Below are 112667 nucleotides of genomic sequence, written 5' to 3'. Positions count from 1 at the left end.
ATCGGTGTTGCCAAGCCGAAGAACTGGGACGAGGTCTTTGTCGCGCTCGACAAGGCGAAGGCTGCGGGACTGACGCCGTTTGCGCCCTCCGGAGAACCGCGCTGGCAGCGCCTGATGTTCAATGCCGTCGTTCTCGCTATCGCCGGACGCGAAACCTATGACGCGGTCATCTACAAGCGTGACGCGTCCGCCGTTCGCGGCGAGAAGTTCAAGGCTGCCGTCAAGGTCTTCGAGAAACTCAGGGACTATGCCGACGCAGGCACGCCAGGGCGTTCCTGGCCGGATTCGACCAATCTCGTCATCTCCGGCAAGGCCCTGATGACGCAGGGCGGAACTTGGCTGAACGGCGCCTTCGCCGCCGCGGGCAAGACGGTCGGCACCGATTACGAATGCGCGATCATCAATCCCGAGCAGGGCATGGTCATCTCCGGCGACGTCTTCCTGTTCCCGGAACCGAAGAATGCCGCGATGACCAAGGCACAGGATCTGCTCCTCAAGGCCTTCGCCGACGTTCCGACCCAGACCGCGTTTGCGGTCGCCAACGGCACGATTCCGATCCTCAAGGGTGCGGATACGTCCAAGCTCAACCCGTGCATTGCGGAAGCATCCCGCTTCTTCAACGATCCCAAGCTCTCCACCGGCAGCGATCAGATGATGTTCACGCCGGCGATCGTCGGTGCCGTCGAAGACGCCATCACGCGCTTCTCGACCAAGGGCGGCCTGACCGCCGAGCAGTTCATCGAAGCCTATGCGAAGGGGCTCTCCGCGAGCTGATCCCAACGCCCGGGGGAGCGCGTCTCGCCGCCTCCCCCGAATGACCAGATATTCGGAGTTTTTTCGTGTTTGTGAGGTCGCCTTCAAGCAGTCGCCTTCAGGCGGCCCTGACGCTTGTCCCGGTCGCAATAGTCGTCCTGTCCGTTTATGTCGGCGGCGTGTTGTGGGCGGCGGGCATATCCTTTACCCGGTCTTCGATGCTGCCGAACTACAGGTTCGCCGGTTTTACCCAGTACATAAACCTGTTCTCGAACGCCCGGTGGCAGGTCTCGCTCGGCAACATGGCGCTGTTCGCGGTGATCTTCATCCCGGTTACCCTGCTGATCGGGTACTCGATGGCGGCGATGATCAATCGGGGCGTTCGCGGTGAAAACGCGCTGCGGACGATCTATCTCTATCCGTTTGCCATGTCGTTCATCGTCACCGGCCTCGTCTGGCGCTGGCTGCTCGATCCGAATTTCGGCATTGCCGACGTGGCGCGGAAGCTTGGTTTCGAAAACGCCTCCTTCGACTGGATCGTCAACGGGGACATGGCGATCTTCACGATCATCATGGCGGCGATCTGGCATTCGTCCGGCCTGGTTATGGTTGTTCTCCTCGCCGGGCTGAGGGGTGTAGACGAAGACCTGTGGAAGGCGATCCGCATCGAAGGCATTCCTGCCTGGAAGGCCCATCTCTACATCATCATGCCAAGCATCGGCGCAAGCATCGCGACGGCTCTGGTGCTGATGTCGCTCACCGTCGTGCGCCTGTTCGACGTCGTCGTCGCCATGACCGGGGGCGGTCCCGGTATCGCAACCGATGTGCCGGCCAAGTTCATCATCGACCATATGTTCGAACGCCAGCAGGTCGGCCTAGCTTCCGCAGCCGCCACGACACTGCTGCTTCTCGTGCTGGCGGTCGCAGTACCGCTTCTCTATCTCAACAACCGCCGCAAGGGAGCTGTAGAATGACCACCGCAAACGCTCCTGCTCCCGCCCGCCGCAATGTCCTTGCCGCTCCGCTTTCCCGCGGTCTCGTCTACGCCTTGCTGATTGTCGTCGCCATCATGGCGCTTGTGCCGCTCTATGTGATGATCGTCACGGCATTCAAGTCGATGGAGGAGATCCGTTCGGGCACGCTCCTCTCCTTGCCCCACGCGTTCAGCTTCGAGCACTGGTGGAAGGCCTGGAATTCGGCCTGCACCGGGCTGCGCTGCGAGGGTCTGAAAGTCGGCTTCGTCAACTCGTTCCTGATCACCATTCCAAGCGTTGTACTGGCGATCGCCGCCGGCGCTGTCACCGGTTATGCGCTGAGCTTCTGGCGCGTGCGTTTTGCCAACGTGCTGTTTACGGTCATGCTGATCGGCGGCTTCTTCCCTTATCAGGTTCTGATCTACCCGCTGGTGCGGATCACCTCGACGATCGGGATATTCAATTCGCTGGGCGGCGTCATCGCAGTCCATGTCGTGTTCGCCCTGCCGGTGGTGACGCTGCTGTTTCGCAACTATTTCGCGTCGATCCCGATCGATCTCTTCAAGGCCGCCCGAGTCGATGGTGCAGGGTACTGGCGCTTCTTCTTCTCGATCCTGCTGCCGATGTCGGTCCCTATGATCGCGGTAGCGAGCATCCTGCAGGTCACCTTCATCTGGAACGACTACATCGTCGGCCTCGTCTTCGGCGGCGTCAACTATATGCCGATGACCGTCCAGCTCAACAACATCGTCCACTCCACCTATGGGGAGCGGGAATACAACGTGGAGATGGCGGCAACGCTGCTCACCTCGGTCATCCCCCTCCTCGTCTACTTCACGTCGGGCCGCTGGTTTGTCCGCGGCGTGGCATCCGGCGCCGTGAAAGGGTAATCATGACAGGCGTACACCTCCGAAACCTCGGGATCAGCTACGGGCAGGTCGAGGTTCTGAAAAGCATTGACCTCGACATTCCGGCATCGGAATTCATCGTGTTGCTCGGGCCTTCCGGTTGCGGCAAGTCCACGCTTTTGAACGCGATCGCCGGTCTTCAGGATGTTGCCGAAGGGCAGATCCTGATCGGCGGGCACGACATGACCAATGTCGAGCCGAAGAACCGTGGGATCGCGATGGTTTTCCAGTCCTATGCGCTCTACCCGCGCATGAGCGTACGCGGCAACCTGAGCTTTGGCCTAAAGGTGGCCAAGGTTGCCAAGGCAGAGATCGAAAAGCGCGTCGCGAATGTCGCGAGGATGCTGCAGATCGAGCCGCTGCTGGACCGCAAGCCGTCGGAGCTTTCCGGCGGCCAGCGTCAGCGTGTCGCGATCGGCCGTGCCGTCGTGCGCGATGCGGGCGTCTTCCTGTTCGACGAACCGCTTTCCAACCTCGACGCCCAGCTGCGTTCGGACCTGCGCGTCGAGATCAAGCGTCTGCATCAGCGCCTGAAGTCAACGATGATCTACGTGACCCACGACCAGATCGAGGCGATGACGCTTGCCGACCGAATCGTGGTTATGAAGGACCGGATCATCCAGCAGCAGGGCACGCCGGACGAGATCTATAATAGGCCTGCCAACACATTCGTGGCCCGTTTTGTAGGTTCGCCCGCCATGAACTTCCTGGAGGGCGTGGTGAAGGGCGACGAGGCAATCGTCGATGGCCACACGGTGCGCATCGCTTCGGCCCTTTCTGCGCCACTGGCGGACGACTGCAAGGTGATCGTCGGCATCCGTCCCGAGGACATGGTCGTCCGGACCGACGAGACTACTTCGGGCCTTCCGGTGCAAGTGGATGTGGTCGAGCCGATGGGTCCTGAAAAGCTCATATGGTGCAAACGTGGTGCTCTCGCCCTCTCCGCCAAGACGCCCCCCTCCTCCAAGGTAAAGTCGGGTGACACGATTCGGCTCGGCCTGTCGGAGGACCGGCTTCACATCTTCCACGCTGAAACGGGAAAGCGTATCTGATGACTAAAGACATTCTGAAAAAGCTTGCGGGCCATCCTTTCAACCTGGATGACGACGCAGCCGGCTGGGTGAAGTCCACCTTCGAACGCCTTTCGCTGGAGGAGAAACTCGGCCAGATCGTCCTGCCGCTCTGCCGTGACCTTTCCGTTGAAAGCCTGTCGATCCCGCTCAAGCGCCATGTCGGCGGTGTTCACCGCATGCCGTCGCGATCGGAACAGGAACTGCGCGGCAGTGCCGAATTCCTCCAGTCGCACACTGCCATTCCACTGCTGATGTCGTGCGACATAGAGTTTTCCGAAAAGAGCAGCGTCGCAGCCGGAACGCCCTATCCGAACCAGATGGTAATAGCCGCGACCGGGGACGCCGAACATGCCCGCCGCATGGGCGCCGTCGCCGCTCGCGAAGGCGGTTATGTCGGCTTTAACGTCTCCTGGACGCCCGTCGCCGATCTTGCAGTCAATTTCCGCTCGAATGTTGTCAATACCCGTTCATTCGGGTCCGACGTTGCAACCGTCATGGCGATGACCACCGCCTACCAAGATGGGGCGCGCTCGGAGGGCTTTGCGAGTTCGATCAAGCATTGGCCGGGCGACGGACTCGACGATCGCGACCAACATTTTGCGACCACACATAATACGATGTCGATGGCAGAATGGCGGGACAGCTTCGGCAAGATCTATGCCGACGCCATTGCTAAGGGCGTGCAGGTCGTCATGGCGGGGCACATCACGCTCCCCACCTACACCGCCGAACTGGGATCGGCGGCACGCAGCCCGGCGCATATGCCAGCAACGCTGAATTACGACCTGACCACGACGCTGCTGAGAGAAGAACTCGGCTTCAATGGCCTAGTTGTCTCCGACGCATCAGGCATGGTCGGCTTCAATGCCCGCGGCGCCAGACGCGATCTCGTGCCGCTTTGCATCGCCGCCGGCTGCGACATCCTCCTGTTCCCGGACGACCTCGACGAAGACCTCGGTTATTTGAAGGACGGCCTCGAAAACGGTGTTCTGACCCAGGAACGGGTCGATGAGGCGGTCCTGCGTGTCCTCGCCCTCAAGGCATCGATGAAGCTGCATCAAAGCGGCGGACGTCCATGGGACGAAGCGGATCGCGCCCGTTTTGTCGGCAGCGCCGAGCATGGCGAATGGTCGCGATCGGCATCGGAGGCCGCAATTACGCTGGTCAAGGATACGCAAGCCCTGCTGCCACTTGATCCGGCCCGGCACAGGCGCATTCTTCTAGCGCAGCTTGACAGCCGGATGAGCCCTTCCGGTCCGCTGCCACAGCTTCAGGTAGCCGATCTTCTCCGCGAACGGGGCTTTGAGGTAACCCTTCATCGCAGGGGCGAGCCGATCAATCCGGCATCGCACGATATCGGCATGTATCTAATGGCCGAGGAAGGCGTTTCAGCCAAGGAAAATCTCGGACCGCACTGGGAGGACCTCCACGGCCTTTTCCCGCATTCCATGGAACGCCTTTGGGCCTATCTTCCGACGGTCTACGTTTCGCTCGGCACGCCATTCCTTCTTTACCACATGCCCGAATGCAAAACCTTCGTTAACGGGTATGCGGCCGTTACGCCGGTGCAGCAGGCGCTTGTGAAAGCATTGGTTGGGGAAATCGGCTTTGTCGGTCGAAGCCCGATTGATCCAAGCTGCCGCCTAAAAGAGGCAATGCTTTAGTGCTTAATGCTACCTCCTTCACGAATCCACAGGCTCTCCGGCTTCGGAGCGGCTCCTGAGCCCTCATATACGCCAATGAATGTTTCGTTGCTGCGACAAATGGCTTCAGCGGACGTTCGAGTGCGCCCGCACGGATGCCTATTTTTTCAAAGTCCGCTACCGTACCAAACAAGGCTTCAATGAGTGCCTCATATGCCTCCAGTTCGAATCCATGTAAGTGGCTGTTTGCGAAACAATGGAGCATGCATGGAGCCGATCGATTTCTTTAATCTCGAACCGAACGGGTTCTATTGGGCGCTTCGTGATCAGTTCCTATCGGATGGCGCCGACCTGGAGATCGTCCAGGTCTCTACCGTATTTGGTACGACCTTTGAATACTTGAGTGTCGCTGTTTTAGGTTCGGAGCAGCACTATTCGCTGAAGGACTTCGTATTCTTCGCAAAGATCGAGTTACCCGCTATTGTGCCGTCAATCCGAACTTCCGCAACATCTCCCTGAAATAACATAGGAGGTCTGCTTCGTCTCCGCACGATGCACAGCGTTGGCATGTGCGTCCTGGCTGCTACTCGGCGCAGGGGCCTGCGGCGTCGACTACCGGTTGCTGCTTGATTGCACTGCGTGGGTAGCAGACGCTGCCGCGAAATCTGGACTGCTATATTTGTAACCCTGGGCGGCGTTGCATCCGAGGTTTTTGAGAAATATCTCTTGCTCTGCTGTCTCAACTCCTTCGGCGATTGTTCGAAGTCCTAGTTCATTTCCCATCGAGACAATTGCACGTACGATTGTGGCGCCTTGAGATGTAACCAGGATCTCGCTGACGAACGACCGATCGATTTTCAGGGTCGTGATCGGAAATCGTTGGAGTGAGCTCAGCGATGTCGATGGTTCCTTCACCTCCCCTGCCCTAAAATCCGCCATTCGTCTCGCCGTACGGGCCGTGCCCCGGACGCGTCGCCGCAAGAGTGCCAAGGCGGTCAGCTGCGACGTGCTGGCAAAACTGCTGTCGACCTGCGCGACGGACAGCTTGCGCGATCTCCGTGACCGGGCGACCCTGATGGTCGCCTTTGCTTCGGGTGGCCGGAGGCGCAGCGAGGTCGCCGGGCTGCGATGCGAGCATTTGACCGTCGAGCCGCCGATCGAGGTGCCCGACGGCCCGTCCCCTCGCCTTTCTCGCAATCGATCTCGGCCGCACCAAAACGACTTCCAGCGAGCAGGACGAACGTCGTTTATCTCACCGACCAGGCTGTCGAGGCGTTGAATGCCTGGCTGGCGGCCGCCAAGATCGAGAGCGGCAGCGTGTTTCGGGGGATCGGTCGCTGGGGAGCGGTTTCGAAGCGGGCACTCGATCCGCAGTCGGTCAGTGCGATGATCAAGCAGCGGGCGGAGATGGCTGGGCGTGGATAGTTCTGATTTCTCAGCCCGTGGGCTTGGCTCAGCGTATCTCGCGGAAGCCGCCAATCGCGGCATTCCGCTCCCCGAAGCTATGGAGCGGTCACGACATCGCGGTGCATCAAGCATCCAGCTACAACAACGCCACATGGCTTACCGGTAGGGCAGCGCGGCTCATCCCATGAGGCAGAAAATCCTCGCAATTCTGTAATACCGATCCATAAATGCAAGGATGGTAGAACGCAGAATCGAAGCCGAACTCCTGGATCTCGTTGACGACAGCGCTTTGAAGCTCACCATGCCGGTGATCAAGCCCGGTGAGTTACCGGGCGGAAAAAATCCGTAGCGCAGAAGCTCCCGGGTTATCTGCTCCTGAATGTCAAGCTTGCGTCTCAATCGGAAGGCTTGTTCAACACCGTTCGACGGGCCACAAACCCTAGGGTCGAACCTTGGACGATAATGCTGAACAGAACGATTGCATAGGTTGCCGCGAGTATCACTGACTTTGCGGTACTGTCAGGCACGGACAAAGCGAGCGCGACCGATATCCCGCCGCGTATCCCTGCCCACGTTAAAAATGGCACATTCTTCAGGGACATCAGTCCGCTGGACCAGGACAGGACGGCCGGAACACCGACTGCGATCAACCGCGCCGCCAGCACGACCGGGATCGTTGTAACCGCGATAATCAAAGCTTTGGTGTCGAATTGAAGCACCAAAACCTCCAATCCGATCAACAGAAATAGCACGGAATTGAGAATTTCGTCGATGAGAGTCCACAGACCAAAGACATAAGTTTGTGTTCTGTCGCTCATGGCGTTTCGCGGCCCGTGATAACCAATGAGCAGGCCGGCGGCGACGACCGCAAGCGGGCCGCTCACTTGTACTCTTTGGGCGATTGCATATGTCGCTGTGACCAACGCCAAGGAAATCAGAACCTCGACAGCATAATCATCGATCAGCCGCATTGCCCAAAAAGCCACCACCCCAGTGGCGATACCCAGCAGCAGGCCGCCGCCAGCCTCCACGACCAGCAGTTCAATCACGGCCGTCGCCGTCGTTTGCTCACCCGTTCCCCCGGTCGCGAACAAAAGCATGATCGTAAACAGAACGATCCCTATGCCATCGTTAAAAAGCGATTCTCCTTGCATCTCCACCTCGAGGCTTGGCGGAACCTTGACATTTTTCAGAGTGCTCAAGACAGCAACCGGGTCTGTGGGGCTGATTAACGCACCGAACACCATTGCCCAGGCCAACGATAGAGGTTGGCCGAAAAAGTGTGCAGCGCCCCAAAAGCAGAAGCCGACAATCACGGTAGATATCACCGTGCCAAAGGTCGCCAGAATTGCAACGGGGACGGCGCGGTTTCGAAGTTTTCCAAGATCCACGTGCAGGGAGCCGGCGAAAAGCAGGAAAGCCAACATGCCCTGCATTACCACGGCGTTGAAATCGATCTGCAGAAGAGCGCTGGTCAAAGGATCGAAAAGGTGCCGTTCGGGGACGGCTGCATCGATAGCAACCAGGATAAGCGAGACTGCTACGCTCATGACGAGCAACCCGATCGTGTGAGGCATCGGGAGGTGTCTGTGATTGACCCAGCCGAGGATGGCCGACAGAGTGAGCAGAACAGCGGAAAGTTCGAAAATGGAAAAAACCACCGAAGTAATCCTTAGAATTCAGCGTCGTACAAAAATTCCGAACTCGGTATTCTGACTGTTTTGCCAACCATATCGTCTTCATACGTGTCAGGGCTGCATCTGCATCATTTCGTTCGTTGGCATCATGTTGGCGTTTAGGTTGTACATAATCAGAAGCGAGCCAAATACCACAACACCGACGACGAATATCCCGGCAACTATGCCCTGAGGGGCTAGAACTCCCGATTGAAACGCGTCCTGCATAAATTCATCCCCGCCTCATCCGGATTCTCCGCGAGCGCAAAATCAGATCCCGCAATCCGGCGTTTTGGATCCTGACAGCAAGCTTCCCGCCGATCTCCTTTTCGCGAAACGAGCCTTTTTGCGTTTCGTTCCCTACGATTACTTGGAGGGCCCACACAGCGCTTGTTTATGAAATTCGTTCAATGTGCGATCCACTCCCATTTGCCGACGCGTCTTCAGTTTCAGATACGACATCAGCTCTCGATGATAGAAAATTTCCAAGGCCGCGGAAGCGTGGAACGTGATTACAGAACACATTGAGGGTGACCAGCAAAGGGACGGCCAGCAGCATGCCGATAATCGACCACAGCCAGGCCCAAAAGGAAACGGCGATCAGCACGACGACGGTATTCAACCTGAGGCGGCGTCCGATGAAATAGGGCGTCACAATTTGTCCCTCGAAAGTCATGACGACAAGATAGGTCATTGCGACAATTGCCGCGAACCCGACACCGTCGAAAGATATCAGGGCAACGGCCGTCCCCGCCAACAGACTCGCCAGGGGCCCAAGATAGGGCACGAAATTGCAAACGAATGCGATGACCCCGAATAACACCGCATTGGGCATTCCGATCAGCCACAGCAGTGTTGCCATGACGACCGCCAGCGAGGCATTGATGGCGGTAATGGTCAGGAGATAGCGCGATAGATTGCGCTCGATATCGTTTGCAATTTGCATGGCCCGGCGTTTGTCCTGCACTGTCGGCATAGCTTCCACCAGTTTCTCATAAAAGAGGTCACCTGAGGCGAGCAGGAAGAGAAGCAGGATCAGGGTCAGCAACGTCTGCGCCAGCATAGCTGGAACGATCAGCGCCGCGCTCGTCAGCGGGCCGTTGCCTCGAAGCTCAACCTGCTGCACGTTCGCCGCGTGGTTTTTCACAAGGTCTGCCAAACGGCGGCTGGCCTCAAACGCTCCTGAAAGAGCTTCTGATAGCCCTGCAAGTTTCAATTGCAAGTCCTCTTCGATGCGAGGCAGGCTTTCCAGATAGCCGCTGACGGGTACGATGATGGCACCGACGATCGCCACCAGCCCCATCACCAGAATGCTGACGATCAGGATGGATGTCAGCGCAGGAGGAATTCCAAACCCGTCGAAAAATCGACGTATCGGGCTGAACACCAGGGCAAGGAGGAAGGCCAACACAATTGGGACAAAGAAGTCTTTGCCAAGGCTGAGACAGAGGATCGACGCGTAGATGAACAGTCCTGTGACGGCCCATTGGGATGCGCGTGTGCGGACAGATCTTTCACTATCTTCTTTATTTCGAGCGTCGCCCAGTCGAGTTTCCATGATATCCCCTTTCAGTCCGTCGAACCGACTCAATGCAACGAGTATCAGCGTTAGGCGAGTAAAGTGACATCGTTCAATGCCACCTCCAGCTTTCAGAAAATTGCGTCCGATCGCAACCTGCAATGTTTTGTGGTCTGGAGGTCCTCAACTTGCAACGTCGAATGATCGATACCGAAGTGATCATGGAGCCGCGAAGGCAGAGCTGCCAGCAGGCGCTGTCCGATCATGACGTCTTTACGGACGATGTGTGCCGTTAAGGCCGTCTCTGTCGTGCTCAGACCCCATATGTGAAGGTCGTGAACCTCGCCTACGGATTCCTCATTGAGAAGGAATGTCTTCACGGAGTTGAGATCAATTCCGGACGGTACCGCGTCAATCGCCAGCATCACGGATCCTCGAAGCAGGCCCCACGTCCCAATCAATATGACGACGGCGATCAACAGGCTGACGACAGGATCGACCCAGTACCAGCCGGTCCAGCAAATCACAATAGCAGCGATAATTACACCTGCCGTCACACCGGTGTCCGCAGCCATGTGCAGGAACGCTCCCCTTATGTTGAGGTCGTCTTTGCTGCCAGACGCTAAAAGCCAGGTCGTGCTGCCGTTGGCCAAAATGCCCGCGATAGCAACCCACAAGATGGTCGAAAACTCAACGGGTTGCGCATCAGTTAGTCGTCTGATGGCTTCCCAAGCGATCGCGCTGATTACGACGAGTAGCAGGATTGCATTTGCAAGTGATGCCAATATGGGGGTGCGTTTAAAGCCGTATGCCCGCCGTCCTGCCGGTGGCTTTCGCGCTAAACATGACGCGCCCCAAGCGATAATCAATCCAAACACATCGGTGAGGTTGTGGCCCGCATCGGCGATCAACGCCAGAGATTCGGAATAGAGACCGAACCCGGCTTGGAGAAGAACATAAACGATATTGAGGCCTATACAGGCGACGAATGTCGTGCCGAAATCCTTTGGCGCATGTCCGTGGTCGCTATAGTCGTGACTCATCTTACGCCTTAGGTTTGCAATCAAGAATTCCGCAGAAACTGGGCGCATTGGCTTATTCATAATGTCCGTAAACACGTTGGTAGCCAGAACAGCGGCATTGTTCGACCTTTCTGGCAAACCATTGTTTCCCGGAGGGAACAAACCAGCCCCTCCTTAAGTTCCACATACCTCCCCACGGTATGGCATTTGTGATGTGCGGTGAAAGAAAGCGTTCAAAGATCGTCAGGCTGAATCGAATAGCAGGACAGGTGCAGGGCCTTGCCCGCATGGTCGCGGACGATCGCTATTGCATCGACATCCTTCACCAGATCCAGGCTGTAAAAGCGGCGCTGGGCCGTGCGGAGAGCGAAATTCTTCGCGATCACGCCGCGCACTGTGTCTCTGACGCGATTGCATCCGGAAGTGCTGCCGAGCAGCATCAGAAGCTCGAAGAGCTTGTGGATCTATTCGACCGCGCAAGGCGATAGCAAAGAGATGAAGACAATTTGATGAGTAGAAGTGCGCGGAAGGCCACTGTTTATCGGATGCTAATGCCTGAGTATATTTGTCCATTCGGTTTAAAATCGCTCGATCTGCTGAAACGCGAGGGTTTCTCTGTTGACGATAACCGGCTGAAAACCCACGAGGAGACCGACGCTTTCAAAACCGAACACGGTGTGAAGACAACACCGCAGACATTCATCGATGGGCAGCGCATCGGCGGCTACGACGATCTGCTTCGTCATTTCGGTAAAAAGGTTCGCGATCCAAAAGCTGTCACCTACCAGCCGGTAATCGCGGTGTTTGCCATGGCCGCGCTGATGGCCGTTGCTGCCAGCTGGGCGGCGTTCGGCGATGTGCTGACTGTCCGTACCGCAGAATGGTTTATCGCGATTTCCATGTGCATACTGGCGATCCTCAAGCTTCGTGACATCGAAGGCTTCTCCAACATGTTTCTCGGCTACGACCTGCTGGCTCAGCACTGGGTCCGATATGCCTACCTTTATCCATTCGGCGAAGCCCTTGCCGGTATCCTGATGATCGCCGGCGCGTTGTTATGGCTGGCAATTCCGGCTGCGCTGGTCATCGGCACCATTGGTGCCGTTTCGGTGTTCAAGGCCGTCTACATCGACCGCCGTGAGCTGAAATGCGCCTGCGTGGGCGGCGACAGCAATGTCCCGCTCGGCTTCATCTCGCTGACCGAAAACCTGATGATGATCGCGATGGCGGTCTGGATGCTCGTGAAATAACAGAAGGAGATAGCCATGTCTTATCGCCGCTTTGCCGCAATGATTGTCACCTCGACGGTGATCATGTTCGGGCTGATGTACCTGAACACCTATGCCATCGATCATGTCACATACAGCCAAACCAGAACCTGGATGGCACTATTGATGGGCGCTGTCATGGCTGTCATCATGATCGGTTTCATGTGGTCAATGTACAAGAACAAGAACGCCAATGCCGCCATTATCGCGGTCAGCGTTTTGGTCTTTGCCGTATCCCTTTGGCTCGTGCGCAGCCAGGAAACCGTTTACGATGTAAGCTACATGAAGGCGATGATCCCCCATCATTCGATCGCCATCATGACCAGCGAACGCGCGCACATCAGAGATCCGCGGGTGCGCAAGCTGGCTGACGGTATTATTGAAGCTCAGGTCCGCGAGATCGGTGAGATGAAATCCCTCATCGCCGACCTGGAAGCCCATCCACTTGCGAAGGACGCTCCCGACCTTCCGTCTTATCGCGAGCGTGGCGCACCGCCGCCAGCCCAATAAAAGACTGAATCCGTTCAATGGGTGGAGATGGGTCATGGAATGGTCTCAGATGTTTTTTCAGAATTGGCATGGCGTGCTGAGAACGGTCATCGTCGGGACCTTCGCCCACATCACGCTGGTCATCTTCCTGCGCGGCGGATAATTAGGGGCGCGTCGAGTTTCAAGCGGTTGACATTGATCAATCCCGGAGAGAGGCCGCTTTGGAGGAAGTTTCAGGAAGATGCAGTTTGGCGACTCGACCGTATCTGCCTTTCCACCTCCTGTAGCATGCCAAAAGCGCGGTACCGGTGATCGTGGATCTCTCGAACCTGGCCTCCCGCTGGCCTATAGAGCGTCGAGAGGCGAGACATGACTCCCATGGCTTCCTGCAATGATCCATATCTGCCCGCGGCCGTTGCCCCAAGCATCGCGGCGCCCAGCAGGACCGGTTCCTGACCGGCCGACCTGTCGAGGCATTGAACGCATGGTTGGCGGCGGCGAAGATTGACAAAGGCAGCGTGTTCCGAGCCATGGGGCGCTGGGGCACCGTCTCGCGGCGGGCGCTCGATCCGCAGTCGGTCAATGCGATCCTCAAGCAGCGGGCGGCGATGGCAGGGCTCGAGCCTGGGGAGTTTTCGGCGCACGGGCTCCGGTCGGGATACCTAACGGAAGCTGCCAATCGCGGCATCTCTCTTCCTGAAGCAATGGAGCAGTCCAGGCATCGCTCCGTTCAGCAGGCGTCGAGCTATTACAACAGCGCTACCAGGAGGAGCGGCCGGGCGGCTCGTCTACTTTGAAATCCGGCATTGGTCCAAAGCCGGTGAAACTCCGTGATGTGCAAGAGGAGACCCAACTGGTGCTCAGCGACCGCTCGTCTCTTATGAAGGTCATCGACTATGGGGTCGGAACAAGATTAGTGCGAAATCGTACGCGGCCTTTATCAACCAAAGACAGCCACGGCCGATTTGATGGGGATGCCGCCGTCGTGGCTTCTGCGCATTTGGCGGCCGGCGGCTTGCAACAACTGCCGTGCGGGAGGCACCAGCGACCAAAGGGTTTTCATGCTCTCCTTGCCATTTCGGCTTTTTCGCATGGCTTGGCCGGCTACAACGCGCTGGGGCCAGCGAAAGCCAATTTCGTGGAAATACAAATCGGCAAGTTCTGGGCTGATGTGATGAAAAACACCTGCGATGGTTCTGCGAACCCGAGCATTGAACCCTTCAACTGAATTGACGTGGACGGTATCCCGGACATATTCACGGCTGGAGTGGTTGACGGTTTCGTGTGTGGCGAAGCTTTCGCCAATCGCCATGAATGTCTTTGTCTCGTCACTCATCAAATGCGCTTGAAGCCCAACTTGTGGCGTAATCGCGCCTAGGGCGGCCCGCAATGAAAGGCCGGTAACGACAGCGGCTCGGGCATCGCCTGCGGTGGAACCGGGGGTGCGTCTGCCGGCCTCTGCACGATAGCCATGACCGGCGTCTTCTCCGTCTTGGCAGCCATTTCAATCCATGGTGGACACCGCTAGTGGCGGCGTCGCTCACCATAAACGATCAGGTCCCGCCGCGGGTCTCCATATTCATCGCCGTCCCCGGCCAATTGTGCAAGCATTCCTTGCCGCTCGATCCTGATAGAATGGCGCATACCGGGATTTTCGAAGCTGAGAACTCCCTTAGTGGTGAGCTTCGTCACGGTGCGGGAGACCGTCTCGATTGTCAGGCCGAGATAGTCGGCCATGTCCTGCCTGCTCATCGGGAGTTCTATAGTGGCCGGCCGTTCGCTCGGGCCAATAGTTCGCTTCAGATATTTGAGAAGGAAGGAGCAAAGACGCTCTTCGGCGCTCTTGCAAGACAGAAGCACCATTTGGTCCTGCGCCGCGGCCATCTCATCACAGACCTGGGCAAAGACTTCAGGCCGCAACTCGTCGTTGGAGGCGACTGCGGAGTCGAAATACCGGCGAGGCAGTCGTCTTACGGTCGAAGGGGTAATGGCTTCCGCGCTATAGAGATAGTGTTCGCGAAGCGACACGCCGATGACATCTCCTGCATCCAGAAAACCGGTAATGACGCGCCGTCCGTCCGAGATGATCCTGAAGATCCTCAGTGTTCCGTCGAGAACCTCGAAAACGTGGTTTGCATCGTCTCCTTCGAAAAAGAGCGATTGCCCCGCCACCAGATACTCGGCAGGCTGCTTGGAGAAGAGAGCATGTAGGCAATTTGTCCTATCGACAAGGACTGCCTTTGGCGTATGTGAAACACCAGTAAAACTTGTCGCAGACATAATACCGCCTCCATGGTTTGATGGCGGCAGTTGATCCGGCGAAGGTAACATGCGGATGCGACGGGGGTGAAAGACGGTTCGATTGTGTAACAGTCCGTAACGCCGGGTTTCGATCAATAAGCTCCTCTCCGACCAATTCCACTCATATCTTCGTCGTCGACGACGATCCGAGAATATGCAAGCTGCTCACAGGTTATTTCGAGGGCGAAGGATACATCGTCAGCACCGCCTCCGACGGCCAGGAAATGCGCCGCCATCTCAAGCAGAACGAGGTCGATATCATCCTTCTCGACCTCTCATTGCCCGGCGGTCAGGACGGGCTCGACCTTGCTCGCGAGATCCGGACCCGATCGGACATCCCGATCATGATGTTGACCGGTCGGGACGACGTCGTCGACCGGATCATCGGCATCGAGATCGGTGCAGACGACTATGTCGCCAAGCCCTTCCATTTGCGCGAGGTGCATGCGCGGCTAAAATCGATCCTCAGGCGGCGTCAGCCGGCTGCCCCAAAGGTCGAGGAGATAGACGAAAAGACTATCCGCTTCGAGGGCTGGATCCTCAATCTGTCGCGCCGCCGGTTACATGTCGATGAGGACAAAGAGGTTGAGCTAACGACCTTCGAATTCAACATGTTGGCCGCCTTCGCGCAACATCCCGGCCGGGTGCTGACGCGCGATTTCCTGATGGGCGAGACGCGGGGCCGGCATCTCGAAGCCTTCGATCGGGTAATCGACGCCCAGATCGTACGCCTACGCCGCAAGATCGAAACGGATGCCAAACGTCCCCAACTCATCAAGGCAGTGCGCGGCGTCGGTTACATCTTCACCGGCAAGATTGGGTGAAGCGCGTTACAGCTATCCGTGGTCAGATCGTAGACCAGCCCATCGTCCAAGGAACATGCCTCCCCGAGCGCGGCAAGACTACTCCACGTCCTTGATCCCGCGGACCAGAAATGAATCATGGAGCAAGCTTCTAACTTTGCGCGAGCCTTGGCGAATTCGAAAAGCCGTCTTGCGACGCCTTGCTCATCGAAAAGGCTGACGGAAGCGAAAATCGGAATCTCCATTCGTCGTTCGGAGACGCTGCGATTGCGGGTGAAGACGTAACAAAGGCCGCAGATATAACCACGTGTATCCTTCACGACGAGCCAGTCGTGCCGCAGTTCTGCCGTCGCCGTCAAAGCCTTCCATTTGTCCAGATCGAGATCGGAAATGACATGCTGAATAACCGCAAAGGCACGATAGACGTCTGCGGCACCCAGAACCCCCACCTTATAATCCAATTCCATATCATCGCTCCACCTCTGGCTCGCGGACATCGGGCAAGCCGATTTTTAAGTTTGATCTTCCGGCTTGCGGACGGCCGCACATTGACTGGGGTCAACCCGAGCCTGTTGACACTGGTCAATGTCATACGATCGATCATGGGCTCACATCTTTCGCGTTGTCCCGAACAGGAGGAACAAAAATGTTTTCGGTTCGATCCATCATGACACCCAACCCGACGACGATCGGGCCGGAGGCGAAAATCTGGGAAGCGGCCAATACGATGCTGGACCGGCGCGTCAGCGGACTGCCGGTCGTGGGTGAAGACGGGCATCTGCTCGGGATCATCAGTGAGAGCGACTTCCTGCGGCGGGGCGAGCTGCACACCGGTGCCCATCACGGGCTCTGGCGAACCCTGTTTTCCTCACGCGGCACATTGGCGGAAGATTATGCCAAGGCCTTCGGAAAGGACGTGGGAGAGGTGATGTCCGCCCCCGCCGTCACCGTGGAGCCCGAGAACACGGTCGAGGCCGCCGCCGAAATCATGGCGGAACGCAATATCAAGCGCCTGCCCGTCCTGGAAGACGGCAAGGTCGTTGGGATCGTCACCCGGTCCGACATTATGGGCGCCCTCGTCAGGGAACTTGCCGGGTATTCTGCGACAAGGATCGACATGGACATCGGGAACGCGCTCGAGGCGGAATTGGTGAAGCATCGTTGGGGCGATGCGATAACCATATGCGTCGCCGAGCGCGTGGTGACACTCGAAGGGCGGGTGCTGGATGCGCGGGAGAAGACAGCCCTACGGGTCGCGGCGGAAAATACCACCGGCGTGAAGCGGGTGGACGACAGGATCGAGGTTGTTCAGCCTCTGGATATGCCAGTACCGCCGCCCGGCTTCAACCTTTGACGAACATCAAGCCAATGTCGCCTCTTCTGCACGATCATTTCCAAAGTCTGTCGTTGAATCTCTTGGGGAAGGATTTGCTGGATGGGCACCGCCGCCGATAACGAAACAACACCATACTGGTCGCTGCCGGAAGAGATAGTGCTGGCCAAGCTGCAGGCGTCGCCGACCGGTCTTACGGCATCCGAGGCCGCGCTGAGGCTAAAAAACTCCGGACCGAATTCGCTCGGCAACAACCGGAGCCTCTCGACGCTCAGACTTCTCGGCCGGCAGTTCCGGAGCCCGCTGGTGCTGATCCTGGTCGCGGCCGCAGTGATCTCCGCCGCGGTGGGCGAGGCGCAAGAAGCGATCATCATCTCCATCATCGTGCTGGCCAGTTCCCTGCTCGGCTTTTTCCAGGAATACAGCGCATCGCAGGCAACCGAGAAACTGAGGCAACGACTGTCGCAGAAGACCGTCGTCGTCCGGAACGGTGCCGAAACGGTCGTCCGCGCCGACGAGGTCGTGCCGGGCGACGTGCTGCATCTTTCCGCTGGCAGCCTCGTCCCGGCCGATGGCGTCATCCTCGAAGCGCGTGATTTCAATGTCAGCGAGGCGGTCCTGACCGGGGAGACCTTCCCGGTCGTCAAGACGCCGGGCGTTGCGGACGTCGGCGCACCGCTCGCCAAGCGGAACAACGTCGTCTTCGCCGGCACCTCGGTGCGCAGCGGCACCGCATCGGTGCTGATCGTGAAGACCGGCGTCCACACCGAATTCGCATCGATCGCCGCGAGCCTCGAACGCCAGGTTCCCGAGACGGAGTTCTCGCGAGGCATCCGCCGGTTCGGCCTGCTGATGACCGAAATCATGTTTGCCATGGTCATCGTGGTATTCTTCGCCAATGCCTTGCTCGGGCGTCCGCTGATCGATTCCATCCTCTTTTCGCTGGCGCTTGCCGTCGGGCTAACGCCCGAATTGCTGCCCGCCATCATCAGCGTCACGCTCGCCCGCGGCGCCCGCACCATGGCCGCCAACGGCGTCATCGTGCGCCGGCTGGAGGCGATCGAGAACCTCGGCAGCATGGACATCCTCTGCACCGACAAGACCGGGACCCTAACCGAAGGGGTCATCCATCTCGACGGATGGATGGATGCAGACGGGCGGCCGTCGGACGGGGTGCTGCTGCTTGCACGCCTCAACGCCACCCTGCAGAGCGGCATGCCCAATCCGTTGGACGAGGCCGTCGTCGCCGCGCCTGCAACCGATCTGCGGGAACCCGCCTTCGTGAAACGCGACGAAGTGCCCTACGATTTTCTCCGCAAGCGCCTTTCCGTCGTCGTCACCTCGCCGGAGAAGGAGACAGTGCTGATTTGCAAGGGCGCGGTCGCCAACGTCCTGGAGATCAGCGTAACTTCCCGCGCCGCCGGGAGCGAGATACCGCTCGACGAGGAGAAACGGAGGGCAATCGAGGAAAAGTTCCGTATCTGGAGCGAACAGGGGTTTCGCGTGCTCGGCCTTGCAACCCGGAAGCTCTCCGCGCCAGGTCCCTATGGCCGAGCGGACGAGGCAGGTCTCTGCTTCGAGGGTTTCCTGCTTTTCCTCGATCCGCCGAAACAGGGCATAGGGGAATGCCTGGAGGACCTCGCCGCGCGCGGCATCACGGTCAAGATGATCTCCGGCGACAACCGCTATGTCGCCGCCCATCTCGCCGCCTCGATCGGGCTTCCGCCGGACCGGATCCTGACCGGCGCGGAAATGTCGCAGCTTTCATCGGCCGGACTTGCGGCAAAGGCCGGACATGTTGACCTGTTCGTCGAGATCGATCCCAACCAGAAGGAACGCATCGTCACCGCACTCCGCTCGCGCGGCCATGTCGTCGGTTATCTCGGCGACGGGATCAACGACGCCCCCGCACTGCATGAAGCCGACATCGGAATATCCGTCGACAGCGCAGTGGACGTTGCCCGGGAGGCCGCCGACATCGTCCTCCTGAAACGCGATCTCGGCGTTCTGATAAAAGGTGTCGAAGACGGCCGGACGACCTTCGCCAACACGATGAAATACATCTCGATCACCACCAGCGCCAATTTCGGCAACATGATCAGCATGGCGCTGGCCTCGGTGGCGCTCCCCTTCCTGCCGCTGCTCGCCCAGCAGGTCCTGCTCAACAATTTCCTCTCCGACATTCCATCCTTCGCGATTGCCACCGACAATGTTGACGAGCAAGACAGGGGCAAGCCGCGCCATTGGGAAATCGGCTCCGTGCGCCGTTTCATGGTTACTTTCGGCCTGGTCAGCTCGCTGTTCGATTTCGTGACCTTCGGCTTTCTCATCCTGATCGCAGGCGCCGGCGAAGAACGCTTCCAGACCGCCTGGTTCATCGAATCCCTGCTGACGGAATTGCTGATCGTCTTCATCATACGCACGCGTAAGCATTTCTGGCGAAGCCGCCCGGCGAGGCTTCTTGCTTCGCTGACCGCGTTGGTCGTGGCGGTCGCATTCGCATTACCCTTCCTGCCCATCGCTGCCTGGTTCAGCTTCGTCCCGCTTCCGGCATCGATGATGGCCGGCCTCGTCGCAATCAGCCTTCTCTACCTCCTTGCGTCGGAGCTAACCAAACACTGGTTCTTCCGGTGGGAGGACCGCCGGCATCCCCACCCGCCCCTTACGCGCACCGCCGCGCACCGTCGCCGACTGCGAAAGACCTCGCCGTGCATCCCATCCGTGCACATTCCAAATAGTACCCGGGTTGATCTCGATCACGGATGACGCCGCTGATGCGCGTAGGCTGACCTTTCAACCCAAAATAGGGAGGTCACCATGCCGCTAAGGCTGAAGTCAGGATTTTTGACATCCTCCGGACAGGAGGGGCGTCTGTTGATGGATACAGGGATCCGCGACCAAGTCGTGGTGGTTACCCACAATGCGCTGGAGGCCATTGCCGATCCCCCCCGCGCCGACGAGTTCAGGTTGCAGGAACATATCGAAGTCTTCAGCCGGATCGCAAGCGACAAGTTCGACGGAAAGCAATTCGATCCAACTGGGCATATTCGCGTGACATCCGAGGACGTCCGCAACTGGCGCAGTCGTGTCCAATAGTATTCGCATTCTCGTCTCGGCCAATGCGGCGCGTTCCAAAACCGGAGGTTAAAATGAGCGATACTCAAGTTGCGGCTCTCGATCACACCATTCAGCAGACAAACCTCTGGCTGAAGAAACTCGAGGATGAGCATCATTTCGCCGAAAGGCATCAGGCCTATAACGCGCTTCGCGCCGTGCTTCAGGCCTTGCGCGATCAGCTCACGGCCGAGCAGGCACTTCACCTGTCCGCTCAGCTGCCGATCTTGGTCCGCAGGATCTATTTCGAGGGCTGGCGTCTCGGCACCGAGAGAGATGATGCGCGAAACGCCGAGGAATTTATGAACCACGTGGCAGAGCACCTGCCGCCCCAGTTTCCGCGCGATCCGAAAGCAACCGCAGAGGCCGTTTTCGACCTGCTGTGGAAGGAACTCGATCCCGGCCTCACCACCAAGCTCATCGACGGACTGCCCGCCTCGTTCAGGTCGCTCTGGCCCGCCATCGCGCGCCGATAGGAGATCACATTTCGCCATCGGTGAAGACGTACCGATGGCGCGCCCATGAGATATTGGAGTCTATTCGATGACCGGAGTCCGCCGTGAACAGTAAAACCTTCAATATTGGCTACATCATCATAGCGCTGACGCTCTTTTTCGCCATCCAAACATGGCTTGGTTATCGCGACACCGTCCAGCTCAGCTATACCGATGTGATGCAGATGGTTTCCGACGGCAAGATCCAGTCCGTCACCCTGACGGAAACCATGATCGAGGGGCAGTTCAAGGCGCCACAAGACAGCAAGACGACCTTCATTGCCGCGCGCGTCGATCCTTCGACGGCCGAGCTTTTTCAGAAGGCCGGCGTGAGAGTCTCCGGCGGTACGGACAGTAACATCCTAACCACCCTTCTCTCCTGGATACTTCCGGCCCTCTTTTTCGTCGGAATCTGGGCGCTGATGTTCCGCGGGATCGCCGGCGGCCAGAGCATGGGAGGGCTGATCAATATCGGCAAGTCGAAGGCAAAGGTCTATCTCGAGCGGAAGACCGGCGTGACTTTCGACGACGTCGCCGGGGCGGACGAGGCAAAGGCGGAACTGCAGGAAATCGTCTCCTTCCTGAAGGAAACCGACAAGTACGGCCGCCTCGGTGCTCGTATCCCGAAAGGCATCCTGCTCGTCGGTCCGCCGGGAACAGGGAAGACACTTCTGGCGCGCGCCATTGCCGGCGAGGCTAACGTACCTTTCTTTTCCATCTCTGGCTCGGAATTCGTGGAGATGTTCGTGGGTGTCGGCGCCGCGCGGGTACGCGATCTCTTCGAACAGGCCCGCCAGGCCGCTCCCTGTATCATCTTCATCGATGAACTGGATGCGCTCGGGCGCGCCCGGTCCGCCATTGGCGGCTACGGCGGCAACGACGAGAAGGAACAGACGCTCAACCAACTGCTTGCCGAACTGGACGGTTTTGACCCTCGTGTCGGCATTGTTCTGCTGGCGGCCACCAACCGACCTGAAGTCCTCGATGCGGCCCTGCTTCGTGCGGGGCGCTTCGACCGCCAGGTCGTCATCGACCGGCCCGACCGGAAGGGGCGCGAAGACATCCTTAGGATCCACGCTCGCAAAGTCACTCTTTCGAAGGACGTGGAGCTCGGCGACATCGCAGGCCTCACGCCCGGTTTTACCGGGGCGGACCTTGCCAATCTCGTCAATGAGGCTGCGATCCTCGCCACGAGGCGCGGCGGCGAGAATGTCGTCACCGAAGATTTCGTTGCCGCCGTCGAGCGCCTCATTGCCGGTTCGGAACGCCGCAGCCGGCTCCTGAACCAGGCCGAACGGGAACGAGTCGCCTATCACGAAATGGGCCATGCGCTCGCCGCCGCCAATCTGGCCACGACGGACCCAGTACAGAAGGTCTCGATCATTCCACGGTCGATCGGCGCGCTCGGTTATACGCTGCAGCGGCCGACCGAAGACCGTTTCCTGATCACGGCGGGAGAACTGAAGGAAAGAATGGTCGCCCTCTTGGCGGGGCGGGCGGCCGAGGAGGTGGTCTTCGGGGAGGTTTCCACCGGAGCGGCCGACGATCTCGCCAAGGCGACCGATATTGCCAGGGAGACGGTCACGCGGTTCGGAATGGATATGTCGGTCGGCCAGGCTGTGCTTGAGCCGCAGCGGATGCAATGGCTGAACGACCCGCAGCCGGGCGTACAACCGAGGGACTATTCAGAAACCACAGCCCGTGAAGTCGATCTCGCAATCCGGACGATGATCGACGAGGCCTACAAGGCCGCCAAGGGCATCCTTGCCGCCCATCGCGACGATCTGCGCAGGGGCGCACAGCTCTTGCTCGAACGTGAAACGATCACCCCTGCCGACTTCGCCCCGCTGGAAAAACAGACTTCTGCTTCTCCTTCGCGCCCCTCCAGTCTCAAAACGAAATCGCTTGAAGGAGAACCGCAATGAGCGTAGCAACAGATATAGCTAAAGAGTGGGTCGAACCGGTCTATGTGCAGATCGATATGCGGTCTCCCCAGATCATCCACGATCCGAAAGAGGCGTTGGCGTTCCTGGCGAACGACTGGGTCGGATCTCGAAAGAAACACGAATTCGCAAGGGAGATTTGTGCCGCCGCCGTGTTGGGCCAGATATCCAACGCTACGGCGCGCTTGGCTTTCATCGACGCCGCCAACGATGCGAGGATCATGACTTGCGCACCGCTTCCCGGCGACAAAGGTGACCAGTGAGTTCCCTGCAGCACAACCGCGTCAATCGGCTCCCGGACTGCTTTTTCCTGGAACGTTGCAGGGGATTGTCGGTATCCAGGTTTTGGCGATGGCCCCATCTTGCGGGGGCTTCGTATCCGAAAGCCGGTCTTTAAGAGAAACTTACGCCGCAGCCCTTGATGCGCGTCAATGCCACGATGCAGCATCGGATCTCTAATGAAACTGCTCGATATGAGCAATCAGTGGCTGCACCAGGTCCCTTGCGACGCTTTGATGCAGTATCCTCTTCATAAACAGGAGAAAATCATGGCTGAAGTCACAACCAAACTGCCCGTTAAGAACGAAGAAAAGCCGGTACAGCCAGCGGGGACCCCATGGTCTCCCTTCGAAGCCCTTCGCACCGAGATCGATCGTCTGTTTGATGGCTTTACCTCCTCGTCATGGCGGTCCTCGCTCGACCGGTCCTTATTCGGCCGGGTGTCCCCATCGCTGAACGGATGGTCGCTGGCACCGGCAGTGGATGTCGTCGAAAAGGATGCGGCCTTCGAAGTGACGGCGGAAATTCCTGGCATCGATGCGAAAAACCTCGAAGTCAAGCTTTCTAACGGCGCCCTGACGATCCGCGGAGAAAAGCAGGAAGAAAAGGAAGACAAGCAGAAGGAATACCACGTGTCTGAGCGACGCTACGGCTCCTTCCAGCGCAGCTTCCAGCTTCCCGAGGGCGTCGATGCCGACAAGGTGGAAGCCACTTTCGAGAAGGGTATCCTGAAGGTCAAGCTTCCGAAGAGCGCTGACGCAAAGAAGAACGAACGCAGAGTGGAAATCAAGGCCGCGTGAAACGATCGCATCTTGAATCTGCGGTGCGCACAATGTCGATGCGCACCGTCCATCTTTGCCTGGACCGCTGATGCAGCCGGCAGAGGGAAGATAAGGCTGAATCGGCATACTTTTCCCCTTCGGTTGGGAAAGAGTCGGAACCTCGCGTTCTGATCGACGCGGATGCAGGATGACATTGAACGGCAAGTCAAGACCTCACTGAAGGCGACGGTCGGGCGGGCCTGTTTTCGAAAAGGCATCGACCATGAACGCCAGCCCCACGCGAATAAATGAAGCGTTGCTTGCCGGCGCCGGATGCGTCCTGCCGCAACATCAGGACTGTGATTTTCGCCTTGTTCGAATTACTGAAGACGAGTGGCAAATCGTCGTTTTATCGGACCCCGCCCGCGCCTGGATTCGCGAAGAATTGTGTGCACCGTTGAGGCAATGTGTGGGCGATGCAATCGTCGTCGATATAGTGAGCGCGAACGTTTTTCTGAAGGCAGCACAAGATCAAGGCCTCAGAACCGAGTTTGTAGGAATAGCAGGCAAGGATGTCTTGTGAGAGGTCGTTGGCCACAAGCGTCGTATGCGCAACATGTCACCCTGAGCTTGTGTTATATCCAAGCCTCGCGCGGGTGCGCGCCTCCGGGTCAAGTATCGAGCTGGCTACCCGCCAGTCGAGCGACTGAGCAGGTAGAATGATGCGGTCGGGCGCGGACAACCATGGGAAATGGGTGGAGCCGGTGACCGTGCAGATTGGCCGCCGCGCGCCGGAAAAGATCCAGACTTCCGCGGAAGCGCTTTTATTTCTCACCAACAAGTGGCCTTGCGAGCGCGGCCTTGAGTATCAAACATCGAGGGATATCTGTTCGGCGGCCATACGCCGCCAAATCGGTAACGATGCTGCTCGCGCGAGCTTCGTTGTCGCAGCATCAGTGGCGAAGTTGATTATTTGATGCGGCGGGAAAATACCCTCCTTAGCTGCCAGCGAATGTGTCTTTGACACAATGTCAGTTTCTTGAGCACACGACCGCGAATGTGCGGAATGGTTCATGGCGCTACATGCGCTCTCTCCATCAACAGCCAGTTCACGAAACGACCTGAACAGGCGTATGTTACTGGGCCCGCAACGACGTAATGCGACACGGGCCAACGATGTATACCTGCTCGTCCTGCCCTCCCAAAGCTCGGGCAAAACCGCTGAACCGTCCAGCAGATGTGAATAACACATGCGCGCCCGCAATGTCGCACGAAAGGCCGTGTAAAAAGCCCGCAATCCGCTCGACACCTGGTCCTTAAGCGCTTGCCGCAGAAGCTCGAACACTGTCTCGGCGATAGCCGGGGCTCCCAGGAAAGCGCACTCCATCCCCAGGAACGCAATCTCGTCGAAAGGGTCGATCATGCGAAGCTCGCGGTCGAATTCAAGGCAGTCGAAGATCGCGATGGGCTGGGAGAAGCAGATATGTTCGGACCGCAGGTCACCATGTCCCTCGACATATCGACCCTCTTGTATCCGGTGCGTGATCTCCTCGCGAAAGCGGTGAAGGGCGCAGTCGACATCGTCCAGAAGATGCCGGATCGCCTGGTGATCGACATCGAATTCCTCGTGCCTCAACATCTGCCTGTTGATCTCGTTCTGGTATTCCAGCATCCGGAGATGCTCGAGCGGATCAATCGCCGGATGTTCTGCGACACGATAGAAAGCTGCCAGGGCGTCAACCAACTTGTGCAGATGATCGTCAGTAACGGCACCAGCCTTGATAAGCCGGTCCAGCATGAATTGTTCCGGCAGGCGCCGCATTTCTAGCAGCCACTCCACGACAGTTCCCTCGCCGTCGAGTGCGAGCCCGCCATCCCTCTGGCTGACCAACGGGACAACCCGAAGATAGGTATCCGGCGCCAGGCGGCGATTGAGGCGCAACTCCTCGCGACAGTTGAATTCGCGTGCAGCAAGGGTTGAAAAATCGATGAAGGGACGAACCACCGGCTTCTTCAGTTTGAAGGCGCGATCCCCACACAGAAAGACCCAGGACATATGGGTCTCTAGCGCGGTCACCGGAAAGCTCCCCGCCGGATACGCCTCAGGTCGGCGAAGGAAGCTGATCTTTTCATCCAAAGAAAGCACCCGGTTCCCTTCCATGATCGATAATAGAAACAGTTAATGCATTGCCCAACCCCCGCCTTGATGTTCCTCAATGCCTTTTGGCACACTTCACTTGACTTTGGTCATCGCAGCCGCTTCCAGGCAGATTACCCTGCCCCGGACGAGAAGGAGCATTCCATGACCATGATGGCGAAACCCGACAAAACCCTATCCCGCCTGTTCCAACGCCTCGACAGTGCGCCGAGTCATATGGATGAACGCCTATCGGCGGTGCTCCAGGAATGGCTGGACCGGCGCAAGCAATTGATCGCACCGTCTCCCGAAGCCATGCTATCACCGGCTTCCTCAGCTGCAGATCAGGCCTTCATCTTCCAACGAGATCCGTCCGCCCCGCGGCGTTATCTGCTCACCTCCGGAGCGAGCTCTGCGGAAGTCCTGATTGGCGAGGTTTCGATGGGTGGCCATCTGGAAACGGCCAGGAACCGCCGCGGTGCCGTCCGTCTGCGCCGGTTGTTCGAGTTGGTTGGAGAAACCGGGGAACCCATCCTGGCGTTGTTCGGCACAAAATCGGCGGAGGGCAAATCCTTCTACGTGGAGTTGCTTGTCGCTCCGCTTTCCAAAAATGGAAAGTATATTGACGCCTTCTTGTCTTGCGTCAGCGCGCGGCAAGTCGCATCGGCCGCGACGAAAACCGTCCCCCACTGGATACAGCCGCCCCCCCTCCTGTTTGCCTTCGACAGCAGCAAGCACTTCGGCGAGCGTGTGGCGGCCGAACTCGGTCTCCCGTTGTGCTCGATCGAGGAGCGCGTCTTCGAGGACGGCGAAGAAAAGACCCGACCGCTGGCGCATGTTCGTGGGCGAGAAGTCTATGTTGTTTCTGGTCTCGAGCGATCCGGGAGCCTGAGCGTGCACGACCGGCTCAGCAAACTCCTCTTCTTCATCGCAACCCTGAAGACGAACGGCGCGGCACGCGTGACTGCCGTGGTCCCCTATCTGGCCTACATGCGCAAGGACCGGCAGACGAAGGAGCAGGATCCTCTTAACTCCGCCTACGTCGCGAGGCTTTTTGAAACCGTCGGGACAGATTGTCTGATCACGATGGAGACTCATAATCTGGCAGCCTTCCAGAATGCTTTTCGATGCCACACCATGCACCTGACGGCCTACGAAGCGTTCGCCGCCTTTTTTGCCAACCTGCCCCGGTCGGCAGAGGTAAGCGTCGTCTCTCCGGATCTCGGCGGAGCGAAACGCGCGGACATGTTCCGGGAGGTGCTGGAAAAGGCTCTTCGCCAGCCGATCGGCAAGGCCTTTCTGGAAAAGCAGCGCAGCCAGGGCGTGGTCAGTGGCGATCTTTTTGCTGGCGATGTGAAAGGACGGGTCGTCATCATCCTCGACGATATCATCAGCTCGGGAACGACGATGGCGCGTGCCGCACGGGCCTGCGCGGAACGCGGCGCCGCTCAAATCTGGCTCTGCGCCACGCATGGCCTATTTTCAAAGGATGCCGCGGCCAACCTTGCGGTCCCCTTCATTGATGGCATCGTTGTGACCGATACAATCAATATTGGCCAGCCTTATCGTTGTGACAAACGGCTAACCATAATACCGGTAGCAGCCGTTGTCGCTGGCACCATTGCTCAATGTCATGGATCTGCGGCCGGATAGCCCTGCCGCAGCCTTGCATTCATCGCCGAGCCGGAGATCAGGCCGCAAGATGTTTCTGAATATCGCCTAGCGAAAGATTGACGAGATCCTTGTCATATTCCGCCACGATCCGGCTCTTGACCGCCTCGGGCATGGCTCGCCGCAAATCGGCAAGCGCCTTTGGCGGAGCGACGACGAAGAGCTGATGAATAGTCTTTCCTTCGCAAATGGCCTCCAGCTTTTCCGCGACCATCGAGACGAACCGATCCTCTTGCTGTTCATGGAAATCGGTCTGGCCGAGGCTGCTACGGTGGCTGCCCATGGCGGCCCGGCCCGGCCTGTCCGTCCCCTGCTCGCGGGCCGAAGCATTGGTTGGCGCCTCGATGACCTCTTCGACCTCGAGCATCAGATTGAAGGCAGTTCCGGTATTGCGAAGCAGGAGAGCTTTTCTTGCGTCCGCAACAAGAATTCTCGCGTTATAAGGGATAATGGTTCCGTTCATCACATGACCCTTTCATGTTGATCGCTGTCCGTTCGCCACTCGCTGCTTGAACTGTCGATCCAAGCTGCGCCGCAAACGCGGGCTTGATTAGCGTGCAAAAAACACCGGAAATTCGCAGTCTTCAAGGATCGAGGCCGTGACGCCACCGAAAACTCTCTCCCGAAGGCGCGAATGGCCATAAGCCCCCATGACGATCATGTCACAGCCGATCTCAAGCGCATGTTGTCGAAGGACGACTTCGACGCTCCGTTCGCCGCTCGCAACTTGTTCGACAACGACTTTGACGCCATGCCGGGCGAGGAATGCCGCGATGTCAGCACCCGGCTCTCCCCCATTCTTAAAATAAGAGCTGTCTGGATCGACGATCACCACGTGCACTGCATCGGCTTCAATCAGCATATGCAACGCCTCCTTGGCGGCGCGTGCCGCTTCGGCTCGCGAGTTCCAGGCCAGAAGGACATTCTTCGGCCTCAGGCTTGATTTTCCCTTTGCCGGCGCCAACAGAAGCGGGACATGTGCGTCGAACACGGTGCCAGCGACAACCGCCTTCCTGATGTCACTATCATGGCGGGCGCCATCGCCAAGCAAGACGAGATCGGCATATAGGGCACGCATGCTCAGATTGCTTTCGAGGATGAAACGATCATCATAAAGATAGTCGGTGTCGAAAGAAACTCCGTTCGACCGACACATGTCCTCACCGTTCTGTCGAACTTCGAGCAGTGCGTTGATCTCAGCTTGCCTCTGTTCGATCCAGGCGGTCGCAACGGGATAGTCCGATGCGATCGGTGGCAGAGCTGTTCCAATCGCCAAGATCGAGAGATGAGCATCGAGTTCAGTACTCAACTCAATCGCCTTGCTGATGTCCGATACGGCATCTTTGGCACCGACGACGGAAAGTATGGTTTTGAACGACATGAGGATTCCTCCAATAGGCCTGGTTGATTATGAGCGTAAGCGTATCAGGCCGGCTTCTGCGCGCGATGATCTTTGTCAATCGCGGGCAGAGAGGCGTTGACGGCGGTCAAAGACCTGCGCCGCACGTGAGTTCAATCTAACGGCATCGCGGGCGTGCAGAGATGTCTGGCAACACGTGTCCCGGCAGCCCTTAAAACCACAGGAGCCGATCATGCCGCACAAGCAAGTCCTTTTCAGTACTGAAGCCCGAGGCAAGGTGCTGCGAGGAGCGACGCAGCTCGCGGACGCCATTCGCCTCACCCTTGGCCCGAAATCCAAGTCGGTTCTCATCGAGAAAAAATGGGGAATGCCAATCATCTGCAATGACGGCGTTACGATCGCAAAGGAATTCGACCTCAAGGATCCAGAGGAGAATCTCGGGGCAAGAATGTTGCGAGCTGCGGCGGAGAAGACCGGTGAAGTCGTCGGTGATGGTACGAGCACCTCGACCATCCTGGCACATGCAATGCTGGCAGACGGTCACCGCAACGTCGTCGCCGGCGCGAATGCGATCGACCTGAAACGCGGCCTCGACCGGGGTCTCACACGGGCCATCAGAGCTCTCCGCGAGATTTCGCGCCCAGTGACGACCGACAAGGAGAAACAGCAGGTGGCGGCGATTTCCGCCCATAACGACGAGGCCATCGGCACGCTCGTCGCCGAAGCCATGGCCAGGGTCGGCAAGGAAGGCGTCATCACAGTCGAGGAATCGAAGACCATGGAAACCCGGCTCGACGTAGTCGAGGGAATGCAATTCGACCGGGGTTATATCTCGCCGTATTTCGCAACGGATTCCGAGAAGATGGAGACCGTGCTGGAAGACGCAAGAATCTTGATCTTCGATCGGAAAATCTCGACGCTCGGCGATCTGGTGGGCCTTCTGGAGGATATAGCGAAATCCGGCAGGGCGCTTCTGGTGATCGCCGAAGATATCGAGGGCGAGGCTCTCGCCACCCTGATCGTCAACCAGATCCGCGGCGCCCTGCACAATTGCGCCGTCAAGGCACCGGGCTTTGGCGATCGCCGCAAGGAGATGCTGCAGGATCTTGCAGCGCTGACTGGCGCCCAGCTGATTTCGCAGGACCTCGGCTTCAAGCTCGAAAGCGTCACCCTGGACCAACTCGGCAGCGCAGCGCGCGTCATCATCGACAAGGAAACGACGACAATCATTGGCGGCGGCGGCGATCAGCAGAATATCAAGGGCCGATCCGACCAGATTCGCAAGGAAATCGAAAAAACCACCAGCGATTACGACCGGGAAAAATTGCAGGAAAGGCTGGCGAAGCTTGCCGGCGGGGTTGCCGTCATCCGCGTCGGCGCTCCTGCCGAAGCGGAGATGAAAGCGAAGAAGGACGCCCTCGACGATGCAATCAGTGCCACCAAGGCCGCGGTCGAGGAGGGCATCGTTCCCGGCGGAGGCCTGGCTCTGCTGCGTTGCGTAAAAGCAGTTGCAGAGGAAGAAGATCTATGTACGGGCGACGAGCGGACAGGCGTGCGGATTCTCAAGCGGGCGCTCGAAGCACCAGCCCGCCAGATCGCCGAAAACTCGGCCGTCGACGGCGGGGTCGTCGTCGCACGGATGCTCGAAAGCTTAGGGGCTATCGGCTTCGACGCAGCCCGTAACCGCTATGTCAACCTGCTGGAGGAAGGCATAATCGATCCGACCAAGGTCGTGCGGGTCGCCCTAGAGAATGCGGTGTCGGTCGCAAGCGTGCTTCTGCTGACGGAAGCCACCATGACGGAGATTCCGGAGCCGGTCATGCCGCAGGCTCCGGCTCCAATCGGAATGTAGACAGAGCAAGACGAGCAGGGGCTTGGTCGCCCTGCTCGTCCTCAGGCGATCGCCATTGCAGCCCCTCGCAATGAGGCGCTCAGGCTCGTTACGACGTAAACCGGGGCCTCGGGCATCCTGCAGGACGCGCCTCGTGCGGCCTCGAAGGCTGTCTTGAAAGCGGCGCCGTCCCGAAACCGCACCAGCTTTGTCGGCAAATCGCCGGCAAGATAAACACCGCCCCGTGCGCCAGTCACAAGCGCGACATCGCTTGAGAAGCGTGCGAGGCAGCGAGCATAGCTCTCCAATGCGATAATTGCGGCAGGATCGTGATCCTCCGCGGCGGACAGTATTTCTTGGACCATTGAACAGGATTGCGATGTGCCTGCCTGCCGGGAGGCGGCATTATATAACGCCATCAATCCATCGACCGACAAGAGGCTTCCTGCAGTCCTGTCGCCTGAGCCCTTTTGTATCTGCTCTACGAACCACAGGTCGTTCTCATCCGCGGCACCGAAGAACATGTCCCCTGCCCGAGTCGACAAGATCAGGTTCTTCTGCCCCGCGGGAATGGCGACGGCCGTCCGAACCTCTTCCCCGATGACGGCAACCGCTCTCGGGCCGCCCCCCGACTGGATCGGACCGGCGATCTGGTGCAGATCGTGAGCGGACAGCAGCTCCGTAACCTTTGCAATGGCTTCGGCATCGGTGGCGACCTCGACGCGGTCGAGTGAAAGCGCCGATTGAAGCTCCCGTTTCGTAACCGTCCTTGGCGAATTGAAAATATGAGCTCGATCGCCCTCAACCAAACCTCCGATCGTAAGGCTCACGACCTTGGGGGGCGTCCCCAGGGATTTGAGATAGGAAAAAAGTGCCTGCTGAACCGAGGTAAAGTCCTCGGTCTTGAAGTTGACGAGATGATCAATCGTCAGTTCATCGACATCTGCGACGGCAAAACGCAGATGATGGCACCCAATTTCACCGACGACTGCGTGTCGGGCCGAAGACATCGACATGTCACGCCTCCCTGTGAAGTCAACTTCACTCCAGATTGCCAGCGATCCGCAAACGCACCTTGACGAGGATCAACGCCCGAGCGGCCTGCCCCGCTAGTCTTGGCACATCGTCGGATATGTGAAGATCCGATCCCAATATCTCGAAGGAAAATGCGATGAGCAACGCTATGCAAGCTGTCATCTGGTTCGAGGAACTGCGTCGCAGCGATATCGGGAAGGTGGGAGGCAAGAATTCCTCCCTTGGAGAAATGATCCAGACCTTGTCGCAGAAGGGGGTCAGCGTGCCAGCAGGCTTCGCGACGACGGCAGATGCATATTGGAACTACCTCGACGCCAATGACTTGCGGCAGTCGATCGCTGCGCTCGTCGCCGATTGGCAGGAAGGCAAGGCCGGCCTTGCCGAAACCGGCGCCGCAATCCGGAAGCTTTTCCTGCAGGGCGATTGGCCGAAGGAAACGGCGGATGCCATCGTCGCTTCCTATGGCGCACTATCCCGCCGCGCCGGGAGCGACGATGTCGCCGTCGCGGTTCGATCCAGCGCTACGGCCGAGGATCTCCCCGACGCGAGCTTCGCGGGCCAGCAGGAAACCTTCCTCAACATCCAGGGCGAAAAGGCGCTGCTCGACTCCTGCCGTCGCTGTTATGCATCGCTGTTCACGGACAGGGCGATCTCCTATCGGCAGACGAAGGGTTTCGACCATATGAAGGTTGCACTGTCGATCGGCGTCCAGCAGATGGTGCGCTCCGACCTCGGCGGCTCTGGCGTCATGTTCTCGATCGACACAGAGACCGGCTTCGAAAAGATCGTATTGATCAACGCGGCTTGGGGGCTGGGCGAAAATGTCGTGCAGGGCACCATCGATCCCGACGAATATCAGGTCTTCAAGCCCCTGCTGCAGGATACCTCGCTGCGGCCGATCATCGCCAAGGCCTGCGGCGCGAAGGACAAGAAGATGATCTACGGTTCCGGGGCCGCGCCGACGATCAACGTGCCCACCTCAAAGGTCGAACGGGCTGCATTCGTTCTCGAAGACGAGGCGATCCTGCAGCTCGCTCGCTGGGCCGTGGCCATCGAGGAGCACTACGGCTGCCCGATGGACATGGAATGGGCCCGCGATGGAAAAGATGGCCAGCTTTTTATCGTCCAGGCACGGCCTGAAACCGTGCAGTCGATACGCCAGGGAGGTTCCTTCAAAAGCTATGCGATCAAGCGGAAAGGCCTGAAACTGGCGCAGGGTCTGTCGATCGGCGATGCGATCGTCTCGGGCCGCGTCTGCCTGATCGAGACGGCCAGGGATATCGACAAATTCATCGATGGCTCCGTGCTGGTGACGTCCACGACCGATCCGGACTGGGTGCCGGTGATGAAACGTGCGGCCGCGATCGTCACCGATCACGGAGGTCGTACCTCGCATGCCGCGATCGTCAGTCGGGAACTGGGCCTGCCGGCCGTCGTCGGCACCGGCAATGCCACCGAAATTTTTCATGCCGGCCAGGAGGTGACAGTTTCCTGCGCCGAAGGTGAAAAGGGCTTCATCTACGACGGCGTGGCCGAATACGAGGAAAAGACGCTCGACATTGCCGACCTGCCCGCCACCCGCACGCAGATCATGCTGAACCTCGCAAATCCCGGCGCAGCATTCCGCTGGTGGCGCCTGCCGGCCGACGGCGTCGGGCTCGCCCGCATGGAATTCGTCATCAGTAATGCCATCCGCATCCATCCGATGGCGCTTGTCCGCTACGCCAATCTCAAGGACGAGGCCGCCAAAAAGGAAATCGCGGCCCTCACGCAAGGCTACGACGACAAGCGGGACTATTTCGTCGACAATCTGGCGCGCGGCCTTGCCCGCATCGCCGCAGCGCTTCATCCCAAGCCCGTCATCGTCCGGATGAGCGATTTCAAGACCAACGAATATGCCGGTCTGCTGGGCGGCGCGGAATTCGAGCCGAAGGAGGAAAACCCGATGCTCGGCTTCCGCGGCGCCTCTCGCTACTATTCGCCACGCTATCGCGAGGGCTTCGCGCTGGAATGCCGCGCCATCCGCAAGCTGCGCAACGAATTCGGGTTCCGCAACGTCGTGGTGATGATCCCGTTCTGCCGTTCGGTCGGCGAAGCTGAAAAGGTCCTCAGCATCATGGCGGAGAACGGCCTGAAGCGTGGCGTGGACGGATTGGAAATTTATGTCATGTGCGAAATTCCGTCGAACGTGATCCTTGCGAAGGATTTTGCGCAGCAGTTCGACGGGTTCTCGATCGGTTCCAACGACCTGACGCAGCTGACCCTCGGTGTCGACCGCGATGCCGGCGACCTCGCGGACCTGTTCGACGAGCAGGATCCAGCTGTCAAATGGATGATCCGCACCGTCATCACGGAAGCCACGAAGGCCGGAGCCAAGATCGGCATCTGCGGGCAGGCGCCGAGCGATCATCCCGACTTTGCGGGCTTCCTGGTGGAATGCGGCATAGACAGCATTTCCGTCAGTCCCGACAGCTTTATTGCTGTCAAGCGCAAGGTCGCTGAAGCGGAGCAGAGGCGTTTCGGTGAAAGCGGACGAATATCGGCCTGAAGACGGTTCATCAGGTCGGATCCACGTTGCCAGAGCTTAAGATACCGATAACCGCCTATGGAGCATGCGCCGATCGGAGTTGCGGGCGCCTATCCCGGCACGCTGGTTTGGCTTGACACCAAGGCGGCTTTGCCGCTGAAAAACCGCCGCACGTCTTCCGTCTGTCTCTCGCAGCCAGGTTATCGTGCCAGGAAAATCGGCTGTTTGGGATTGTCGAGCATGGATCGGGTCACGCCTCCAAAAATAAGCTCTCTTAAGCGAGAATGACCGTAGGCGCCCATAATAATCACATCCGCGCCAACGTCATGCGCGCAATCGTCCAGGGTCTGATGCGTGGTGCGACCGTCGCTCCTCAACACGTCGATCCGGGAATCAACATGAGATCGCAAAAGATAGGCGCTTAGTTCCTGGGCGGATTGTTGAGTATCCGCATCGGGATCGACGATGACGATCGAGACTTCACGTGCGGATTTCAGCAACAACCGACCTTGTTTGACGACCTTTATTGCCTCAAGCGAACCGTTCCACGCGATCACGACGTTTCGGGCTCGACCGTCGCAATCGTCTGGTTCGGAATAAGTAAAACAGGCAGGTTTGCGTGGAACAGGGCACCGTCGCTCCCAAGCCGATACGGCGCGGCATTTTTTTGGTGCATGGGGAACTGCCGGCAATCGCGGGACTGAAAGTACGTATCTCTACAAGTCTTCCGGAGCTTGTCGTGATGCAACCATCCCTCGACGCCACGTACGAACTCGGCGGTGGGGGCAGTGATTGCTTCGTCCGAGGAGACGACACCCCGGTTATCTGCGTTGCAAGTCGGCCAGGCGGACTGGCATAGCGATTTTCAGGCACTGATTCTCGACCTGCAGAATTACTTGGACAAAGCAGCCGATGAGACGGCGCGAAATGTCATTTTACGAAGGATGAGGCGGGCGCTCGGCGAAGATAACTAAGACGTTTCTTCGAGTCCCCCATTGGCGGCGATCCACATTCAGCTTTGACATGTGTCGTCGGTGAGGACGCCCGCCACTTTCGGCACGACTATTGTCCGGCGTTGCTGGTCCCAACCCTGACGCCTGCGGAGACCGACTGTCGTTACCTGTACCGACGTCATCTCGCCGCATCCTGCTGCGAGACGAGCAACGGCTTGAGCCGTGTCAATGTCGCCTCCCCAAGGTTTTGGCAGCCTCTGTTTGCGCAATCGCGAGCAATTCGTTCCGCGATCGCCCAAGATCAGGTGGAGATCATGAGAAGCTTTATCCGTTTCATCAAGTCGAAGATTAGCGGCTTCATTCTCACGAAAGGCTCCGATCGCGAGGCGGAAGAACACCACGTCGCCGTTCCTCAGCAAGTCGACCTTCCCCTCTCGAGCAATCCAATGGAGGAGGTCGCCGTTCCAGCATCGATCGATGGAGGAGACATGGTAAATGGACGGCCGCAAGCCGATTTATATCGACTGGCGGAGCAACTCATGCTGTACCGCCAAGTTTGTGGAGGAAGCACCTGGGGCTCTGGTCCCAGACATTCGGTGCCTTCTCAAGGCACCAGAACCACGGCACCATTCAAGTGCCCCGCGCGCAGAGCCGCCAGCGCCTGGTTGCCATCGGCGAGCGGATACACGGTCGTATAAGTCTTCACCTTTGCTTCGTTTGCGATCGGGAAGAACTCTTCAGCGTCCTGCCTGGTGAGATTCGCGACAGATTCGACACTCCTTTCTTCCCAAAGCAGCGAATATGGCATCTGCGGTATGTCACTCATGTGGATGCCTCCACAAACGACCTTTCCGCCCTTGCGCACCGCCCGGAGCGCGGCGGTGACAAGATCGCCGACCGGCGCAAAGATGATGGCCGCATCGAGTTTTTGCGGCGGGCCATTGTCTGAACCGCCGGCCCAAGTTGCGCCGAGATCCAGCGCAAAAGCTTGTGCTTGGCGGTCTCCGGGCCGCGTGAACGCATAGACTTGTCTTTCCTGCCATACACAGACCTGGGCAATGATATGGGCAGCCGCACCGAAGCCATAGAGACCTATCCGCTTGCCGGATCCTGCTTTCTTCAGCGAGCGCCAGCCGATCAGTCCGGCACACAGAAGCGGCGCAAGCGAAACGGGATCGGCATCCAGTGGCAGATCAAACGCATAATCGTTGTCGGCGACGACATGGGTGGCGAAGCCGCCATCCCGCGTGTAGCCAGTGAACAAAGGCTCATCGCACAGATTTTCTGTATGCGAACGGCAATAGTCGCAATGACCGCAGGTATGACCGAGCCAAGGAATTCCGACCCGGGAGCCGATACGCGACGCAGGCTGCCCTTCGCCGACTGCTTCGACAATTCCAACGATCTCGTGGCCGGGCACGAGCGGAAGCTTGGGATTTTTGAGATCTCCGTCCACGACATGCAGGTCCGTCCGGCATACCGCGCAGGCCTCAACCCGGACAAGCAACTCCTTCGGTCCCGGAACAGGATTCGGCCGTTCGACGAGCTTGAGGGGCTTTCCAACTTCGTATAGGACCATTGCCTTCATGGTGAGCCCCGGAGGAAAGTGCCGCGAGCCGACAACGCCGGCCCGCGGCATAACGTTTCAGGATACCCGGATATGGTCGACGACCGAGCGGACGCCGGACGCCGCCCAGGCGGCGCGTTCGGCGGCTTGACGCTCCGACCACGCATCCACATGGCCTTCCAGCGTCACCCGGCCATCGGCGACGTTGACCTTGATCTTGATCTTCTGCGCCTCGACCTCAGCATTCCGCTTCAAGGCGTCCTCGATACGCTTCTTCACATCGATGATTGAGACCTTGGGCGTGACTTCGAGCTGGTTGCTGACGCCCATCACGCCGGTCAAGGCACGCACGGCTTCGGCGGCGGCTTCTTTCTGGTACTGCCATTCGACCTTACCCTTGAGCGTCACCCAGCCCTTCTGGACCTGGACGGTCACGGCGTCACGCGGAATGACCGTATTCCAGTTGATCGTGTTGATGGCACGCTTGGCGATTTCGTCATCAGCGGTCGGGTTGGCGCCGAACGGGCGCACCTCGATTTCTTCGGCGATGCCTCTCACGCCCTTCACCCGCCGCACAATGGCCTCAACAGAAGCCTTTTGGGCGTAGGTCGGTACATTCCCGGTGAGAGTCGCGACCCCTGCATCCACCGCAACGCCGATGTTGGCCGCATCGATACTCGGCTCAAAGTCGAGTTCATCGATTATATTCTGCCGCAGAATACTATCGTCCATGACATTTCTCCTTCTATCGCTCATCATGAGCAAAGCGATAATTGGCCACTGAAACCGGCTCGCCATTGACCCTCGTCAAGGCGGCTAAGTAATCGCATCGCCGACGCTATCGGCTCTCCGCGTCCGGCCAGTGAAACGGACCGTCGATGTGATCGTAAATGCTGCCTCGCGGCGCGATAAAGGTGATCCCGATGACAGTCAGGACCATCGCAAGAAGAATCCACAGCAATAGGTGATCAAGGAAGAAGCGGCGAATCCTGCTTCGCAACGTCTTGACCGTCATTTTCACCTCCCTTCGCAGATTCAGTACAAGGATAGCGATCTGCAACAGCACATGTTTGATCGATCGCAAGGCAACGGACTGTCGGCATTGATTATATTCGCGGTTGGCGTTTCTCAAAAACACGCACGAGGCTCAAAATGACTGCTGACCAGGCCAGACGGCGCGCGCTTGAAGAGAGATATATCCTCGACTTCCAAACGCTTTTCAAAACGCGGACACGCCGGGACCGGCTCTTCGCCACCTGGGCGGCAACAAAACTCGGCCGACAAGATTCTGCTAATTATCTTGAAGAGGTTAGCAGTGCTGGGCGCGCTGCTCCCGGTGACGATGATATCCTTCAAAAGGTTCTGGCGGATTTTCGAAGCGTGGGGCAGGAGATCACCGAGGAAGATCTGCGCTCTGTCATGAACGAGATGATGTTCGACGCCGCTGAGGAGCTTGAAGCCGATCGCATCAGCCGACAACCACATCAAAGCAAATCTTGATCGGTGACCCTATCGCTTGGGAGATGTCGCTCCCGACAAAAATCAACGACCAGAGCGAGGCTCTTAGTAATAAAAACCTGCTTATTGCAAAAGGCGTCGGGCTGACCCATGGATGAATGGCTAAGCTCTTTGCGCCCCTATCTTCTTGGGGCCTAGGCCCTAGGAATAACCGTTGCCTTCGTGGGGTTGCATGGCGGATTTCCTGATCTCTTTGCAACCTCTCTCACAGTCTCCACTCTTGTGGTCCTGCTGGCGCTCTTTGCCCAGATCCTTAGGCGTCTGAGATAAGGGGAAATCGGTCTCGACATTGTCGCGTTACTGTCGATGGGTTCGGCATTCGCTGTCGGCGGATATCTCGCTGCCGGCGTTGTCGCGCTGATGTATTCCGGCGGCCAATATCTGGAGAGTCTGGGCGAAGGACGCGCTCGCCATGAGATGACAGCTCTCCTGTCCCGTGCTCCTCATCAGGCAATCCGGCGCCGTGGAGAGCAATTGCAGGAGGTTCCAGCCGACGCGATCGAAGTGGGCGACATCATCGTCGTGCGGTGGGGGGACCTCGTGCCGGTCGATGGGATTATTTATGAGGAAGTCGCCACGCTCGACGAATCGGCGCTAACGGGCGAGCCCCTGCCCGCCGCTAGAAAAAAGGGGGATGCCGTCATGAGCGGAGCAGCCAATGCCGGCGACCTGTTCAGCATGGTGGCGATGAAACCCGCCTCGGAGAGCACATATGCCGGCATTCTGAGACTGGTCGAGGTAGCGCAGCGAAGCGAGGCGCCGATGGCAAGACTTGCGGATCGATACGCAGCCTTCTTTTTGATCATCACCGTTGTCCTCGCGTTCGCCGCCTGGCTTCTCTCCGGCGATCCAGTCCGGGCGGTCGCCGTCCTCGTCGTTGCGACGCCCTGCTCGCTCATCCTCGCGGTCCCCATTGCCTGGGCAGCGGGCATATCGCGTGCCGAGCAGATCGGCTTGCTGGTCAAGGGGGCGCGTGTTCTGGAGGCGCTGGTCAATATCCACACGCTGGTGATCGACAAAACGGGTACGCTGACGGAAGGAACCCCCACCCTTCATGCGATCGACTCGGCTCTGCCAGAAAACGAATTGCTGCGCCTCGTCGCATCGCTCGACCAGGCAACAAGCCACGTCGCGGCAAAGGCGCTGGTTGAGGCTGCAAAGGCCCGCAATCTCAAGCTCGTCCATCCCACAAATGTCACCGAAACGCCTGGAGAAGGAATTGCTGGGGAGGTTGACGGACGCCCGGTCGCGATCGGCGCCATCGCCTATATTGCCTCCAGGTTCGGGATGACGATCAACCACGATGATCGCCCTGGGACCATTGCGGCGGCCGTCGCCGTCGATGGGGCATTTGCCGGCGTCCTTCTTTTCTCGGACAAGCTGCGGGATGGAAGCGACCGGATACTGGCAGGCTTCAAGCGGCTCGGCGTCGCGCGCATGATCCTTGCGACCGGCGACAGGAGCGATGTCGCGCGTCTGATCAGCTCCGGATTGCCGTTCGATGAGGTAAGGTCGGAACTCTCGGCCGAGCAGAAAATCGACATCGTTAAAGCCGAAAAGGCCGGTGGGCCGGTGATGATGATCGGCGATGGCATCAACGACGCTCCAGCGCTTGCTGCCGCAGACATTGGCCTCGCCATGGGTGCTCATGGCTCGTCCAGAGCCGCCGAACCCGCGGATGCGGTGCTGCTCGTGGAAAGGCTCGACCGCGTTCTGCAGGGGATTGAGATCTCCAGAGGCTGTCGCAGGATCGCGATACAGAGCGTGCTTGCGGGAATCGGCTTATCGATCGTCGGCATGACAGCCGGGGCATCGGGTTACCTGGCACCGGTCCAGGGCGCCCTCTTCCAGGAGGTGATTGATGTGGCGGTGATCTTGAATGCCCTGCGCGCCCTCAAGATAAGTCCGGCCGAACAAGCCGACTGAGGTTCGCCGGACACAGCCGATTTACCCACGGTCCCCGGGGAAGGCGGAAAGAACGGCTTCATCGTTGAGCTGCCGAAAGTCGAGATAATGGTCGCCGACGGCGCCAAAGTCGCACGGCGTTTCCAGGCAGATTACCTCATCAGCCTCGGCTTTCAACCGGGCGACGACCTCAGGCGGGGCAACCGGAACCGCCAACATGATCCGGGTAGGGTTCCGGACCCTGAGTCCCCTGATCGCAGCCGTCGCGGTTGCACCCGTCGCCAGTCCGTCGTCGACAATGACGGCGGTCCGGCCGCTGAGGCTTCCTTCAGCAAGGCAACCGGCATAGACCAACCGTCGGCGGTGGATTTCGTCAAGCTCCAGCCGGCAACATGATTCGAACACGGCAGAAGAAATCCCTGCACGTGCGATGATGTCGTCGTTGCGAACGACGATCGGCATCTTGCCATCGATAACGGCTCCCATTGCCACTTCGGGATTGCCGGGCACGCCTATCTTGCGCACGAGAAGCACTGCGAGCGGAGCATTGAGTGCCTTGGCAACTTCCGCCGCAACCGGGACGCCCCCACGGGGAAGAGCGAAAATTGTGCAGGGTGAGCCTTGATAAGCCTTGAGGGCCTGAGCCAGCCGCCGTCCTGCCTCGTTGCGATCGATAAACACCGTCAGTTCCTTCGACCCTTGGGGATTAGATAAGTCATACGCTTTTACCTCGGACCGCGGAATGATTGCCGATTAGAATTGCCGGCACCTCTCCCTCGTGCCTGCCGCTAGGTTCCGTGTCGTTGTGCCTCGGTCCGATGGGCCATCTCAGCGCGCATAAGGACAAGTCCCGGAAGCATCGGCAACCAGAGCGTCAGCCCACGAAACATCAACGTTGTCGCGAGGCTCGCTTCCAGGCCTGTGCCAAACAGATGCATAGCCATGATGCTGGCGCTCTCGAAACTGCCGAGACCCAGTGGCAAGGGAGCGAGGGTGGCAACCATCGAGGCAACCAGAAAACTTGCTAGTGCGGCGGTCGCGCCGAGGTCGATACCGATCGAACGGGCGATGCACCAAAGTGTTGCGGCCTCGAGAAAAAACACTGCGCATTGGCAGGATGCCGCCCACAAGATGGTCCTTACATCCCGAATTGCCCGGGGATCCATTTCCTGCAGCCAAACAGCAAGATAGGACCCCCTTCTCCAGCGTAACAGGAACCGGGGCAAAATCCGATCCCGGGTCCGGTCGACAAGAGAAAGACAGGCCAGAATCGCTGCGGCCAGCAGGACGAAGGCAAGCAGGATGGGAATCCACTCGTCACCAGTCAGATGGCGGCGCCAGATGGAAGCGAATGCGATGACCGCAAGAACGAGATAGACTGCGTAATAGGACAATGTATCAACAAGGAGGCCGGACAGCGCCAGCGGTCTGTCGACCCCGCGCCGCCTCAGGGCGCCGATAACGATGATCGTACCGCTGAGGCCGCTGGTCGGCAGTATCTGGTTGGCAAAACGCTGAAAGAAAGCCGATTTTCAGGAGTGTGACGAAGGGCAGAGTGCTATGTGCGCGGTCGAGAACGATCTTCCAGACCAAGGAAGCGAAGATATAGGTCAAAATCTGGCATATCAGCGCCGCGCCGAGCCAAATGGGATCCGCCCTTTCGATCAAGGCGAGAAATAGCTCCAGGTCGTTGAAATGAAGGACGAAATAGACAAGCCCTGCAAGCCCGCCGATGCCCAGCACCCAGCCGAGCGATATCAGCGAGGTGGGACGGAAGGTGATGTTTATCGGTTTGATAAGCTTTCCCACCGCCTTATCGCTCGACTCAGAGTCACTCATGGCTGTGCTCCGCTTCACTTTGAGATTACGAACCAATCGCGACAAACCGCGTCTGTCCGTCTCGTCGCACGCTAAGGAGCAGAACATCACGCTCCTCTTTCGCCGTCCGCACCACCTCCGTGGCTGAGTGGATAGATTTCTGATTGATGGCGACGATGATGTCCCCCGCTTGCAGACCTGCATCCGCTGCTGCGCAGTTGTCTTCCACAGCTACAACGATTGCGCCGTCCGCAATGCCTTCGGGGTTATTACTTGTGTCGGGAGACGCGAGCACGACACCGGAAAGGTACCCTTCCCCCTGCAAGCTCTCTTTCCTGACCTCTGGTATCGCAAATCGCTCTTGGTCGGAGAGGGTCGCTTGTACATGCAATTCATCTTTGCCGCGCCGAAACCGGATCTGGACCCGTTCAGAAGGAGCGTGAGCGCCGAGGATGTTCCGAAGGACGGCCGCGTTCTGGATGGCATCCTCATCGACCGCGATGATCACGTCACCTGCCTTCAATCCAGCATTGGCTGCCGATGAGCCACCATTGACCTGGCTTACAACTGCACCCGCGTCGGCCGTCACACCAAGAGCCTTGGCCAATTCAGGAGAGAGATCTTGAATGACGACGCCGAGACGGCCGCGGCGGATAGAGCCGTGCTTGATCAGTTTATCCATCACCTCTTTCGCCATCGAGACCGGTATGGCAAAGCCAATACCGATATTGCCGCCGGATGGCGCAACGATTGCACTATTGATGCCGACTAACCTGCCATCCATGTCAATCAGCGGGCCACCGGAGTTCCCCGGATTAAGAGAGGCATCAGTCTGGATGAAGTTCTCGTATCCATCGATCCCGAGCCCGGCCCGGCCCAAAGCACTGACGATCCCGAGCGTCACCGTTTGGCCCAAGCCGAACGGGTTTCCGACGGCGGCAACATAGTCGCCAACCTGTAGCCGCCTGGAATCGCCAAATTCGATAGCCTTCAGGTTGGGAGCTGTGATCTGAATGACAGCAATATCAGTCTCAGAATCGGTTCCGATCATCTTCGCATGGAAAGTGCCGCCAGCGGCCAATGTGACGACGATGTCGTCAGCATTCTCAATGACATGGTGATTGGTGACGATGTAACCCCGCGCGCCGTCGATTATGACCCCCGAGCCCGATGTCTGAAAACCATGCTTCAACGGCGTCGGGTCTGTTTGCAGGCCGAAGAATTCCCTCAGGGTCGGGTTACTGAGTAACGGATCGATATCCTCCTGAACCTGGCCACGTACGGAGATGGTGACGACTGTCGGGATCACCTGTCTTGCGATCGGCGCAATGGTATTTTGCGGGGATCCCGTGGCGGGAGATGCCACGGCTAAAAGGCTTGCCATCAGAAGGGCAGAAAATCTCATGAGCGGCAACATGTCGAATTCCTGACCTTGGGGTTGGATAGAAGAGGAACACTATATGGCCAGCTCGGGCGGAACTTTGGGGTAGGGATCACTCGAGGCTTATGTGGTCCCGCGTGTGGGAAGACGATCCAGGGGGGCTGATCCGTTCTCGAGGACCTGCTTTTGAGGATACGGCGTCCTGCATAGGCCAGGATCGCACCGTGGCTGAGGCATGTCAGGAGAAGTCGCAGAGCGACCGCCGCTAGGCCACAGTCAGCCGATTGTCGACGGCGGTGACGCTCGGAACCGACCATGCCGCGTATTCGGCGACCTGCCGTTCCTTAACCCCATGCACCGTCCCCTCCAAGGTCACGGTATGACCGGAAACAGCAACCCGAATTGCCTTTGCCTCGACCTCCGCGTTGCGCGCCAGAGCCCGATCTATACGGTCCTTGATGTCGGGAATCTGCGCGGTCGGCCGGATCGTCAACAGGTTGCGCACCTTTGTGACGCCTCCGAGCTTCTTAACCGCCTCTTCCGCGGCAAGCCGTTGGAAATGCCAGCGTACTTCACCGCTCAACATCACACATCCCCGCTCGACCTTCACATCGATCGCACCGTCGGGTAGCGCTGTGTCCCAGGCGATGATGTCCAGCGCCCGGGCGGCAATCTCGTCGTCAGCCCGCTTCTTCCTTCCGGGGAAGCGAACTTCGATATGCTCAGCGATTGCCCTGACACCCTTCACCCGCCGGGTCGCCGCTTCGGCGGCCGCCTTCTCCACATAGCTTTCAACATGTCCGGTCAGCGTGGCGACGCCATTCTCCACGGCGACGCCGATATTTGCCGCGTTCACACTGGGCTCGAATTCGAGTTCGGTCAGCACATCCTGGCGGATCAACAGGTCACTCATGAATTGCTCCTATCGCTCGTTTTCAAAGACATTTTCGCTTATTGCCGATTGCTTGCATTGCGAAAGATCAATGGCCCCGACCGAGGTAACCGTCCTCAAAGCGCCGGATATGGACAGGCCAACTCAGGCTCTGAGGGGCAATGACATCAAGATGCGCGAGAAGAGCGCGGTGTGAGCAGCCAACCGTCTTCGCATCTGCAATTTGCGCTCACGCTGAAGGACAGATCGAAACGGGAGTTGTTTCAGACAAGGCTCGCGATAGTCTGCAAGATACACATGGCGATGCCCCCGCTCGATATTTCCGCGGGTGGAACCCGGGCAATCTTGTCATCATGTCTGGGACTCTGACAGCTCTCGTTTCAGGTTGGAGCGCTTGAGCGAGGTCATGCTATTGCCATGCCAGACAAAACCGCGCGTGAACCAACCCAGAATCCACAGGAGCGGCAACAATAAGTCACGCAATATCCAAGCAAGTGGTGACGTGAGACCCAGTGGCCACCGATAAATCGCCGCAAGGGCTACTTCAGCGGAATACCAGCAGGCAATTAGTACAGGAAGTCCTATCCACGAGATCACGTGCATCATCGACAGGACGCAGTACAGAACCACCGCCGGAAGCACCCCACTTAGAATTTCCGCCGAATAAGCCAACGGGAAGGACGACCGCCGCAATTGCGCCCAACGCAGTTGTCTGGTCCAAACTTGAGAGTAGGTTCGGTGACCCAGTGGCTGCTGAAAAGGCTCGCGAACGACGGCAACCTTTTTGCCAGTGCGACGAGCAATCTTTGTCGCGGCTGCGTCTTCCGCGATCTCGTTTCCGAGGGCCGACAACCCACCCGAATGCTCAAGCTCCCGGCGTGAAAGCATCATCGTCTTGCCTTGAACATACCCGATCCCTAGGAAGTCGGCTACCAGTTGCCAGCGCGCCTGATATGTATTGAGGAACGCTGCCTCCAGAGCTGCCGCCGGCCCTTGTGTCTCAGTTCCAACGGGCGGCGAACAGACGAATGAGTTCACCGGGGACCAGCACTCGCGGAGATCATCGATATAACCGGGAGGGATAAGGACATTGCTGTCGGAAATGACGATGCGATCATACTTTGCAGCGCGCCAACCTTTCCAGAGGTTATTCAGCTTTGGATTTTGGGAGACATTGTCGTCGCCGATGAGCAGACCTGCGTCAGCAATGGTATGGGTCGCTATAAGCTCACGAACCACTGTTATTGCCGGATCATCGGGAGAGGCTACGCAGAAAAGAATTTCGTACTGCGGATAATCGATCGACAAACTGCTTTGCAGTGTACGGCGCAGGTTGTTTTCCAATCCGCAAACCGGCTTGATAATCGTCACACCCGCACGGTCGTCACTCGCTGCCCTTCTCCAACACAGCTTTCGCAAGACCACTAGAGTTATGCTGACAAATTGCGTCCCAACCAGCAAAGCCAGAAAAGCTGAGATGATAGGTATTAGGATATCCATTCTAGATCCGCTCGCAATGAGGAAGGTCGACAGCCCTCGGAGGCTTGCGACGATCGGATTTCTGTACGCCGGCGATCGGCATCGTCTCGATTCCCCGTGCTGATCTTTGCACCGATTAAGTCCGCCTAGGCGTTTCGTTTTCTGTCCGATGAATGGCGCTTGTGTAAGCCGCCGTCGTTGAAGGTTGCTACATCGCTCAGGACCACCTTTTACGAAGTTAATTCCTTTTGTCCGTCAGTTCTTATGTGCGTTCTCGCGCCACGACGGTTGCTAAATGCGGCCGGTGCGCCCTGGCAGGCTCGTCTCAGGGCGTTCGGAACTGCCCGCTCCGAGAAATTTCGGGGCGTCTTTATTGCGTCCGTTGTTTATCGAGTTCGCCTTATCTTGCCAGAAAAACTGCCCGTTTGGGGTTCTTAAGCATCGATAGGGTCACGCCGCCGAAGATGCGTTCCCGCATACGGGAGTGGCTATAGGCTCCCATGACGATCAAATCCGTTGCAAGGTCATCCGCATATTGGTTGAGCGTCTCGACAACGGTCCTGCCGTCGCTCCTCAACACATCAACCGTAAAGTTGACCCCGTGCCTCGAAAGATAGGTGCCGACCTCACCGGCCGGTTCGCCATCGTTCGTGCCCGGATCGACGATCCCGACATGGATTTCCTTGGCGGACTTCAGAAGCTCGATCCCCTGTTTGACGGCCCGCATGGCTTCGAGACTATCCTTCCAGGCGACCACGACGGAGGTGGGCTCCAACGTCGGTTTTCCGTTGCCGGGAATAATGAGAGTGGGCACCTGCGAATGGAAGAGCGCTCCGTCAATGACGGCATGCTTGAGAGAGCCATCGGCAGCTGCATCGGGGCCGATGGCAACAAGATCGGCGTAGCGGGCCTTGTGGGCGACGACGTTGTCCACGGAGGTCAATTCCGTATAGACGTCGACGATATCGTGAGCGACGTTCGCACGCTGCAGAATGTCTTTCACGGCCGTTAGCCGTTCGGCGAGCTTCGCCTTGTCCCGATCGCGCTCTTCCAGCCAAGCTATTGAAACGTTCTCAGCGAACTCGCCGATCGGGGGTGGCGCTGCCACACCCAGCAGCAGGATCGACAGATGCGCTCCCGACGAGCGCGACAAGTCGATGGCGGTATTCACATCCCTATCGCCATGATCTGATCTGACGACACTCAATATTGTTGCAAATGACATTGTCTTCCCTCCGCTTGTTGCTGGAGAAAGATTGGCCCAGCTGGCGCCGCGGAACCTTGATGTTTGTCAACCTGTCGGATTCGGGCCCTGTCCGGACAGTCGGACGTCGTTCGTCGGTAGCTCAACGGGTTTGACTACGGGCATTTTTGCCGGCCCTCCCGCAGCATCCCTTTCACGGAAATCTGCGAGGCCGTGACGATCTCTTCGCGGCCAAGAACAAGGCCCGCACACGCTCCATGGTCGCAGCCAGGACGAATGTCGGCAAGACGCTCGACGGGCTGGTTTCTCTCTCCTGCCGCGCGCCAGGAAAGAGATCACCTACGAGATCGTTGAGCTTTCCGCAAGCCAAAGCTGAGCCGGATTTCAGCGATCACGGCCTCTCAAGTCACCGCATGCCGGTAGCTCACATTCTACAATTTCAAAATTGATGGAAATTTAGATTGTTACTGCACAGCTTGACGGTGATCAATGGAGCGGCGTCGGTAAGGTGATCTTCTTCCCTCAGTTTCAAACTCAGGGAGATGAAGCCATGGCTTCCGCTGACATCAAGGTTACTGAATCGGCCGGTCCCGATTCCGTCGGCAAGACGGATACGAAGACACGCAAGCTCCGGCTCGGATCATTGACCGCCCTCGTCATCGGCTCGATGATTGGGTCCGGCGTGTTCAGCCTTCCCCAGAACATGGCAGCCGGCGCCGGTCCGCTCGCGGTCCTGATCGGCTGGGCGATCACCGCCGCCGGCATGCTGGCGCTCGTCTTCGTCTATCAGTCGCTCGCCACGCGCAAACCCGACCTGGACGTCGGTCCTTATGCCTATGCCAAGGCGGGGTTCGGTCCGTTCATCGGCTTCAACAGCGCCTGGGGCTACTGGCTGAGCGCCTGGATCGGCAACGTCTCCTATGCGGTCGTGGTCTTCAGCGCCCTCTCCTACTTCTTTCCATCCTTCGGTGACGGGAATACCTGGCCCGCGATTATAGGTGCCTCGTTCCTCTTGTGGTTCGTGCATGCGCTGATTACGGCGGGCATCCGCGAGGCCGCCATCGTCAACCTCGTCGTGACGGTTGCGAAAATCGCTCCGATCGTCCTGTTCATCGGCGTGGCGGTTGTCGCCTTCAAGGTGGACGTGTTCTCCGCCGACTTTACCGGCCTTGGCAATGCAAGCCTCGGCTCGATCACCGCGCAGGTCAAGAGCACCATGTTGGTCACGCTCTGGGTCTTCATCGGCATAGAAGGCGCCAGCGTCTTTTCCGGCCGGGCCGAGCGCCGCAAAGACATTGCCGTCGCGACGATCACCGGCTTCCTGACCTGCCTGGCCTTCTACGCGCTCGTATCGCTGCTCTCGCTCGGCATCCTCAACCAGCCGGAACTCGCCGCACTCAAGAACCCCTCGATGGCGGGCGTCCTCGAAGCAATCGTCGGTCCCTGGGGCGCGGTCCTGATCAACATTGCCCTCGTCGTATCGGTGATTGGAGCGTTTTTGAGCTGGACGCTTCTGGCGGCGGAAATCCCGCTGGCCGCCGCAAAGGACGGCACCATGCCTTCCTTTTTCGCGAAGGAGAACAGCCGGGGCGTTCCCTCGACATCGCTGCTCATGACCAACCTCCTCGTCCAGGCCTTTCTACTGGTCACTCTATTCGCGCAGAGCACCTATCAGGCGCTGTTCTCGATCGCCTCCGCCGCCATCCTCGTGCCCTATATCTTCTCAGGCGCCTATGCGGTGAAACTGGCGATCACGGGCGAAGCCTATAAGCCGGGAGAAAGCCGCACCGGCCCGATGATCGCCGGTCTCATTGCCACCGTCTACGGTCTCTGGCTCGTTTATGCGGCAGGTCCCGCCTACCTCTTCATGTGTGCGGTGCTCTATGCGCCCGGCCTCATCTTCTACGTTGCCGCCCGCCGCCAGCACGGCCAGCAGGTCTTCAAACCTGTGGAAGCTTTCCTTGCCGCCGGCCTCGTCGCGGTCGCGCTGCTTGCCGCCTACGAAATGTGGACCGGTACGGTCAGCCCCTTCTGAGGAGATGAAACGATGATGACGTTGGGTGTTCATTCCGAGGTCGGCCGGTTGCGCGAGGTGATGGTCCACCGGCCCGATCTCAGCCTGCGCCGGCTCACGCCGGACAATTGCAAGGCCCTGCTTTTCGACGACGTCCTGTGGGTCAAGCGGGCACGGCAGGAGCATGACGCTTTTGTCGATACGCTCAGGGAGCGAGGCGTCCTCGTACACTCGCTCGGGGAGCTGCTTGCAGAGACGATGGACAACGCAGACGCACGGCAATGGCTGCTCAGCCTGCGGGTCAAGCCGCCGGTCGTCGGCGAGGACATGGTCGCCGAGTTGCGGGCATGGCTCGGCGAAATGCCGTCCGGGGAGCTTTCGACCTATCTGGTCGGCGGCATCGCCCGTGCGGAACTGCCGTTCGAACCGATGGGATTGAGCGGAAGGGCGCTGGCGCCGCAGGATTTCGTGCTTCCGCCGCTGCCAAACCAGCTTTTTACGCGCGACAGTTCCTGCTGGGTGTATGGCGGCGTTTCCGTCAATTCGATGTACTGGCAGGCGCGACGGCCGGAAGCGGCCAATGTGGAGGCCATCTATCGTTTCCACCCGCGTTTCCGGGGCAACGATTTCCCCATCTTCTCGTCGGATGGAGACGAAGCGCCAAGCCTGGAAGGCGGGGACGTGATGCCCGTCGGCAACGGCGTCGTGCTGATCGGCATGGGGGAGAGAACCACGCCGCAGGCCGTAAGCGCGCTTGCGGGGCGGCTATTCACCGCCGGACTGGCCACGCGGGTGATTGCGGCCCTGATGCCGCGCGACCGTAGCTTCATGCACCTCGATACGGTCTTCACCTTCTGCGACCGCGACCTGGTGACTTTGTATCCGCCCGTCGTCAACCGCTTGCGCAGCTTTTCGCTGCGCCCTGCGGATGCCGAGAAGGTCGTTGATATCCGCGAAGAGAATGCATCGTTCACCGAGGTCGTCGCCGACGCCATGGGGCTCAAGGCCCTGCGCATCGTGCAGACCGGTGGCGACCGGTACGAGGCGGAACGCGAACAGTGGGACGATGGCAACAACGTCGTCGCCGTCGAGCCCGGCGTGGTCGTCGCCTATGACCGCAACGTCTATACCAACACGCTTTTGCGCCGTCAGGGCGTCGAGGTGATCACCGTCGAAGGCGCCGAACTCAGCCGTGGCCGCGGCGGCGGACATTGCATGACCTGCCCTCTCGTTCGTGAAATCGCATAGGAAAGTCAATCATATGCCCATCAATCTTCATGGCAGGAGCGTCCTGTCGCTCGAGGACCTTTCATCCGATGAAATCCGCTTCCTGCTGCGCATGGCGGCCGAACTCAAGTCAGCCAAACTCGGTGGCTACGAAGTACCTCGCCTGGTGCGCAAGAATATCGCGCTGATCTTCGAGAAGGACTCCACCCGCACCCGAAGTGGTTTCGAGGTGGCGGCCTATGACCAGGGTGCCCGTGTCACCTATCTCGGCCCTTCCGGGAGCCATATCGGCCACAAGGAGTCCGTCAAGGATACCGCGCGCGTGCTCGGCCGCATGTACGATGCGATCGAATTCCGCGGTTTTGCGCAGTCGGCGGTGGAAGAGCTCGCGCGGTATTCGGGCGTCCCGGTCTACAATGGCCTGACGGATGTGTGGCATCCCACCCAGGTGCTTGCGGACTTCATGACGATGCGCGAGTTCACCCACAAGCATTTGTCGGATATGGCACTGGCCTTCGTGGGCGACGGTAGCGACAACGTCGCCCTGTCGCTTGCCGTCGGCGCTGCTAAGGTGGGGATCGATTTCCGCCTCGTCTCGCCGCGAAAGCTGTGGCCGAAGCAGGCGTTCGTCGAACATGTCAATGCCGAAGCCGCCAAGGCGGGAGGCAGGTTTGAACTCACGTCCGATATCGCCACCGGTGTTAAGGGCGCCGATTTCGTCTACACCGATGTCTGGCTCTCGATGGGCGAAGACGAAAGCGCCTGGAAGGAGCGCATCGATCTCCTGTCGCCTTTCCGGGTGACGCGGAAGATGATGGAAGCCACGGGAAATCCCTACAGCAAGTTCATGCATTGCCTTCCCGCCTTCCACGATGCCGACACGGAAGTCGGCCGGCAGATCGCCGAGAAATACGGCATAGACTGCATGGAAGTCACCGACGAGGTCTTCGAATCCAGGACCTCCATCGTCTTCGATCAGGCGGAGAACCGCCTGCATTCCATCAAGGCGCTGCTCGTTGCGACGATCGGAGGTTAAGATGCTGATCGTTGCTGCCCTTGGAGGCAACGCGCTCCTGCGCCGCGGTGAGGCTCTGACGGCCGAAAACCAGCGCGCCAATGTGCGGCAGGCCGCGATCGCGCTCGCCACATTGATTTCAGCGGGTCATTCCCTGGTGGTCACCCACGGGAACGGCCCACAGGTCGGGCTTTTGGCGCTCGAAACGGCCGGCCCCGATGGCGCCGGCCTGCCGCTTGACGTTCTCGGCGCCGAGACCGAGGGCATGATCGGCTACATGATCGAACAGGAGCTCGCCGGCCTTCTGAAGGGGTATCGCTTCGCCACCCTGCTGACGCTCGTCAAGGTGAATGCAAACGACCCTGCCTTCCAGCAGCCCACGAAGTTCATCGGCCCCGTCTATGCTGCCGAAACCGCCCGAAAGCTGGCGGCCGAGCGTGGCTGGACGATCGCACCCGACGGGGAGAAATGGCGGCGCGTCGTCGCCTCTCCGCTGCCGCAGACCATCATGGAAGCGGACGTCATTTCGCTGCTGGTCAGGCAGGGTGTGACGGTGATCTGCACCGGCGGCGGCGGGATTCCCGTCGTCGAAGGGCCTGGCGGAGGACTGGCCGGAATCGAGGCCGTCATCGACAAGGATGCGGCCAGCACCCTCCTTGCAGAACAGCTCGACGCCGACATGCTGCTTCTGCTGACCGATGTGGACGCCGTCTATGCCGATTTCGGCACGCCGAATGCGCGGCCGCTGACAAAGATAGATCCAGGCTCCGTGGATGAAAAGCAGTTTCCCGCGGGATCGATGCGGCCGAAGATTGCCGCGGCGTCGCGCTTTTCGAGAAGCGGCGGGCGTCGTGCCGCAATCGGGCGTCTCGAAGACGCCATGGCGCTCGTAGCAGGGGCGGAAGGAACCGCGTTCTTTTCCCAGCAAGCTGACTGAGGACGTCAGCTTGAGTATTCTGCCTACGAGGCGAGCTGTAGTAAGCAGCGACGCGAGAGGTACCACACGCCACTCGTTTGCGATTTACGGCCGAAGATAGGCACAAGGCTCAGTGTTGGTGACGGCGTGTTTCGCGATCGATTGGGCGCGCAGCTCCTGGCAGCGCGGGTTGGCCCAGCCGACGACATGTGACGAATATCAAATCTCAGTTGCGTCCCGTCGCCGGAAGGCGATTGGCGCGCCTGAACCCAACTTGAGCATGGGAAACAGACTAGCCCCGTACTAGGCCTATCTGGCCGGGCCGGCCTTGCCATCGAGGAGTGGTCCACCGCGTTAGGGCCGGCGACTTCCAACAGGTCTTTCGTGGAACTTCAGGTGCCGCTCCGGACGTTGCTGACGTTGTTGGCAATGTCAATTATCGCTCTTCTCCTCTGCGAGTTTGCGCGTCTGTGATCGTAGCCGCAGCGGGCACAATAATGTTGAGGCAGGAGCTCTCTCTGCTCGAAAGCAGCACTACGGCTGCTGCAGTGGGCCATGGGCCGCTAATCGGGCATCTTGTGACGGGTCTCGACACGCAATCAACAGATGCGGATCATCCGCCGGGAACGGACTGCGGATCATAGAGCGCTACTTCGCGTCGAATGGCATTGGCTGGCACAGCATCGCTTGTCGCGTTAGACACCGCTCAGGCCGCCGATTGGCCACAACGCCCGGTCACGGTTGTGGTGCCGCAGGCAGCCGACAACAACCCAGATGTACTCTGCCGCATCATCACGGACAATCTTTCCCTAGCGCTTGGGCAACAGTTCATCGTCGAGAACAGCGCTCGTGCCGCCAACGTCGTGGCTATATATTCCTCCATTCTGAAGAACCATGACGCTTTTTTGTCCCTAGCAGATGACGTTCCAACTCAGCGGAATCGCCCGTAGAAGCAGCGCTGTGCGTGAGGCTGCCAGTAATACATACCAGGTTAGAATGTCTCGTGAGGGCCGTAAGCAAGAGTGCAGGTTTGAAGCCGCCAGCACCTTCTCCAGACAACACGATATCGCGCTCAAAATTGACACGTCCAAAACTCGGCTTCCGAGACGCGGCGACTGGTTATCGGGCAGGCCGCGACACTTCGGGGTTGCGGCTGATATTGGACGACGGCAACGCGCATAGTTCGACTACACCACGTTACATGCGAGCCGGAGACCATGCCTGTTACGCCTTAAGATACCATCAGGCGTGAGTAGCGGCCTACACCGCCGCAGAGTGAGGTCGCTAGAAAACTCTCTGGAGGCCAACCATGCCGATGACAGCGAACTCTGATCTAATTTAGTCTCGCGAGAACTTCTTATAGAGGATTGCCATGATCTCCATGACAGCCGGATCCGCGATGAAATAGTAAAGCATTCGATGCTCGCGGCGGAAATCGACGATCCCCTCCTTCTTCAATTTCGCGAGGTGCTGGGACATGGAGGTTTGCGCAATGCCGGTCACTTCTATGATTGAAGATACATTTCTCTCCCCTTCGGCAAGTTCGCACAGGATGAGTAGCCGGTGACCATTCGCCAGTCCACTGAGGAATTCAGCGGCGTCACCTGCCTTTTCGGCTATGACCTCAGCAATCTTCATGGATATCTCTTTTGCGTCCCTCTTCATGTCATGTAGTGAATTTACGAATTCATATGTTAGTCAAGCTATGCCGTTGGTGCTTATGTGATTCAGTCATTGAGGCCATTAGAACGACGCATAGAGACGTGGAACATAGTTTCGCTTGAGGATATAGCGACGCCTGAGTCACTCCCATTTGTGTTGTCGGCCGCGTTTCGGCTGCAGGCGCTCGGCGATATTGATCAGCATCAATGTGATTGCAGCGCACGGGGCTTCTATTTCAAGATCACCGAACGAAGGGAGGAGCATATGAAAAGCGACAGAAACAAAGACGATATGCCGGCCTTGGGAACAGTGCCAAAAGGGCTGACTCCAGCCTTGGAATGCCGGCTGATAAACTGAACAGGGACTGACAGCGCCCTCGTGCAGGATTGACCGATTGCGTGAATTGGATAGTGGCATGAAGTCTCTTCCGGAACGAAAGTTTTTCGTAGCACTGCTTGCGGCTTTCGTGCTGACGGCAAGCGTATCTGGTTTCCTTGCGGTGCGGTTGGCTGTTCGAACGATTTATTGGTCCACTCACCAAAACAAACCAATCGAAGAGTGGATGCCGCTCGGTTATGTGGCTCATTCGCACGGCGTCTCGCCAATCATTCTGCAGACAGCGCTGGGGCTTCCGGCCGGCATCCGTGATCGAAGCCCACTCGGCGAAATAGCCAAGGGGCAAGGCAAGTCATTCGAGGAGGTTCGCAGAACTCTCGAAGCAGCAATTGCCGCCGAGCGCAATCAGGCCACCGAACCTGGCCGCGACCCCGTGGGCCAGTAGAATGGCGGAGCAACTCTTCATTCTGATCGACGAACGGGGCGTCTATGCGCTGTTCATCATCCTTATGGTGAATTGCCTGGGAGTGCCATTTCCGACTTCACTTATCATGTTGGCCATCGGGTCTCTCGCCGAGCAAGGGGAGTTGGCTTTCCTGCCATTCTTCCTCGCTGGCCTCTCCGGCGCAGTCGCGGGGGATCAAGCCGGATATTTCCTGGGACGCTTGGCGTCATCTCGGCTCTTCAAGCTGGCGAAGAGCAGTGAATGGCTCGAGAAAGCGCTGAAAAAGGCGGAGCAGCTTGAAACGCGATGGGGAGATGCAGGGATATTCTTCAGCCGCTGGCTACTCAGCCCCCTCGGACCCTATGTCAATCTGTTCGCGGGCATGAACCGTTATTCGTGGATCAGATTTTCGATTTGGGATGCTTTGGGGGAAGCAATCTGGGTGGGCGGTTACATGAGCCTCGGCGTGGCGTTCAGCAGAAGCATTCAGGCAGTTGCAGACCTCCTGGGCAACGTGACGTGGTTGGCTGCATCTGTCTTCATGACAGTCCTGTTCGGTTGGAAACTCTTTTCACTTCTGGCTTCAAGGAAACGAGCCGCTTCCCCATAGCACCGGGACTTGCCCGCAAAGCTTCGCACCGAAGCACTCCAATGGCGTTGCGAAACAAAAGCGTCTCGGCTCGAGATCTTGCCTGGCGACGCCTTCCCGCTACAAGGCCTCCACTACGGCTTTCAGCATGTCACGCACCTTTTCGGCCGGTGCCTTTAGCGCGGGATTCTCGACTGCCGCCATCGAGGCGACCGGATCGATGGCGGCGACCTCGATATTGCCATCCCCGACATCCTGCACGACGATATTGCACGGCAGCATAGTGCCGATTTTATCCTCGATCTCCAGCGCATCACGAGCAATTGCCGGGTTGCAGGCGCCGAGAATGCGGTAGTTGCGGTAATCGACGTCCAGTTTCTTCCTGAAGGTCTCCTTCACGTCGATCTCGCTAATGATGCCGAAGCCGGCGTTCTTGAGCACGTCGGTGGTTCGTTGCACGGCGTCGGCGAATGGGCAATGAAGTGTCTTGGCGAAATAGTAGCTCATGGGGTGTCTCCTCTGTTTCAGCTTGAGACCGGATTAGCATGGGTGAATTCGGGAGGCTCGAGTGACGGGTGATCCGGATGCGCTCCTCCCCTCAACACGATGTAGATGGCTGGGATGACGAGCACGGTAAGCAGCGTCGAGGACGCAAGCCCGAAGAGCAGCGAGATGGCCAGCCCCTGAAAGATCGGATCGGCCAGGATGACCACTGCGCCGATCATCGCGGCAAGAGCGGTCAGCAGGATCGGCTTGAAACGGATGGCTCCCGCTTCCAGCAGCACTTCGACCAACGGCCAGTCGGGCCGCCGCACATGCCGGATGAAATCGGCAAGCAGGATCGAATTACGCACGATGATGCCGGCAAGCGCGATGAAGCCGATCATCGACGTCGCCGTGAACGGCGCGTCGAACAGCCAGTGCCCCAGCATGATGCCGATGAAGGTGAGCGGGATCGGTGTCAGGATAACGAGCGGCAGCTTGAAGGAGCCGAACTGGGCGACGACAAGGATGTAGATACCGAGGATTGCCACCATGAAGGCGGCCCCCATGTCGCGGAATGTCACCCAGGTCACTTCCCATTCGCCGTCCCACAGAAGCGTCGGATGGGTCTCGTCATCAGGCTGGCCATGGAGCGCGATCACCGGCTTCGCCAGGTCGCCCCAGTCGATCTTGTCGAACGCCTCCTGCACGGCGAGCATGCCATAGATCGGAGCCTCGTAGGCGCCGGCAAGCTCGGCCATCACCATTTCGGCCGGACGGCCGTTATGCCGGAAGATCGGATAGGATGCCGGTTCCCGCTGCACGCTGACCACGTCGCCAAGCTCTACGATGCCGCGGCTGCCCGGCAGCGCGTTGGCCGGAACAGGTGTCGTCAACGCACGCTCGTCGAGCGTCCCCGCTTCCTTCGGCAGGGCCATGCGGATCGGGATCGGTTGGCGGCCGCCGCGATGGGAATATCCGACGGTCGAGCCGCCATAAAGATAGCGCAGCGTATCGTAGACGTCGGACTGCTCGACCCGATAATATTCGAGATTGTCCTGATCGATGGCGATGCGCATCCGCTCAGGCTGATTGTGATAGCTGTCGTCGATGTCGACGATGAAAGGCACGCTTTCAAAGGCTTCGCGCACTTTGCCGGCCACCGCGCGGCGGGTTTCGGCGTCCGGACCGTAGATTTCGGCAAGCAGAGTGCCGATTACCGGCGGGCCGGGCGGCGGTTCCACCACCTTCAGCACGGTCCCGGCCGGCAAGGCGAGACCCTGGAGACGCTCGCGCAAATCGAGCGCGATCGCATGGCTTGCGCGTTCCCGTTCGCTCTTGGCCGAGAGATTCACCGCCACCTGCCCCTGCTCGGGATTGGCGCGCAGATAATAGTGGCGCACCAGTCCGTTGAAATCGAAGGGGGCCGCGGTTCCGGCATAGGTCTGGAACGAAACGATCTCCGGCACCGCAGCAAGGCGATCGACGGCAACCTGCAGCGCGCGGTCGGTATCCTCGACTGAGGATCCCTTGGGCAGCTCAAGAACGACCTGGAGATCGGATTTGTTGTCGAACGGCAGAAGCTTCACGGTCACATGCTTGGTGTAAAGGAGCCCGAGCGAAGCCAGCGTGGCGAAGCCGACGATCAGGAGAAACGCCCAGGAACGCGCCTTAGTCTTGAGGACCGGCCGCGCAACCATAACATAAAGCCGGCCGAGCACGCCACCGCCCGAACCTTCCGCGTCATGCCCTGCAGCATCGCTCTCCCTGCTGACCTTCAGCATCAGCCAGGGCGTGAGGATCACGGCCACAAAGAAGGAAAACAGCATGGCGGCGGAAGCATTGGCCGGGATCGGGCTCATATAAGGGCCCATCATGCCCGATACGAACAGCATGGGGAGAAGGGCGGCTACCACGGTCAGCGTCGCGACGATGGTGGGATTGCCGACTTCCGCCACCGCATCGATCGCAGCCTCTCGGCGGGAGCGGCCGTCATGCATCGCCCAATGGCGCGCTATGTTCTCGATGACGACGATCGCGTCGTCGACCAGGATGCCGATCGAGAAGATCAAAGCGAAGAGGCTGACGCGGTTGAGCGTATAGCCCATGATCCAGGCGGAAAACAAAGTCAGCAGGATCGTCGTCGGGATGACCACCGCAACCACGATAGCCTCCCGCCAGCCGATGGCGACGGCGACAAGCACGATGATCGAGACCGTCGCCAGCCCGAGATGGAACAGAAGCTCGTTGGCCTTCTCGTTTGCGGTCTCGCCGTAGTTGCGGGTGACCGTCATCTCGACATCCTTCGGGAAGATCTGGCCGCGCACCTGTTCGAGGCGGTGCTGGATCTCCTCGGCGATAACCACGGCATTGGTGCCTGGACGCTTGGCGATGGCGAGAGAAACCGCGGGAACCCGCTCCAGCCCATCCGCAACCTTGCGGATATCGGTGACGCGGTTTTCCGCCGGCGAGGTCGCCAGCACGACGTTTGCCACGTCCCGGACATAGACGGGACGGCCGTCGCGCGCCGTGAGCAGCAGGTTGCCGATCTCGGGCAGCGCCTGCAGGGTCTGGCCGGCGACGATGGCCCGCTGGCCGCCGTCGTCACGGACCGTGCCGATGCGGAACGAACGGTTGGCCCCTTCGATCTTGGCCGCGAGCTGCTGGAGGGTGATGCCGTAGAGCGAGAGCTTGCGGGGATCCGGTTCCACACGGAACTGTTCCGGCTGTTCACCGACGATGTAGGTCAGGCCGATATCCGGCAGCTTCGCGACCTCGACTTGCAGTTCCCGCGCCAGCCTGGTCAGGTCGTTCGCCGTCCAGCGCGCGGCTGTCTTCTCGTTCGGCCTCAGGTTGACGACGACGATCGCCACGTCATCGATACCGCGGCCGACGATCAGCGGCTCGGGAATGCCGACCGGAATGCGGTCCATGTTGGCGCGGATCTTCTCATGCACGCGCAGTATGGCGGCATCTGCATCGGTGCCGACCTCGAAGCGCGCCGTGACCAGCGTGCCGTCGTCCTCGGTTTGTGAATAGACGTGCTCGACCCCGTCTATGCTCTTGACGATGGTCTCGAGCGGTTCGGTGACGAGCTTGGCGGCATCCTCCGCGCGGAGCCCGTTCGCATCGACATGAATATCGACCATCGGCACGGAAATCTGCGGCTCCTCTTCGCGCGGCAGCGCCAGCAAAGCGACGATGCCGAGCGCCAGCGCCGCCAGTAGAAAAAGCGGCGTCAGCGGCGAGGCAATGAAAGCGCGGGTGAGCCCGCCGGCAATTCCGACTTTCATGGCAGCAGAACCCGATCACCGTCGCGCAGACCAGACAGGACCTCGACACGCTTCAAGCCATCCTGTTCGAAACTTTCGCCCAGGATCACCGCGACATCGATCTGATCATTGCCCGCGGTCAGCTTGAGGTAATCGACGCCATGAACAGTGCGTACGGCTTCCGGCGGCACCGAGAGGACGGTGCGCTTGCCAACGGGAATCGATACCAGCGTACGCTCCTTGACAAAATAGTCGCCGATGCCACCGACTTCGACGTCGGCAATCACACGGCCATCGATAATTTCGGGATAGACCTTGATGATGCGACCCGGACGGGCGGCGGCCGTTTCCCCGGACGGCTGCGCGAGACCACGTTCGCCGACCATGACCTGCGAGCCCTGCACGATTTCGGCTGCATGCCGCTCCGGCAGCGACAGGCGCAGATAGTAGGGGCCTGGCGCAACCCGGGCGATCTCCTCTCCCGGCAGGATAACGGAACCCAGGGTCACCGGCACGGTGAGTACCCGGCCGGTCGCCGGTGCGAGAACCTCGCCTTCGCGGGTGCTCTGCTCGATCACCGCCTTTTCTGCCTGGGCGGCAGCAACCTGGTTGGTGGCGACCTCGAACTGCGTGCGCGCCTGATCCAGCCGGGATTGGCTGGCTGTCCCCGTTTCCCTGAGTTGCTGCGACCGTTCAAGCTCGATACGCGCATTGGCAAGCTGCGAATTGAGCGCCTCGATCTTGGCGGCCGCTGCGCCGAGTTGCAGCGCGAGCTTCTCGTCGACGATGAGCGCAATGGTCTGCCCTTCCCGGACCTGATCGCCTTCGCCGATGCGAATCTCCTCGACGGAGCCGCCGATGCGGGCGCGGGCAGGGACCACGATACGGCTTTCGACCTGACCGAAAACAGCCTTCATCTCGGTAATTGTGACGGGCTTCACAACGAACTCGGCTGCCCGGGCATGCTGGACTGAAAGGGCCGACATCGCAAGGAGAACGGCGCCGGAAAGGTGAACGACAGGTCGAAACATGGAGGAACTGTTCTTCTGGGCTGCGGCAGCATCGCCTGTTGCGCCCGATATTGGAGGGGTGAACACGGCCTGGTGTCCATTCATCAGTCGAAAGCCGTTCCCGGCTTGATCCCGAGCTTCTTGAAGGCAATCGCGGCCGGGCAGAAGCCGGTGACCGAAGCCTGCATCAGGTTCAACCCGACGAAGACCGTCAGCAGAAACCACCAGACCGACACGTAAAGACCGAGTGCCAGGGATACGAGGACCATGAAGCCGGCAAACATCATGACGGCGCGATCGATTGTCATTGTCTTCTCCTTTGTCGTCCCGGGACGGCTCTCAATCGGCCGTCTCCATATGGATTTCCTTCAGTTTCTTGATCCCGAGCATGTCGAGGACGAGATTCTCGTAAAACGTGTCGCTCTTGCCCTGCCGCACCTTGTGCAGGAAGTATTTCTCGAAGCCCACCTTGGCGGCGTGAACCCAGCGTCCCTGCGATGACCAGTTGACGTTGCGCGGCGGGATCTGCGGCTGCGCCACGAAGGCGATGCCGTCGTCGCCGAAGTCCGCCAGGCAGACCGCATTCCAGCTCGCGACCGCCTTCGGCTCCTCGCCCTTGACCGAGGCTGCGATATTCTCCGCTGTCGCCGTGACCATGGATTCGATCATGAAGCCCGTTTTCGGCACGCCGACCGCCAGCGGCGTTTTACCGACAGGCGGAATGGCGACACAGACGCCAACCGCAAAGACATTCGGATAGGCCGGATTGCGCTGATGCTTGTCGATGACGACGAAGCCCCGCGGATTGGTCAACCCCTCGATGCCGGCGACGGCCGGTACGCCACGGAAGGCCGGCAGGAGCATCGAGAAGGCAAACGGCAGTTCGTGCACGGTCTTGACCGAACCGTCGTCATTCACTTCCTCGACGAAGAGCTTGCCCGGCTCGACCTTCGTCGTTCTGGCATTGGTGATCCATTTGATATGACGCTCCCTCAGAGCGCTTTCGAGAAGGCCCTTGGTGTCGCCGACGCCATCGAGCCCGAGATGGCCAATATAGGGTTCCGGCGTCACGAAGGTCATCGGCACCTGGTCGCGGACCCGCGCCTTGCGGAGCGCCGTCTCCAGGATGAAGGCGAATTCGTACGCTGGACCGAAGCAGGAGGCGCCCTGCGCGGCGCCCACCACGACCGGCCCCGGCGCCTGCACGAACTTGTCGAAGGCGGCTTTCGCTTGGACCGCATGGCCGGTCTGGCAGATGGACTGGGTATAACCGTCCGGACCAAGCCCGGGCACTTCGTCGAAGGCGAGACCGGGTCCGGTGGCGATGACCAGATAGTCGTAGCCGATGACCTCGCCGCCGTTGAGACGGATCGTATTGGAAGCCGGCTCGACCCGTTCTGCCCCTTCCGGACGCAGTTCGATGCCGCGCTGCTTCAATATCGGAACGAGGTCGACGGTAATGTCGTCGGGCTGCCTCCAGCCGACGGCGACCCATGGATTCGAAGGGACGAATGAATAAGTGCTGCCCAGATTGACGACGGTGACCCGGTCATCGCGTCGAAGCTTGGACTTTATCTCATAGGCCATTATGATTCCACCAAGACCTGCACCAAGGATGACGATGTGAGACATGGCATTTCCTCCAAAGCCGTTGCCTTATCTTTCCCGTTTCACGCCAACCCGCCTTGATCCGGCTCAATCTGGCCGGGTCGGGGAAATCCGGCCTTCGAAGCGAGCTCCTCGCCCGTCCGGCGGGCATCGGATGCCTTGCATATAACATTCAGATATTTTAAATTCAAGAACATGAATGTAGAAGAAATGATCCCAGCCGCGGAGTCGGCGGCCGAGCTGATGCGCAGCCTGTCTCATCCACAGCGCCTGCTGGTTTTGTGTGCTCTGGTGGGGGGCGAAAAATCCGTCGCGGAATTGCGCCAGGAGTTGCTGATCGAGCAGGTGCCGATGTCGCAACAGCTCATGCGGCTGAGGGCGGACGGGCTTGTGGAGGCGCGCCGCGAAGGGACCACGGTCTATTACCGCATCGCGCGACCCGAGGTGGCGGCCGTCGTCGCCGCGCTCTATTCGGCTTTTTGCGGGAGTTCGAAACCGAAGGCGTGACCGTGATCATGAGGCCGCAGCAAATAAGCATGACAATGCGGAGAGGCACCCTCTTCCGAGGGCGTCTCTCCGTTTAAATTGTCACAGCGGTCGATTGTCGACCCTGGTCGGCGCGGATTGGGACCGCTTTTGCGCCGCGTCATCCATCAGTTCGTACCACATGGCATTGAGGACGGCGAAGGCTGCCGCGAGCGGCAGTCCGAGAAGCCAGGTTGACGGGGATCAATGAAGCCCGGCCGGCAAGATAGTTCTCTGAAATCCCCAATTAGGGGAAAAGGAGAGGTATCATGGAAAGACGACATACGCTTCTGGTTGCTGCCTTGGCAACAACTAGCCTCATGGCAACCGGCGCATTTGCGCAGGGCTACGGCCCTTGGTTCGGCGCACGCATGGGACCTGGAATGATGTATGGAAATGGCCGTGCCGCCATCATTGACCAGAACGATGACGGCCGGATCAGCAGCGAAGAAGCTGCCGCGTCAGCGGAGGAAGTATTCACGGCCATGGATGCCGACGACGACGGACAGATCACCAAAGACGAATACATGGCTGTCCGGATGGGCCCCGGCTGGGGCTGGAACACGGAGCGCCAGGCTGCCATGCAGGCCAATAAGGAAGCCCGCTTCGGCGAGATGGACGCTGACAAGAATGGCTCCGTTAGCAAGGTGGAGTTCCTTGCGACAGCCCAGACTCATTTCAAAGCCGCCGATCAGGACGGCGACGGACAGGTGAACCCATGGGAATACCGGCGGGGTCGCTGGCTCTGATTTGAGTACTTCGCCGATCCGCCTTTCTTCGGCTCTGGCCAATTCTCTCCGGTCGCGGTGTCGTTCCGATGGAAGGGACACCGCAACTTGCCGCCACTTTGCGATGTCAGCAAATCGATGTCGCATGTAGCCGTCCGCTGCCCGCGACAAAGACTGATATACCGGATTCCTGTTTGACGATCGAAAGCCGGATGACGAAAAGCACCTGCAAGCAGTTCCCGCAAAGGAGGTGAAGGCGTGAAAACCGAGCGCGATCGCCGTATATCTGTTTCACGCAAACCTGGCCTGCCAAGGTGGGCGCTTGTCTCACTCTATCTCGGTTTAGCGGTCCTACCGCTTTTCCTCGCCGCAACCGGCAATGTTCCTCCTGCTTCCCCCTTCGCCGAAGGCGCAGCGGCAGCCGGGATGGTTGGCATGGTGATGATGGTTGCTCAATTGGGCAGCAGCGGGCGTAGCCCCCTCCTGTCAGGGCGCATTGGCATCGATGTGACCATGGCATTCCACAAATGGGCCGCGCCCGCTGCTTTGGCCTTGCTGGTGGCACATCCGATACTTCTGGCCGGGCCATTCGATGTCTCAGCTCCCTCCCGGATACTCGCAAGGCTTGGGAACCTGTTGGTCGCTCCGAGACTGATGACAGGTTTGTTGGCACTGGTCCTCTTCCTCCTGATCACGCTGACAGCCGTCCTGCGTGACCGCCTGCCTGCGGGCTATGGACTGTGGCGGCTGAGCCACGGCGTGTTGGCGCTGGTTGCGCTGATCTTTTGTCTGGAGCATATGCTTGCGCAGGGGACCTATGCCGCCGATCAACGACTGCGGCTCTTCTGGCTGGTTCTGACGCTCGGCGCGATCCTGATCTCGCTTTTACGGCATCTCATTGTCTGGCGCCGCGCGCCGTGGCGAGTGGCAGATATCACGCGCGCGGCAGACCGGCTTTGGATCTTGCAGCTCGAAAACCGGCGCGACCTTTCCTTCCGGGCGGGACAATTCGTCTGGCTCCGCTTTGGTCGCAGCCTTTCCGACCACCCCTTCTCCATTGCATCGGCACCCTGCGAAAAGCGCCTCAATTTCCTCATTCAGGAAGCCGGTGATTTCACCTCGCAGATCGGCACGGTGCCCGTCGAATCACACGTGGCCATAGACGGTCCGCATGGGAGCTTCACCCTCGACGGGCTACCGAAAAGCGACACCCTCATCCTGATTTCGGGCGGTGTCGGGTTGGCGCCTATTCTTTCCATTCTCTCTGACCTTGGTCATGGTAGCGAATATCGCTGGATACGTCTTGTCCACACGACCCGCAGCCAATCCGCCCTCATCGCGCCCGAATTTTTGAAAGCCGCCTGCCCGTCGGCCGAAATCACCATTCTGGCAGATGACGCAACGGCGGGCGATGCGCCCGTGGGCCGCGGACCACTCACTCCAGAGCACTTGCGAACTCTTTTGGCCGGCGTCGACCCATTCGCTGTGAACGTCCTTATTTGCGGCCCGAGCGGTATGATGACCTTCGCCACCGACGCCCTGCATGAAATGGGTGTCCCACTCGACCGCATACGATACGAGCGTTTTTCCTATGGCAGTGGCCCCGTCTCCGTAAAGGACCGACGTATTCTCATAGGATTTGTCGGCCTGTGCGCTGCCGTCATGGCCTTCGCATTCGGCTTCACGCTGCGCTGACCGGTCATTGGGCAACCAGCCAGTCGATCACCACCGCCCGCTCGGCCTCATCGGGCGTGTGGTGATTGGCAAACAGCGATGAAAGGGCCTCTCTTCGGGTGGCCGGTTCCCGGGGAAGTCTTCGCAGCACGCGTGCGGCCGAGGCATGGCACTGGCTGCAGCGCTTTTCGAAAAGTTCGGCACCGTCGGCGGCTCGCTGCGCAACGGTCAGATTGCCGGACGATCGCTCTTCGGCGAGACTGAGGCTCACGGACTTGCCATCGCCGAACGAGACGATGGGAAACACGGCATGGCCGGAGGCGGAAGATATAGGCGCCGGCATCGCACCTAAGATCAGGAACAGGAGGATTCGGCGCATTCCCGCCTCCCACGGTCGACGCAACGGAATGATCCTAGCACGTCCGTGCGCGCATCGCGATCATCCCGATGCCGGTCGCCTCCCTCGCCAAGCGTCGCCTCCTTCGCCGCACCAAGAAGATCGTCGCCTTGAAGGCCGACCTCCCACTGCTCATTGGCGTGCGCACCTCAGACCATCCTGAATGATCGCAAACTGACTGGTATACAAACTAGAGCGCTTATGTGATGGGCAAGCGTACGCGCACCTCGACGCCCTTATTTCTTCCGAGACGAGGAGACACGACGTCGACGGCGGCTCCGACCCGGTCTGCGATTGCCTTGACGATGGCGAGCCCGAGCCCCGATCAATCAATCCCGACGTTGCCGCGCTCGAACTGGCGCATCAGGCGATCCATCGCCTCTGGCGGGAGCATCGCTCCGTCGTTGGCAACACAAAGAACCCCTCCGGGGTCAAGCCCTCGATCACTGTCTGGATTGCCGCTGGCCCTGGCTCTCCCAAGCAGCAAGCAAATCCTCGATAAATGCCTCGCCCAGCTTGTTACGAGCGCCCTTGGGACGGCCGGGATTTCCGGCTTTGAACTGGAACTCGACGGGCGGCTCTCCCTTACCCGTATCCTTCCCGTTTTTTCGGGGCGTATCAGCCGTCTGGGTCACTCGACTCTTTCGAAATTCCCGCGCAATCTGTGATTGCTCAAACGACCGGGGAGTTGAATATGAGCGCGGAAGAATTCAAGTCTCGAAAGCCTGAACTCTCTGAAAGCGAGAAGGAGCTTATACGACGCTACATGCTGCGGGCCGCCATTCCCTCTGGGATCGCGCTCTCCGTATTAACGTTCGTTGGCGGCTTCCTGATCAACGAGGTTGCCAGAGGAGATGCCTACACAAAGGCATACGAAGCTGCTTCATCGCGGATACTTGATACCGCCTCCAAAACCGCGGAGGCTGCCGGGCAGGTCGCAGCGCTGAGAGAGCGTGGCGAAAAACTCGTTGACGAGTCCGAGCGAGCAATAACAGGCGTGAAATCCGCTCTTCAGGATGCAGAGGCTGCTTTGAACCGAGCCATTGGCCTTCAGAAAACACTTGAACAGATGCAGGCGGCACAGGCCGATGCCGTCGCGCGAAAGTTAGCCAACGACCAGCTTTTCGTCTCCAGCGTCACTGCGATTACTTCGAATGCGGTCATCCGAATAAACAGCGACCTCCAGCAGACTCAACAAACTCTTACGGCGATCAAGGCAAGTAACGGGGTTACGGCCATCCGAGGCACAGACCCAAGCGTTGCGAACCACGAAGGATCAGTGGACGGGCTTTCTGGAACTTATAACATCCACCAGGATTTTGTCGCCTGCCCTCCAGGAACCTTTGTGAGTGCAATTCAGGGCTTCGTCGGCTCGGGCGGCGTCCTTCGACAGATTAGATATGCATGTCGTTCAATCTGATCCCCATGCCGGCCGTTTTTCAGGACTGGCATAAGTTACCCCGAGGAGGTGCAAATGCGCGTCTGCGATTGCTCATCTCATGAAGCCAAGTCACCGCTACGACGGGTTGTCGTCGAGCAGTTCAGCGGGCCGTACCTGACGGCGATGCCACCTGATGGGGAGCAATCTGTGCGCCCGATGGCCGAGATGGCAACCTAACATTGCGATAAAATGCGGTTACGAAAGTGCTTCGTACCTAGAGTTGGTCGTTTAGGGACCGCATGTAACGTTAAGCGCACGAGACATCGGAGGCGGGCCGTGTGGGCGGCTCCCACTAATTTAGGTCATCGGTCTCTCCTGATACGGAAGACACGCCGCGGCGAGGCAACAGCGTGCAAACCTATCTACGCAACTTCTAATCTATCTGCGAACGATGGCCGAACGGATTGTGCACGTTTAACGAATGCCGATGAAGGCTTACCACTTTGTGGGGATGCTCGATCAGCTCTATCTGCCCCTGACGATCGTTGGCAGCTTACCGGGGGAACCTGCTTGAGCCTCGGCGGTTAGCTCCAACACCTCGCGTGCTGGAGAAGAGAGATGCCGCACCTAATCAGCTACATCATCACCCGACTGGCGGCTGGGTTCGTGATCGGCGCGGCTACCGCTTCGGCAATTATCATTGGGCCGCTCGGCGCTCACGAATTGTCTTACCAGCATCTCGCCACATGGCTCACCGTGTACGGCATCGGATCGAGTTTCGCTCTCGGCTACCTGGCGACTTCGCTTGCCTTTGAAGCGGAAGGCTAGCTGGCCATTTCAACTGCGGAGTGAGGCAACTTAAGGAGCATCGCTCATGAGCACAGCCCTCAAGAAGCGCAAGCAGCTCGACCAGTTCATGAGCCGCGTCATGGAGCCCCTTGCCGTGGGGCTCTACGGTCTCATGGCCGCTCCTCGCGGATTCCATGCTGGTAGAGGTTCATGATCAGCCTCGCGAGGCCAAACTGTCAAGCATGTTGTGCTTGCCGCGGCAGTCAGCCACGCTAGTTCAATTTCTTCCTTGAGATATCAAGCAGTGAGGTGAGCACGCGCGTTACTCCGGGAGGATGGTCGGGATCGGCGTTCCAATCTGCATCCGCCGAGCAGCGCGGACAGAGCATTCCGGCTGATCCGCGACCGCAGGAACGAGGCCCGCTCCAAAGCTTCTCTGGGTGGGCCTCACAGACCCAGCCAGAATACCGACATGTTTTGCACATTCTGGCGTCTCCGCTGCAAGGCGGAAGATGGAGTCGAGACCAATTTGGTCAACGAGATGGGACACGAAATAGAGACTGACGCTGTTGGAAACCGACAGATGCTCCACACACGGTCCGTCTTGAGAACCTCTGGAAGGAAGGGTTGTGGAATGATCGTTTCTGAGAATGGTCCTTGAGACTTCGTCGATATGGGGTCGATTTTTCGCTTCGCTTGACACCGCGACGCCGAGCGCGGCAAGAACCTTGCGTTTCGCACTATCGGGAACCGGGACCTCCACGGTTTCCGGGCTTGGCTTTGTCAGGTTGATCCCATGCGCTCTTGCCAATCGATCGAGATGCGTATCCATGGAACGTCACTTTCTGCGAACACTTTCTAAATTCAGCCCTGAGTGGATTGAGTGCTGGAGATGACGGCCCAGGGTGATAAAGTTTCATCGGTAGATGATCCCAGCGAAAAAAGCCGCTCAGCTGACGGAGACGTCGGCAAACGCGCTGGCTCGTCCGACAGGTTCGCAACCAGGTGTAGCGTCGCCCCATCTTTCAGCACCCACTCGACAACAGTCACGCTGCCTTCCTGTCGGAAGGCTGCGCGCCGAATAGTATCATCGCGTCCGAAGCAGCCTTGTAGGCTCCCATGAGGTTTTCCCTGCCTTCCTCGTCGGGCCAATAGAACACACACCCTCAAATGTAAGGCCGGCGGCAATCCGCCGATCGCGTTCGGCGTTGCATCGCTTGGACTGACCAAGAGTAGCCCCCACCGGCCTGTCTGAAAGTCGTATCGCTGGCGCAGCCGCATCCATAAACTCAGGTCAAAACAAAATGGCGATAAATTTGTCCCGCGCCGCCAGGGATTGGTGGAGTTAGGCAAACGTGAAAATGCGCGCCAATTCAGTGCTCGAAATAGGGATGGTGCCAAAAGAGGCCTCAATGGATTGAACGCAGTCGAGCTTGTGAACTGGTCGCCCAGGCTTGGCGCGACTGATTCACCACGGTCAGCGTCTCTGCATGTGCGATTGATGACGTTTCATTCAACAGAAATCGCATGGCCTGTCGCCGTATAGATACGTCCGATAATTGCATTGTCGGACGTATTTGGATAAAAAACGAAATGGATTGCGACGTCAAGTAAACGAGCCGCCATCTGCTCCAGGGTCCCTTCTCATCACCGCAAATTGAGCCTATATATAGCTAGACAGCCTAGCTAGATCGGAGCAGACGCATGGAATGGCAGCTACAGGATGCTAAGAACCAATTTTCGAAGGTGGTCCAGAAGGCCCGCCATGAAGGACCACAGGAGATTACCGTGCGCGGCGAACGGACCGCTGTGGTTCTATCCGCCCGTGACTATGATGCTTTGCGCGCCGGCCGGCCGACACTTGTCGACGCACTGCTTAACGGTCCGGTCTGGGACGATGAACTCGTGGAGGCGGTCGGAGCGCGCAGCCAAAGCCCCAGCCGCGACGTGGCTTTCTGATGTACCTCGTCGATACCAATATTGTCTCGGAAGCGCGGCGCGGCACGCTGGAGGCCGTATCATGGTTGCGTTCAGTCGATCCCCTGAGCGTTCACCTGAGCGCCCTGACTTTGGGGGAGATCATGCGCGGGATTGCACTGAAGCAAAAAGCAGACCCGCGCGCAGCAGCTCATCTGACCGAATGGTTACGCAAGCTGCGCCACGATCACATCGATCGCATCTTGCCGATCACCGATGAAATCTCTGTCGAATGGGGCCGCATCGCCGCGATCCGTCCCCGCGGCGACATCGACGGGCTGATCGCTGCAACGGCCATCGTCCATGACCTGATCCTGGTCACACGCAACGTCAAGGACTTCGAAGACACGGCGGCGGCCTTGATCAATCCATGGGAACTGTGAGATGAGCAACTTAATCCAGGGGCAAGCTGAAGCATTCGACTCTTCTATTTCGCGAGCCGATCTCCCCTCCCCTGCTCCTCAGCCGGGGCTCACCCTGCCAAGCCACCTTCAGGATTTCACCGACCGTGCAAGCGGCTATGTCGAAGCCGCGAGTTCAGCCAATACCCGAAAAGCCTATGCCTCCGATTGGAAGCATTTTTCAGCCTGGTGCCGGCGCTCGGGCTTGTCTCCCCTTCCCCCGCATCCACAGTCGGTCGGCCTCTACATCACTGCCTGCGCCTCGGGATCCGTGGAGCGTGGAGGTAAGGCAAATGCCGTTGCTACGATCGAACGCCGTCTCTCATCGATTTCCTGGAATTATGCGCAACGCGGCCTGAGCCTGGATCGCAAGGATCGATGGAGGTTCGTGGCCATCGACATCAACGGCTCGAGGCACTAAATCGATAATGTTGCCCTTTCCGAGCAATGGCGGAACGCGGGTTGTGGTAAAGGAGTGGAGATCCTTCGGCTTCTCTATCTGGACTGCTGACTCAGTCCGCTCTGGTTCAGCCTTCTTCCCCGATCCGCCTGAGGCTCTGTTGCACGAGCCGCCTGTCCAGCCGAGGAAGAGGGCTCGGCCGCCATCTGTACGGCTCCGGCTCAAACGCCGGAAGCAGCAATATCCGCGTCGAGACGCTCGCGAGCCTTCTTGGGCAGTTTCGCGGTCTTGATGGCCTCCAGGTTGGCAGGCGTGTTGCCGACAACGACGAGGCCGATCATGCCCATGCCGACATGCGGCGAGCATTTCACGGCATAAGCTCCCTCTACGTCGAACGTCACCTTCACGCTTTCGTTCATCTGGCCCTTGAACGGCTTTGCGCCTTCCGGGATCAGCCCGTCGATGGTTTCCGCATTGTGGGATTTGTCGGTCGGGATGAAGGTGACGGTATCGCCCTTGGCGACCTTGAGGGAGCTCGGTTCGAAGACCATCGCGCCGTCCTTGCCCTTGTTGAGCATGTGCACTTCGAAATCGGCAGCCGACGCCACCGTTGCACAGGTAGCCGTGACGATCGCCGCGCCGACCAGGGATGCCAAAATCTTCTTCACTTCCTACTCCTTTTCTAAGAAGCCCTCGGCTTCGTTGAATTCAACCTAGCGCAAAAAAGCCGGTGCTTATTGACCTACGACAAACGGCTCGAAGTTTCCTCGCGGCCACTTTGACGTTGGCTAGTGGCTGATGACGCTCACGTCGTCCAACCCGCCTGGCGCAACGTCTTCAGAAGCGGCGCATACCACCGGGTGGACTTGACCAGGCGAAAACCCAGATTGTCCGGCGGCGTCCCGACCGCGCAGCCGCCGCCTTTCGGATCACGGATGAAGGAGCTCATCGGCGAGCGATGCGGCCCCACGGTCACGTAGACGCCGCAAATCTCCTCGGAGGCTCGAACCGACCCGTTCACATAGAGATGGACCCTGCGATGGCAGGTGGACGTCCATTCCCAGACGTTGCCGCCGAAATCGGCCACACCATATTCGTTTTCCCCGAAACTTCCGGTCGGCCGGGGCACGGGATCGCCTGTGGCCCGCTGGCGCGCTTCGCGCTCGTAGTCGGCAAGCCACCGCAGCGCAGGGTTCTTGTTGTCGGGATCGAGGCCGAGAGCATCGTCCGGGAACCTCTTGCCGGCGGCCTGGGCCAGTTGTTCGTCGGTTGGCAGGGTCCAGTATTCACCGGTCACCTCGGAGAGCCAGTGGGCGTAAGCCGTGGCGTCGTCGAAGCTCACTCCGGTGGCGGGAACGTCCGCCCTCGGCAAGGGCGCTTCAGACGATCTGCAGGCGCCCGCCGATACGCACGCCCGGTATTCCAGGGCAGTGACGTGATTTTTCATGATGGTCAGGCTCGGTCCCGCGACCATCGTCTTCATTGGCGGATCGACCGGTGCCGTGCCCTTCAGGAATTCCCCGTCGCTCCTGTAGCTATAGGTGCGAGAAGGAACGACGACCGTCACCGGTTCATAGACCGCGCCCTCTGGGGGCGCAGGCTTCATGAAACCCGCCTGATGGAAGATACCCGCTGCCAGCACGGCGATCAGCGTGATCGGAAGCCCGGTATGGAGGAGCGAGAGCCTTGCCCCGTCGTGTGTCCATGGCATGTTCGCCTCCCAAGGCGAAATCTGGCGCAAGAGATGGGTGTTGAAGGCCGGCCGGGAGCACGCCCACGCAATGCTCCCGGCCGTTTGCGATCAGCTGCCGCTCGGCGCCAGGACCGACGTCATCAAGTCGTCGTTCCAATCGCCGGTGACCTTGAAATGCGCCGCCGCGCCCAGTTCGAAGGCCTCGATCAGGTTATGGTTGACGTAGGCGTATATGCCGGGCTGTTGGAAGGTGTAGAACGCAGCGCCCGCTGCGCCGCCCGGGATGAACCATGTTTCCTGGTCGAGTTCCGGAGGATTGGCGAACTTGCCGGTCGCCCAGACATAGTCTCCGTGGCCGCCGATAAGGTGGGGTCGCGTATCACGGTTTGCCTGCGAATGGACGATGAGCACCTTCTCGTTGACCGCGGCGGTCATGGCGTTCTGGCCCGTCAAGGCGCCGACGGCCCCGTTGAAGACGATATGCGTCGGGGTCAGCGTCCGCATGACCTTGAGCGTGTCCTCGTAGGCTTCGCCGGCGCTGGCGTATTTCTTGAATTTGCCGTTCTCGTCGCGCGGGACGTAGAAATCCTGTTCGCCCACGTAGTAGATCTTGTCGTAGGTCAGCGATTTCCCGTTGCCGTCCTTGAGGCCATCGCGCGGCAGCACCATGATGGCGCCGTTCATGCCCGAGGTAACGTGCCACGGCACCATTCCGGGAGGTGCGCAGTGGTAAACGAAGACGCCGGCCTTGGTCGCCTTGAACCTGAGAATGGTTTTCTCCCCGGGATTCACCACCGTCAGCGCCCCGCCACCGAGCGCGCCGGTCGCCGAGTGGAAGTCGATATTGTGCTGGAGTTCGTTCGTGTCGGGGTTGATGAGGGTGAGCTCGACGTAGTCGTCCTGATGGACGACCATGAGCGGCCCCGGAACCGACCCGTCGAAGGTCATCGCATTGATCTCGGTGCCTTCCTTGTCAAGGACGAGCTTCTTCTCATGAATGGTCAGGGTAAATTCGACCACCTTTGGAGGGCCGTCGGCCTTCTGGGCATGGGCGTGGACGAAAGGCGGCTTAACGAGCTCGATCTTTTCGCGTCGGAGGCGCGAGAGGTCGCTCGGCTTCATCTTTGCGGGAGGCGCTTCGTCCGCATGGGCAAAGGAAGCCTGCACGACCGGTGCGATCGCGCCAACGAAGGCTGCCCCCGCAAGGATCGAGCGTCTGGTCATCTGAATCTTGTCGGTCATGGTTTCTTTCCTTCGGAACAAGGGGCGGAGTAAATCGCCGTCCTCTGGAAATAGAATTTACGTCCACACCGACGACTTCTCTTTGACGTGAAACAAACAGGGCTTGGGCATTTGCTTGTGCTTTCGCAAGAAAATAGGGAAATCTAGTCTGTGCGTCTGGCTGTGAAACTATCACGGTGGACTCAGTTTCGGGAGATGCGCCAACATCAGCCCTTCGGAAAGAGATGCGATGAGGCCCGCAGATTAAAACAAGCCCCCCAACCACCTATAGATCCGGCATGAGAATGGATGGCACCCTTCTCGATCATCCGCCGGAAACCGGTGCGTGCAAAATGATGACTCCGATCGCAGGCAACTCACCGTGCTCAAAGCGGACGCACGAATGGTTGGGAGCTAGGTGACGGATGCGGGTAGGACGCGTACTGCGAATGTCACTGTACCGCCGGGTTGAACTTTCGTAAGCGACGGCTCGTACACCATCACACCGCCTGGGGATTTCGTCTCGCCGGGACTGACGACTTGCGTATCAGGTGGTTTGACGCCGAAGCGAGCCTGAGTGCGCAGCCTGTATGCAGTGCAGGCGTATCCCTTATGCTGCGCCCGAGATCTTAGAACCCGGAATACGTCGAATGACCCGGCGACATTCGTCCATTTGCGCGAGCGCAAAGACAGCCGCTTCTTTCTTCGCAATCTGAGGGACATGAAAGCCGATGCCACCATTCCCCGCCACTACGCCAATCTCCAGGATTTCGTAGCCCTCCTGGAAAGCAGGGGCCGGCTGAAGCGCATATCGCAGCCCGTCTCGCTGGTCCACGAGATCACCGAGATCCACCGCCGGGTCCTTATGGAAGAAGGACCCGCGCTGCTCTTCGAAAAGCCGGTCGATGCCTGCGGCAATACGCTCGCGATTCCGCTTCTCGCCAATCTGTTCGGAACCCGCGAGAGAATAGAGTGGGGCCTCGGGCTCGGAGCCGGCGGCATCCCGCAACTGGCCGATTTTCTCAGCGAATTGCGCGAGCCGCGACCGCCGAAATCGATGCTCGACGCATGGCGGAAACTTCCGCAGCTGAAGGCGGCGCTCTCGCTGAACCCGCGCTTGGTCTCGCACCCGCCATGTCAGGAGATCGTCTGGCAAGGAGCCGATATCGATCTCGACCGGCTGCCGATCCAGTCCTGCTGGCCCGGTGAGCCAGCGCCTCTCGTCACCTGGCCGCTGGTGATCACGCAGGCGCCGGACGATCCGACGGATGTCAATGTCGGCGTCTACCGGATGCAGAAACTCGGCAAGGACCGCCTGATCGTCCGCTGGCTCGCTCATCGGGGCTGTGCAAGACACCACCGGATGTGGCAGGCGCTCGGCCGCGACATGCCCGTCGCTGTCGTCGTCGGGGCCGATCCGGCGACAATACTCGCGGCCGTCATGCCCCTGCCGGACAAAATGAGCGAATTGAATTTCGCCGGCGTCCTGAAAGGCAGGCGCCAGGAGGTTGCGTCCGGATTTTCGGCACCGCTCCCCGTTCCCGCCGAGGCGGAGATCGTATTCGAGGGCACGGTCTCCGCCTCCGAGATGGCGGACGAGGGTCCTTACGGCGACCACACCGGCTATTACAACGCCGTCGAGAGTTTCCCCGTGCTCTCCCTTTCGGCGATCACCATGCGCCGCGATCCGCTTTATCTCTCCACCTATACCGGGCGGCCGCCGGATGAACCGTCCAGGCTCGGCGAAGCCATGAACGAGCTGTTCGTCCCGTTGGTTCGGCGCCAGTTCCCCGAGATCCGCGATCTCTGGCTGCCCCCGGAAGCCTGTTCCTACCGGACCATGGTGGTTTCGATCGACAAGCGCTATTCGGGCCACGCCCGGCGGATGATGATGGGCCTGTGGTCGATGCTGCCGCAGTTCAGCTACACCAAGCTGATCATCGTCGTGGATCCCGACATCGATGTCCGAAACTGGCCGGATATCATGTGGGCGATTTCCACCCGCTTCGATGCCAGCCGCGACCTCATGGTGGTAGACAATACGCCGATCGACTATCTCGACTTCGCCTCTCCGCAACCGGGCCTCGGCGGCAAGGTGGGGCTGGATGCCACGACCAAGATCGGTTCCGAGACGGTCCGGGAATGGGGGCGGGTTCTCGAAATGTCTCCCGAGGTCATCGAAAAGGTCGATCGGATATGGGCATCGCTCGGCCTCGGCGAGGCTTCGCCATGACAGCCCAATCATTTGCGGCGCGTCGCAACGCCTGTCCGCCGGCCAATGGGCCGACTTCAATGCAATCCTTAAACCATCATCGAAAAGGAGCACATCATGACTGAAATTTGCTCAGATACGACAGTCGCAGCGGTCGCCACGGAACTGCCGGGAGCCGCCGAGCTTTTCCGCCGTCACGGCATCAGCTTTTGTTGCGGCGGCGACATACCCCTCTCCATCGCCGCAGAGCAGGCAGGCCTCGCCCCAGCGGCTTTGATCGCCGATCTCAAGGCTCTTGAACAGGCATCGGGACGGAATGCGCCGCAGGAAACACTGGCCTTGATCGCGCATATTCTCAACAGGTATCACGCCGCTCATCGCGAGGAACTGGATTGGCTCATTCCTCTCGCTCAGAAAGTCGAACGAGTGCACGGCAACCATCTTTCCGCGCCGATCGGACTTTCCGAGCTGCTGACACAGCTACGCGATGACCTGGAAAGCCACATGACCAAGGAAGAGCAGGTGCTTTTCCCGATGATGCGGCGCGGCGGTAGCCAGATGATTGCCCATCCGATCGCAGAACTGCGGCGCGAACATGAAGACGAAGCGCAGCATCTGCAGACGATCGAGCACGTGACGCGCGGCCTCGCCCTGCCCGACGGTGCCTGCAGATCCTGGACGGCGCTCTATACCGGGCTGCGCAAATTCACCGACGATCTGGTCGTCCATATGCATCTCGAAAACGAAGTGCTGTTTCCAAGATTTCAATCGGTGTCGTAGAACGTGGGGAAAGCGGTAAACCTTGCCGCAACACCGTCGACCTGAGGAAGAGCGATGCATATCGAACGGGACCCGAGCGGCGACTTTATCCTGGAATCCGGCGAGATCGCCGCCCGGTTCGGGCTATCTCGCGACGATTTCCGGCAGAGAATCCGCCAAGGTCTGGTGACGAGCACGGTCGAGCGTGGCGAAGCCGAGGATATCGGAACGTCCCGCTTGAGCGTTCGCCTCGGAAACCGCCTTTGGCGCGCCATCCTGAACAGCGAAGGCGAAGTTCAAAGCGAAAGCGTGACTTTCGTTCGTGGCAGGGGCCGATCCAGCGGATCCTGACGCCGACGCGTTTTTATCGGCTCTCACGGCTCTCACGAAAGAACCATCACCCTCTTTGCGATAGCTCAAACACGGCCGCCCCCGCAGCCGATAGCGTCTGCCTGCATGTCCGCAGGATGCATAAAATGGAATTCCCCCGCTTGCTCGCCATTCCCTTGAACTACATGCCGCTTGCGGCGATCGAACGAGCGGCGGGACTGCTGTTCGGGCGCGTCCTGAAGGAACACCCGGACCTGTTCGAACGGCTGGGCGAGTACAAGGCGAAACGCTTTGCCTTTCTTCCGAGCGACCTGCCGCTCGCCTTCATCCTGGAGCCGGCAGGGCCGTCCATCCGCGTCATGCGGAAACCGGCGACGCAGGACCCGGCCGATGCCGCGGTCGAAGGGCCGCTCTTCCTGCTGCTCGCCCTGCTCGAAGGCCGATGCGATGCGGATGCACTGTTCTTCTCCCGCGATCTTTCCGTCACGGGCGACATGGAAGCCATGCTGGCGATGCGCAACGCGCTCGACGGCACCGACATCGATTTGCCGCGCGACCTGTCGAGGCTCGCCGGTCCTCTTGCACCCCTCTTCGGACGGATGGGGGAAAGCATCCGGCGCCACGCACTGAACAACGAGACGTCCTCATGGAACTGATCTGCCCCGCCGGAACGCCGGCAGCCTTCCGCGAAGCCGTCGATGCGGGCGCCGACGCTGTCTATTGCGGCTTTCGCGATGAAACCAACGCCCGCAATTTCCCCGGCCTCAATTTCAGCCGCGAGGAATTGCGCGAGGCGATCTCCTATGCCCGCCGGCACGGCACCCAGACCTTCGTCGCCCTCAATACCTTCATGCGGGCCGGAGACGAGGACATCTGGTACCGCGCCGCCGCGGACGCCGTCACCCTCAAGGCCGATGCGCTGATCCTTGCGGATTTCGGGCTGATGGCGCATGTGGCGGAGCATTATCCCGAGCAGCGCCTGCATGTCTCGGTTCAGGCCTCCGCCTCGAATGTCGATGCAATCAACTTCCTCGTCGAGGCCTTCCATGCCAGGCGGGTCGTGCTGCCGCGAACGCTCACCATTGCCGACATCGCCCGCATCGCGCCCAAGATTCGATGCGAGATCGAGGTTTTTGTGTTCGGCGGGCTATGCGTCATGGCCGAGGGCCGCTGTTCCCTCTCCTCCTACGCGACGGGGAAGTCGCCGAACATGAACGGCGTCTGCTCGCCGGCAAGCCATGTGCGCTATCTCCAGGAGGGCAAGGAACTGGTTTCCGAACTCGGCGACTACACGATCAATCGCTTTCCTGCCGGCGAAGCGGCAGGCTATCCCACCCTGTGCAAGGGCCGTTTCGATATTGCCGACAGTCCCGCCTACGCATTCGAGGACCCAGTTTCCCTCGATGTGATGGGCGAGATCGACGCGCTTTCGGCAGCGGGCGTCAGCGCCCTGAAGATCGAAGGCCGCCAGCGCGGCAAGGCCTATGTCGCCGAAGTCGTTTCGACCCTGAAAAAGGCCCTGTCGGCCAGCCCGGCGCAACGAACGTCTCTGCTGATGCGGCTGCGCGGCCTGAGCGAAGGCCAGAAGACCACGTCGGGCGCCTACGAGAAGCGCTGGAGATGAGCATGAGCCGGACCACTTCGCCCGCCTTGACGATGGGACCTGTCTATTATCTCTGGGATGGTCCCAAATGGCGCGATTTCCATTTCCGTATCGCCGATGAGGCGCCGGTAGAACGCGTGGTGATCGGCGAAACCGTCTGTTCCAAGCGGCAGCATTTCATCGAACCGCATATCGCCGAGGTGATCGAGAGACTGGAAGCCGCAGGCAAGACCGTGGCTCTCTCGACCTTGTCGCTCGTCACCCTGGAGCGGGAGAGCCGGCAGATCCGCGAGCTCGTCGCCGACAGCGAACACGTGATCGAGGCCAACGACCTCTCCGCCCTCGGCCTGCTGAACGCCAAGCCCCACAGCATCGGCCCCCTGGTCAACGTCTACAACGCACCGACGGCGAGGCTGCTCGCCGGCCGGGGAGCGATCAGCATCTGCCTGCCGCCGGAATTGCCCTTCACGTCGGTCGAAAAAATCGTCGCCGAGGCGCCGGCAATTGCCTTTGAGGTCTTCGCCTTCGGACGCATGCCGCTCGCCATCTCGGCGCGATGCGCTCACGCCAGGTCCAAGGGCAAGATCAAGGACAATTGCCAGTTCGTCTGCGGCGAAGACCCGGACGGCCTGCCGGTGAAGACCCTCGACCGGCAATCCTTCCTGGCGCTCAACGGCGTGCAGACCGTGTCCCATACCTGCCAGGCCCTGCTCGGCGAACTCGCCGGCCTCGCCGCTTGCGGTATCTCGGCGATCCGCCTGTCGCCGCAGGACTGCGACATGGTGGCAGTCGCAAGGCTTTATCGCGCCGTGCTCGACGACACTCTGGACGCGGACGAGGCGATCATGCGGCTGCGCGAAATCTATCCGGCGGCTCCGTTGTCGAACGGTTTCCATCATGCTCGCGAAGGCGCTGCCTGGGTGGCGCGCGCCCGCGATACGGCCCACGGGCAAGCTTGAGCGGTTAGATCGCTTGCCTTACGAGGCGATCAAACGCCAAGGAAGAGAAGCGGATCTGCGCCCACCAAGACGGCATGCCCCCCGCCGAGAAGCCAGACGAGAAGCGCCACCGTGCACAACATGGCGGCAGCCATCGGCATATCTACCGTAATTCTAGTCTTACCATTGATCGCAGCGGCGAACGGGATGACGGAAGTCTGCGAAGAGGCCAACGGCCAGGCCGGCCCCAGCGACCGACGCGCCCTTTTTTCCAGCATCAGGAAGCCACCGGCAGAAAAGAGGGCAAAGCCGCCGAACAGAAGCAGCGATCGCAGATCTCCGTTGGGCGGAATGTGCCCCACCGACCAGCAGAGAAAACCCCAGAGAACCGGATGGCGCGTGACAGCCACGATCGCATCCGCCTCGACTCCCTTGCGGAACGAGATCGAGAAGGGATTGCGGCTGAACAGGCCGGCCAGGACCAGAAAAAGTCCGATCGGTGAAAGCACGAAGGTGGGCCAGGCCCGCCACGGCCTGGGTTGCCAGATTTCCACATAATCGAGGCTCAGCGCAGACAGGACAAGCCAGGCGAGAGCGGCCGTGGAGATGATGGAATAGGCGGCAATATAGCTTCCATGCCCCATCCGGCCGATCAGCGCGCCGCGGATCTTCGGGATCGCAGGAATGGAATGCAGGGCGATGAAGGTCCCGAAAGCCAGCAGGAACTGCGCCATGGCAAATCCGCTACTGCTGCCAGAAGAGAACGCCCGCGATGGCGACCGAAAAGACCACCGCGGCGAGCGAGCTGTAACCCTGCAGGACACCCATCCGTTTCAGGGCGATGGCGAATATGACTATGATCGGTGCGGCCATCAGCAGGCCGGCTTGTGCATCAGACATGGCAAATCCTTGGTTTGCCGCCATCCTAACCTCTCTATCGGCCGTTTCTTTGCGATATGACAAAGAGCCGGATCCGTATTGCCTCCATCTTCCGCTGCGGAAGAATACCGGAGGTTTCGGAATGGCGGCAATCACGACGACCGAGGAGAGGGATGAAGGCGGCGACCTTCTACTCTGGGTGCTTGTCTGGGGCGAGCTCGCGGCTTTCGGCATCCTGCTGACCGGCTATGTCGTCATGTCCATGCTGCATCCGGAAAGTTTTGCGCTCGCAAAACTGCATCTCGCGCCGCGACTGGCGGGGCTCAACACCGTCGTGCTCCTGGCGAGCAGCTGGCAGGCGGCGCTGGCCGTCAGCTCTAAGGGAAAACCTCGCCTGCAACGCCTCTTCCTGCTCGGCGCCGCATTTCTGGGTTTTCTCTTCGTCGCCCTCAAGTTCGCCGAATACAGTTCCGAATGGGCGGCGACAGGCGACGAGAACCTGCAGACCTTTTTCGAACTCTATTTTCTCATCACGGGCTTTCACCTCGCCCATGTCGCCTTCGTGGGCCTTCTCTTTGTGTTGGCGGCAATCCGGCTCGACCGTTCGACGATCGTCATGCTGACAACCATCTGGCACGTCATCGACATCGTCTGGCTGGTGATGTTCCCCCTGATCTATCTGAGCTAGAACGAAGGATACTCCCATGGACGATTCGAAACTCTTCGGCAGCGGCAACTGGGTCATGATGCTGGGCATCACCGGCACGCTGATCGCCGCGCAATGGAAGCATGAGGTGATCCCGGCGGCAGCACTTGCCGTCATCCTCGTCATGGCCATTGCCAAGATACGGCTCATCCTGCTCGACTTCATGGGCCTGCGGGGAATACGCCCCAATCTCGCCCGTGCGCTGATGATCTGGCCGGTCTTCTTCTCCGTCCTGTCGCTCGGCAAGGTCGTGCTGGCGGCGGTTCTCTAGTTCGGTTCCCATCTGCGCCTTTCTTTCCGAAATCTGCCCAACCCCAGGCGGGCTGCCCCATGTCGCCATCGGAAAGCCTATCCCTACACTTGAAAAACAGCGCGCTCCGGGGGCACCGCTTTTTTGTTTGGTAAATCGCAAAGAACGCCTCCCGGAATCCGCTCATAGAAGCTCCACGGGTACCGGCCGCTTCCATGCGGGCCGGACCCGGCAGCAACCCGCAAGGCATCCGCACAAAGGGGACATGAGGATGGCAGAACGCCTCACAAAGACCGGGGCACGTAACGTCTTTTACGGCGGCTCCGCGTTCTTCTTCGTAATCTTTCTCGGGCTGACAGCCCACAGTCACTACTACATGCTCACGACGTCCACGGACGAGGCCACGCTCCTGGATTCCGTCGCGCGCGGCAAACACGTCTGGGAAAAGAACGCCTGTATCAACTGCCATACGATCCTCGGGGAAGGCGCCTATTTCGCCCCCGAGCTCGGAAACGTGTGGAAGCGATGGGGTGGCGATACCGATCCGGACACGGCCCGTTCGACGCTGAAGGCCTGGATGGCCGCGCAGCCGAGCGGCATCGAGGGCAGGCGGCAGATGCCGCAGTTCAACCTGACGGAACAGGAACTCGACGACCTGGCCGACTTCCTCGAATGGACGAGCAGGATCAAGACCCAGAACTGGCCGCCGAACGATGCCGGCTGATCTCACGGGAAGGGAAAAACACATGAAATATCAAACCCAGAAGGTCGCCATGCTGTATTTTTACGGCGCGCTCGGCCTGTTCATCGCCCAGGTCCTGTTCGGCGTCCTCGCCGGCACGATCTACGTCTTGCCGAACACGCTTTCGGAACTGCTGCCCTTCAACATCGTGCGGATGATCCACACCAACGCGCTCATCGTCTGGCTGCTGATGGGCTTCATGGGATCGACCTACTACCTCCTGCCCGAAGAGGCCGAGACGGAGCTGTACAGCACCAGGATCGCGGTCGCGCAGTTTTGGCTCTTCCTCGTCGCGGCGGCAATCGCCGTCGTCGGTTATCTGTTCCACTATCATGAGGGCCGCGAGTTTCTGGAACAGCCGTTCCCGATCAAGGTCGGCATCGTCATCGTTGCGCTGATGTTCCTGTTCAACGTGACGCTGACCGTGCTCAAGGGCCGCAAGACCGTCGTCACCAACATCCTGATCTTCGGCCTCTGGGGCGTGGCGATCTTCTTCCTGTTCGCCTTCTACAACCCGGCCAATCTGGCGCTCGACAAGATGTACTGGTGGTACGTCGTCCATCTGTGGGTCGAAGGCGTCTGGGAACTGATCATGGCATCGGTGCTGGCCTTCCTGATGATCAAGCTGAACGGCATCGACCGAGAAGTGGTCGAAAAATGGCTCTACGTGATCGTCGGCCTTGCCCTCTTCTCCGGCATTCTCGGCACCGGCCACCATTTCTACTGGATCGGCGCTCCCGGTTACTGGCAGTGGATCGGCTCGCTCTTCTCGACGCTGGAAGTCGCGCCCTTCTTCACCATGGTCATCTTCACCTTCGTGATGACCTGGAAGGCCGGACGCAAGCATCCGAACCGGGCCGCCCTTCTCTGGTCGATCGGCTGCTCGGTCATGGCCTTCTTCGGCGCCGGCGTCTGGGGTTTTCTGCACACGCTGTCGTCGGTCAACTATTATACCCACGGCACCCAGGTTACCGCCGCCCACGGCCACCTCGCCTTCTTCGGCGCCTACGTGATGCTGAACCTTGCCGTCATGGCCTATGCCGTGCCGGAGCTTCGCGGCCGCAGCCCCTATAACCAGTGGCTTTCAATGGTCAGCTTCTGGATCATGTGCACGGCCATGTCGGTCATGACCTTCGCGCTGACCTTTGCCGGCGTCCTTCAGGTTCACCTGCAGCGCGTCCTCGGCCAGGGCTACATGGATGTCCAGGACCAGCTGGCGATCTTCTACTGGGTCCGGCTCGGATCGGGCGTCTTCGTGCTCATCTCGGCGCTGATGTTCCTCTGGGCCCTGTTCGTTCCGGGACGCGAACGGCAGCCCGCCGGCACCGCGAGCATCCAGCCGGCCGAATAATGCGATGCGGCTCCGTCTCCGGCGGAGCCGCCCTCCCCATCCCTCCAAGATCAGGACATTCCGATGACCATGATTTCTCCGATAAAGCCGGTCGAGGCCGGACTGATCCCCCACTACATTCCGGCCGGCAACGAATGCGAGCTGTTCGAACTGGCTTGGAAGCGGCAGCTTCCTCTTCTTCTCAAAGGCCCAACCGGTTGCGGAAAGACCCGTTTCGTTTCCCATATGGCGGAGCGTCTCGGACTGTCGCTTGCGACCGTCTCCTGCCATGACGACCTGGCCGCAGCCGATCTGACCGGCCGCTTCCTCCTGAAGGGCGGCGAGACCGTCTGGGTGGATGGCCCCTTGACGAAGTCGGTGCGCGGCGGCGGCATCTGCTACCTCGACGAAATCGTCGAGGCGAGGAAGGATGTCGCCGTCGTCATCCATCCGTTGACCGATGACCGCCGTATCCTGCCGCTCGAAAGAACCGGGGAGGTGCTGGAGGCGCCGAAGGAGTTCATGCTCGTCGTCTCCTATAATCCCGGCTACCAGAACATCCTCAAGGCATTGAAGCCTTCCACCAAGCAGCGCTTCGTGGCCATCGAGTTCGACTTTCTCCCCCGGGAACAGGAAGTCGCGATCGTTGCCGCCGAAAGCGGCCTTTCCGAGCGCCAAGTCGTGCCGCTGGTACACCTCGCCCACCGCCTGCGCGCCCTCAAGGGACACGATCTGGAGGAGGGCGTTTCGACGCGCCTGCTCGTCTACTGCGCTTCGCTCATCGAAGGCGGGCTCAATCCCCGCCACGCGATACGGGCTGCCCTGATCGAGCCGCTGACCGACGATCCGGACGTGCGCTCAGCCCTGATCGAAGTGGCGAATGCCGTGGTTGCCTGAGGTGCTGTGATGCTGGATTTTCTCGAGCTGGAAGAAGCCGTCGGCAAGGCCTGGCATCGCCTGGTCGGCCAGACGCGAAGCCTGCCGCGCTATCCCGAGCAGGCGGTGGCGCTGGACGACATGAAATCCGTCCTCGCATCCTGCTTCCGCGGCTTCGGCGGCGATCACGCGGTCCAGCTCGTGGCAGCCCATCAGCGCACGTCGAAACATCGCCTGAAGCTTCGCCAGCTTGTCGGGCTGGGCGAGGAGCGGATCGCCCGCTCCGGCCGGGATTTCGCCCGCGCAATGCTGCCTGAGGTCATCGACTTCTTCCCGGATCGCAACCTCAACCGCGCGCTCTACATCTGGCTGACGGCGGCCCTTGCCACGCTGCCCGAGACCCGGCCGGCCTCCGGAGATCCCCTCGCGCGGGATCTCGAACGACTGCATATGGCAGGCGCCAATGTGGAGGCTACGCTTGCGGCATTTCCCGGCCTGCGATCGGTCTACCGAAGCCTGTGCCAGGCAGTGCTTGCCGAGCGTCGCCGCGGCAAGCTTCCCTCCGTGGAACGGCTGCTGGAAAGCAGGATCATCAACCTGCTGCGGGCAGGCGCAGGCCTGCCGGACGATACGCCGAGCGCGATCTTCCCGCGTCATGCCCCGCCCGGCTATCAGCCGATGATGGACGTGCCGCTCTGGCCGGAATTTCTGCCCCAGGAGGAAAGTCGTTCCTCGGCGGAGGATTCCGAAACCCCGCTCGCTGATCCGCAAGGTTCGGCCGGCAAGAGAAGATTCAGCGCCGAGCGGCAGCGGGAGGACGGGATGCGCTCCGAGCGGAGCCCGTTCATCCTCAACCGCTTCGAAAAAATCCTGGCGATGACGGAGATGGTCAATGTCGACCGGCCGACCGACGACAAGCCCGAGGAAGACGGCAAGGCCGCCGAAGATCTGGATGAGATGGTTCTCGGGCACCGAAAGGAACGCCCCTCTTCGCGTTTCCACTTCGATCTCGATCTGCCGCCGGAAATGGTCGATCTCCAGGAAATCGCCGCCGAACTCACCTATCCCGAATGGGACTACCGGAAGACCACCTATCTGAAGAACCATTGCCGGGTCCTCGCCGTTCCGACATCGGCGAGCGGCGATCGCCTTGAAACATCCGACGCCACCAAAGCCCTGGTCAGGAAGGTGCGCAAGCAGTTCGAAATCCTGCGGCCGCGCCAGGAAATGCTCAAATCGCAGCTCGACGGCGTGGAGCTCGATCTCGATGCCGTCGTCCGGCGCCGGACCGATCTGCTTGCCGGAGGACAGGCAACAGACCGTATCCACGTCGCAAGCCGGCCGCGCACGCCCGATCTCGCCGTCACCATTCTCGTCGACGTCTCCCTTTCGACCGATGCCTGGATCGACAACCGGCGGGTCCTGGATGTCGAGAAGGAAGCGCTCCTCGTTCTTTCGCAGGGCCTGAGCGCCTGCGGCACGGACCACTCGATCCTCACCTTCACTTCCCGCCGCCGCTCCTGGGTGCGGATCGAGACCGTGAAGGGGTACGACGAACAGCTTTCCCCGACCATCGAGGACCGGATCGCTGGCCTGAAGCCCGGATATTACACCCGCCTCGGCGCCGCCTTGCGGCACGCGACCGCGGATCTGGCGAAACGCCCCAACCGGACACGGCTGCTTCTGGTGCTGACCGATGGCAAGCCCAACGACATCGACCACTACGAAGGCCGTTTCGCGATGGAGGACAGCCGCCGCGCCGTGCAGGAAGCCAAGCGCCTGGGCGTCAACGTATTCGCCGTGACGGTCGACAAGGATGCAAAATCCTATCTGCCGACGATGTTCGGCCGCAACGGTTATGCGGTCGTCGGAGACATTTCGAAGCTTCCGGCGGCTCTGCCCGCCATCTATCGCGGCCTGACGGGATAAGGGGATCCCGGTCGCAAGGGAGGTCCGGCTCGGCGGAGTGCCGGACCTCCCTTTCCGCTCTGCCCCTATGCAGCCTTGCTGAACGACCTGCCGCTCTTGTTCAGGTAGGCATCGAACGCCGAAGCCGCGGCTCTGACGATGAACCGGTGATCCTCCGAGACCTTGATAAATCCTCCCCGGCGTTCGATCAGCCCGTCCCGTTCAAGCTCGTCGAGCCGATCGTTGCTCCCAAGGAGAAGATCGGCATCGAAGCCATGCGCCGCCGCAAGCGCGGGAATGTCCACCGCGAAGTCGCACATCAGCCTCTCGATCACGTCGCCGCGCAGACGATCCTCCGCGGTGAGGTGGTAACCCTTGGCGACCGGCAGTTCGCCTTTCGACACCCGGGTCGCGTAGAGGCCCGGCGGAACCTCGTTCTGCACATATCCCTGCGGCAACCGGCCGATCGAGGATGCCCCGAGCCCGATCAGGGCCTCGCAGGCATCCGTCGTGTACCCCTGGAAATTCCGGTGCAGCCGGCCTTCGGCCTGCGCAACGGAGAGGTCGTCGCCAGGCAGGGCGAAATGATCGAGACCGATTCTGACATAGCCTGCCGTCACCAGGGCCTCGGCGATCGCGGATGCCTGGAGCGCACGCTCCCGCGCATCGGGAAGCGCCGCCTCGTCGATGAGCCGCTGGTGCTTCTTGAAGCTCGGGATATGCGCATAACCGAAGACGGCAAAACGATCCGGCCGTATGCTGACGGCCGCTTCGACGGTCTCGACGCAGGATTCGACCGTCTGGAACGGCAGCCCGTAGATCAGGTCGAAGTTGATCGCGTCGATCTTGTTGTGGCGAAGGTGCTCCACCGTCTCCATCGTCGTCTCGACGCTCTGGATGCGGTTGATCGCCTTCTGGACCCTCGGGTCGAAGCTCTGAACGCCGAGGCTCGCGCGGGTGACGCCCGACTGTCCGAGCGCCGCCGCCATTTCGCCGGTCAAGGTTCGCGGATCGATTTCGACCGCCGCATTGACGCTGCTCGCGAAACCGAGACGGTTGCGGAACGCATCCATCAACGCGATGAATTCCTCCGGCCTGATGACGGTCGGCGTGCCGCCGCCGAAGTGGATTTCCCCGACGCTGAAACTGTCGGCTCGAGCGGATGCCAGAAGCTCGATTTCCCGGTGCAATGTCTCGATATAGTCGAGAATGGGCCTGTCGCGCTCGGTGATCGTGGTATGACAGCCGCAATACCAGCACATCGACCGACAGAAAGGGATGTGAACGTAGAGCGAGCTCGGCTGTCCTTCGGGCAACCTCCTGAGCCAGGCCGGATAATCGAGTGCGTCGAACTCCGTGCTGAAGTTCGGAGCCGTCGGATAGCTCGTGTAGCGCGGCAGTCGCGCATCGCCATATTTCTCGATTATCGCTGCGGACATATCGGCTCCTTTCCGGTTTTCATCGGAGAGCATTAGCCGCCCGGCGCCAGCCTCTCTTTGTGCGAAATCAACGACAGCCGGCCCTTTCTGCGAAATATTTGTCCCGACGCAAATTTGGACGATCGCGCCGCTGCTAAATCATCAAGGCGGCAGGGATTGGCCAGGCCGTTGCACCAGTTGAAAGGCCCAGAACGCACCATGTCGGATATTGAGATCCTTTCCATCGATGTCAGGACGATCGCGCCCGCCGAACGTCACCCGAAGATTTTCGGCGTGCTGACGTCCCTCGTCCCGGGCGGCATCATGCATGTCACGAGCGACCATGATCCCCGGCCGCTGCATTACCAGATCGAGAGCCGGTATCCGGAACAGTTCGACTGGCAATATCTCGAACAGGGTCCGGATGTCTGGCGCGTCGAAATCCAGCGGGCGCAGGGTTCCGGCTGCGACTGCTGCTGCGGTCACTGAAAGACGAGAGCCATGCCCGGCGCCACCCTCTCCCCCTGGACGATGTCCTATTTCGCGACGGCACTGGTCTGCCTGGTCGCCGGGCTGGCCTTGATGATATCGGGATTCGGATATCCGTCCGCTCCTATCGACGATCCGGCCTCGCTTGCGGTCGTTCATCTCATCGCGATCGGCTGGCTCGCTCTCCTGTTTGCCGGATCGCTGCTTCAGTTCGTGCCGGTGATCGCCTCGCGGCAGCTGCAATCTCCCCATCTCGCCCTGCCCGCGCTGCTCCTGACCATGACCGGGCTTCTCCTGCTGCTTGGCGGATTTCTGGGACTGGCCGATATTCTGCCGCTCTGGACATGGACGCTGCCGGCCGGGGCCCTCCTGCTGACACTGGCATTCGAAGGCCTCTGCTGGATGGTCGCGGGCACGCTTGCGTTTGCCCGGCCGTACTCGCTGCCGGCAAGGTTCGTCGCGCTCGGCTGTGTGTCACTGATCGTTACGGCGCTGGTCGGGCTGTTCTTCACACTTCCCCTCTCTGGCCTCACCGATGACCCGCATCTCGTCGGGCTGATGCTTTCCGCTGGACCAGCGCATGCCTATCTCGGCCTTTTCGGATGGATGACCGTCACCGCGATCGGCGTCAGCTACCGTCTCCTGACCATGTTCCTGCTGTCGCCTGAAAGGACGCGCGGGACAAGCCGGGCGATCGGCTGGGTGCTGGCCGCCGCTCTCGTGGCCGTCGGCTGCGGCATCTTCCTCGATGGAGCCGGCTTGCCCGCGGACTGGCCGCTTTACCTGGCGATCGCCCTCTCGGGACTTGCCGCGGTTCTCTACGCGTTCGACATCCACGCGATCTTCCGCGAGCGGAAACGCAAGTCAACGGAACTGAACGTGATGGCGAGCCTGGTGGCAGTCGGTTTGCTGATCCTCTGCTTTGCTCTTTTCGCCGTGTCGATCGTGATCGGCAACCCGGCCGAGATGGTGATGCCGGTCGCCTATCTCTTCACGTTCGGCTGGCTGACCGGGCTCGGCCTCGGACAGCTCTACAAGATCGTGGCATTCATGACATGGCTGGAATTCTACGGCCCTATTCTTGGCCGCGCAGTCGTCCCGCGTGTCCAGGACCTCGTCAACGAGCGGCGCGCGTCCGCATGGTTCTCGCTTTATTTCGCCGCCACGGCTGCAGCGACCACCGCCCTGATCCTCGACATGCCTGGCATGTTCAGGGGGGCCGCGCTCGCCCAGCTCGCGGCTGTCTGCGCTCTGGCCTTCGAATTTATCCAGGCGCGTCGCCTCGCCATGGTTCCGGCCGCCACCAGACTTCCGTCGGGCATCACCGCACGGCGGCTCATCTTACCAAGCTTCAACGGGAGGTCGCGATGACCCAGGAATTCAAGGAACTCGATGTCAGGCCCATTCTGAAGAACGGCGGCGAGCCGTTCGAAGCGATCATGACGGTGGTCGGCGCGCTCCAGCCCGGTCAGGGTCTGAAGCTGCTGGCGCCCTTCAAGCCGCAACCGCTCTACCGCGTCATGGATGCGAAGGGCTTTGATCACGTAGTTTCGGAACTCGTCGGCGGAGATTTCGAGGTGCGCTTCACACCGCGCCTGGAAGAAGCGGTCGCACTCTCCGAAAACGCGGTCTCGCCCGAGCTTTGGGCGGAACCGTCCGTGCAGCTCGACCTTTCCGACCTCGATCCACCGGAACCGATGCAGCGAATTCTCGCGGAGGCAGAAGCTCTGAGCCCGGGTGCGGTGATGTTCGCGGTGCTCGCACGCGAGCCGGTCTTCCTGTTCCCGGAACTGACGCGCCGGGGCCACCAATGGGTGGGTAATTTCGACCGGGACGGCAGCGCCTACCGCATCATGATCCGCATCGGAACCGGGAGCGCCAATGCCTGACACGTCTGAACAGGCCAACCTGGCCGAAGAGGTCAGGCAACAGCTTTCGATGGTCATCGATCCCGAAATGGGACGCAGCGTCGAGGACATGGGCCTAATCTACCGCATTGAGGCGGATCAGGCCGGCGACGTGCACATACTGATGACCACCACGACAAAAGGCTGCCCCGCCTCGACCTTTCTGAAGGAAGCCATCCAGGCCTGCGCCGCATCGGTCTCCGGCGTGAAGAGTGTCGATGTTGAGCTGACCTACGACCCGCCGTGGAACCCTTCGATGATGATGCCATGAAGTTTCTGAAGCTGATCAGGCGGTGGGGAATGACGCGTCACCACCATATGGCGCCGCTCGTCCCGCAAGCGGAAAACACCCCGGACAAACGCCTTGCTGTCTACGAGTTGATTGCTGCCCGCGCTGCGGCCGATCCGGCCTTGTTCGTCATCGAGGAAATCGAGCGCCTGACCGAATCGATCACACGGGAGATCTGAGGCATTTCACCGGATTGTCCGGCATCCGTTTCAGAATGCCTAGTCCGTCCGCCTATCCCGCTCCGGTTATCCCTTCGTGCTTTCCGCGAGCGCCAGCAGGCCTTCGGCATCCTTCACCAGCAGCTTCTGGCGCCCGCCTTCGACCAGACCTTTCGCCTCCCAGGCGCTCATGATCCTCGAAACGGTATGTAGCGTCGTGCCGGTCATCTCGGCGATATCCTGCCGGGAAATCGGGAAATCGACGCGCACCGCGTCTCCTTCCTTGCGGCCCGCGTGCTTGACCAGTCTGAGAACCGCATGGGCAACCCGCTGTTCGACTTCCTGCGTCGACATCTCCCGGATACGGGCATGGGCTTCTTCCAGCCGCTGCCCGATCGTCTGCATCGCAGTGACCGCAAGGCGCGGATTTCGATCGACAAACTGGGGCCAAAGCTCCGTCGGCCAGCAAAGCGCGATGCTTTCCGCAACGGCCATCGCCGTACCGGGGTAGTCCGTGCGTTGAAGCGCCTTGGCGAAACCGAACAAATCGCCCGGATGGACGACGCGCACGATGATCTGCTGACCGTCCTCGGTGACTTGCGTGACTTTCAGCCTTCCATGCAGAAGCAGATAAAAATGCATCGCGGCCGCCCCTTGTTCGAAAACGGCTTCGCCGACCGGCACCCTGCGGGAGGTGGCATGAGCAAGAAGCGCTTCCGTATCGGCATCCTCCATCCTTTCGAACAGGGGAAAACTTCTCACGAGGCTCTTATCGATCTTCAACGGCCTATGCTCCGCTATGGGTCGGCGCGACCCTAGCACAACCCGCGGCGAGATCGAAGATGCGGTATTGCCGCGCCGGCAACGAACATTCCCGCATCTGCTTGCGACGCCGCAATGAAGGGTGTCATCGCCACCGCTACAAGGGTGCCGAACAAGGAGTCCAAAGATGACGACAATTCCGGCTGTGCGGCGACCTGGCGGCGTCCCGAGGGGACTTTCCACAACCGCCCCTATCCTGTTTTCCTACGGCTTCAGGCCATTCTTTCTCTCGGCCGCGCTCTGGGCTTGTTTGGCGATGCTGTTGTGGATAGCGAGCCTGGCGGGTCTGATCGACATCGCGGGCTCTTATGGCACCCTCCATTGGCATGCACACGAAATGCTGTTCGGTTATGCAAGCGCCGTGCTTGCCGGTTTCCTGTTGACTGCCGTTCCCAACTGGACCGGCAGATTGCCGGTGTCCGGGTGGCCGCTGGTCTTTCTGTTTCTCGTCTGGGTCGCCGGCAGGCTGGCGCTGCTTCTGTCGGACTATATCGGTGCCATGGCCGCCATCTTGATCGACAGCGTCTTTCTGCCCCTCCTTCTCTTCATCTGCGCGCGCGAAGTGGTCGCTGGCCGGAAGTGGAAGGACCTCAAGGTTGTCGGCGGCTTGATGGCCCTCTCCGCCGCAAACATCCTGTATCATCTGGCCGTGGACGGCGGACAGCACCCATCCCTGGGGATCAAGCTTGCCCTTTCGGCCTATACCGCCATGATCCTCATCGTCGGAGGACGGATCATTCCGAGCTTCACCCGCAACTGGATCAACAAGACCGGACGGACGGATTTTCCCGCCGCCTATGACCGCTTCGACACCGCCGCCATCCTGTGCGGGGTCGCCGCCCTGGCGGCCTGGATCGTTCTGGACGACGGAACCCTCGTCGCCGGGATAGCAGGACTGGCGGCCGTCATGCATGCGATTCGGCTTGCACGCTGGCGGGGCTGGACGACGACGGCGGAAATGCTTGTTGCAATCCTGCATATCGCCTACCTGTTCGTACCTCTGGGGTTCCTCGCGATCGGCCTTGCAGCCGTGAACCTCTTCGACGAGACCTCGGCAATGCATGTCCTGAGCGTCGGAACCGTGGCCACGATGATGCTCGCCGTCATGACAAGGGCGAGCCGGGGCCATACCGGACGGGTGCTCACCACATCGCCGACGACCGTTGCTTCCTATGCGGCGATCGTGCTCTGCGCATTCCTGAGACCAAGCGCCAGCCTGTTCCCCGAATTCGCGAGCCAGATCTATGCGCTGTCCGGCGTCGCCTGGCTTGCTGCTTTCAGCCTCTTTGTTCTCGAATACGGACCGATGCTGATCCATGTACGGCGGCGGGTGGCGGAAGGATAAGGATCTTATCATCTTCCAGATTACCGTTTTGCACGCGAATCCGACCAGATAATAAAGTCGAATACCGGCTCTGGATACCCAGGCGCGGTAGACTTTAGACCTGCAGGCGTTCGCGCGGCGGTTTCCGCCTGCTGGGCGGGTGCCGCCGGAGCCATGCCAAGTATATGTGCGAAGTCCTGATCATTCGCAGTCGTGAATTGGCGAAACAGTGCGGCAGCGCGTCCGGCGTGACGTCGCGCCGCCTCCTGTTTACGCTCGCGTATCTTCACACCGGCTGCTGAAAGCAGGATCAATCCCTTGAGGAGCATGCATGCCGCGCTGCCGGCCGAGCTGGGCTGCGCCGAGATCTCGCTCGCCGATACGATCGGGCGGGCGCAATCCGATCGTGTCGATGCGCTGATGCGCATGGCTGTCGGGGCGCTTCCGGCCGAACAGCTGGCCTGCCATTTTCACGACACCCACGGCCATGCGCTCGACAATGTCGATGCAGCCCTCGGCTGGAACATCCGCATCTTCGACAGCGCCATTGGCGGCCTCGGCGGCTGCCCCTATGCCCCAGGTGCGGCGGGCAATCTCAGCACCGTTTCGCTCGTCGCGCATCTGGAGAGGGCCGGATATTCGACGGGGTTGGATATGGCGGCGATTGAAGCAGCGCAGAGGTTTTCGCTGCAGGTGAGGGCGCCTAAGTCATAGAAGGCCATCGTGCTCAGCGAGATCAAGGAAGCACTCGGCGTCGCCGGTGCGCTTAATACGGGTGCGGCATTGATATATTCTGCCCGCGTCTTTGACGCGATCGCAGGCATTGCGTAGGAATGACGAATCGTCGAGCGCGCCTGTCAGGCGCGCTCGTACTCGAACAAGAACACTCTGCTGAAGGTAGCCAAATCATACGGGCCGGCTGTTTGGGTAAGATGTAGTGGTTATCGATGGTAGATTCACGAGTCGTAAATCGCCCTGTGGGTCATCCTAGATCGCGCGAGGTCCGGTGGTCTTTGCACAGCCGGGTTACAAGACCATCGCTATCAATTGCCGCTCCTGGCGAATACCATGCTGGTAGAGGTTCATGATCAGCCTTGCGACGTCGACTGCCTCGGGCGTCTGCTTTCGAAAACCACAGTGTTGCAAACCTGGTCAAAGACCCGTTGCAGCATTTCCATTTCTTCCGGCTCGATAGGGTCGAGCACCTGAACATGCTTGAGCAGCATTTGATCACCTCAAAACATTCTCGCTGCCAAGCGTATTTCAGTGATTTCATAATTGCTACCCGATGAAAACAAGTGTCAGCGCTAGCGAGAGCTTTATCGGCTGCGGCACGTCCGTAGTCGAAGTTCGAGGCGCGACGCAGCTCCCAAGCTTTCAGCGCGCACCAGCGCCAAGTCCGATGGAGCAACACATGGCGGCCTCGACGGGATCAGTCCGTAGCGATCACCCCATCGCAATACTTGACCGGCGGTGTCCATTTCGCCCGATTGCTTGCGTCGCGGCGTCAGGCCCAGATAGACACCCACGGATGTTGCATTTCGAAAGCGAGATGGGGTCGTCGATCGTATGGCGCAAGGTCAGTGCCGTTACAACGCCGATGCCCGGCACGGCCATCAACCGCTTGTCGTCTCGTCTGCTCAATCCATCTGTCGGATCTGGCGGTCCAACTCATCAAGCTCTCGACCAAATAGGCATGCACTGAGAGCAGTGGTAGCAAGACCGGCCAAAGCAAGTGACCGTCTCCGGTCAATTCGGTGACGCAATGCCGGACCTTTCCCGTGTTCCGCATCGGTCGAGACATGGTCTGAAGACACTCTCCATCAAGCGGGCGAGATTGATCAATCTCGGAGAGAGGCCGCTTTGGAGGAAGTTTCAGGAAGATGCAGTTCGGCGACTCGACCGTATCTGCCTTTCCACCTCCTGTAGCATGCCAAAAGCGAGGTACCGGTGATCGTGGATCTCTCGAACCTGGCCTCCCGCTGGCCTATAGAGCGTCGAGAGGCGAGACATGGCTTCCATGGCTTCCTGCAATGATCCATATCTGCCCGCGGCCGTTGCCCCAAGCATCGCGGTGCCCAGCAGGACCGGTTCCTCGGTTTCGGCAACGGTGACCGGCAGGTTGGTCGTATCCGCCAGTATCTGCCTCACAAGGGAACTTTGCGCGGCACCGCCACTGGCGATGATCATGTCGAGGGCGATACCCTTCTGCGAAAGCTTGTCGAGAAGCTGCCTGAGGCCGTAGCCGACGCCGCAGAGGCCCGCGATATAAAGAGATATCAGGCTGGGGATATCTGTATCAAGCCCGATGCCAGCAATAACCGCTCGCGCATCCGGGTCCGCAAAGGGGGATCGGTTGCCGATGAATTCCGGCACGACGTGAACGGTACCGGCGAGTTCCGCGACGCGCGTCAGGTCGGGGAAGAGGTTCGTCGCCTCGCGGTCCAGCCAGGCAACCAAGGAAAGGCCGGCGGCCTCCGCCTTGGCACATGCTTCCGCATGGGCCGGATGCATGGTGACAAGCTGATCGATGGCGGCGCCGGCTGCCGACTGGCCGCCCTCAGTCAACCACAATCCCGGGACCATCGACGAATAGTAGGGGCCCCACACGCCGTCGACGAAAACCGGTTTGTCGCTGGATGCCATGGAACAGGCGGATGTTCCGAAAATATAGGCAAGCCTGTTGCGGACATCTGCCTTGCCCTCGGCATCTTCTCCGCCGAGCGTGCCGATGCCGCCCGCATGGGCGTCGATCAGGCCGGCGCCGACCGATGTCCCCGGCATCAGACCGAGATCGGCGGCCGCCTGCTCCGTCAGGCCGTTTGCAAGTGGCGTTCCCGGATCGACGATGTCGGTTCCGATCCGCTTGAAATCCTCATCGGCGAGTTCTCCAAGGCCGACCGCCCTGAAATATTGCCCGTCCCAGCGCTTTTCATGGGCAAGATAGGTCCATTTGCAGGTGACGGTGCATGCCGAGCGGCTGAGCGATCCCGTCGCCCGCCACGTCAGATAGTCGGCGAGATCGAAGAAATGTCCGGCGTCCGCAAACGACCGGGGAAGGTTGCGCTTCAGCCAGAGAAGCTTGGGCGTTTCCATCTCCGGCGAGATCCGGCCGCCGACATAACGCAGGACCTCGTGCTGCCCGTCGTTGATTTCGGCCGCCTCGCCGGCGGCGCGGTGATCCATCCAGACAACGATATTGCGATCCGCGTCCCCCGAAGGGCTGACCGTGACCGGCTTCCCGTCGGCTGTGACGACAACCAGCGAACAAGTGGCATCGAAACCCAGTCCCGCGACCGCGGACGGCTGGATGCCGGCCGACGCGACGGCCTCACGGACGCTCCCGCAGACCGCCTGCCATATCTGCCGACCGGACTGCTCGACGACATGGCCGGGCTCGTGCCAGATGGTGATCGGGCGCTTGGCGGATGCCAGCAGAGCGCCGGTTTCGTTGAACACGCCGGCCCGCGCACTGCCTGTTCCCACATCGATGCCGACAAAGAACCGGTTCATGGTCAGAGATCCGTGCTGAGAGGCAGAATGACGAGATCGCGAATGGTGATGTTGCGCGGCCTTGATAACATGAACATCACGGCTTCGGCGACTTCGGTCGCTTCCATCAACCCTCCGGCCGCAATCGCCTCATCGAGTTTCGCCTGCGGCCAATCGCTGATCAGCGCGGTGATGACAGGACCCGGGGCGACCGCGCCGACGCGGATGCCGTGTTTGGCGACCTGGCGCCGCACGGTGTGAACGAAAGCCTGCACCGCGTGTTTCGATGCTGTGTAGATCGGTTCCCAGACGACCGGCACCAGGCCGGCAATCGAGCTGGTCATGATGATGTCGCCGGTCTTGCGCTCCACCATATGCGGCAGCACGGCCTGGACGGAGCGGAAGGCGGCGTTGATGTTGAGGTTGAGCATCCGGTCCCAGGCGTCAGGGTCGCCCTCCGCGACTTCGCCGCCGATATAGGCGCCGGCGTTGGCGTGAAAGATATCGAGCCTGCCGAACCTGTCGAGGATGCGGGGCATCATCGTCGCGACGCTTGAGGCGTCGGTCAGGTCGATCGCCAGCGGAAAGGCGTTCGGTCCCAGTTGCGAGCACAACGTCTCAAGCGTGTCGCCGGCCCTGTCGACAAAGGCGACGCTGACACCTTCGGCCAAGAGGGCTCGGGCGCATTCGAGGCCGATGCCCGAGGCAGCGCCGGTGACGGCGGCAACCTTTCCAGAAAGATCCTGTCTCATGTCGTACCTTCTTCGATAATATAACAATCAAATGGGGCCTGCGTCGGAGCTGACCGCCGGGGCCGGCTCAGTCGGCGCGGCGATTAGCGAAAGAGATGGGCGGCGCCGGGGTTGAACTGGAACTCGGCCGCATCGCCGAACGCCAGTTCCACATCGACCGGGATCGCGGCGACCACTCTCTCGTTTTCGGCAGTATCGACCGCGATGATCGTCTCGGTTCCCAGGCGCTCGACCAGTGCGATGCGCCCATGAAGTCCTCCTTCACCAGCCGCCGGCCGTCCCGGTTTCAGGAATTGCGGCCTGATGCCGAGCCATGCCTGATCGCCGACTGCAAAGCCCTTTCCGCGGACCGGGATCAGAGGCATTGAGCCGGAAGCGACCGTTGCGGTATCGCCCGTGACGGACTGCACCTTCACCGGCAGGAAATTCATCTTCGGCGCGCCGATGAACCCCGCGACGAACTTGTTCGCCGGGTTCTTGTAGAGCTCCATCGGCGAGCCGACCTGCTGGACCAGGCCGCCGTCGAGAACGACGATCTTGTCGGCCAGCGTCATAGCCTCGATCTGGTCGTGGGTGACGTAGATCATCGTCGCGCCGAGATCGCGATGCAGCTTGGCCAGCTCCATGCGCATATCGACGCGAAGGGCGGCATCGAGGTTCGAGAGCGGCTCGTCGAACAGGAAGACGCCGGGTTTGCGCACGATCGCCCGGCCGATCGCGACGCGCTGGCGCTGGCCGCCGGAGAGCTGGCTCGGCTTGCGGTCGAGCAGATGCTCCATCTTCAGGATGCGGGCCGCCTCGCGCACCCGCGCGTCGAGCTCGAGTTTCGGTGTCTTGTTGAGGGAAAGGCCGAAGCCCATGTTCTCATAGACGGTCATATGCGGATAAAGCGCATAGGACTGGAACACCATGGCGATCCCGCGCTCGCGCGGCTCGACCTCGTTGCAGAGCCGGTCGCCGATGTGGAGCTCGCCGCCCGATATGTCTTCGAGACCCGCGATCATGCGCAACAGCGTGGACTTGCCGCAGCCGGAAGGCCCGACAAACACCACGAATTCGGCGTCCTTGATATCGAGGTCGACGCCCTTGATGATGTCGACCGCGCCAAAACTCTTCTTAAGTCCGGCCAGACGCAAACTTGCCATGCTTCCTCACTTTCTTGAAATCTTCGGGGCGCCGCACCGGGGCCGATAGGCCACCACGCCGCGCCCGTCGCCCACGGTCCGCCTATGGGCAAACGAACGGTTCCGAGCCATGCCGGCCCCGCAGCGTGCGCTGCCGGGCCGGCAGTCCGCGATCAGGCGTCTTCCAGTTCCCTCGCGCGCTCGGTGCTGTCCTTGACGCGCAGATAGGCGCCCTTGGCGATCAGCTGGCGGCGAAGCTCCTTGACGTCGATATCGGCCGGCGCGCGGTTGCTGCGCACCGAGATCTTCGCCGCGCGTCCCGCCGCCTCGCCCATCGCCATGCAGGTTGCCATGACGCGGATCGCTCCCATCGCCTCATGGGTGGTGGAGATCGCCCGGCCGGCGACGATCAGGTTGCTGACCTTGGTCGGGATCAGCGAGCGATAGGGGATGTCGTAGCAATCGCCGCACCAGATCAGGGTGCAGCCGTCATCGGCGGGGCGGTGAATATCGATCGGATAGCTCGCCACCGCAATCGAATCGTCGAAATGACGGCAGCCCAGCACGTCCTCCTGGTTCATCACATATTCGCCGACGATGCGGCGTGTCTCGCGGATGCCGAGGAAGGGCGCGGTCTTGGTGAAATAGGCCTTCTCGAAGCCCGGGACGTAGTTGATCAGATAGGTGACAATATCGTCGATCTGGCCGCGGGCTTCGATCTCGCCCATGGTCAGGCTCGCCGCATCGGTACCGTCGACGCCCTTGACTCGGGTCATGTTGATCCAGACCTCGCCGGCCTTCAGGCCGGTGATAATGATGGTGCGCTCGTTGGCGATCTTCAGCCCCATCTCGTCCTGCGCCTTGGCGATCAGTTCGCGAAGGCCGACGATGATGAACTGGCGATTCTGGCCGAAATATTCCGCCGGGATGAAGTCGGTCAGATAGGTGCGGGCCTGCGGCGGCTGGTTGGCGATGCTGAGGCGCAACCTGTCGGTGTCGACGCCGGCAATGCAGAACATCAGCGTCGGCGGCTGCATGCCGCCATGTTCGTTGCCCTTTTCGCAAGGAACGCCAGCACGATAGGCGACATCCGCGTCACCGGTGCAGTCGATGACGACCTTGCCGAGAATGACGCCGCGGCCGGTCTTGCTCTCGGTGATGACGCCGCGGATCATGTCGCCATCCATCACGACGCCGGCGCAGAAGGTGTAGAACAGCACGTCGACGCCCGCTTCGGTCAGCATTTCAAGCGCCACGGTCTTCACCGCTTCCGGCTCGACGAGCGTGATGCCCATGTGCAGCGGGCAGGGCCGGTGTTCGCTGGCGCCGTCGCGGGCCTTGAGCCGGTCGATGAATTTCTGCGGCAGCCCTTCGATGATCTGGTTGCCCTTCTGGCCGAGGAAGCCGAGGACCGGAAGGCCAATCGTCATGTTGCCGCCAACGAAGCTGCGGCTTTCGATAAGGCCCACCCTCAGCCCGTCTTCGGCGGCGGCGAGCGCCGATGTGAGGCCGGCCGGTCCGCCGCCGATAACGAGCACGTCATATTCCGCCGTGACAGGGGTTGTCCGGGCGGGTTCCTGGATCGATCGGGTGGTGGTGCTCAACATTGTCCTTGTCTCTTTCGTGGATGGACCGTCAGGGTCCAAAAACAGTCATGCCGGTTTCGGCGATATCCGATGTCCGGGCGGCTGGCGCCCGGACGGTCTTCACGAATTTCAGGCCCGAAGCAGGGGCTTCACGCGGGTGGCAATGGAGGCCACGGCTTCCTTGACCTCCTTGCGGCCGAGAACGGCAAGCTGCACCTCCTCGAGGAAGATCGACTGGGCGCGGGCCGCTTCAGGGAAGGGCGGGAAGGCGCCGCGGGCGTTCTTCAGCACCGACGCCTCGACGGCCGCGACCGGATTGCTCGCCGCGAAGGACTGGTCCGCATAGGTCGAGACGCGAACCGGACCGTTGCCGTTCTTGGCCATGCCGACCGTGGCGCGCTTGCTGGAGACTTCCTTGATGAACTTCCAGGACAGGTCCTTGTCCTTGGAGTTGGCCGGGATCACCATGCCCCAGGCCTCGACGATCGACGACATCGGCATCCTGCCCTTGAGGCCCGCCGAGATCGGGAATTCGATCGCCTTGATCTTGCCGGGGAACTTGCTCTGTTCCTTGTTGTTGAGCTGCGCGAACCGGGCAAACGGCAGGACGGTGAAGGCAGCGCGGCCCTGCTGCAGCCAGGTCACCTGGTCGTCGTTCTTGGTGGTCGCATAGCTGCGCGGCAGGGCACCTCCCTCGAACATCTTGCGCAGGACGGTGAGGCCCTTTTCCATCGCTTCCGGGTTCGGCAGCAGCTCGAACTTGGCGTTGATGAAATCACCGCCGAAGGCGCGGGCGAACATGACCGGGAAGACGGCGAGGTCGCTCGCCAGCACCATGCCCGCGACCGGCGTGCCGGCCTTGGAGGTGAAGGTGAGCTTCTGCGCCTGTTCCACCAGGTCTTCGAGCGTGGTCGGCGGGGCGGTGATGCCCTGTTCTTCGAGGAGCGCCTCATTGTAGAACAGGCCCTGGGTCGCATGGCGGACCGGGATGCCGATCAGCTTGCCGTCGACGGTCATGCCCTGGACGAGGCCCGGTGCGATATCGCCGAAGTCCTCGATCGCATCCTTCTTGAGATAGCCGTCGAGCGGTTCGAACATCGCGGCAATCTGCTTGGTTGGCCGGTTGTCGACGATGTAACCGACGTTGAAATCAGTAGTGCTAAGGCTCGCCTCACGGAACAGGCGGTCCTGCAGCGGATTGGAATCGAACGTGGTCCAGACGACGTCGGCATCGTTGGCGGCACGCCAGTCCTTGAGCAGATCACCGTCGCCGGTGCCGAGCACCGTCTGGTGCACCTTGTGGCTCAGGACATTGACGGTCTTGCCCGCGGCAAACGATGGCCCGGCGGCGAACATCGCCGCTCCTCCCATCGCGGTGCCCAAGAAGCCGCGCCGTGTGATGTTGGTAAGCGATTTGTCTGACATGATTTCCCTCCCTTGCAGACAGTAGAATACCCTTGGTGACTAACCCTTGGTCGCGCCGGCGGTCAGGCCGGCCACGAGATAGCGGTTCATGAAGATGACGAAGAGCAGAACCGGTATGAGCTGGACCGTGGAGGCCGCAAACAGCACGCCCCAATCGACGCCGTCGATCGATCCGATCATCTCGGAGATCACCAGCGGCGCGGTCTTGGCCCCGGTCGCGGTGAAGATGAAGGCGAACAGGAACTCGTTCCAGGCAAAGACCACGACGAAGACCGCGACGGCGAGAATGCCGGGTGCTGCGAGCGGCACGATGACGCGCCTGAGGATCGTCAGGCGGCCGGCGCCGTCGATCTGCGCCGCCTCGTCCAGTTCGCGCGGGATCTGGTCGATGAAGGTGCGCATCAGCACCGTGCCGAGCGACACGAAGAAGGTCGCGTAAAGCACCATCAGCACGATATGCGTGTCGTTGAGGCCGATCGCGTTGATGATCGGGAACAGCGGCAGCGTCACGACGATTGGCGGAATGAGGCGCACGATGATCAGGAACATCACGCTCGCGTTGAGCATCCGGCTGCTGTAGCGCGAATAGACGTAACCAGCGGCCGTGCTGGTGGTGATGGCGATGATGGTCGCGCCCGCGGTGATGATCGTGCTGTTAAAAAGCCCGGAGAAGAACACGCCCCAGCCGTTCCAGAGCTCGAGATAGTGTTGGACCGTCGGCGAGAAGACGAATTTCGGCGGAACCGCGAAAATCTCCTGACCGGGCTTGAATGACGACAAAACGATGAAGGCGATCGGAAACAGCGACCAAGCCAGGATGACCGCGACCGCGACTGTTTTTCCAAGACCGATGGCGAGCTTGTCAGTGCGCATTGCCGGCCACCTGCTTGCGGAGAAGGAAGACATAACCGGTCGCCAGAAGCAGCGATGCGAGCACCATGATCCAGGCGGTGGCGGCCGCCGTACCGAAGGCGTTGAAGCTGAACGCTTCCTGATAGAGATAGACCGCGACCACTTCCGTGGAACGCGCCGGGCCGCCGTGAGTCATCAGCCAGACTTCCGAGAAGATGCGGAAGGCGAAGATGTAGCGGAAGAGCAGCGCCACCACGATCGCCGGCCCGAGCAGCGGCATCGTCACGCGGCGGAAGGCAGCGAAAGGTGTCGCGCCGTCGATGCGTGCCGCTTCGTAGAGGTCCTTCGGGATCGCCAGGCGCGCCGCATACAGAATGATGAAGGTGAAGGGCAGGTGCAGCCAGATGGTGAGCAGGCCGATCATGATCAGCGCATGCGACGGCTCGAAGGACCAGTCGAGCATGGGCAAGCCGAGCCACGTCAACATGGCCGTCACGGGACCGACATCCGGATCGAACAGGAAACGCCACATGGCGACCGCGATGACCTCGCTGACGGCATAGGGCGCCAGGACCGCAACGAGGAGAAAACGCCGGCACGGCAGGCCGCTTGCAAACAGCAGCGCCATTCCAAGCCCGAGCGCCAGTTCCAGATGGACGGCGAAGATGACGATGAGGACGGTGTTGCCGAGGGCCAGCAGGAAGGCCGGATCGGTCAGCACCTTGATGTAGTTCTGAAGGCCGACGAAGGTCGCGGACTGCCCGAAGCTGGAGGCATGCAGGCTGAGCCATACGACATAGAACGACGGTATGACGATGACACTGAGGATCAGTATCTGCACCGGCGCGAGGAATGGCACGACCTCGGTGATCTTGTTCAAACGCAAAATGCTCCTCCCATGCGAGCTTAGTCTTTTGGCTGGCGTTCTTACCGGACGCCTAGTGGATCCTGTTCGGGCGCTCCTTGGCCTTGTCCGGCGTGTCGGCCACCTGTTCCTCCGCGCCCTTGCGTGGTTCCTCCACGGGCGACTGCACGAGACGGCGGGTTGAATCCCGCACCTGGAGACTGGTGTTGAGAATGCTCGGCGCAGGCGCCGAGACATCGCCCATCATCCTCTTCTGCAGTCTCTCCCAGGCAAGGTGGGCGATTTCGTCGACCGGCTGCCGGATCGCGGTCAGCGCCGTCTTGCGGGCGCTCATCCAGGTGTAATCGTCGAAGCCGATGATCGAGACCTGGTCGGGAATCTCGATCCTCTGCCTTGCAAGCGCGGTGAGCACGGCAAGCGTGGTGACGTTGGTCAGGGCAAAGACCGCGGAGGGGAGCGCATGGCGCTCCAGCCAGTGCGCGAAGATCTCGGCGCCCCGTTCGGAATTGGAGCCGAGCGCAATCGCTACCGGCTCGCGGCCGATCATCTTCTGCACGACCGAGGTTGCGCCGCGGACACGCTCGCGGATCGGCGCGATATCGAGATGCGATGCCGCCAGCACGATATCCGAATGGCCCATCTCGACGAGATAACGCCCGGCGATTTCTCCCGCCTCGAAATTGTCGATCGTCACCGTATCGGCGGCCGCCGATTGTGGAATAACGCGGTCGACGAGGACGGTAGGCAGGCGCCCGACTTCGCGGGCAAGTGCTGCCGGCACTGTGTCGGAGCAGGGCACGGCGATGATGCCCGAGGGCCGCCAACCGAGCAGCGTCTGCAGGCGCGACTCTTCGAGCTGCTTGTCGTCTCGCGAACTTGCAACGATGACGTCGTACCCGTCCTTTAGCGCCATCACCTCGATGCGCGAGATGAGCGAGGTGAAGAACGTGTCATCGAGATCAGGCACGAGGACGCCGACCACCCGTGCCTTGCCGGATTTCAGCTGCGAGGCGGCGCGGTCGATCTGGAAGGAAAGGTCCTTTGCCGCCTGCTCGACCTTTTCGCGCAGGTCGTCCTTCACCGGCTTGCGACCGCTGAAGACGTTCGACACGGTGGCAATCGACACGCCGGCGCGTTCTGCGACTTCCTTAAGCGTTGCACGTTTGCGGGACACCGTAGCCTCACTGTTAAACGTTTTACCGTTAAACGTTTAACACATCTGGAAGCATTGGCAAGAGGCCGGGCTCGTCGCGGCGATCTCAGTGAGATCGAGCGCGCCTTCAAGTCTCCGGTCATTCCCTTCGCGCTGGCCTTGCCTCCTCTGCCGAGGTCGAAGAACACGACGTCCAGAGACAGCTTGGTCATGCTTCCGCGGAGATGACCCGCCGTTACCAACGCCGGCGCGATCGCTTCCGCGTGAATCTGACCAAGGCTTCAGGGCTTTAGCCACCCCTTCCCTACATCGTCCGACCACGCGCCTGCAGAGACACCACTTTGGCCACCTCTCAGCGCATTGTTGAAGCCTCGTGGGGCGTCCCTTGTTGAGGCCTATCTGAGCACACCGCTGCATATCCGCGTCAGAGATCCACTCCACAACCAAGCGTCACGGCTCCTCGCGCGCGCCAAACTTGGTTGTAAAACCATTTGTTCGAAATCAATTCGGTTGGCACAACTATTGCGCTTCCTTGTATCCAAGGTGATACTCCAGCTTGGATGCATAAACTATAGGCAGAAATTCTGGAGAAGAGCAGTGGAGCCGCAGTCCTTGCACATCGACCGGACAATCATCGACGCAATCCTCTGCGGTCGGTTACGGCCTGGAATGCGGCTCGGTGAACAGGAATTGGCGACCTTGTTCAATGTGTCACGCACGGTCGTCCGGCAATCGCTGACCCGACTGGAGGCCCGCGGTCTGGTCCAGGTCACGGCGCGACGCGGCTGGTTTATTGTCGAGCCCTCGGTAGAGGAGGCAACTTCCGCGTTTCAGTCGCGCCGTGCCATCGAATCCGGCATTCTCAATACAATTGACAATGTCGGCCCAGCGCCGATCGCGAGGCTTCGCGAACATATTGCTCGACAGCGGGAGGCCATTGTGTCCGGAGATGCCGCGTCCCGGAGCCATCTTCTCGCTGATTTTCATGTCTGTCTCGCAGAAGTGCTTGGGTTTTATCCTCTGCTGGACATTCTCAACGACCTGACGGCACGCAGCCTGCTGTTCGAGGCGCTCTATCAATCCACGCCAGATGCGGCCTGTTCCTGTGATGACCACGAACGCATTGTCGATCTCCTGGAAGCCGGGGACTACCGGGGTGCCGCGCGCGTCATGATCACCCACATCAGCGATATCGAAACCCATCTGACGGCGCGCATCAAGCAAACGCCGCAACTCGATCTGCGGGAGGCACTCCAGATACGCCCCCCGAAAACCTGACGCCATCGGCCGGCCAAAAGGACGGCCAACGCATACCGGACAACTTTAGTGCAACCTCGAAAACAGGAGAGACTGGCATGACGTCGATCATAGGATTTCTCAATACGTTTTTTTGGGGCTATGTCCTCATCTACGGATTGCTGGCTGTAGGCGTGTTCTTCACATTTCGCCTGGGCTTTCTGCAGATACGCTATTTTCCGGAATTTATCCGCGTCGTCATGCGTGCGCCTGAGACGGATTCAGCCGGCATCACGCCGTTCCAGGCGCTTTGCACCAGCCTCGCCTCGCGGGTCGGCACAGGTAATCTGGCGGGCGTTGCGGTTGCAATGACGCTGGGCGGGCCAGGCGCTCTGTTCTGGATGTGGGTGGTGGCAGCACTCGGCATGGCAACAGCCTACGCCGAAAGCACGCTGGCGCAATTGTTCAAGGTTCGCGGGCAAAGCGGCGAGTATCGCGGCGGCCCAGCATTTTATATCGCTCGCGGCCTGAACGTCCCCTGGGCAGCGGCGATTTTCGCCATATGCCTGATTCTGGTCTTTGGTCTCGTGTTCAACGCGGTGCAGGCAAATTCGATCGCCGAGGCGATGAATGGCGCATTTGGGGTGCCCAAGCTTGCCGTTGGTGTCGTGATTGCCATCATTTCCGGTGTGGTCATTTTTGGCGGGATCAAGCAGATCGCACGTTGCGCAGAATATGTAGTCCCCTTCATGGCGGTCGCCTATCTCGGCGTTGCTCTGTACGTTCTGATCGTCAACATCGCGGATGTGCCCGCGGCATTCATGCTTATCATTAAGAGCGCGTTTGGTTTCGAACAGGCAGTTGGCGGCATTGCCGGCGCAATGCTGAACGGCGTCAAGCGTGGCCTCTTCTCAAACGAGGCCGGGATGGGCTCGGCGCCGAACATTGCAGCAGCTGCCACCCCCAATCCACATCACCCCTCCTCGCAAGGCATGGTGCAGGCACTTGGCGTCTTCATCGATACGCTGCTGATTTGCACCGCAACAGGGCTGATGATCGTCTTGTCCGGGGCGCTTGTGCCGGGGGGTGAGTTGACCGGTACGCCATTAACCCAGGCTGCCTTGACTGCCCATATCGGCGGTGCAGGGCAATACTTCATCGCCATCGCGATCTTCTTCTTCGCCTGGACCTCGGTGCTCGGCAACTACTCCTATGCCGAAAATGCGCTGGTCTATCTAGGATTGGACAATAAGCTCGGCTTGATGTGCGCGCGAATCGGCCTGCTGCTGATGGTACTCTGGGGGTCCTACGAAAGCGCCACCACGGTCTTCGATGCTGCCGACGCATCGATGGGCCTGATGGCATCCATCAATCTGATCGCGATTTGCCTGCTGTCGCCATTGGTCGTCAAGTTGACCCGCGACTACTTCGAACAGAAGCGGTCCAAGACCCCCGTCTTCGATCCACACAGCTATCCGGAGCTTGCGGGAAAAATCGACGCCGAAATCTGGCACGAGGTCTCCTCATCCCGGATTGCAGAGGTCGGGCTGAGCCCGGCCAAGGCTTGATAGCTCCCTGTTCCCGCCCGCCGAAACTCGGCGGGCGATTCTTACCATTGCGAGCAGCACATCCACTCCAGCCATACTTGCTCTGATGACGACCATCTCGGAACGATGATCTTTTCACCAAGGCCGAGTTCGTCGTCCAGGAGCTACGGTATCTTCGCCTTGAACATTGGCAAATGATCGTTTGTCCCTTGTCGGTCGCCCAGAGTGAACGGAAACGCTTGCTTTTCCGGCCTACTGAGCAGATTTCGGCGAGGATCAGCGGAACAGCCGCTACTAATTGGGACACTCATGGCGGTCATCGCGATCGTTCAACCCCTTGCGCAGATACCTTTTGCTCCTCCCCTCCCTCGAATTCCCCATTTTTCGCCATTTCCGCCACAGATGACCGCCCGAGCGCGTTTTGCATCAGTCACGACCGGATTGTCGGCGCACTCAGCATGAACAACAGTCTGTTCGATGTCGGCGCCTATGGGCTGCGCAGGGCCCGCTGGGCACCGGTTGGTTGACGTAACGAGAGCCAAGCTACACGGTGACGCAGCGAGACCGACGATCGCGGAGATCGCCAAGACCGGACACTATCAATGAGTAGCTCGGCCAACACATGTTTCTTCGCCTTTCAGCAGCCCTGGGAGCTCGTCGGAATGTTGCCAACAGTGAAGAGTTGAATGGGGCACCGAAATCCTGACGAAGTTCGCTAGCACCGGCGACGCGACCCGCCCAGTCTTCGATCTTCCAGGCACCGCGCACTCTCTGACGAGGCGCTTGCCTTCCTTGACCGGGACATTCCGACTCCGCCCTTGGGTGGTTCCACTGTTTCGGGGATCGGCGGTACAATATCCGACGCAACAGAGTGCCCCCACATTCGGGCGATGTCGTAAACGGAACACTGAAAACGTTAGTACGTTTACTCTCGAATCCCGTATCACGGAAAAGTTAGAGGCCATTGTCAGATGAGGCAGTTCACCTGAATCCTAAGGGCCACAGCTTCGCTATTTCCAACGCGACTATACATGCCCAATGATTTAATTATGGTTTTTTATGGACATGGTTTGATCATCGCCTTACAACTCCGTCATGTGTTGGGTTCGACGAGCCCGATTCTCGAAGGCGAAACGTTGAGGGAAAGTTTGGGGAATTCAGCTAACTTCGAGTTCTCGGGATGAAGTCGTGATACGTAGCCGACGTCATTGCGTCGCAAATGAAACAATTTCGGACGGCGTTTCGGCACAACTCTCGTGGAGTTGTGGCTGAGAACTGACGAGCCGAAAGGAGAAGGAGAATGCCCTCGCGGTATGCCGGGCTAACCTAATTTATGACTTCTAAAACTGCAAATGATGCGTTGGCTCCACTGGCTCCGGCGAAAATCAGTCTCAAGAGCGTCTACAAGATTTTCGGTGAGCACACAGACAAGGCGTTGGATATGGTTCGCGCCGGGAAGACAAAAACCGAAATCCACGTCTCAACGGGCTGTTCGATGGGCGTCAACAATGCCAGCTTTGACATCAAGGCCGGCGAGATCTTCGTCATCATGGGCCTTTCGGGCTCAGGAAAGTCTACGCTTCTCCGGCTTTTGAACCGCCTTATCGAACCAACTTGCGGCTCGATCGAAGTCGACGGTAAAGACATAACCAGGATGTCGCACCGGGAACTGATCGAGGTCCGCCGCCGAGACATCAGCATGGTCTTCCAGTCGTTCGCGCTGTTGCCCAATCGAACCGTGCTCAACAATGCCGCCTTCGGTCTCGAGGTCGCGGGTGTGATTGAGGCTGAACGCAAGGAAAAGGCGCTGGCAGCCTTGAAGGCCGTCGGCCTGGAAGGTTATGCCGAAAGCCGGCCCGACCAGCTCTCAGGCGGCATGAAGCAGCGGGTCGGGCTTGCCCGTGCGCTCGCCAGCGAACCAACCATCCTGCTCATGGATGAAGCGTTTTCAGCGCTCGATCCACTCATCCGGACCGAAATGCAGGACGAACTCGTTCGTCTTCAGGCCGAACACAGCCGCACCATCGTTTTCGTCAGCCATGATCTTGACGAAGCGATGCGCATCGGTGACCGCATCTGCATCATGCAGAACGGCACCGTTATCCAGGTCGGTACGCCCGACGAAATTGTCATGAGCCCGGCCAACGATTACGTCCGGTCGTTCTTCCGCAATGTCGACATCAGCCAGGTGTTCAAGGCCGGCGACGTCGCCCGAAAGACGCAAGTGACAATCATCGAGCGCCAGGGCGTCTCGGCAGCCGCAGCTCTTGAACGTATGAAGAATTTCGATCGCGAATACGCGATCATCCTCGGCCGTGACAAGACGTATCACGGCATGATCAGCCAGGCCTCGTTGCTTGAGAAACTCCGTGCCAAGAGCGCGGATCCTTATCGCGATGCCTTTTTGTCCGAGATCGAACCGATCCCAGCAGACGAACCCCTGTCGAACGTTCTCGGCAAGGTCGCCGCTAGTCCTTGGCCAGTTCCCGTCATCAACGACGGCAAACGGTATCTCGGCTCCATCAGCAAATCGACGCTGCTTGAAACGCTCGACCGCACCAGCTGATTTTTTCCAACCGGCAAACACCGGAGACAGAAAATGAATTTCGATATCGGTGACGGCATCGACGCCGCCGTCAATTACGTTCTGGACAACTTCTCCCCTGTCCTCGATTTCATCGCCGCCATGATCGGCTTCGTAACCGACGCAATCCAGAGTGGGCTGGCCGCACTTCCCATGCCGCTCGGCATCGCCATCTTCATCGCACTGTCGCTGTGGCGGGTCGGCATTGGTTTCAGCGTACTCACTGGCCTCGCCCTTTGGCTCGTCGTTCACATGGGCCTGTGGGACGCCATGATGGAAACACTCTCGCTGGTTATAGCTTCTACTTTGATTGCAATCCTCGCCGGACTGCCTCTCGGAATCGCTATGGCTCGCCGGGAGGCCGTCGCCGCCGTCGTGCGGCCGATCCTCGACCTGATGCAGACCATGCCGGCATTCGTCTACCTGATACCGGCAGCCATGTTCTTCGGTCTCGGCGCGGTGCCGGGGGCAATCGCCACGGTAATCTTTTCCATGCCGCCCGTGGTCCGTTTATCGAACCTTGGCATCCGCCAAGTGCATAACGAGTTCATCGAGGCAGGCAATGCATTCGGTTGCACCTCGACCCAGCTGCTCTTCAAGGTCCAATTGCCGAATGCCATGCCGTCGATCATGGCGGGCATCAACCAGACAATCATGCTGTCTCTGTCGATGGTGGTAATTGCTTCTATGATCGGCGCCGGCGGCATCGGAAACACCGTCCTGACCGGCATCCAGCGCCTTGATGTCGGGACTGGTTTCGAGGGCGGCCTTGCAGTCGTGATCCTCGCAGTCATTCTGGATCGTCTTACCCAATCCCTCGGAAAGCCCAGCGCCGGGTACTGGCAGGCGCTTTTCAAAAGGAACGAGCGCGAGGAACTGGTGACGGCAACCGTCTGAGCCCCTCCGCCGAACCATGCGGGTGCCGAACCCGCGAACCCAACTCCCAAAAAGGAGAATTTATGTTCACAACACTTTCGATCACCCGCCGGGCAACCCTCGGAGCAACCTTCGGGCTTGCCGCAGCACTTCTGACCGGCTCCGTGACTACGACGATGGCGCAAGATGCTAAGCCGGTAAAGATTGGCTGGGCCGCATGGTCGGATGCCGAATTCGTCACCAAGCTCGCCGCCAAGCTGATCAAAGACGAACTGGGAGCCGAGGTCGAACTCGTCCAGACTGACGTCGCGCCGCTCTACCAGGGTGTCAGCCGCGGCGATATCGACCTCATGATGATGGCCTGGCTGCCTCAGACCCATGCTGATTATTTCGCCAAGATCAAGGACCGCGTCGAAACCATCGGCACGGTTTATGATGGCGCAAAGCTGGGCTGGGTGGTCCCGGCCTATATCCCGGAAAGCGCGATCGCTTCGATCGAGGATCTCAAGAAGCCGGACGTGCAGGAAAAGCTGTCCAGTACTGTTCAGGGTATTGATCCAGGTGCCGGCCTCACGCGTCTTTCGCAAAAGGCACTGAAGGACTACAGCCTCGGCGGTTACAAGCTGCAGATCTCAAGCGAGGCGGGTATGCTGACTACCGTCGATCGGGCGATGCGTAGCGAAAAATGGTTCGTCGCTACGTCCTGGAGCCCGCATTGGATGTTCGGGAAATACAAGCTGCGCTATATCGTCGATCCGAAGACGTCGCTGGGCGAGGCAGAGCATGTGGACATCATCGCCCGCAAGGACTTCAAAGCTGAAAATCCGAAAGTGGCGGGCTTTCTGTCGCGCATGAAGTTGCCGATCGGCGATCTTGAGGCGGCTATGTTCGTTGCCCAAGAAACCTCTTACGACGAGGCGATTACAGAATACATCAAGAATCATCCTGATCAGGTGAAAACCTGGGTAGGTGACGAAAGCTGACGCCGCCCCGGCCTTCCAGGTTTCAGCTCGGGAGGCCGGGCCTTGAAAGGAGTTCTTGATGCAAAGACAGATCATTCAATCCGCTCCCACGGATAGCGATACCCTCGGGGGCCGGATGTCGCTCGCCCGCGATATCTCGGCTTTGTCGATCGAAGAAGCAGCGCAAATGACTGGAGTGCACAGAGACGTCTGGCAGGCGTGGGAAAATGATCGAAGCGATCCGGGCGTTGGCCATATTGACAACATAGCGGCGTCGTTGAATGTGAGCGTACTATGGCTCGCGATAGGGCTTGGCCCTGGACCAGGTTGGCCAAGTGATCCGTCGGTGCAGTGACCGGCCAAAGTAGTGCGACGCGCAGCCCAATAGGCTGCGTGCCGCAAAGCATCGACTTGGCAGGGCGTGGAAACCGCGTCTTTTTTCGGCTGATACTCCATCGCTGGCGCGAAGACGGGCGGCACTGGATCTTGAGCGGCCTTTTTCGCCAATTTTGCCCTAAGTCTGTTTCTTTCGACGGAACGTGGAGGCGTTTGGCGTCGCAGCAATTTGTCGGATTCTTCTCTCCGCTTCTGCTAAGGACTGTCGGTGGATAGTTCGAGGGGAAGAGCGAACGCTTGGTCTCCTCATCGTTGACACCTTGAATTCGTGATCGGGGTCGGTTCCGCCTGGGGGCGAAATGACACTCTAAGCCGTTGCTCCCTTCGGCCAGCGATATTCGCGGTCAGCATATGTGTGCCCAGCCACCTCTGATCCCAACCCACCAGATTAGTATGTCATCCAAAGGAGGGATTTAGCGAGTGATCACTCATTGTTGTTTGGAATGTTGAGGAGTTGACCGCAGGCTTTGCAATGAACGGCGTCGGCGTCGTGTCGCTGCAGTCCACATTGTGAACATTGGTAACTCACCTTGTAGGGACGCACGACGGTCTGAGCAAGTCTGACGAATAGCGAGATGCCGACGATCATCGTAACGACCGACGTCAGCTTTCCCAAGGGCCCGGGAAGTGTGATGTCGCCAAATCCTGTTGTCGTCATCGTCGCGACAGTGAAGTAGAGAGCGTCGATGAAACCTTCAAGTCCGTCTTGGCGGTAGAAGAATGTCGTGTAGACGAAGCCGGTCACCATGAACAGGAAAACGAGGAAGTTCAAGCAAGCTCGGGCTGCATCCAAGTATGACGCATAACCTGCACGCTCCATCGCCACCTGAAGAAGCGGGCTGCGACCTATCGCCCAGATGCGCATGGCTCTCAAGAAGGCGAAATTAAACAGCGTGTTGGGAAAGAGCAGCGTGCCAAGGATAACGATGTCAACCCAGGTCATCGGGCGTTTTAGGAGCGCTGGGATGCTGTTAGCGGCTACTGCTCGTGCGGCAAGCTCGCCTGTCATCCAAGCTGCAATCATGTAGTCGATGATCAAGTAGGAAGGGCCGTTGCGTAGGTACGGGCCGAGAATGAAAAATGCCAGGATACTGAGGTCCACGATTGCCAGGCATGTTTGCCAACGCAATGACCAACTGTCTCGCCCACGCTCGATGCGGAGGAGCTTCATCTTGACGTCAGCCAACCGCGAGGGTGGCAGCCCACCGAGTCCTCGCGGCTGATCCATACAAGTGAACTTAAGGCTTGAAGAAGGATGGTCAAGGTGAGTGCGGTATCACTGGCAATCGAAATCGCCTACGCCGCCCGGTGAAAGGCAGATCGCGGCCAGGCAGGATCAGATCGAGCAGATAGCTTTCGAAATCGCACTCTCGTGACTGGCCGAAGTAACTCGTAGCGTCTAGAATGAGGGGATGAAACACTTCTACGTCCTGGGATCGCTCCTTATGTGCACGCTCTGCAGCGGTGCGCAAGCGGGAGGTTGGGAGATGGCTTACGCTCGCGCTGACAAGCCGAGCTTGGACATGCAAGAGCCTGATGTTGTCGATTACAGCGTTGGTGACTGTGTGGACGTCGATGTCGAGTCCCACGAAATGGAGTGCGAGATTGTCGGCTAGACGGGGTCGAAACTAGCTTCACGGGGGGTCCACCCACGCGGTTTCTTTCGTTGCGCCTATTGAGGTTGAGCGGAATTTCCCGCCGCGATCAATTCGAAAATGCGACGGTCAAAGGGCAAAGAGCGCGCTCACTTGTCGCCGCCGGTGACCAGCGTGTTCAGTTCGATCAGCCAGCAAGATCGACACGTGCAACAGCCATGGTCATGCCGCCGCACACCACAGGATCAATCCACCCCGAAATCGAGACCACGACACCTGCACGAAATCCCGCATCAACTGCGCCGTCGGGGCCATGACCAGCACGAAAACCATGAGCGCGACAGCAACGATCAGGTTGAGCTCGCTGAGGATGCGCACACCCTTGTCGAGGCCGCTGACGACGGAAAGCGTGGCGATTGCCGAAATAACGACGAGATCAGCACGGCTTGCACGATAGAGGACACGGGCACGCCGAGCAGGA

General features: G+C 59.8%; 111 protein-coding genes and 8 pseudogenes (2 of these 119 running past the window's edge). 68 read left to right on the top strand and 51 right to left on the bottom strand.

The window, feature by feature from the left end:
- From ACSQ8R_RS24325 to ACSQ8R_RS24300, 6 genes are all read left to right on the top strand, one after another.
- Positions 1-774, top strand: partial view of an ABC transporter substrate-binding protein gene (locus ACSQ8R_RS24325; protein WP_436255926.1) — the 3' portion only. The gene continues 462 nt to the left of window position 1, outside the view; the window shows 774 of its 1236 coding nt (coding positions 463-1236); its start codon lies beyond the left edge, outside the window; it ends in the stop codon at positions 772-774.
- 65 nt (positions 775-839) lie between these two features.
- The gene (locus tag ACSQ8R_RS24320; RefSeq protein ID WP_436255925.1) at positions 840-1727 is read left to right on the top strand and encodes a carbohydrate ABC transporter permease; all 888 of its coding nucleotides are present in this window, start codon (positions 840-842) and stop codon (positions 1725-1727) included.
- Positions 1724-2617: a carbohydrate ABC transporter permease gene (locus ACSQ8R_RS24315; protein ID WP_436255924.1), complete on the top strand. Its 894-nt coding sequence runs from the start codon at positions 1724-1726 to the stop codon at positions 2615-2617. The genes ACSQ8R_RS24320 and ACSQ8R_RS24315 overlap by 4 nt, the downstream gene beginning before the upstream one ends.
- A 2-nt stretch (positions 2618-2619) precedes the next feature.
- Complete coding sequence (locus ACSQ8R_RS24310) at positions 2620-3687, top strand: ABC transporter ATP-binding protein (RefSeq protein WP_436255923.1); 1068 nt, start codon at positions 2620-2622, stop codon at positions 3685-3687.
- A complete protein-coding gene (locus ACSQ8R_RS24305) occupies positions 3687-5372 on the top strand; it encodes a glycoside hydrolase family 3 protein (protein ID WP_436255922.1) in 1686 nt (561 codons plus the stop codon). The genes ACSQ8R_RS24310 and ACSQ8R_RS24305 overlap by 1 nt, the downstream gene beginning before the upstream one ends.
- A gap of 246 nt (positions 5373-5618) precedes the next feature.
- Positions 5619-5870 (top strand): hypothetical protein, encoded by a 252-nt coding sequence (locus ACSQ8R_RS24300; protein WP_436255921.1) that lies wholly within the window; start codon positions 5619-5621, stop codon positions 5868-5870.
- A 93-nt stretch (positions 5871-5963) separates the two neighbouring features.
- On the opposite strand, the gene ACSQ8R_RS24295 is transcribed toward ACSQ8R_RS24300, so the two are convergent.
- A complete protein-coding gene (locus tag ACSQ8R_RS24295; RefSeq protein ID WP_436255920.1) occupies positions 5964-6290 on the bottom strand; it encodes an EAL domain-containing protein in 327 nt (108 codons plus the stop codon).
- Between ACSQ8R_RS24295 and ACSQ8R_RS24290 the strand changes: the two are divergent.
- Positions 6253-6946 (top strand): annotated as a pseudogene (locus ACSQ8R_RS24290) (tyrosine-type recombinase/integrase); the annotation flags it as partial. The gene ACSQ8R_RS24295 and the pseudogene ACSQ8R_RS24290 sit on opposite strands and share 38 nt — an antisense overlap.
- Before the next feature lie 207 nt (positions 6947-7153).
- Here ACSQ8R_RS24290 and ACSQ8R_RS24285 read toward each other — a convergent pair.
- From ACSQ8R_RS24285 to ACSQ8R_RS24275, 3 genes are all read right to left on the bottom strand, one after another.
- Positions 7154-8419, bottom strand: coding sequence for a cation:proton antiporter (locus ACSQ8R_RS24285; protein ID WP_436255919.1), 1266 nt, complete (start codon positions 8417-8419; stop codon positions 7154-7156).
- A 409-nt stretch (positions 8420-8828) separates the two neighbouring features.
- Positions 8829-9992, bottom strand: a complete 1164-nt coding sequence (locus ACSQ8R_RS24280) for an AI-2E family transporter (RefSeq protein ID WP_436255918.1) — start codon at positions 9990-9992, stop codon at positions 8829-8831.
- Positions 9993-10084: 92 nt separating this feature from the next.
- On the bottom strand, positions 10085-10996 hold the full coding sequence (locus ACSQ8R_RS24275) for a cation diffusion facilitator family transporter (protein WP_436255917.1): 912 nt from the start codon (positions 10994-10996) through the stop codon (positions 10085-10087).
- A gap of 191 nt (positions 10997-11187) precedes the next feature.
- Here ACSQ8R_RS24275 and ACSQ8R_RS24270 point away from each other — a divergent pair, with 191 nt between their 5' ends.
- From ACSQ8R_RS24270 to ACSQ8R_RS24255, 4 genes and pseudogenes are all read left to right on the top strand, one after another.
- Positions 11188-11463 (top strand): metal-sensitive transcriptional regulator, encoded by a 276-nt coding sequence (locus tag ACSQ8R_RS24270; RefSeq protein WP_436255916.1) that lies wholly within the window; start codon positions 11188-11190, stop codon positions 11461-11463.
- 63 nt (positions 11464-11526) lie between these two features.
- The gene (locus ACSQ8R_RS24265; protein ID WP_436255915.1) at positions 11527-12225 is read left to right on the top strand and encodes a MauE/DoxX family redox-associated membrane protein; all 699 of its coding nucleotides are present in this window, start codon (positions 11527-11529) and stop codon (positions 12223-12225) included.
- Between the two features lie 15 nt (positions 12226-12240).
- The gene (locus ACSQ8R_RS24260; RefSeq protein WP_436255914.1) at positions 12241-12753 is read left to right on the top strand and encodes a DUF305 domain-containing protein; all 513 of its coding nucleotides are present in this window, start codon (positions 12241-12243) and stop codon (positions 12751-12753) included.
- A 422-nt stretch (positions 12754-13175) separates the two neighbouring features.
- Positions 13176-13529 (top strand): annotated as a pseudogene (locus tag ACSQ8R_RS24255) (tyrosine-type recombinase/integrase); the annotation flags it as partial.
- A 143-nt stretch (positions 13530-13672) separates the two neighbouring features.
- On the opposite strand, the pseudogene ACSQ8R_RS24250 reads toward ACSQ8R_RS24255, so the two are convergent.
- Positions 13673-14223: pseudogene (locus ACSQ8R_RS24250) on the bottom strand (transposase); the annotation flags it as partial.
- A 33-nt stretch (positions 14224-14256) separates the two neighbouring features.
- Positions 14257-15015, bottom strand: coding sequence for a helix-turn-helix domain-containing protein (locus ACSQ8R_RS24245; protein ID WP_436257270.1), 759 nt, complete (start codon positions 15013-15015; stop codon positions 14257-14259).
- 113 nt (positions 15016-15128) lie between these two features.
- Between ACSQ8R_RS24245 and ACSQ8R_RS24240 the strand changes: the two genes are divergently transcribed.
- Positions 15129-15857 carry a response regulator gene (locus ACSQ8R_RS24240; protein WP_436257269.1) on the top strand — a complete coding sequence of 243 codons (729 nt, stop codon included), beginning with the start codon at positions 15129-15131 and terminating at the stop codon, positions 15855-15857.
- On the opposite strand, the gene ACSQ8R_RS24235 is transcribed toward ACSQ8R_RS24240, so the two are convergent.
- Positions 15830-16303 (bottom strand): hypothetical protein, encoded by a 474-nt coding sequence (locus tag ACSQ8R_RS24235; RefSeq protein ID WP_436255913.1) that lies wholly within the window; start codon positions 16301-16303, stop codon positions 15830-15832. The two genes, ACSQ8R_RS24240 and ACSQ8R_RS24235, sit on opposite strands and share 28 nt — an antisense overlap.
- 179 nt (positions 16304-16482) lie before the next feature.
- Here ACSQ8R_RS24235 and ACSQ8R_RS24230 point away from each other — a divergent pair, with 179 nt between their 5' ends.
- The 9 genes from ACSQ8R_RS24230 (at position 16483) to ACSQ8R_RS24190 (ending at position 24737) form a co-directional block, all read left to right on the top strand.
- Positions 16483-17190: a CBS domain-containing protein gene (locus ACSQ8R_RS24230; protein ID WP_436255912.1), complete on the top strand. Its 708-nt coding sequence runs from the start codon at positions 16483-16485 to the stop codon at positions 17188-17190.
- 81 nt (positions 17191-17271) lie between these two features.
- Complete coding sequence (mgtA, locus tag ACSQ8R_RS24225) at positions 17272-19935, top strand: magnesium-translocating P-type ATPase (protein ID WP_436255911.1); 2664 nt, start codon at positions 17272-17274, stop codon at positions 19933-19935.
- A gap of 51 nt (positions 19936-19986) precedes the next feature.
- Positions 19987-20265: a hypothetical protein gene (locus ACSQ8R_RS24220; RefSeq protein ID WP_436255910.1), complete on the top strand. Its 279-nt coding sequence runs from the start codon at positions 19987-19989 to the stop codon at positions 20263-20265.
- Between the two features lie 53 nt (positions 20266-20318).
- Entirely contained in the window at positions 20319-20759 is a 441-nt protein-coding gene (locus tag ACSQ8R_RS24215; RefSeq protein ID WP_436255909.1) for a DUF2267 domain-containing protein, read from the top strand.
- Positions 20760-20842: 83 nt separating this feature from the next.
- Positions 20843-22702, top strand: a complete 1860-nt coding sequence (gene ftsH, locus ACSQ8R_RS24210; protein WP_436255908.1) for an ATP-dependent zinc metalloprotease FtsH — start codon at positions 20843-20845, stop codon at positions 22700-22702.
- Positions 22699-22983 (top strand): DUF982 domain-containing protein, encoded by a 285-nt coding sequence (locus ACSQ8R_RS24205; protein ID WP_436255907.1) that lies wholly within the window; start codon positions 22699-22701, stop codon positions 22981-22983. The genes ftsH and ACSQ8R_RS24205 overlap by 4 nt, the downstream gene beginning before the upstream one ends.
- A 285-nt stretch (positions 22984-23268) precedes the next feature.
- Positions 23269-23799: an Hsp20/alpha crystallin family protein gene (locus ACSQ8R_RS24200; RefSeq protein ID WP_436257268.1), complete on the top strand. Its 531-nt coding sequence runs from the start codon at positions 23269-23271 to the stop codon at positions 23797-23799.
- Between the two features lie 244 nt (positions 23800-24043).
- Positions 24044-24343, top strand: coding sequence for a hypothetical protein (locus ACSQ8R_RS24195; RefSeq protein ID WP_436255906.1), 300 nt, complete (start codon positions 24044-24046; stop codon positions 24341-24343).
- 136 nt (positions 24344-24479) lie between these two features.
- The gene (locus ACSQ8R_RS24190) at positions 24480-24737 is read left to right on the top strand and encodes a DUF982 domain-containing protein (RefSeq protein WP_436255905.1); all 258 of its coding nucleotides are present in this window, start codon (positions 24480-24482) and stop codon (positions 24735-24737) included.
- On the opposite strand, the gene ACSQ8R_RS24185 is transcribed toward ACSQ8R_RS24190, so the two are convergent.
- Positions 24629-25897, bottom strand: a complete 1269-nt coding sequence (locus tag ACSQ8R_RS24185; protein ID WP_436257341.1) for a hypothetical protein — start codon at positions 25895-25897, stop codon at positions 24629-24631. The two genes, ACSQ8R_RS24190 and ACSQ8R_RS24185, sit on opposite strands and share 109 nt — an antisense overlap.
- Before the next feature lie 165 nt (positions 25898-26062).
- On the opposite strand from ACSQ8R_RS24185, the gene ACSQ8R_RS24180 reads away from it, so the two are divergent.
- Positions 26063-27550 (top strand): ribose-phosphate diphosphokinase, encoded by a 1488-nt coding sequence (locus ACSQ8R_RS24180; protein ID WP_436255904.1) that lies wholly within the window; start codon positions 26063-26065, stop codon positions 27548-27550.
- A gap of 37 nt (positions 27551-27587) precedes the next feature.
- On the opposite strand, the gene ACSQ8R_RS24175 is transcribed toward ACSQ8R_RS24180, so the two are convergent.
- Positions 27588-28031 (bottom strand): baeRF12 domain-containing protein, encoded by a 444-nt coding sequence (locus tag ACSQ8R_RS24175; protein WP_436255903.1) that lies wholly within the window; start codon positions 28029-28031, stop codon positions 27588-27590.
- 87 nt (positions 28032-28118) lie between these two features.
- Positions 28119-28949: a universal stress protein gene (locus tag ACSQ8R_RS24170; RefSeq protein ID WP_436255902.1), complete on the bottom strand. Its 831-nt coding sequence runs from the start codon at positions 28947-28949 to the stop codon at positions 28119-28121.
- A 211-nt stretch (positions 28950-29160) separates the two neighbouring features.
- Here ACSQ8R_RS24170 and groL point away from each other — a divergent pair, with 211 nt between their 5' ends.
- The gene (groL, locus tag ACSQ8R_RS24165; RefSeq protein ID WP_436255901.1) at positions 29161-30780 is read left to right on the top strand and encodes a chaperonin GroEL; all 1620 of its coding nucleotides are present in this window, start codon (positions 29161-29163) and stop codon (positions 30778-30780) included.
- Positions 30781-30821: 41 nt separating this feature from the next.
- Here the strand turns inward: groL and ACSQ8R_RS24160 are convergent, their stop codons facing one another.
- On the bottom strand, positions 30822-31775 hold the full coding sequence (locus ACSQ8R_RS24160; protein ID WP_436255900.1) for a glucokinase: 954 nt from the start codon (positions 31773-31775) through the stop codon (positions 30822-30824).
- Positions 31776-31930: 155 nt separating this feature from the next.
- Here ACSQ8R_RS24160 and ppsA point away from each other — a divergent pair, with 155 nt between their 5' ends.
- Positions 31931-34342 carry a phosphoenolpyruvate synthase gene (gene ppsA / locus ACSQ8R_RS24155; RefSeq protein WP_436255899.1) on the top strand — a complete coding sequence of 804 codons (2412 nt, stop codon included), beginning with the start codon at positions 31931-31933 and terminating at the stop codon, positions 34340-34342.
- A 179-nt stretch (positions 34343-34521) separates the two neighbouring features.
- On the opposite strand, the gene ACSQ8R_RS24150 is transcribed toward ppsA, so the two are convergent.
- The 4 genes from ACSQ8R_RS24150 to ACSQ8R_RS24135 form a co-directional block, all read right to left on the bottom strand.
- The gene (locus ACSQ8R_RS24150) at positions 34522-34878 is read right to left on the bottom strand and encodes a universal stress protein (RefSeq protein WP_436255898.1); all 357 of its coding nucleotides are present in this window, start codon (positions 34876-34878) and stop codon (positions 34522-34524) included.
- A 1000-nt stretch (positions 34879-35878) separates the two neighbouring features.
- Complete coding sequence (locus ACSQ8R_RS24145) at positions 35879-36862, bottom strand: zinc-dependent alcohol dehydrogenase family protein (RefSeq protein ID WP_436255897.1); 984 nt, start codon at positions 36860-36862, stop codon at positions 35879-35881.
- Between the two features lie 57 nt (positions 36863-36919).
- The gene (locus tag ACSQ8R_RS24140) at positions 36920-37573 is read right to left on the bottom strand and encodes a BON domain-containing protein (RefSeq protein WP_436255896.1); all 654 of its coding nucleotides are present in this window, start codon (positions 37571-37573) and stop codon (positions 36920-36922) included.
- Positions 37574-37679: 106 nt separating this feature from the next.
- Positions 37680-37856, bottom strand: a complete 177-nt coding sequence (locus ACSQ8R_RS24135; RefSeq protein WP_436255895.1) for a hypothetical protein — start codon at positions 37854-37856, stop codon at positions 37680-37682.
- 137 nt (positions 37857-37993) lie between these two features.
- On the opposite strand from ACSQ8R_RS24135, the gene ACSQ8R_RS24130 reads away from it, so the two are divergent.
- Together ACSQ8R_RS24130 and ACSQ8R_RS24125 are read left to right on the top strand one after the other, a co-directional pair.
- Positions 37994-38341 carry an ATPase inhibitor subunit zeta gene (locus ACSQ8R_RS24130; protein ID WP_436255894.1) on the top strand — a complete coding sequence of 116 codons (348 nt, stop codon included), beginning with the start codon at positions 37994-37996 and terminating at the stop codon, positions 38339-38341.
- A 294-nt stretch (positions 38342-38635) separates the two neighbouring features.
- Positions 38636-40285, top strand: a complete 1650-nt coding sequence (locus tag ACSQ8R_RS24125; protein ID WP_436257267.1) for a heavy metal translocating P-type ATPase — start codon at positions 38636-38638, stop codon at positions 40283-40285.
- A 21-nt stretch (positions 40286-40306) separates the two neighbouring features.
- Here the strand turns inward: ACSQ8R_RS24125 and ACSQ8R_RS24120 are convergent, their stop codons facing one another.
- The 7 genes from ACSQ8R_RS24120 to ACSQ8R_RS24090 form a co-directional block, all read right to left on the bottom strand.
- Positions 40307-40945, bottom strand: coding sequence for a phosphoribosyltransferase (locus ACSQ8R_RS24120; protein ID WP_436255893.1), 639 nt, complete (start codon positions 40943-40945; stop codon positions 40307-40309).
- A gap of 107 nt (positions 40946-41052) precedes the next feature.
- A complete protein-coding gene (locus ACSQ8R_RS24115; protein ID WP_436257266.1) occupies positions 41053-41730 on the bottom strand; it encodes a lysylphosphatidylglycerol synthase transmembrane domain-containing protein in 678 nt (225 codons plus the stop codon).
- Positions 41663-42103 (bottom strand): lysylphosphatidylglycerol synthase transmembrane domain-containing protein, encoded by a 441-nt coding sequence (locus tag ACSQ8R_RS24110; RefSeq protein ID WP_436255892.1) that lies wholly within the window; start codon positions 42101-42103, stop codon positions 41663-41665. The genes ACSQ8R_RS24115 and ACSQ8R_RS24110 overlap by 68 nt, the downstream gene beginning before the upstream one ends.
- A gap of 25 nt (positions 42104-42128) precedes the next feature.
- Complete coding sequence (locus ACSQ8R_RS24105) at positions 42129-43499, bottom strand: Do family serine endopeptidase (protein WP_436255891.1); 1371 nt, start codon at positions 43497-43499, stop codon at positions 42129-42131.
- A 229-nt stretch (positions 43500-43728) separates the two neighbouring features.
- Positions 43729-44376, bottom strand: a complete 648-nt coding sequence (locus ACSQ8R_RS24100; RefSeq protein ID WP_436255890.1) for a BON domain-containing protein — start codon at positions 44374-44376, stop codon at positions 43729-43731.
- A 330-nt stretch (positions 44377-44706) separates the two neighbouring features.
- Positions 44707-45855, bottom strand: a complete 1149-nt coding sequence (locus tag ACSQ8R_RS24095; RefSeq protein WP_436255889.1) for a ceramide glucosyltransferase — start codon at positions 45853-45855, stop codon at positions 44707-44709.
- Between the two features lie 379 nt (positions 45856-46234).
- On the bottom strand, positions 46235-47005 hold the full coding sequence (locus ACSQ8R_RS24090; RefSeq protein WP_436255888.1) for a universal stress protein: 771 nt from the start codon (positions 47003-47005) through the stop codon (positions 46235-46237).
- A 583-nt stretch (positions 47006-47588) separates the two neighbouring features.
- Here ACSQ8R_RS24090 and arcD point away from each other — a divergent pair.
- Genes arcD through ACSQ8R_RS24070 form a run of 4 tightly spaced genes read left to right on the top strand, consistent with a single transcriptional unit; the run spans position 47589 to position 52231 of the window.
- Positions 47589-49073 carry an arginine-ornithine antiporter gene (gene arcD, locus ACSQ8R_RS24085; protein WP_436255887.1) on the top strand — a complete coding sequence of 495 codons (1485 nt, stop codon included), beginning with the start codon at positions 47589-47591 and terminating at the stop codon, positions 49071-49073.
- Between the two features lie 12 nt (positions 49074-49085).
- A complete protein-coding gene (locus ACSQ8R_RS24080; protein ID WP_436255886.1) occupies positions 49086-50300 on the top strand; it encodes an arginine deiminase in 1215 nt (404 codons plus the stop codon).
- Between the two features lie 13 nt (positions 50301-50313).
- Positions 50314-51315 (top strand): ornithine carbamoyltransferase, encoded by a 1002-nt coding sequence (argF, locus tag ACSQ8R_RS24075; protein ID WP_436255885.1) that lies wholly within the window; start codon positions 50314-50316, stop codon positions 51313-51315.
- A 1-nt stretch (position 51316) separates the two neighbouring features.
- Positions 51317-52231 carry a carbamate kinase gene (locus ACSQ8R_RS24070; RefSeq protein WP_436255884.1) on the top strand — a complete coding sequence of 305 codons (915 nt, stop codon included), beginning with the start codon at positions 51317-51319 and terminating at the stop codon, positions 52229-52231.
- Between the two features lie 1317 nt (positions 52232-53548).
- On the opposite strand, the gene ACSQ8R_RS24065 is transcribed toward ACSQ8R_RS24070, so the two are convergent.
- Entirely contained in the window at positions 53549-53848 is a 300-nt protein-coding gene (locus tag ACSQ8R_RS24065; protein WP_436255883.1) for an ArsR/SmtB family transcription factor, read from the bottom strand.
- 439 nt (positions 53849-54287) lie between these two features.
- Here ACSQ8R_RS24065 and ACSQ8R_RS24060 point away from each other — a divergent pair, with 439 nt between their 5' ends.
- Both ACSQ8R_RS24060 and ACSQ8R_RS24055 read left to right on the top strand, forming a co-directional pair.
- Positions 54288-54653: a hypothetical protein gene (locus ACSQ8R_RS24060; protein ID WP_436255882.1), complete on the top strand. Its 366-nt coding sequence runs from the start codon at positions 54288-54290 to the stop codon at positions 54651-54653.
- Position 54654: 1 nt separating this feature from the next.
- Entirely contained in the window at positions 54655-55263 is a 609-nt protein-coding gene (locus ACSQ8R_RS24055) for a DedA family protein (protein ID WP_436255881.1), read from the top strand.
- 99 nt (positions 55264-55362) lie between these two features.
- Here ACSQ8R_RS24055 and ACSQ8R_RS24050 read toward each other — a convergent pair whose 3' ends face one another.
- The 5 genes from ACSQ8R_RS24050 to ACSQ8R_RS24030 form a co-directional block, all read right to left on the bottom strand.
- Positions 55363-55749 carry a DUF302 domain-containing protein gene (locus tag ACSQ8R_RS24050; protein WP_436255880.1) on the bottom strand — a complete coding sequence of 129 codons (387 nt, stop codon included), beginning with the start codon at positions 55747-55749 and terminating at the stop codon, positions 55363-55365.
- 17 nt (positions 55750-55766) lie between these two features.
- A complete protein-coding gene (locus ACSQ8R_RS24045; RefSeq protein WP_436255879.1) occupies positions 55767-59018 on the bottom strand; it encodes an efflux RND transporter permease subunit in 3252 nt (1083 codons plus the stop codon).
- Entirely contained in the window at positions 59015-60028 is a 1014-nt protein-coding gene (locus ACSQ8R_RS24040; protein ID WP_436257265.1) for an efflux RND transporter periplasmic adaptor subunit, read from the bottom strand. The genes ACSQ8R_RS24045 and ACSQ8R_RS24040 overlap by 4 nt, the downstream gene beginning before the upstream one ends.
- An 83-nt stretch (positions 60029-60111) precedes the next feature.
- Complete coding sequence (locus tag ACSQ8R_RS24035) at positions 60112-60315, bottom strand: YgaP family membrane protein (RefSeq protein WP_436255878.1); 204 nt, start codon at positions 60313-60315, stop codon at positions 60112-60114.
- Between the two features lie 31 nt (positions 60316-60346).
- Positions 60347-61639: an NAD(P)/FAD-dependent oxidoreductase gene (locus ACSQ8R_RS24030; protein WP_436255877.1), complete on the bottom strand. Its 1293-nt coding sequence runs from the start codon at positions 61637-61639 to the stop codon at positions 60347-60349.
- Between the two features lie 186 nt (positions 61640-61825).
- Here ACSQ8R_RS24030 and ACSQ8R_RS24025 point away from each other — a divergent pair, with 186 nt between their 5' ends.
- Positions 61826-62122, top strand: coding sequence for an ArsR/SmtB family transcription factor (locus tag ACSQ8R_RS24025; RefSeq protein ID WP_436255876.1), 297 nt, complete (start codon positions 61826-61828; stop codon positions 62120-62122).
- An 81-nt stretch (positions 62123-62203) separates the two neighbouring features.
- On the opposite strand, the pseudogene cydX reads toward ACSQ8R_RS24025, so the two are convergent.
- Positions 62204-62335, bottom strand: a pseudogene (gene cydX / locus ACSQ8R_RS24020) (cytochrome bd-I oxidase subunit CydX); the annotation flags it as partial.
- A gap of 74 nt (positions 62336-62409) precedes the next feature.
- On the opposite strand from cydX, the gene ACSQ8R_RS24015 reads away from it, so the two are divergent.
- Both ACSQ8R_RS24015 and ACSQ8R_RS24010 read left to right on the top strand, forming a co-directional pair.
- The gene (locus ACSQ8R_RS24015) at positions 62410-62889 is read left to right on the top strand and encodes an EF-hand domain-containing protein (RefSeq protein WP_436255875.1); all 480 of its coding nucleotides are present in this window, start codon (positions 62410-62412) and stop codon (positions 62887-62889) included.
- Between the two features lie 237 nt (positions 62890-63126).
- Complete coding sequence (locus ACSQ8R_RS24010) at positions 63127-64563, top strand: ferredoxin reductase family protein (RefSeq protein ID WP_436255874.1); 1437 nt, start codon at positions 63127-63129, stop codon at positions 64561-64563.
- Positions 64564-64567: 4 nt separating this feature from the next.
- Here ACSQ8R_RS24010 and ACSQ8R_RS24005 read toward each other — a convergent pair whose 3' ends face one another.
- On the bottom strand, positions 64568-64921 hold the full coding sequence (locus ACSQ8R_RS24005; protein WP_436255873.1) for a hypothetical protein: 354 nt from the start codon (positions 64919-64921) through the stop codon (positions 64568-64570).
- A gap of 712 nt (positions 64922-65633) precedes the next feature.
- Here ACSQ8R_RS24005 and ACSQ8R_RS24000 point away from each other — a divergent pair.
- From ACSQ8R_RS24000 to ACSQ8R_RS23990, 3 genes are all read left to right on the top strand, one after another.
- Positions 65634-66359: a hypothetical protein gene (locus ACSQ8R_RS24000; protein ID WP_436255872.1), complete on the top strand. Its 726-nt coding sequence runs from the start codon at positions 65634-65636 to the stop codon at positions 66357-66359.
- Between the two features lie 579 nt (positions 66360-66938).
- The gene (locus ACSQ8R_RS23995; protein WP_436255871.1) at positions 66939-67148 is read left to right on the top strand and encodes a hypothetical protein; all 210 of its coding nucleotides are present in this window, start codon (positions 66939-66941) and stop codon (positions 67146-67148) included.
- 46 nt (positions 67149-67194) lie between these two features.
- Positions 67195-67323: a hypothetical protein gene (locus tag ACSQ8R_RS23990; RefSeq protein WP_436255870.1), complete on the top strand. Its 129-nt coding sequence runs from the start codon at positions 67195-67197 to the stop codon at positions 67321-67323.
- A gap of 108 nt (positions 67324-67431) precedes the next feature.
- On the opposite strand, the gene ACSQ8R_RS23985 is transcribed toward ACSQ8R_RS23990, so the two are convergent.
- The gene (locus ACSQ8R_RS23985; protein ID WP_436255869.1) at positions 67432-67941 is read right to left on the bottom strand and encodes a hypothetical protein; all 510 of its coding nucleotides are present in this window, start codon (positions 67939-67941) and stop codon (positions 67432-67434) included.
- Between the two features lie 32 nt (positions 67942-67973).
- A complete protein-coding gene (locus tag ACSQ8R_RS23980) occupies positions 67974-68390 on the bottom strand; it encodes a DUF3459 domain-containing protein (protein ID WP_436255868.1) in 417 nt (138 codons plus the stop codon).
- 423 nt (positions 68391-68813) lie between these two features.
- On the opposite strand from ACSQ8R_RS23980, the gene ACSQ8R_RS23975 reads away from it, so the two are divergent.
- The 3 genes and pseudogenes from ACSQ8R_RS23975 to ACSQ8R_RS23965 form a co-directional block, all read left to right on the top strand.
- Positions 68814-69068: a type II toxin-antitoxin system Phd/YefM family antitoxin gene (locus tag ACSQ8R_RS23975; RefSeq protein ID WP_436255867.1), complete on the top strand. Its 255-nt coding sequence runs from the start codon at positions 68814-68816 to the stop codon at positions 69066-69068.
- Positions 69068-69469 (top strand): type II toxin-antitoxin system VapC family toxin, encoded by a 402-nt coding sequence (locus ACSQ8R_RS23970; RefSeq protein ID WP_436255866.1) that lies wholly within the window; start codon positions 69068-69070, stop codon positions 69467-69469. The genes ACSQ8R_RS23975 and ACSQ8R_RS23970 overlap by 1 nt, the downstream gene beginning before the upstream one ends.
- 1 nt (position 69470) lies before the next feature.
- Positions 69471-69866: pseudogene (locus ACSQ8R_RS23965) on the top strand (hypothetical protein); the annotation flags it as partial.
- Between the two features lie 242 nt (positions 69867-70108).
- Here the strand turns inward: ACSQ8R_RS23965 and ACSQ8R_RS23960 are convergent.
- The 3 genes from ACSQ8R_RS23960 to nirK all read right to left on the bottom strand — a co-directional run bounded on the left by ACSQ8R_RS23960 (position 70109) and on the right by nirK (position 72822).
- On the bottom strand, positions 70109-70546 hold the full coding sequence (locus tag ACSQ8R_RS23960; protein WP_436257264.1) for a pseudoazurin: 438 nt from the start codon (positions 70544-70546) through the stop codon (positions 70109-70111).
- A gap of 146 nt (positions 70547-70692) precedes the next feature.
- Positions 70693-71598, bottom strand: coding sequence for an SUMF1/EgtB/PvdO family nonheme iron enzyme (locus ACSQ8R_RS23955; RefSeq protein WP_436255865.1), 906 nt, complete (start codon positions 71596-71598; stop codon positions 70693-70695).
- Positions 71599-71688: 90 nt separating this feature from the next.
- Complete coding sequence (gene nirK / locus ACSQ8R_RS23950) at positions 71689-72822, bottom strand: copper-containing nitrite reductase (RefSeq protein WP_436255864.1); 1134 nt, start codon at positions 72820-72822, stop codon at positions 71689-71691.
- 700 nt (positions 72823-73522) lie between these two features.
- Between nirK and ACSQ8R_RS23945 the strand changes: the two genes are divergently transcribed.
- The 6 genes from ACSQ8R_RS23945 to ubiV all read left to right on the top strand — a co-directional run bounded on the left by ACSQ8R_RS23945 (position 73523) and on the right by ubiV (position 78664).
- Positions 73523-75034 carry a UbiD family decarboxylase gene (locus tag ACSQ8R_RS23945; RefSeq protein ID WP_436255863.1) on the top strand — a complete coding sequence of 504 codons (1512 nt, stop codon included), beginning with the start codon at positions 73523-73525 and terminating at the stop codon, positions 75032-75034.
- Between the two features lie 96 nt (positions 75035-75130).
- A complete protein-coding gene (ric, locus tag ACSQ8R_RS23940) occupies positions 75131-75793 on the top strand; it encodes an iron-sulfur cluster repair di-iron protein (protein ID WP_436255862.1) in 663 nt (220 codons plus the stop codon).
- Positions 75794-75847: 54 nt separating this feature from the next.
- Positions 75848-76123: a DUF6522 family protein gene (locus ACSQ8R_RS23935; protein ID WP_436255861.1), complete on the top strand. Its 276-nt coding sequence runs from the start codon at positions 75848-75850 to the stop codon at positions 76121-76123.
- A 125-nt stretch (positions 76124-76248) separates the two neighbouring features.
- Positions 76249-76758 (top strand): ubiquinone anaerobic biosynthesis accessory factor UbiT, encoded by a 510-nt coding sequence (ubiT, locus tag ACSQ8R_RS23930; RefSeq protein ID WP_436255860.1) that lies wholly within the window; start codon positions 76249-76251, stop codon positions 76756-76758.
- Positions 76749-77726, top strand: a complete 978-nt coding sequence (gene ubiU / locus ACSQ8R_RS23925; RefSeq protein ID WP_436255859.1) for a ubiquinone anaerobic biosynthesis protein UbiU — start codon at positions 76749-76751, stop codon at positions 77724-77726. Before ubiT ends, ubiU begins: the two co-directional genes overlap by 10 nt.
- A gap of 2 nt (positions 77727-77728) precedes the next feature.
- Positions 77729-78664 carry a ubiquinone anaerobic biosynthesis protein UbiV gene (ubiV, locus tag ACSQ8R_RS23920; RefSeq protein ID WP_436255858.1) on the top strand — a complete coding sequence of 312 codons (936 nt, stop codon included), beginning with the start codon at positions 77729-77731 and terminating at the stop codon, positions 78662-78664.
- A gap of 29 nt (positions 78665-78693) precedes the next feature.
- On the opposite strand, the gene ACSQ8R_RS23915 is transcribed toward ubiV, so the two are convergent.
- Both ACSQ8R_RS23915 and ACSQ8R_RS23910 read right to left on the bottom strand, forming a co-directional pair.
- Entirely contained in the window at positions 78694-79377 is a 684-nt protein-coding gene (locus tag ACSQ8R_RS23915; protein WP_436255857.1) for an NnrU family protein, read from the bottom strand.
- A gap of 10 nt (positions 79378-79387) precedes the next feature.
- The gene (locus ACSQ8R_RS23910; RefSeq protein WP_436255856.1) at positions 79388-79543 is read right to left on the bottom strand and encodes a hypothetical protein; all 156 of its coding nucleotides are present in this window, start codon (positions 79541-79543) and stop codon (positions 79388-79390) included.
- Between the two features lie 121 nt (positions 79544-79664).
- On the opposite strand from ACSQ8R_RS23910, the gene ACSQ8R_RS23905 reads away from it, so the two are divergent.
- From ACSQ8R_RS23905 to ACSQ8R_RS23880, 6 genes are all read left to right on the top strand, one after another.
- Positions 79665-80210: a cytochrome c oxidase subunit 3 gene (locus ACSQ8R_RS23905; RefSeq protein WP_436255855.1), complete on the top strand. Its 546-nt coding sequence runs from the start codon at positions 79665-79667 to the stop codon at positions 80208-80210.
- Positions 80211-80226: 16 nt separating this feature from the next.
- A complete protein-coding gene (locus ACSQ8R_RS23900) occupies positions 80227-80499 on the top strand; it encodes a cytochrome C oxidase subunit IV family protein (protein ID WP_436255854.1) in 273 nt (90 codons plus the stop codon).
- A gap of 250 nt (positions 80500-80749) precedes the next feature.
- Positions 80750-81202, top strand: a complete 453-nt coding sequence (locus ACSQ8R_RS23895; RefSeq protein ID WP_436255853.1) for a c-type cytochrome — start codon at positions 80750-80752, stop codon at positions 81200-81202.
- A gap of 22 nt (positions 81203-81224) precedes the next feature.
- Positions 81225-82571: a cbb3-type cytochrome c oxidase subunit I gene (locus ACSQ8R_RS23890; protein WP_436255852.1), complete on the top strand. Its 1347-nt coding sequence runs from the start codon at positions 81225-81227 to the stop codon at positions 82569-82571.
- Between the two features lie 69 nt (positions 82572-82640).
- Positions 82641-83447 (top strand): CbbQ/NirQ/NorQ/GpvN family protein, encoded by an 807-nt coding sequence (locus tag ACSQ8R_RS23885; protein WP_436257263.1) that lies wholly within the window; start codon positions 82641-82643, stop codon positions 83445-83447.
- Positions 83448-83456: 9 nt separating this feature from the next.
- Positions 83457-85355 carry a nitric oxide reductase activation protein NorD gene (locus ACSQ8R_RS23880; protein ID WP_436255851.1) on the top strand — a complete coding sequence of 633 codons (1899 nt, stop codon included), beginning with the start codon at positions 83457-83459 and terminating at the stop codon, positions 85353-85355.
- A 65-nt stretch (positions 85356-85420) separates the two neighbouring features.
- Here ACSQ8R_RS23880 and hemN read toward each other — a convergent pair whose 3' ends face one another.
- A complete protein-coding gene (hemN, locus tag ACSQ8R_RS23875) occupies positions 85421-86773 on the bottom strand; it encodes an oxygen-independent coproporphyrinogen III oxidase (protein ID WP_436255850.1) in 1353 nt (450 codons plus the stop codon).
- Between the two features lie 198 nt (positions 86774-86971).
- On the opposite strand from hemN, the gene ACSQ8R_RS23870 reads away from it, so the two are divergent.
- The 5 genes from ACSQ8R_RS23870 to ACSQ8R_RS23850 are packed head-to-tail and all read left to right on the top strand — an operon-like array spanning position 86972 to position 89616.
- Complete coding sequence (locus tag ACSQ8R_RS23870; RefSeq protein WP_436255849.1) at positions 86972-87241, top strand: DUF2249 domain-containing protein; 270 nt, start codon at positions 86972-86974, stop codon at positions 87239-87241.
- A 12-nt stretch (positions 87242-87253) separates the two neighbouring features.
- A complete protein-coding gene (locus ACSQ8R_RS23865; protein ID WP_436255848.1) occupies positions 87254-88612 on the top strand; it encodes a hypothetical protein in 1359 nt (452 codons plus the stop codon).
- A complete protein-coding gene (locus ACSQ8R_RS23860) occupies positions 88609-89130 on the top strand; it encodes a DUF2249 domain-containing protein (RefSeq protein WP_436255847.1) in 522 nt (173 codons plus the stop codon). The genes ACSQ8R_RS23865 and ACSQ8R_RS23860 overlap by 4 nt, the downstream gene beginning before the upstream one ends.
- Complete coding sequence (locus ACSQ8R_RS23855) at positions 89123-89419, top strand: metal-sulfur cluster assembly factor (RefSeq protein WP_436255846.1); 297 nt, start codon at positions 89123-89125, stop codon at positions 89417-89419. The genes ACSQ8R_RS23860 and ACSQ8R_RS23855 overlap by 8 nt, the downstream gene beginning before the upstream one ends.
- Positions 89416-89616, top strand: coding sequence for a hypothetical protein (locus ACSQ8R_RS23850; RefSeq protein ID WP_436255845.1), 201 nt, complete (start codon positions 89416-89418; stop codon positions 89614-89616). Before ACSQ8R_RS23855 ends, ACSQ8R_RS23850 begins: the two co-directional genes overlap by 4 nt.
- Positions 89617-89682: 66 nt before the next feature.
- Here ACSQ8R_RS23850 and ACSQ8R_RS23845 read toward each other — a convergent pair whose 3' ends face one another.
- Positions 89683-90378, bottom strand: a complete 696-nt coding sequence (locus ACSQ8R_RS23845; RefSeq protein WP_436255844.1) for a Crp/Fnr family transcriptional regulator — start codon at positions 90376-90378, stop codon at positions 89683-89685.
- Positions 90379-90544: 166 nt separating this feature from the next.
- Here ACSQ8R_RS23845 and ACSQ8R_RS23840 point away from each other — a divergent pair, with 166 nt between their 5' ends.
- The 3 genes and pseudogenes from ACSQ8R_RS23840 to ACSQ8R_RS23830 all read left to right on the top strand — a co-directional run.
- Positions 90545-91762 (top strand): NnrS family protein, encoded by a 1218-nt coding sequence (locus ACSQ8R_RS23840; protein WP_436255843.1) that lies wholly within the window; start codon positions 90545-90547, stop codon positions 91760-91762.
- Between the two features lie 306 nt (positions 91763-92068).
- Positions 92069-92455, top strand: a complete 387-nt coding sequence (locus ACSQ8R_RS23835; protein ID WP_436257262.1) for a hypothetical protein — start codon at positions 92069-92071, stop codon at positions 92453-92455.
- A gap of 18 nt (positions 92456-92473) precedes the next feature.
- Positions 92474-92572, top strand: a pseudogene (locus tag ACSQ8R_RS23830) (carboxymuconolactone decarboxylase family protein); the annotation flags it as partial.
- Positions 92573-92829: 257 nt separating this feature from the next.
- Here the strand turns inward: ACSQ8R_RS23830 and ACSQ8R_RS23825 are convergent.
- The 10 genes from ACSQ8R_RS23825 to ACSQ8R_RS23780 all read right to left on the bottom strand — a co-directional run bounded on the left by ACSQ8R_RS23825 (position 92830) and on the right by ACSQ8R_RS23780 (position 103011).
- The gene (locus ACSQ8R_RS23825) at positions 92830-92967 is read right to left on the bottom strand and encodes a hypothetical protein (RefSeq protein ID WP_436255842.1); all 138 of its coding nucleotides are present in this window, start codon (positions 92965-92967) and stop codon (positions 92830-92832) included.
- A gap of 93 nt (positions 92968-93060) precedes the next feature.
- On the bottom strand, positions 93061-93312 hold the full coding sequence (locus tag ACSQ8R_RS23820) for a transposase (protein ID WP_436257261.1): 252 nt from the start codon (positions 93310-93312) through the stop codon (positions 93061-93063).
- Between the two features lie 304 nt (positions 93313-93616).
- Positions 93617-95254: an FGGY-family carbohydrate kinase gene (locus ACSQ8R_RS23815; RefSeq protein ID WP_436255841.1), complete on the bottom strand. Its 1638-nt coding sequence runs from the start codon at positions 95252-95254 to the stop codon at positions 93617-93619.
- A gap of 2 nt (positions 95255-95256) precedes the next feature.
- Positions 95257-95985 (bottom strand): SDR family oxidoreductase, encoded by a 729-nt coding sequence (locus ACSQ8R_RS23810; protein ID WP_436255840.1) that lies wholly within the window; start codon positions 95983-95985, stop codon positions 95257-95259.
- An 83-nt stretch (positions 95986-96068) separates the two neighbouring features.
- Positions 96069-97130 (bottom strand): ABC transporter ATP-binding protein, encoded by a 1062-nt coding sequence (locus tag ACSQ8R_RS23805; protein ID WP_436255839.1) that lies wholly within the window; start codon positions 97128-97130, stop codon positions 96069-96071.
- Between the two features lie 152 nt (positions 97131-97282).
- Entirely contained in the window at positions 97283-98716 is a 1434-nt protein-coding gene (locus ACSQ8R_RS23800) for an FAD-dependent oxidoreductase (RefSeq protein ID WP_436255838.1), read from the bottom strand.
- A gap of 108 nt (positions 98717-98824) precedes the next feature.
- The gene (locus ACSQ8R_RS23795) at positions 98825-100120 is read right to left on the bottom strand and encodes an ABC transporter substrate-binding protein (RefSeq protein WP_436255837.1); all 1296 of its coding nucleotides are present in this window, start codon (positions 100118-100120) and stop codon (positions 98825-98827) included.
- Between the two features lie 39 nt (positions 100121-100159).
- Positions 100160-100993, bottom strand: coding sequence for a carbohydrate ABC transporter permease (locus ACSQ8R_RS23790; RefSeq protein ID WP_436255836.1), 834 nt, complete (start codon positions 100991-100993; stop codon positions 100160-100162).
- On the bottom strand, positions 100983-101852 hold the full coding sequence (locus ACSQ8R_RS23785) for a carbohydrate ABC transporter permease (RefSeq protein WP_436255835.1): 870 nt from the start codon (positions 101850-101852) through the stop codon (positions 100983-100985). The genes ACSQ8R_RS23790 and ACSQ8R_RS23785 overlap by 11 nt, the downstream gene beginning before the upstream one ends.
- A gap of 58 nt (positions 101853-101910) precedes the next feature.
- Entirely contained in the window at positions 101911-103011 is a 1101-nt protein-coding gene (locus ACSQ8R_RS23780; RefSeq protein ID WP_436255834.1) for a LacI family DNA-binding transcriptional regulator, read from the bottom strand.
- A 72-nt stretch (positions 103012-103083) separates the two neighbouring features.
- Here ACSQ8R_RS23780 and ACSQ8R_RS23775 point away from each other — a divergent pair.
- The 7 genes and pseudogenes from ACSQ8R_RS23775 to ACSQ8R_RS23745 all read left to right on the top strand — a co-directional run.
- Positions 103084-103283: pseudogene (locus tag ACSQ8R_RS23775) on the top strand (integrase); the annotation flags it as partial.
- A 304-nt stretch (positions 103284-103587) separates the two neighbouring features.
- Positions 103588-104268 carry a GntR family transcriptional regulator gene (locus ACSQ8R_RS23770; RefSeq protein WP_436255833.1) on the top strand — a complete coding sequence of 227 codons (681 nt, stop codon included), beginning with the start codon at positions 103588-103590 and terminating at the stop codon, positions 104266-104268.
- A 77-nt stretch (positions 104269-104345) separates the two neighbouring features.
- On the top strand, positions 104346-105794 hold the full coding sequence (locus ACSQ8R_RS23765; RefSeq protein WP_436255832.1) for an alanine/glycine:cation symporter family protein: 1449 nt from the start codon (positions 104346-104348) through the stop codon (positions 105792-105794).
- Positions 105795-107106: 1312 nt separating this feature from the next.
- Positions 107107-108339 (top strand): glycine betaine/L-proline ABC transporter ATP-binding protein ProV, encoded by a 1233-nt coding sequence (gene proV, locus ACSQ8R_RS23760; protein WP_436255831.1) that lies wholly within the window; start codon positions 107107-107109, stop codon positions 108337-108339.
- A 33-nt stretch (positions 108340-108372) separates the two neighbouring features.
- Entirely contained in the window at positions 108373-109254 is an 882-nt protein-coding gene (locus tag ACSQ8R_RS23755; RefSeq protein WP_436255830.1) for an ABC transporter permease, read from the top strand.
- 62 nt (positions 109255-109316) lie between these two features.
- Entirely contained in the window at positions 109317-110216 is a 900-nt protein-coding gene (locus ACSQ8R_RS23750; RefSeq protein WP_436255829.1) for a glycine betaine ABC transporter substrate-binding protein, read from the top strand.
- A 58-nt stretch (positions 110217-110274) separates the two neighbouring features.
- Complete coding sequence (locus tag ACSQ8R_RS23745) at positions 110275-110550, top strand: helix-turn-helix domain-containing protein (RefSeq protein ID WP_436255828.1); 276 nt, start codon at positions 110275-110277, stop codon at positions 110548-110550.
- Between the two features lie 465 nt (positions 110551-111015).
- Here ACSQ8R_RS23745 and ACSQ8R_RS23740 read toward each other — a convergent pair whose 3' ends face one another.
- Positions 111016-111762, bottom strand: a complete 747-nt coding sequence (locus ACSQ8R_RS23740; RefSeq protein ID WP_436255827.1) for a potassium channel family protein — start codon at positions 111760-111762, stop codon at positions 111016-111018.
- Positions 111763-112462: 700 nt separating this feature from the next.
- Positions 112463-112667 (bottom strand): annotated as a pseudogene (locus ACSQ8R_RS23735) (BCCT family transporter); its annotated part runs 589 nt beyond the window's last position; the annotation flags it as partial.

It is taken from the genome of Neorhizobium sp. LjRoot104 (assembly GCF_964253725.1).
Classification (GTDB): Bacteria; Pseudomonadota; Alphaproteobacteria; order Rhizobiales; family Rhizobiaceae; genus Neorhizobium.
This window is presented reverse-complemented; position numbering and strand designations above follow the sequence as displayed.

Coding starts and splice junctions, on each gene's coding strand:
- nirK (WP_436255864.1), bottom strand. CDS start 72,822: ATGACCGACAAGATTCAGATGACCAGACGCTCGATCCTTGCGGGGGCA.
- ACSQ8R_RS23985 (WP_436255869.1), bottom strand. CDS start 67,941: ATGGATACGCATCTCGATCGATTGGCAAGAGCGCATGGGATCAACCTG.
- ACSQ8R_RS24180 (WP_436255904.1), top strand. CDS start 26,063: ATGACCATGATGGCGAAACCCGACAAAACCCTATCCCGCCTGTTCCAA.
- ACSQ8R_RS24200 (WP_436257268.1), top strand. CDS start 23,269: ATGGCTGAAGTCACAACCAAACTGCCCGTTAAGAACGAAGAAAAGCCG.
- ACSQ8R_RS24275 (WP_436255917.1), bottom strand. CDS start 10,996: ATGAGTCACGACTATAGCGACCACGGACATGCGCCAAAGGATTTCGGC.
- ACSQ8R_RS23750 (WP_436255829.1), top strand. CDS start 109,317: ATGTTCACAACACTTTCGATCACCCGCCGGGCAACCCTCGGAGCAACC.
- ACSQ8R_RS24080 (WP_436255886.1), top strand. CDS start 49,086: ATGATGACGTTGGGTGTTCATTCCGAGGTCGGCCGGTTGCGCGAGGTG.
- ACSQ8R_RS24295 (WP_436255920.1), bottom strand. CDS start 6,290: ATGGCGGATTTTAGGGCAGGGGAGGTGAAGGAACCATCGACATCGCTG.
- ACSQ8R_RS24270 (WP_436255916.1), top strand. CDS start 11,188: ATGTGCGGTGAAAGAAAGCGTTCAAAGATCGTCAGGCTGAATCGAATA.
- ACSQ8R_RS24230 (WP_436255912.1), top strand. CDS start 16,483: ATGTTTTCGGTTCGATCCATCATGACACCCAACCCGACGACGATCGGG.
- ACSQ8R_RS24030 (WP_436255877.1), bottom strand. CDS start 61,639: ATGTCTCACATCGTCATCCTTGGTGCAGGTCTTGGTGGAATCATAATG.
- ACSQ8R_RS24065 (WP_436255883.1), bottom strand. CDS start 53,848: ATGAAGATTGCTGAGGTCATAGCCGAAAAGGCAGGTGACGCCGCTGAA.
- proV (WP_436255831.1), top strand. CDS start 107,107: ATGACTTCTAAAACTGCAAATGATGCGTTGGCTCCACTGGCTCCGGCG.
- ACSQ8R_RS23895 (WP_436255853.1), top strand. CDS start 80,750: ATGGCAGAACGCCTCACAAAGACCGGGGCACGTAACGTCTTTTACGGC.
- ACSQ8R_RS23970 (WP_436255866.1), top strand. CDS start 69,068: ATGTACCTCGTCGATACCAATATTGTCTCGGAAGCGCGGCGCGGCACG.
- ACSQ8R_RS24215 (WP_436255909.1), top strand. CDS start 20,319: ATGAGCGATACTCAAGTTGCGGCTCTCGATCACACCATTCAGCAGACA.
- ACSQ8R_RS23740 (WP_436255827.1), bottom strand. CDS start 111,762: ATGAAGCTCCTCCGCATCGAGCGTGGGCGAGACAGTTGGTCATTGCGT.
- ACSQ8R_RS23980 (WP_436255868.1), bottom strand. CDS start 68,390: ATGCGGCTGCGCCAGCGATACGACTTTCAGACAGGCCGGTGGGGGCTA.
- ACSQ8R_RS23905 (WP_436255855.1), top strand. CDS start 79,665: ATGGCGGCAATCACGACGACCGAGGAGAGGGATGAAGGCGGCGACCTT.
- ACSQ8R_RS24040 (WP_436257265.1), bottom strand. CDS start 60,028: ATGTTTCGACCTGTCGTTCACCTTTCCGGCGCCGTTCTCCTTGCGATG.
- ACSQ8R_RS23825 (WP_436255842.1), bottom strand. CDS start 92,967: ATGCTGCTCAAGCATGTTCAGGTGCTCGACCCTATCGAGCCGGAAGAA.
- ACSQ8R_RS23885 (WP_436257263.1), top strand. CDS start 82,641: ATGATTTCTCCGATAAAGCCGGTCGAGGCCGGACTGATCCCCCACTAC.
- ACSQ8R_RS23800 (WP_436255838.1), bottom strand. CDS start 98,716: ATGTTGAGCACCACCACCCGATCGATCCAGGAACCCGCCCGGACAACC.
- ACSQ8R_RS23910 (WP_436255856.1), bottom strand. CDS start 79,543: ATGTCTGATGCACAAGCCGGCCTGCTGATGGCCGCACCGATCATAGTC.
- ACSQ8R_RS23790 (WP_436255836.1), bottom strand. CDS start 100,993: ATGCGCACTGACAAGCTCGCCATCGGTCTTGGAAAAACAGTCGCGGTC.
- mgtA (WP_436255911.1), top strand. CDS start 17,272: ATGGGCACCGCCGCCGATAACGAAACAACACCATACTGGTCGCTGCCG.
- ubiV (WP_436255858.1), top strand. CDS start 77,729: ATGAGCCGGACCACTTCGCCCGCCTTGACGATGGGACCTGTCTATTAT.
- ACSQ8R_RS23870 (WP_436255849.1), top strand. CDS start 86,972: ATGTCGGATATTGAGATCCTTTCCATCGATGTCAGGACGATCGCGCCC.
- ACSQ8R_RS23935 (WP_436255861.1), top strand. CDS start 75,848: ATGCATATCGAACGGGACCCGAGCGGCGACTTTATCCTGGAATCCGGC.
- ACSQ8R_RS24260 (WP_436255914.1), top strand. CDS start 12,241: ATGTCTTATCGCCGCTTTGCCGCAATGATTGTCACCTCGACGGTGATC.
- ACSQ8R_RS24265 (WP_436255915.1), top strand. CDS start 11,527: ATGCCTGAGTATATTTGTCCATTCGGTTTAAAATCGCTCGATCTGCTG.
- ACSQ8R_RS23890 (WP_436255852.1), top strand. CDS start 81,225: ATGAAATATCAAACCCAGAAGGTCGCCATGCTGTATTTTTACGGCGCG.
- ACSQ8R_RS23955 (WP_436255865.1), bottom strand. CDS start 71,598: ATGCCATGGACACACGACGGGGCAAGGCTCTCGCTCCTCCATACCGGG.
- ACSQ8R_RS24310 (WP_436255923.1), top strand. CDS start 2,620: ATGACAGGCGTACACCTCCGAAACCTCGGGATCAGCTACGGGCAGGTC.
- ACSQ8R_RS24100 (WP_436255890.1), bottom strand. CDS start 44,376: ATGAGTGACCTGTTGATCCGCCAGGATGTGCTGACCGAACTCGAATTC.
- ACSQ8R_RS24305 (WP_436255922.1), top strand. CDS start 3,687: ATGACTAAAGACATTCTGAAAAAGCTTGCGGGCCATCCTTTCAACCTG.
- ACSQ8R_RS23795 (WP_436255837.1), bottom strand. CDS start 100,120: ATGTCAGACAAATCGCTTACCAACATCACACGGCGCGGCTTCTTGGGC.
- ACSQ8R_RS24300 (WP_436255921.1), top strand. CDS start 5,619: ATGGAGCCGATCGATTTCTTTAATCTCGAACCGAACGGGTTCTATTGG.
- ACSQ8R_RS24105 (WP_436255891.1), bottom strand. CDS start 43,499: ATGTTGCCGCTCATGAGATTTTCTGCCCTTCTGATGGCAAGCCTTTTA.
- ACSQ8R_RS24220 (WP_436255910.1), top strand. CDS start 19,987: ATGCCGCTAAGGCTGAAGTCAGGATTTTTGACATCCTCCGGACAGGAG.
- argF (WP_436255885.1), top strand. CDS start 50,314: ATGCCCATCAATCTTCATGGCAGGAGCGTCCTGTCGCTCGAGGACCTT.
- ACSQ8R_RS23900 (WP_436255854.1), top strand. CDS start 80,227: ATGGACGATTCGAAACTCTTCGGCAGCGGCAACTGGGTCATGATGCTG.
- ubiU (WP_436255859.1), top strand. CDS start 76,749: ATGGAACTGATCTGCCCCGCCGGAACGCCGGCAGCCTTCCGCGAAGCC.
- ACSQ8R_RS24140 (WP_436255896.1), bottom strand. CDS start 37,573: ATGGACGATAGTATTCTGCGGCAGAATATAATCGATGAACTCGACTTT.
- ACSQ8R_RS24280 (WP_436255918.1), bottom strand. CDS start 9,992: ATGGAAACTCGACTGGGCGACGCTCGAAATAAAGAAGATAGTGAAAGA.
- ACSQ8R_RS24015 (WP_436255875.1), top strand. CDS start 62,410: ATGGAAAGACGACATACGCTTCTGGTTGCTGCCTTGGCAACAACTAGC.
- ACSQ8R_RS24190 (WP_436255905.1), top strand. CDS start 24,480: ATGATGCGGTCGGGCGCGGACAACCATGGGAAATGGGTGGAGCCGGTG.
- ACSQ8R_RS24195 (WP_436255906.1), top strand. CDS start 24,044: ATGAACGCCAGCCCCACGCGAATAAATGAAGCGTTGCTTGCCGGCGCC.
- ACSQ8R_RS24050 (WP_436255880.1), bottom strand. CDS start 55,749: ATGAGCTACTATTTCGCCAAGACACTTCATTGCCCATTCGCCGACGCC.
- ACSQ8R_RS24055 (WP_436255881.1), top strand. CDS start 54,655: ATGGCGGAGCAACTCTTCATTCTGATCGACGAACGGGGCGTCTATGCG.
- ric (WP_436255862.1), top strand. CDS start 75,131: ATGACTGAAATTTGCTCAGATACGACAGTCGCAGCGGTCGCCACGGAA.
- ACSQ8R_RS24005 (WP_436255873.1), bottom strand. CDS start 64,921: ATGCGCCGAATCCTCCTGTTCCTGATCTTAGGTGCGATGCCGGCGCCT.
- ACSQ8R_RS23975 (WP_436255867.1), top strand. CDS start 68,814: ATGGAATGGCAGCTACAGGATGCTAAGAACCAATTTTCGAAGGTGGTC.
- ACSQ8R_RS24045 (WP_436255879.1), bottom strand. CDS start 59,018: ATGAAAGTCGGAATTGCCGGCGGGCTCACCCGCGCTTTCATTGCCTCG.
- ACSQ8R_RS24070 (WP_436255884.1), top strand. CDS start 51,317: ATGCTGATCGTTGCTGCCCTTGGAGGCAACGCGCTCCTGCGCCGCGGT.
- ACSQ8R_RS24035 (WP_436255878.1), bottom strand. CDS start 60,315: ATGACAATCGATCGCGCCGTCATGATGTTTGCCGGCTTCATGGTCCTC.
- ACSQ8R_RS23945 (WP_436255863.1), top strand. CDS start 73,523: ATGAAAGCCGATGCCACCATTCCCCGCCACTACGCCAATCTCCAGGAT.
- ACSQ8R_RS24145 (WP_436255897.1), bottom strand. CDS start 36,862: ATGAAGGCAATGGTCCTATACGAAGTTGGAAAGCCCCTCAAGCTCGTC.
- ACSQ8R_RS24110 (WP_436255892.1), bottom strand. CDS start 42,103: ATGAGTGACTCTGAGTCGAGCGATAAGGCGGTGGGAAAGCTTATCAAA.
- ACSQ8R_RS23860 (WP_436255847.1), top strand. CDS start 88,609: ATGACCCAGGAATTCAAGGAACTCGATGTCAGGCCCATTCTGAAGAAC.
- hemN (WP_436255850.1), bottom strand. CDS start 86,773: ATGTCCGCAGCGATAATCGAGAAATATGGCGATGCGCGACTGCCGCGC.
- ACSQ8R_RS24175 (WP_436255903.1), bottom strand. CDS start 28,031: ATGAACGGAACCATTATCCCTTATAACGCGAGAATTCTTGTTGCGGAC.
- ACSQ8R_RS23865 (WP_436255848.1), top strand. CDS start 87,254: ATGCCCGGCGCCACCCTCTCCCCCTGGACGATGTCCTATTTCGCGACG.
- ACSQ8R_RS24315 (WP_436255924.1), top strand. CDS start 1,724: ATGACCACCGCAAACGCTCCTGCTCCCGCCCGCCGCAATGTCCTTGCC.
- ACSQ8R_RS24095 (WP_436255889.1), bottom strand. CDS start 45,855: ATGGATATCCTAATACCTATCATCTCAGCTTTTCTGGCTTTGCTGGTT.
- ACSQ8R_RS24160 (WP_436255900.1), bottom strand. CDS start 31,775: ATGTCGATGTCTTCGGCCCGACACGCAGTCGTCGGTGAAATTGGGTGC.
- ACSQ8R_RS24135 (WP_436255895.1), bottom strand. CDS start 37,856: ATGACGGTCAAGACGTTGCGAAGCAGGATTCGCCGCTTCTTCCTTGAT.
- ACSQ8R_RS24130 (WP_436255894.1), top strand. CDS start 37,994: ATGACTGCTGACCAGGCCAGACGGCGCGCGCTTGAAGAGAGATATATC.
- ACSQ8R_RS23745 (WP_436255828.1), top strand. CDS start 110,275: ATGCAAAGACAGATCATTCAATCCGCTCCCACGGATAGCGATACCCTC.
- ACSQ8R_RS24205 (WP_436255907.1), top strand. CDS start 22,699: ATGAGCGTAGCAACAGATATAGCTAAAGAGTGGGTCGAACCGGTCTAT.
- ACSQ8R_RS23990 (WP_436255870.1), top strand. CDS start 67,195: ATGAGCACAGCCCTCAAGAAGCGCAAGCAGCTCGACCAGTTCATGAGC.
- ubiT (WP_436255860.1), top strand. CDS start 76,249: ATGGAATTCCCCCGCTTGCTCGCCATTCCCTTGAACTACATGCCGCTT.
- ACSQ8R_RS23835 (WP_436257262.1), top strand. CDS start 92,069: ATGCATGCCGCGCTGCCGGCCGAGCTGGGCTGCGCCGAGATCTCGCTC.
- ACSQ8R_RS24170 (WP_436255902.1), bottom strand. CDS start 28,949: ATGTCGTTCAAAACCATACTTTCCGTCGTCGGTGCCAAAGATGCCGTA.
- ACSQ8R_RS23850 (WP_436255845.1), top strand. CDS start 89,416: ATGAAGTTTCTGAAGCTGATCAGGCGGTGGGGAATGACGCGTCACCAC.
- ACSQ8R_RS23765 (WP_436255832.1), top strand. CDS start 104,346: ATGACGTCGATCATAGGATTTCTCAATACGTTTTTTTGGGGCTATGTC.
- ACSQ8R_RS24235 (WP_436255913.1), bottom strand. CDS start 16,303: ATGGAATTGGATTATAAGGTGGGGGTTCTGGGTGCCGCAGACGTCTAT.
- ACSQ8R_RS23810 (WP_436255840.1), bottom strand. CDS start 95,985: ATGAGACAGGATCTTTCTGGAAAGGTTGCCGCCGTCACCGGCGCTGCC.
- ACSQ8R_RS24025 (WP_436255876.1), top strand. CDS start 61,826: ATGATCCCAGCCGCGGAGTCGGCGGCCGAGCTGATGCGCAGCCTGTCT.
- ACSQ8R_RS23880 (WP_436255851.1), top strand. CDS start 83,457: ATGCTGGATTTTCTCGAGCTGGAAGAAGCCGTCGGCAAGGCCTGGCAT.
- ppsA (WP_436255899.1), top strand. CDS start 31,931: ATGAGCAACGCTATGCAAGCTGTCATCTGGTTCGAGGAACTGCGTCGC.
- groL (WP_436255901.1), top strand. CDS start 29,161: ATGCCGCACAAGCAAGTCCTTTTCAGTACTGAAGCCCGAGGCAAGGTG.
- arcD (WP_436255887.1), top strand. CDS start 47,589: ATGGCTTCCGCTGACATCAAGGTTACTGAATCGGCCGGTCCCGATTCC.
- ACSQ8R_RS23840 (WP_436255843.1), top strand. CDS start 90,545: ATGACGACAATTCCGGCTGTGCGGCGACCTGGCGGCGTCCCGAGGGGA.
- ACSQ8R_RS23815 (WP_436255841.1), bottom strand. CDS start 95,254: ATGAACCGGTTCTTTGTCGGCATCGATGTGGGAACAGGCAGTGCGCGG.
- ACSQ8R_RS23995 (WP_436255871.1), top strand. CDS start 66,939: ATGCCGCACCTAATCAGCTACATCATCACCCGACTGGCGGCTGGGTTC.
- ACSQ8R_RS24000 (WP_436255872.1), top strand. CDS start 65,634: ATGAGCGCGGAAGAATTCAAGTCTCGAAAGCCTGAACTCTCTGAAAGC.
- ACSQ8R_RS23855 (WP_436255846.1), top strand. CDS start 89,123: ATGCCTGACACGTCTGAACAGGCCAACCTGGCCGAAGAGGTCAGGCAA.
- ACSQ8R_RS23915 (WP_436255857.1), bottom strand. CDS start 79,377: ATGGCGCAGTTCCTGCTGGCTTTCGGGACCTTCATCGCCCTGCATTCC.
- ACSQ8R_RS23805 (WP_436255839.1), bottom strand. CDS start 97,130: ATGGCAAGTTTGCGTCTGGCCGGACTTAAGAAGAGTTTTGGCGCGGTC.
- ACSQ8R_RS24060 (WP_436255882.1), top strand. CDS start 54,288: ATGAAGTCTCTTCCGGAACGAAAGTTTTTCGTAGCACTGCTTGCGGCT.
- ACSQ8R_RS23755 (WP_436255830.1), top strand. CDS start 108,373: ATGAATTTCGATATCGGTGACGGCATCGACGCCGCCGTCAATTACGTT.